We start from the raw sequence: 115,343 nt of genomic DNA, 5'->3' as shown, positions 1-115,343 counted from the left end.
AATATGCCATAGAGCCCTTGATTATACTGCGATTATGTGTGTTTCTGACTTGTATGCAGTAACACTTATGTCAGCCCTTACAGACCGTGGAATCAGAGTCCCAGAGGGTATTTCTATAGCTGGATTCGATGATAATATGCTGGGAAGTCTCTATAGACCTGCCCTTACTACAGTGCATCAGGATGTAAAACAAAAGGGAGTAGTTGCTGCAGAGACGCTTTTAAAGAAAATTCGAGGGGAAGAAACCGAGGCACAAATAACTTTGCCAACCAGACTTGTCATCCGAGATACTGTCACAAAGCCTAGAAAATCAAGCTTTATGGGCCGTTTTTAATATAATTTAGATTTTAGAAATGGGGGTTGACCGGTCAGAAAAGTTGTGTTATGTTTTACTTATAACAAACTTATGCGCAAAAGTTGACTAAAGAAAACAAGGGAAATTGTGCACTATGCACAATTGTAGAAAGAATTTTTCTACACAATTAACATTTTACATGTTATGGGAGGGATTATCGAAATGAGAAAGAGATTACTTTCAGTACTCATGATAGGCGCTATGGCCAGCAGCCTCGTAGCTTGCGGTCAGCCTAACACAGCAAACAATGGAGGTTCTAACGCACAGGGTGGTGGAGCATCAGCAGATAGCTCAGCAGTTAGACTTCTAAATGGTAAGCCAGAGATTGATGCTCAGCTTCAGGATTTAGCTAAGCTCTACAAGGAGGAGACAGGAAACGAACTCATCGTTGAAACAATCGGTGGCGACACAAGCGCTTCTGACGAGCTTAAGAAGATGTATCAGGCAGGCAATATGCCAGATATCTTTGTAATCGAAGCAAACCAGGCAGCTTCTTGGGATGGCAAGTTAGCAGATCTCAAGGGAGAGACTTGGACAAATAATACTGAGTTTGAACTTGTAGATGACTCAATGGGAACAATCGGATTCCCTTACACAGTAGAGGCTACAGCACTTGGCTACAACGCAGATGTGCTTAAGGCAGCAGGTGTTGATCCTTCAACACTTACAAGCCCAGATGCTTATGCAGAGGCATTTAAGACACTTGATAGCAAGAAGGACGAGCTTGGAATTAAGGCAGTTCTCGGCTGGTGTGCAGAGCCATCAAATCTTGGATGGTCTTCAGGTACACACGTATTTGGTCAGTATCTTGATGCAGGTCTTGCAGCTGATGATACTACATATATTGATTTACTTAACGACGGTGGTCAGGTTGATCACGACAGAATGCTTGCATTCGCAGAGTTCGTTGGCATGATGAATCAGTACTCAGATCCAGATCTTCTTATCGATGGTACTTATGATGAGCAGGTAGCTGGCTTCAAGGCTGGTGAATATGCATTCATCACACAGGGTAACTGGTGTGTAACATCTCCTGATGATGTTGATTTTGAATGTGGATTTGCTCCATACGCATTTGAGGATGGCATTGATACAATCATCGCTGGTCCACCAAGCTATTGGGTAGCTTATGCAGATGGTAACGTTGAAGGCGCTAAGGCATTCTTTAACTGGTGCGCAGGTGACTCTGCTCAGAACATTCTTGTAAATGATGCAGGTCTTGTTTCTCCATTTAGTGATTGCCAGTACGAAGCTGTTAACCCATTCTACGCTAGCATGAAGTCATACATCGACGCTGGTAAGTTCAGTGGATGGCATACAATGCTCAAGAAGGATGGTCTTCAGAATCAGACATGTCAGGTATTTGCTGATTATGCTCAGGGCAAGCTTGACGCAGAGGGCTTTACATCAACAATCGAGCAGGTAATCAAGGATTACTATGCAAACTAATTAAGTGATAGCTTTGGGGCAGGGCTAAATGCACTGCCCCTTTTTCTTTAAAAGAGCAATGAGATTCAAATCTAATTGTTATAAGAGTTGGGTAGGAGAGAAAGGAGATTAGTTATGGGTGAGTTCTCCGCGAGACGAAAAATCTTTTCCTTTGGATGCATGATTGTGGGAGTTGCCATGATGATTGCGGGATTATATATGGCAATTACACTTACAGACTTCTGGGGTGTTAGAGGTACATTGATAATTGCAGGCTGCGTTGCTTTCTTTGTGGGATTATATTTCTTCCCTACATTCAAGCACCACAGAGGAATCATTAATTTTATGTTTTTATTCCCGCTGTTATTTGCTTTTGCAGTAACAGTTATCATTCCACTTGTACTTGGTATTGGATATTCATTTACAGACTGGGATGGTATTACATTAAATAAATTCGTTAAATTCGATAATTATGCAAGAATGTTCCATGAGCCACAGTTCTTATGGTCAGTATTAATCACATTCTTGTTTGTAATATTAAATATTGTTCTTGTAAATCTTGTGGCATTTTTACTTGCTTTGTTGTGTACTTCAAAGCTAAAGGGTCTGGGATTCTTTAGAGCAGCTTATTTCGTGCCAAACCTTATTGGTGGTATCGTACTTGGTTATATTTGGCAGTTTATTTTCTCAAAAGTAGTAACCGAGATTCTTAATTCACAAGCATCTATGCTTACAGAGACAAAGACAGCTCTTATCGGAATTGTCTTGGTTTATGTATGGCAGTATGCTGGATATATTATGTTGATTTACATTACAGGACTTAATACAGTGCCTGGAGATGTTATTGAGGCTTCATCAATTGACGGCGCAAATTCATTGCAGACTCTTTTCCAAATAAAGATTCCAATGATTGCTCCAACAATTACAATTTGTACATTCCTTACACTTACCAGTGCGTTCAAGCAGTTTGATGTTAACTTATCATTAACAAATGGTACTGGTTCAGTTAACTTCATGGGTAAGTTCTTGTCAAAGGGTACACAGATGTTGGCACTTAATATTTACGACACAGCATTTGTAAATAATGAATATGCATACGGCGAGGCAAAGGCAGTATTCTTCTTTATTATTCTTGCTATTGTTTCAATTTGCCAGGTTCGTATTTCTAATAAGAGGGAGGTGGAATTATAATGAAGGTAAAAGAGAAAACCTCCAAAATCGTTATAAAGATGATTATCGCTATCGTAATTGCGATATATGTTTTGTTCCCATTCTTCCTTGTTGTGATTAATTCATGCAAGCAGACAGCGGACATTACAGCAAATCCTATAGGATTTAATGGCGTATCACTTGCTAACTTATACCAGAATTTATCAGATGTAATAAACAATACCCATTTCCTTTTCTGGTCAGCATTTACATCATCAGCTGTTATTACAATTCTCTCATTAATATTGTTAGCTCTTCTTGGAGCAATGGCTGCATGGGTAATCTGCAGAAATAAAACAAAATGGTCAGTGGTAATTTATTTTACATTTATTGCATCAATGATTATTCCATTCCAGGTAGTAATGCTTCCACTTATCTCTACATTTAGAGATGTTGGAAATTTTGTTGGCATTCCTTTGATTCAGTCAATCCCAGGTATCGTATTTGCGTATCTTGGATTTGGCGGTGCAATGACAGTGTTTATTTTAAATGGATTTATTAAGGGAATTCCTATGGAACTTGAAGAGGCAGCCTCTATTGACGGATGTTCTCCAGAGCAGACATTCTTTATTGTAATTCTTCCATTATTAAAGCCGGTAATCACTACAGTCACAATCCTTAATGGTATGTGGATCTGGAACGATTATTTGCTTCCATCAATTCTTCTTCAGCAAAATGGACCAGTTAAGACTCTTCCAGTTGCTGTTCAGGCGTTTGTTGGTTCATATGTAAAACAGTGGAATTTGATTTTAGGTGCTGCGTTGCTTGCTATTATTCCAATTCTCGTTCTCTTCTTTATTGCTCAGAAGCAAATTATGGAAGGAATGATTGAAGGTGCGGTAAAAGGTTAAAATATTTTTGAGGATTTTTTCAAATCTTCACATAGCCATCACATTGGGATGTTATAAGAGAAATGTACTAGCGAAAGCTAATACCAAATTTTTCATAACTCAGCGACCAAGGCGACTTGGTCGCACTCCCCGACTCTTACGCGTCAGTGCACATGCGCTGGCGCTTTTTTACTTAATAGGAAACTGTTTTGCAACACAAAAGCACCTCTTATATATAAGAGCCTTGAATAATGTGGGATTTTGTATATAATAAGAAAGTAAAAATGCGTATTTCTGTCCATAAGGACAGTAGACTATACTAAAACACAGAAAGGATAAGAAAATGGCAGCATCAGATATCGGTATTGATTTAGGTACAGCGAGTGTTCTTGTTTATGCAAAAGGCAAGGGCGTTGTTTTGAAAGAGCCTTCAGTAGTGGCTTTTGATAGAGATACAAACAAAATTAAAGAAATCGGTGAGGAGGCACGTCTTATGATTGGCCGTACTCCTGGTAATATCGTGGCAGTTCGTCCACTTCGTCAGGGTGTTATCTCTGACTACACAGTTACAGAGAAGATGATCAAGTACTTCGTTCAGAAGGCAATGGGCAAGAAGAGCTATCGTAAGCCTCGTATTGCTGTATGCGTTCCTTCTGGAGCTACAGAGGTAGAGAAGCGTGCAGTTGAGGATGCAGCATTTGCAGCAGGCGCACGTGAGGTTTCTATTATTGAGGAGCCTATCGCAGCAGCTATCGGTGCTGGAATCGATATTTCACTTCCTATGGGTAACATGATTGTAGATATCGGTGGTGGTACAGCAGATATCGCTGTTATCTCACTTGGTAGCTCAGTTGTCAGCACATCTATCAAGGTTGCTGGTGATGACTTTGACGAGGCTATCGTTCGTTACATGAGAAAGAAGCACAACCTTCTTATTGGTGAGCGTACAGCTGAGGACATTAAGATTAAAATTGGTCGTTGTTTCCCACTTGGCGATTCAGAGACTATGGATGTTAGAGGACGTAACCTTGTATCTGGTCTTCCAAAGACTATTACGGTTACATCTGAGGAGACTGAGGAGGCTCTCAAGGAGTCTACAATGCAGATTGTTGAGGCTATCCACTCAGTACTTGAGAAGACTCCACCAGAACTTGCAGCCGACGTAGCAGATAGAGGTATCGTACTTACAGGTGGCGGTGCGCTTCTTCGCGGACTTGAGGAGCTTATTGAGGACCGCACAGGTATCAACACTATGACAGCTGATGAGGCTATGACATGTGTTGCTATTGGTACAGGTCGCTATGTAGAGCTTCTTGCAGGAGATTAATTAGAACTATTTCGTTGAATAACGATACGGACCCCGATTTTTGAAAAAATTATATTAAATAATTATTTTTTCAAAATAGGGGTTATTTTTATATTCAAAAATCCGATATACAAATTGGAGATTATTAATCAGATGCCTTAAATAGGGGGATATTCATGGTTAAAGGTCTATATACAGCCTATACAGGAATGGTTAACGAACAGAGAAGAATGGACGTAATGACCAATAACTTGGCCAACTCAGCTACCACAGGCTACAAGAAAGAAGCCATGGTTGCTCAAGCATTCGACGAGAGATTAGCCATCAAAATCAAAGACACATCATCACTTGGAAATAGACCAGAGGGAATAGGATATATGTCCCTTGGAGCTAAAATCGGTGAGACATACACAAATTGGGACCAGGGCGGTTTTCAGATTACTGATAAGCCTTCGGATGTGGCCATCGGTGGTAGAGGATTCTTTGCTATAGCTTTTACAAACAAAGCAGGCGAGACTTCTATTAGATACACAAGAGATGGTGCATTTACAGTTGATACTGATGGATACTTGAGAACATCAGATGGAGATTATGTACTTAATCAGGAGGGAGCTTTGAATTCTCTCTACGGCGAGGACTATTACGTACAGATTGATCCTAATTTAGAGTATGCAATTGCCGCTGACGGTACTATTTCTCAGAACAATGAAGAGGTAGATACAATCGGAGTCATTGATATTGCAGACTACGATTATATCAATAAATACGGTGAGAACTTATACACATTGATCCCTGGAGGACAGATTGTTGAAAGCGATGCTATCCTAGAACAGGGAACACTTGAATCTTCCAATGTCAATGTTGTAGAGGAAATGGTTAGCATGATTCAGATAGCTCGTGCATACGAGGCTGGTCAGAAGATGATTCAGACTGAGGATGCTACACTTGAAAAAACCGTCAATCAAGTAGGACAGGTATAGAACCGCTGAAAGTAACGTAAAAATTACTAGATAATTAGAAGTTGTATAAATAGCTTGTAGTTATCAAGCTATTAGCTCTCTGGAGAATGACGTGTAGTCATCGGAAGAGAGACTAATGCTTGATAATGTAACAAGCGGGAAACAAATCATGGAGGTACTTGGCATATGATGAGAAGTTTGTGGTCTGCTGCTTCAGGTATGAAGGGTCAGCAGGTATCAGTTGACACAATTGCAAACAACTTGGCAAATGTTAATACAACTGCATATAAATCTCAGAGTACACAGTTCAAGACATTGTTATACCAAACAATGCAATCTACAAGTACAAATGGTCAGGGCGAGACAAAACCTACCAGTGCTCAGGTTGGACTTGGTACAAGAGTTGCTTCTATTAATGCTAATTTTACTCAAGGTAGCCAGCTTGCAAAGGATAGCCCAACAGCAATGTGCATCATTGGTAATGGTTTTTTTGCTGTAGAAGATGGAGACGAAACTCACTATACAAGAAATGGTGATTTTACATGGGCGCTTGATGATGGAGGTAACAAGGTGCTTACCACATCAGAAGGCTACAAGGTTCTTGATCAGGCAGGAAGACCTATCACTGTTCCAAATACAGTAGAAAAGGGATTCACAGTCAATCCAGACGATGCTTCGATTTCATATCAGAATCCAGATGGTACATACACCAACACAGGTCAGTCAATTGCACTGTACCAATTTACAAATAGAGTCGGCTTGGACAAAATCGGAGAGAATCTCTACGATGAGACAGCTGCCTCAGGGGAGCCAATGGGTGAGTGGAACACTCAGGGAGTAAACAGGAGTTCAATAGCTCAAAACTATTTGGAAGGATCTAATGTAAATGTTGCTGACGAGATGGTTAGTCTTATCATTGCACAGCGTGCATACGAGATGAACTCAAAGGCAATAACTACTTCAGATACAATGTTAGAGCAAGCTAACAACCTTAAGAGATAGTTTAGTAACATGTAAATGAATTCTCTAATTTGCGGTACCGAGAATTCGCGGATTTACGGGAGGAATGAAAAATGGATACTATGGTAATGAACACTTACATGCAGACGCAGTACAACAAAGCGGCCACAGAGGCTGCAGAGAAGACAGCAAAATCACTTGGTGGTATTTCAGCAACTTCCAGCAAGGAAGAAGTTACAGAAGCAGTAAAGGGCTTCGAAACTTACTTGATGGAGCAGGTGCTCAAAGAGGTTAAGGAATCTTTTGTTCCAAAGGATGACGAGGATTCTTCAATGTCTATGTACAAGGACTATTTCATGGATAGTGCTTATACAAAGGTAGCAGAGCAGCTTGTAGATGAAGTTGGTGGAAATATTACAGAAGATTTCGTAGAGCAGATAATGCGTAACTATGGCATTACAGGTACTTCTAATATTCCTACAGAGGAAGGTGGACTTGATGCCGATGCAGTATCAGAGGAAATTGCTCAGGCAAATTCTTCGACAGTTCAGCAAGTATTAGCATAAGAATATTTTATAGAGGCATTGCAAGGGCAATGTCTCTTTTTTTATGCTATTATATATCCTATGGAAGAAATAACAGGTTACGTAGAAGGAATAATATTTAGAAATTCAGATAATGGTTATACTGTTATGGACTTTGTAGTAGATGAATTTCTCATTACAGTAGTAGGGATTTTTCCAACTGTTGGTGAGGGCGAGAATCTACTTCTTAGAGGACAGTATATTGACCATCCTACATATGGACGCCAGTTTAAAGCTACAAGCTATGAGGCGGTGGCTCCAGCTGATGAGCTATCCATGGAGCGATATTTGGGCTCAGGTGCAATAAGAGGAATTGGACCAAAGCTTGCTGCTAGAATCGTTAAAAAATTTGGCGCGGATACATTTAGGCTGATTGAGGAAGAACCGGAGCGTCTTGCAGAGGTAAAGGGTATTTCTCTTAACAAGGCCATGGAGATTTCAGACCAGATTGTAGGAGCTAAGGACATCCGCAATGCCATGATTTTCCTTGATAAATATGGATTGCACGGCAATACAGCTATCAAAATTTACAATAGATTTGGCAATGAAGTTTACAACATTATCCAGAGCAATCCATACAAGCTGGCTGATGAAATATCCGGAATAGGATTTAAGACAGCTGATGAGATAGCCACACAAGTCGGCATAAAGGTTGACTCTGAGTTTAGAATCAAGGGTGGTATCCAGTACATTTTAGGCCAGGGAGCTGGTCTTGGACATACATATTTACCTATCGAGCTTTTGAAGGATATGTCAGTTGACCTGTTGAAGGTGGATGAGGCATCTGTTGAGGCACAGATTATGAATCTGGCCATGGAAAGAAAGCTGATTATCAAAAAGGATGGGGACAATACACAGATTTATTCCAGAGCATTTTTTAGAATGGAAGAATCTATTGCAGGGATGCTTCGAGAGCTTAATGTGACCTACAAGGCAGATGAGGCAGACTTGCAAAAGGTCATTCGTCGCATAGAAAAGGATGAGGAAATAGAGCTGGATGAGTTGCAGAAAAATGCTGTCATTTCAGCTGCTAAAAAGGGATTTTTCATTCTTACAGGTGGCCCAGGTACAGGAAAGACCACAACAATCACCACCATGATTCGTATGTTTGAGGAAGAGGGGCTAAACATTTTCCTTGGTGCGCCTACTGGCCGTGCTGCAAAGCGTATGAGTGAGGCTACAGGCTACGAGGCTCGCACTATTCATAGAATGCTTGAGGTTTCAGGAAGACTGGGCGATGATGACGACGTGGCATCATTTGCTAGATTTGATAGAAACGAGGAGAATCCACTGGAGTGCGACGTTATCATTATCGATGAGATGTCCATGGTGGATGTATCCCTTATGTATTCTCTTCTAAAGGCAATATCGCCAGGTACTAGACTGATACTGGTAGGTGATGTAAATCAGCTTCCATCAGTGGGTCCAGGTAATGTGCTAAAAGACATATTGGCATCTGATAAATTTGAGTCTGTTAAACTGGAAAAGATTTTCCGACAGGCTCAGGAGAGCGACATTGTTATGAATGCTCATAAGATACACCAGGGCCAGCATGTTTTACTTGATAATAAATCAAAGGATTTCTTTTTCTTGAAACGAGATGATGCTGACACCATTATCAGTGTTATGCTTACCCTTGTGAAGGAGAAGATGCCTAAATATGTTGATGCAGGAATAAGCGAAATACAGGTGCTTACCCCAACTAGAAAGGGACTGCTTGGAGTAGAGAGACTAAACAGTATTTTGCAGAGATATCTTAATCCAGAATCCCCGGATAAAAAGGAATGGAAGGGCGATACCAGAGTATTCCGTGAGGGTGATAAGGTAATGCAGATTCGAAATAACTACCAGCTAGAGTGGGAAGTTACCGGCAATTACAATATTACCATCGAAAAGGGTCTTGGAGTCTTTAACGGAGACGTGGGAATTATTAAGGATATCAACGAATGGGGCAAGACTGTAACTGTCGAATTCGAAGAGGGACGAAAGGTTGTCTATCCATTTGCCAGTCTTGATGAGTTGGAGCTGGCATATGCAATCACAGTTCATAAATCCCAAGGTTCTGAATATCCGGCGGTAGTTATGCCAATAGTAGATGGACCAAAGATGCTCATGAATAGAAATATTCTCTACACAGCTATTACCAGGGCAAAAAAATGCGTCACCATGGTAGGCGACGCAGATGTTTTTTACTCTATGGTTGATAATACATCTCAGGCTAAGAGATATTCTGGATTGAAGGACAGAATAGCCGAGGCCTTTAGAGAATAGATTTAATAAATAATTTGTTGTTAACGCTGTCGGCGAGATTGATGATTTCGCCATTATCAAGCTGAATAACAGGTCGTGATAGGTTGCTCTTGTTGATGTAAACTACGCGGCCTGTTTTTGCGTTGTTTAAAATGACACGACTGTTATTGTATGTGTTGGCGATTCTCTCCAAGAAGGTAAGAATATACTGAGTACGGTACTTCTGTAAGCCCTCTTTTTCGAATTCGCTGATTACCTGGAATGAGCAAAGTGGATCACGATGAGCACGAGCAGATGTCATGGCATCGTACACATCGGCGATGGCTACAATACATGAGAAATCGTCCATCTCGTCATCAAAGAGACCTCTAGGATATCCGCTTCCGTCTGCTCTTTCGTGGTGCTGTAAGGCTGCTGCTGAGATTCTAGAATCGAATCCCTTGCCGTTTAACATCTTTTTACCCTCAAGAGGATGAGTCTTCATAACATCAAACTCTGCATCGGTATAGCGGTCTGGCTTGTTCAAAATATCCTCTGGAATCTTAAGCTTACCGATATCGTGAAGAAGACCGGCAAGAGTGAGTGTGTTTAAATCATCCTTTGGCAATTTAAGCCATTTACCAATTGCTCGAGATATAAGTGCAACATTTAAAGAATGAGAATAAATAGGATCCTCCAAATTTCGCATGTTGCTGAGCATATCAAAAAGCTCTAAGGCTGTCTTGGACTTAAATAAAGCTTCGCATTTATTAAGCAAATCATCTGTGCAAGATGAATCGCCACCATCTGCTATCTTTTTAAGCGTCTCTTGTAAATATGCGATATTAATAGCATAGTCAGATTGGAACTTCTTGAAAGCAGGAGATGCTTTTAATCTCTGAGTATAAGTGATTTGGTCACTGACTCTAGACTCAGACCTCTGAGGCTTGGCAGGTGACTTTACTGGTTTCTCCTCAGCGGGAGCAGGCTCAGCTGCAACTTCCTCTTCCTCAATGTCCTCAACAGAGACAGATTCTATTTTGTAAAAGGTGAGTTTGGCAATGAGCTGATTAGTTAACTCCTCGCCTGCCTTTGAAATAGTCTGGCCTCTCTTGGTAAGAACTGGCTCGGCTACAACCATGCCGGCCTTTAGTTTGTCTACAGTAAGTGTTTGCATATTATTCCCCCATAAATTTTCTATAGATACTTTTATTATAATTCCTGCCATAGTTAAAAACAATAATATTTAAAGGAGTGGAGATTATTAAAAATTAAAGGATTGACAAGGATAAATAAAAAAGATAATATTTTACTGACTTAAGTCAGTCAGTAAGAGATGGGAGAGAATTTTCAATGAGGGAAAAAAAGAATCCAGACGAAAGAAAACAAGAAATAATACAAGTTGCTGGTGAATTATTTGCCACAAATGGTTATAAGAAAACACAGGTGAAGGATATAGTTCAATCCATAGGTGTAGCGCAGGGGCTGTTTTATTATTATTTCAAATCTAAAGAGGAGGTTATGGCTGCTGTGGCTGAAGAATATGCAGCAGAAATAATAAATGAAATAGAAAAAAATATTAATGAATGTGAAAATACAGGGAAAAAAATAGAGTTAGTATTTAATACATTTATTTCTAAAGCTCAAAAAGAGAATAAATTATTTATTGAAATTCAAAGCGCTGACAATAGTATAGTGCATACCATTGTTCAAAGTATTATTGGAAAGAAATTGATTCCTATTGTCGTGTCAATAATAGAGCAGGGTAAGAAAAACAAAGAGTGCAACTGTTCTAATCCGTTAATATCGGCAAAATTCTGTGTCTTTGGTGTTTTTTCAATACTAGACGGTATGGGGCCTGAGGAAAAACTTCAATTCTTGTTCGTTAATCGTGGGGATATCGAAAGAATCGTTTACAGAATAATTGGACTTGAAAACGGAGGGTTATATGAATCAACACGAAGTGTCAATGGAGATGACAAGTGATATAAAAGGGAAAATGATAATTAGTGAATTTCCTGAAGCTAGTGAAAGAGTGGCTGATTTCATTGGATTAAAGGGAGAAAGATTTCACTATGATCGTGAAAATGATAGATATTTTATCAATAGTTTTTATCCATCATTCCCAAGTGAATCCTGAAACAGATTCATTGTTGGTGCAAGTAAAATGGTTAGAAATGAAATAAGAATTCCATTACAGGCTGATATTGTCGTTACGGGAAAGTGTCATTGTAAATGCTGGCATTGTTTTAGGATAAAGGATAATCGAGAAGATTTGACTTTTGAAGAGATAGAAAACACGTTGAAAGAATTACATGATATGGGTACTGCGACTGTGGGAATCACAGGTGGCGAACCTATGTTGAGAAAAGATATCAAGGATATTCTTCGGCTAATCCCCAATGATATGGAGGGGCAATTATATACAACTGGTCACAATATAGATGATGAGTTTGCAATGTTTTTGAAAACAACAAATGTAACACGAGTGATTATAAGCTTGGATCATTATCAAGAAGAAGTTGCTAATAAAATGCGAAACTACCATAATGCTTTTGCAGAAGCGAAGAATGCTATTAAGACTTTGGTTTCCCATGGAATATATACTGCTATAACAGTGTGTATTACGGAAGAGTTATTGGATGAAGAGAAGCTAAATGAATATTTTAAGAATGCAAATGAATTAAAACCAGATGAGATTCGTATTATTCTTCCAATTCCACAAGGAAATTTGGAAGGAAACAACGTGACTAGATTATATTCTGATGCAATTAGATTTATAAAAAATATCAAGGAGAAAAACAAGAAAAATCCAGAGTTGCCGGGAATAGTGAATTTTTGTGAGTTCGAGAGCGCGGGATATATGGGCTGTGGAGCTGGTGCAAATTATATATCCATAAACAATGATGGTTTAGTTACACCTTGTGTAGCAGTGCCACTATCCTTCGGAAATATTAGAGAGAAAAGTTTAAAGGAAATATTTGAATCTATGGCTGCGTATTTTCCGAAATCATCAAGAATTTGTTATGGAAAACTAAGCGGAAAAGTTATGGCCAGACTAAATACGGATACTTCAATTACACCACTGAATCCAGAAATGTCAAAAATCGTAGCTTGTAATTGTACTAAATCAAAGCATAGGGCAACAATTTTCGATTGCTTTGTATCGTAATGAGGAAGGGGATTGTAATGACTAGAATTATTGGTAGGGGCGTTTATGTTCCGGCAAGAAGAACAAATGAAGATTTTGAAGAAAAGTATGGAAAAAAGGCAAAGGCTATTTCAAGATTAATAAATCATGAGGTTCATTATCTCGCAACAGATATAGAGAGTAGAGAAGTAAATATATCTAATGTAGGAATGGCATTAAATGCAGCAAAGCAAGCTATACAAAATGCAAAACTAGCTAATGAAGACATTGACTTGATAATTTATAGCACGTCTACTCCAGATTATCTATTGCCTCCAAGTTATATTTTATTGCAGAAAGAATTAAAAATAAAAAACTGCATGGGATTTGATATTAGATCAGGCTGTGCAGGCTTTGGCACAGCATTGACTCTAGCAGACAAATATATAAAAACGGGCGAATGCAAAAATGCATTAGTTGTAGGTGCAGATTTGATAAGCTCGCGTTTTACGAAATTCCCTGCAAAAGAGTTAGATATGAAAACATTGTTTAATTATATGTTTTTCGGAGATTGTGCAGGAGCAGTTGTTCTGACTGGAAGTGACGAGGACAGAGGAATAATATCGACAAAAGTTGAATCTACAATGGCAGATGTTGATATGGGATCAGCATTTTATGTGGGAGGTGCTTTGCACCCATACCCATCAGAAGAGGTTGATTCTGAAAAGTGGGCTGCTTATCAAGCTACAGGATTAAGTGAAGAATATTTGTCAAAAGTTCTGATTGAAACTTTTGAAGAATTTCAAAATGAGTCAGGGGTAGATTTGAGTGAGATAGATCGATTTATAATGCCTATTGAATCAGAAAAAATAGCAAAAAGGGTATTTGAAAGATTTCCAGAAATTACTCCAGACAAAATTTGCTCGAATCATAGCGAAGGCGGAGCCCTAATAAATGCCGCTATTCCTGTCGCAATTAATTCGGCAATTGAAAATGAAAAACTTAAGAAAAATGAAAAAGTATTGATATATGCTGCGGAAAATACACAATGGCAGCATGCAATTATATTTATGAAATGGTAGAGGTGGGGAAAATGACTATTCTAGAAAGATTAAAAAATGTATTAATGAATAATTATAATGTAGCTGAGGAATTATTTGATGGAAACACGTCATTTGTTGATGATTTGCATTTAGATAGTTTGGAATTGTTGGAAATGATTCTAACAATAGAGGACGAATTTGATATTACAATTCCAGAGGAAAAAGTCGAATCCATTACAACAATAAATGAACTGGTAAGTGTTATTGAAAATGCTGAAGTAGCAGGATAAAAGAAAGGTAAAAAAATGAAGGCTTTATCTTTTAATAATGTTTCAAAAGAGTACAGTGTGGGTCACGGAGTTGTAAGGGCGTTGGATGGAATCTCATTTGACATCGAAAGTGAGAAGGTCACAGTTATACTTGGACCTAGTGGTTCGGGGAAAAGTACAATGCTCAATCTAATTGGAGGTATGGACAAGTTAACCAGTGGTCAGCTAATGGTTTTCGGTGAAAATATATCGCAGTATTCTGAAAGAGAATTGACCAAATATCGAAGAAATCGAATTGGTTTTGTCTTTCAGTTTTATAACCTTATTCCATCATTAAATGCATATGAAAATGTAGCTATCGTGCAAAAAATGAATGGGAATTCTTTTTGCGCGAAAGAAATGATTAGGAACGTGGGGTTAGAAAACCGGTTAAAGCATTTTCCTTCAGAATTATCGGGAGGAGAGTTGCAGAGACTATCAATTGCCAGGGCCCTATGTAAAAATCCAGACATACTATTGTGTGATGAACCTACTGGAGCATTGGATAGCGAGACAGGAAGAATGGTTTTAGAATTACTGACTGACATGGCAAAAAAATACAAAAAAACAGTAGTTATAGTTACTCATAATGCATCTATAGCACTTTGCGCTGATACAGTAGTTCATTTGAAAGACGGACATATTGAAGAAGTTGTAAAAAATGAAAAACCATTAAGTGTTGATGAGGTGGATTGGTAATGTTATTGATAAAAAAGATGTGTCGTGATCTTTGGAATATGAAGTCACAATTTCTATCTATTTTTTTGATGTGCATGCTTGGGGTTTTAATCTATTCTGGAATTGAATGTGTTTGGTATGGAATGGAAGTTGAGAGTGACAAATACTTCGCAGAGACAAATCTGGCAGATGTATGGCTCAATGGAAATAATATTACCTATAGTGACAAAAATAGAATTGAAGGGATTGAAAGTGTAGAGCAAACCCAATTATCAGCGGTGTATGATAGCTTTTTGGATGAAAATAATGAAGAAAACATTAGATTGATAGCCAATGCCGCTGATAATATCTCGAAGCCATATAATTATAGTGGAAAGAAGTATGATCCAAATGGAGACGGAATATGGCTAGATAAAGACTATGCCGATGCCAAGGATGTTTCAGTGGGCGATTTCATCAGAGTATATGATGATGAAAAAAATTTTAAACTTAAAGTCGAAGGTCTAGTTTATAGTCCTGAATATATTAGTTACACAGGTACTTTGACATCTATAATTCCAAAACATGAAAAGTATACATTTGGATATGTATCGTTGGATACGTTGCAAGATATTAATAGTTCAGTAAGATATAATCAGCTTAAGATGGTTGTCGAGGAGGATACCGATTTTTATGAACTTAAAACAAGAATTCATTCACTCCTTGAAGAAAAATACATCAATTGCATTGAGCTGAGTGAGTTTAATCAAGTATATTCATTTGTTAGTAAAATACAGCAGATTAAGAAGATGGCAATTATGTTTTCTGTTATTTTTCTATTGTTAGCAATACTTTGTATAAGAACTACTATGAAGCGTATAGTTCAAAAGCAAAGAATACAAATTGGTATTTTAAAAGCGGTGGGTATATATAATTTCGCAATAAAAATCCATTATGCTATGTATGGTTTTATAGTTAGTATAATAGCAACTTTATTAGGATATATACTAGCTCCAAGGACAATAGCGCCAGTGCTGTTAGACCTTCAAAAAGATTTTTATAGCATGCCAAAGTGGAGCATTATAAGCTCAAACTATTCTATAGTATTAATTGTTTTGATGGTTTTAATATGTACTATAACTGCTTGGCTATCATGTACAAATATAGCAAAAGAAGTACCTGCCCAATCTCTTAGAAATCAAGTGATTGATTCTAATAAAAAGACTTTTATCGAGAATATTGAAGGTCTATGGAACAATCTCTCTTTTGAGTGGAGATGGGTTTTGAGAGATGCTAGTAGAAATAAAGCTCGAACTTTGATTGCGATAGTTGGTGTTTTTGGAAGTATGATGTTGCTCATAGCAAGTTTAGGTTTGCAAGACTCAATTAATAAGAATAATGATGTGATATATAATGAGCAATATACATATTATAAGCAATTGACGGTTTCACCGTTGATGACAGAAGAAGATAAGGCTGAAATAGAGCAAAAGCTATTTGGAGATTATCAATGGGTAATGTCAATTTCGGGCGAATGCAAGAATTCAAAGAATATTGGAACGGTAAATGTATTCGTTATAGATAAAGGATATTACTACAATATTAAAAATGCTAATCATATTTCAATCGAACTACCAGAAGATGGATTAGTGGTATCAAAGCAGACTGCCAAGGAACTAGAAATAAAGAAAAATGAATACATAAATCTATTATATAAGGGCACAGAAATCCCAATAAAAGTATCAGACATTCAACCAATAGGAACACCTCAGGGGTTGTTTTGTTCAAAAGAATATTGGCAGGATTTGGGTTTGGAATTTGTTCCAAATACTCTTTTAACAGGAAAGAGTAAAAATCTATCTGATATAGAGGAAGAAAGTTTTGTCAAAGAGACAGTAGAAAAATCTGTGCAAGTTGAAGAGGCAGATAGAGTAATAGATAGTGTAAGAGGTGTAATTATTCTATTAATTATGGCCGCAATTTCATTGAGTGTAGTTATATTGTATAATTTGGCATTATTGAATTTTTCAGAAAAATATAGAGAGTACGCTACATTAAAGGTACTAGGGGCATTTAATGCAGAAATAAAAGGTGTAATTTATAAAGGTAGTGTTTTAAATGTGTTATTAGGGTGGATTATAGGAACTGTTGTAGGCTGGTATTTCTTAAAATTATATGTTTATACAATATCCACAACTACCACAGTCTATTCTCCTTTTATAAAAGTGAGTTCATATATTTGTGCTACTTTAGTGGCATTGGGATGTTCTATTTTTGTTAACTTTGTCGTGGCAAGGAAAGCGATAGCAATTGATATGGTAGAGTCATTAAAATCTGTTGAATAGATTTAATGCTTGTTCAATTTGATGATGAAAATAGAAATACTTTTAAGGAACAGATATTGAAGTTATTAGTATTTGGGAGTATACTAAAATCCCTAGGAATGACCCTAGGTAAGACAATTTCATATAGAAAGAGAGTCATATAATGGAAAAGTTACTTTTTACTTCAGAGTCAGTAACAGAAGGCCATCCAGATAAGGTATGTGATGCCGTATCTGATGCCATCCTCGATGCTTGCTTAGCTGAAGACCCAATGAGTAGAGTAGCTTGTGAGACTGCTTCATGTACAGGATTCGTTCTTGTTACAGGTGAGATCACAACAAAGGCTCAGCTCGACGTTCCAGCTATTGTTCGCAAGACTCTTCTTGAAATCGGATATGACGATGGAAAGAAAGGCATTGATGGAAACTCTTGCGCTGTTATGGTCGCTCTTGATCAACAATCCGCAGACATTGCTATGGGTGTTGACAAGGCTCTTGAGGCAAAGGAAGGCTCACTTGCAGATGATTTAGATACAGGTGCAGGTGACCAAGGTATGATGTTCGGTTTCGCAACTAACGAAACAGAAGAGCTCATGCCATACCCAATTTCTCTTGCTCATAGACTTGCTCTACAGCTTGCTAATGTCCGCAAAGATGGTACACTTAAGTACCTCCGTCCAGATGGAAAAACACAGGTATCTGTAGAGTACGACGAGGCTGGAAAGCCAGTTAGACTAGAAGCAGTAGTTCTATCTACTCAGCACGATGAAGACGTTACTCAAGAACAGATTCACGCAGACATCAAGAAATATGTCTTCGACCCAGTCCTTCCACAGGACATGATTGATGATAAGACAAAGTTCTACATCAATCCAACAGGCCGCTTTGTTATCGGCGGACCACACGGTGATGCAGGTCTTACAGGCCGCAAGATCATCGTTGATACTTACGGTGGATATGCTCGTCACGGCGGCGGTGCATTCTCAGGTAAGGATTGCACAAAGGTTGACCGCTCAGGTGCTTATGCAGCACGTTACGTTGCAAAGAATATCGTTGCAGCTGGACTTGCTGACAAGTGTGAGATTCAGCTTTCTTACGCAATCGGTGTAGCAGAGCCTACATCAGTTATGGTAGATACATTTGGAACAGGTAAGCTTTCAGATAACAAGCTTGTAGAAATCGTTCGTGAGAACTTCGATCTTCGTCCAGCTGGTATTATCAAGATGCTTGACCTTCGTCGTCCAATCTACCGTCCAACAGCAGCATATGGTCACTTTGGCCGTACTGATGTTAAGCTTCCATGGGAGCAGACAGATAAGGTAGATGCTTTAAAGAAATATCTTTAAGAAAATCAATATGCTATAATTAAGGCAGCCTCTAATATGGGGTTGCCTTTTTTATTATTTATTTGATGCTAGTAGATTTACCAGAATAAGGTACACAATATGAAATTAAAAAATCGACTTCTTATTTCTTTTTTTATAATTACAATTGTTCCTGTTGTGTTGTTTAACGCCTTGATGCTTGGCCTAAAAGAGGTCATTAGAAAGGCCAGTGAAGAGCAGTTAGGACGCAACATAGTGATGCAGGCTCTTAAGCATTACATGGATGATGGAGGCCTTTTTGATGAATTGGTTTTCAATTTTTGTGTAGCAGAGTTTGTGATTCTTCTTTTGACGGCTATTGTCATGGTAGTCTGGATATATAAGGGGATTGCGCCACAGATTAAGATACTTAAAATCGCTGCCAATAATGTAAAGGAAGGCAATCTGGATTTCAGTGTTGCTACAGGTGGCACAGATGAGATGTCAGAGGTGTGCAATGCCTTTGAGGATATGAGGGTTCGCCTTAAGAATAATGCCAAGGACCGTCTAGAGGATGAGGCGGAGCAGAGAGCATTGATTTCAAATATTGCCCATGATTTAAAGACCCCTATCACTGCCATTAAGGGATATGCAGAGGGTATGCTTGATGGGGTGGCCGACACTCCGGAAAAGCGAGAAAAATATATTAGAACTATTTACAACAAGGCTAACGAGATGAACACACTCATCAACGAGCTGACATTGTATTCAAATATTGATACCAATAAAATTCCGTACAATTTCCAAAAGCTCAACATACATTCTTATTTTGAGGACTGTATAGAAGAACTTGGAATGGACCTTGAAAATCAGCATATTCGACTTGACTATGCCAATTATGTCGACCCAGATGTGCTCATTATCGCTGATCCTGAGCAGCTTGGCCGTATTATCCACAACATAGTCAGCAATTCTGTTAAATACATGAGAGCCGATGTGGCCTCAAGAATTGCAATTACAATAAAGGACGTAGGTGATTTTGTTCAGATTGAGATAGCTGACAACGGCAAGGGAATCGCAACTAAGGATTTGCCTTACGTTTTTGATAGATTCTATAGAGCTGACGCATCGAGAAATTCTGCTGCGGGAGGCAGTGGCATTGGTCTTTCAATAGTCAAGAAAATCGTTGAAGACCACGGCGGTAAAATTTGGGTTACCAGCAAAGAAAACGAAGGAACTACAATGTACTTTGTAATTAGAAAATACCAGGAGGTAATGTATGAGTAGGATACTAATCATTGAAGACGAAGAGTCAATTGCAGAATTGGAAAAGGATTACCTTGAGCTTTCAAACTTTGAAGTAGATATTGAAGCAGACGGAGAAAAGGGATTACAGAAGGCGTTAGCTGGAAATTATGACATGTTTATTCTTGATTTGATGCTTCCTGGTTTAGATGGATTTGAGCTTTGCAAGCGCATCCGTGAGGTTAAAAATGTACCAATTCTTATGGTTACTGCAAAAAAAGAAGAGATAGATAAAATCAGAGGCCTTGGCCTAGGCGCTGATGACTATATTACAAAGCCATTCTCACCTAGTGAGCTTGTTGCTAGAGTAAAGGCTCATCTTGCAAGATACGAAAGACTTGTTCAGTCACCTGCTATTCAGAAAAATGAAATCAGCATCAGAGGTCTTCGAATAGACAAGGCCAGCAGACGTGTGTGGATTAATGGTGAGGAAAAAGTATTTACTGCCAAGGAATTTGATTTGCTCACATTTTTAGCAGAGAATCCTAATGTTATCTTCTCTAAGGAGCAGCTTTTCGAGACACTTTGGGGAGAGGAATCTATCGGTGATATTTCCACCGTTACAGTTCATGTTAATAAGATTCGTGAGAAAATTGAGTTAAATACATCAAAACCTCAGTATATCGAGACAATTTGGGGTGTAGGCTACAGATTTAAGGTATAAAAAAGTGTGTGGCATACACTGAAATTGTGTTAGAATATTCATATAATTTAATTTCTGAGGGGGAATTTGTATGAACATTATTTACGAGGACGATAGCATACTTGTATGCTACAAGCCTGCAGGTGTGGCTACCCAGACCAAAAACATTGGACAACAGGATATGGTGAGTCTCTTGAATAATTATTTGGCTGAAAAGGGAGAAAAACCAACAATCCGCGTCGTCCATCGTTTGGACCAGCCTGTAGAGGGAATCATGGTTTTTGCAAAGAGTCAGGAGGCTGCAAACAAGCTGACTAAGCAGATTACAGACCATGTATTTACTAAGAAATACTATGCAATTATTAGTAGGGAATCATTCCCAGATGAGGGAGAGTTGGTTGATTATCTAGTAAAGGATAATCGAACTAATCTTTCCAAAATCGTTCGAGACAATGATCCACGAGCTAAAAAGGCAGTTCTTAAATACAAGGTTGTGGACCAGTGGGACGACAGAAAGCTTTTGGATATTGATTTATTCACAGGCAGACATCATCAGATTCGCATACAGCTTGCCAGCAGAACAGCTCCTATCATAGGTGATGTGAAATATGGTGGAGCATCAACTGGTCACAGTCTTGCTCTTTGCTCACACCACATTGGATTTAAGCATCCTGTAACAGGCGAAGAAATGGGATTTGATGTGACTCCTCAAGGAGAAGACTTTAAAGATAGCCGCATAGCTGGCTAAAGAATACGGGGGAACTTTCTTGGTTAAAATATATGTGTTGGTATTTTTGCTGACTGCATTTATTATGTTGGCCTGCATAATCTATATAGGCACTCGGCACAAAATCAAAAATAACAAGCTTAATATTTCCATAGTGCAGCTTTTAAGTATAGGTATTCTTACATGCCTTGCCTATACTGCGGCCATAGCAACTCATATCGAAATACATTCTGAGATTGCCTACATAGTATATTTTTCAAGTATTGACTGGCTGCTTTTGACATTTGTCTTTTATGCAAGGCAATACACAAAGGTCTGGGCTGAAAATTATTCGGCTCCACTTATGACAGCCACAATCGCATTTATTGACAATATTAGCATAGTAGCTAATCTACGTTGGCACCATGTATTTGCTCTGAAAAAAGTGCATTTTGGTCCCGATGATTGGTTCTACGGATTCAAGACAACAGGCGATTACTATATGGTGCACCTTGTTTTTTGTTACATCATAGTTGCACTGGTAGTGATAATCTTTGCGAAAAAAGCACTTGCCACTAGTGGATTCCATAGAAACAGATATCTTGCAATTCTTGCAATGCTTGGCGGAATTGTAGTACTCAATGTTTTCTATCTGTTTTTTGATTTTCCAGTTGATATTTCCATATTCTTCTATGCTATCGCATCGATTTATGTGGCTTACTATACTCTTTTGTATAATCCAAAGGCTTTTGTGGAGTATATGCTCTCCACAATCACAGAGCGTATGGAATGTGCACTGATAGCATTTGATGAAAATGATAGTTGTATTTTTGCCAACCAATTTGCTAAGAGAATGTTCTCGCCTAGCGGAGACCGTCGATTGCTAGAGGAGCGTTTCAGAAAATGGAAGGATGGTCGAGAGGCAAATTCCATTTCAAACTCTAGCTGGAATGACATTTACACCTTAAATGGTGATGAGTACAGATTTGATATTCACTTCAATAAAATTTACGATAGGAGAGGTTACTACTGCGGATGTTACTATTCATTTTATGATGTAACAGGTGATTACCTGGCCTACGAGGAGGAGAAATATCGAAGCAGTCACGATAGCCTTACTGGAGCTCTAAATCGTGAGAGTTTCTATGAGGAAGTTCGAAACATATTGGACGAGAATCCTGACACAGAATATTTAATGGTCTGTGCCAATGTAAAGGGCTTCAAGCTCATCAATGACATGTTTGGAGTAGACGAGGCAGACAGATTACTTATCAAGGCTGCTGACACAATAAGGGAAAGACTTAAACCTGGAGCAATATTTGCTCGATTAGAAGCAGACAGATTTGCGGTGCTTATGCCAAAGAGTAGATACACTGAAGAAGTATTTATGACAGGCATGAACAAGGTAAGCCATTTCCTTAACAATGCCCAGTACCGCATGGTTATTTTGGTGGGAGTCTATGAGATATACGACAGAGAAGCATCTGTTATATCAATGGTAGACGGTGCATTTTTGGCCATTGATTCCATCAAGAGTAGCTTCAAGAATTCTATAGCTTACTATGGAGATATGCTCAGACGAGAGTATATGAGTGAGCAGAAAATCATTGGAGAATTCGAGGATGCTCTGTCTATGGGACAGTTTGCAATGTTTCTTCAGCCAGTAGTTAATATGGATGGCAAGATAGCAATGGCAGAAGCACTTGTACGCTGGATTCATCCTGACAGAGGAATCATAGCGCCAGGTTCATTTATCCCGTTATTAGAGAAGACTGGATACATTTACAAGCTTGACATGTTTATCTGGGAACAGGCAGTAAAGCGTCTGGCATATTGGGCATCAATAGACCGGGATGATGTTTCTATTTCCGTCAACATTTCCGTGAAGGATTTCTACTATATTGACTTGTTTGAGACGTTTACATCACTAGTTGAAAAGTACAGAGTAGATCCAAAACGACTAAAGCTTGAGATAACCGAATCAATATTCATGACAGAAAAAGAACGTCAAATAGATATCATTAATTCCCTGAAGGAATATGGATTCCTAATCGAGATTGATGACTTTGGAAGCGGCTACTCATCTCTTAACATGCTAAAAGAAGTTCCAGCCGACATCCTTAAAATGGATATGGCGTTCCTTTCAATGGATAAAAATGCTTCAAAGGGTCGCAAGATAATCAATACAATTATCACTCTTGCAAAAGCCCTAGGCATGTTTGTAATAATCGAAGGCGTGGAGAATAAAGAGCAGCTAGACTACCTGTCAGGAACCGGAGCCGATTATCTCCAAGGCTACTATTTCGACAAACCACTTCCAGTTAAAAAATTTGAAGAATACTATTTATAACATAAGGGCCCAGCAGGGCCCTTTATTTATGCCACAGGAGCGTATATTATGGTCCGCAGTGAATTGTTACTTTTAAAGTGGCAGTGGGCTTGTTTTTGGCTAGTTTATGTTATAAAATAAAACGGCTAATGTAATGAATTTATAAATATAAAGGAGAAAAAAATGGCACAGGAAAAAAAGCTGGTAGAAGCGATTACCTCTATGTCAGAGGATTTCGCACAGTGGTATACCGACGTAGTCGTTAAGGCTGATTTGATTGCATATTCATCAGTAAAAGGATGCATGATTATCAAGCCTGATGGGTATGCTATTTGGGAAAATATCCAGCACGAGTTGGACAGAAGATTCAAGGCGACAGGAGTACAGAATGTGTACATGCCGATGTTTATTCCTGAGAGTCTTCTTCAGGTTGAGAAGGATCATGTTGAGGGATTTGCACCAGAGGTAGCTTGGGTTACACATGGTGGTCTTAACCCGCTTCAGGAACGTCTTTGCGTTCGTCCTACATCTGAGACTCTTTTCTGTGATTTCTATAAGGATATTATTCACTCTCATAGAGATTTGCCAAAGGTTTACAACCAGTGGTGCTCAGTAGTTCGTTGGGAGAAGGAGACACGTCCATTCCTTCGTTCGAGAGAGTTCTTATGGCAGGAGGGCCATACTGCTCATGCTACAGCAGAGGATGCAGAGGAGCGTACAGTTCAGATGCTTAACCTTTACGCAGACTTCTGTGAGGAAGTTCTTGCTATGCCAGTAGTTCGTGGACAGAAGACAGAAAAAGAAAAATTCGCAGGTGCTGAGGCTACTTATACAATCGAGGCACTTATGCATGATGGTAAGGCTTTACAGTCTGGTACTTCACATAACTTTGGCCAGAACTTCTCTAAGCCATTTGGTATTCAGTACACAGATAAGAATAATCAGCTTCAGTATGTTCACCAGACATCATGGGGCATGACTACACGTCTTATTGGTGCTATTATTATGGTACATGGTGATGATTCAGGTCTTGTACTTCCACCACGTATTGCACCTACACAGGTTATTGTTATTCCTATTCAGCAGAAGAAGGAAGGCGTGCTTGAGAAGGCTGCAGAAGTTTGTGAGCGTCTTGGAAAGACAATGCGCGCTAAGCTTGATGATTCTGACAAGTCACCAGGTTGGAAGTTCTCAGAGGCTGAGATGCGTGGTATCCCAGTTCGTGTAGAGCTTGGACCAAAGGATATCGAGGCTGGCAAGTGTGTACTTGTTCGCCGTGATACTCGCGAGAAGATCGAGTGCTCACTTGATGAGGTAGAGACAAAGGTAGCTGAGCTTCTTGAGACTATCCAGAAGGAGATGTTCGAGAGAGCTAAGGCTCATAGAGATAGCCACATCTTTGATGCTCACAATTATGCTGAGTTTACAGAGATTGCAAATAATAAGCCAGGATTTATCCGTGCTATGTGGTGCGGCGATGAGGCTTGCGAGAACAAGATAAAAGAGGATTTAGCTGTAACAAGCCGTTGTATGCCATTTAATGATCAGGAGCAGATTTCTGACGTATGTGCATGCTGTGGCAAGCCAGCTAAGAAATTAGTATATTGGGGTAAAGCTTATTAATATGAATTTACCAGCAGACGTTTCGAAAATAATAAATATTTTAGAATCTAACGGACACGAAGCCTACGCAGTGGGCGGCTGTGTCCGTGACTGCATTCTAGGGAAAAATCCCCATGATTGGGATATAACCACATCGGCTTTGCCTGAGACGGTAAAGTCTCTTTTTGATAGGACTTTTGATACTGGAATTGAGCATGGCACTGTGACAGTTCTTTTGCATGGTGTAGGCTATGAGGTTACAACATACCGTGTTGATGGCAAATACGAGGACGGTCGTCATCCTAAGGAGGTTACATTTACTGCCTCACTTGAGGAGGACTTAAAGCGTAGGGATTTTACTATCAATGCCATGGCTTACAATGAGACTAAGGGCCTAGTGGATTTGTTTGGTGGTGAGGCCGATTTAGAGGCAGGGATTATTAGAGCGGTAGGCAATCCTACAGAGCGTTTTACAGAGGATGCTCTTAGGATGCTTAGAGCCCTCAGATTTTCTGCCCAGTTGGGATTTGACATTGAGGCAAATACTTATCAGGCTATTAAGGATTTGGCGCCAACTTTAGAGCGTATTAGCGCAGAGCGAATTCAGGTTGAGATGGTAAAGCTTGTTACATCAGACCATCCTGAGCGTATGAGAGACGTTTATGAGACTGGACTTACAAAGGTATTTTTCCCTGAATTTGATGCTATGATGGAGTGCGACCAGGTAAATAAGCACCATATGTATACTGTGGGTGAGCACACTATTGTATCTATGGGATTGGCACCTGCTGATAGGGTTATCCGCCTAGCTATGCTTTTACATGATATTGCAAAGCCAGTTTGCAAGACCACAGATGAAAATGGCCAGAATCATTTTAAGATGCACCCGGTAGAGGGGCAGAAGATGGCAAAGGCGGTGCTTCGCAGACTTAAGTTTGATAACGACACCACTGATAAGGTCTGCAACTTGGTGAAAAATCATGATGATAGACCAGCTATCAATGAGCGAAATATCCGCCGCATGATTATAAGGGTGGGTCAGGAGAATTTTAATGATTTGCTTGCAGTTAAAAGAGCGGATTGTCTGGCCCAGAGTATGTACCATAGGCAAGAGAAGCTTCAATATATAGACGAGCTTGAGAAGATGTTCAATCAGATAGTTGCGGCAGGGGATTGCCTTAAGATAAAGGACCTTGAAATCAATGGTAAGGACCTGATTCAGATGGGTGTGCCACAGGGACAGCGCATAGGAGAGGTTCTAAATACTATTTTTGATAGGGTGGTAGATGAGCCAGAGCTTAATAATAGAGACATTCTTATTAAAATGGCTAAGGAGATTATCGGATAACTATTTCTGGGGAGATATGGTAAAATTATGGGTATGAAAGGGCTTTTTACTAATAAAATATCTAAATTAATATTGATGGGGCTTCTTATTATGGCAGTTGCTGTTGGATGCGGCCAAAAGAAAGGTGGCAACAATGCAGTCACAAGCCATACAGGAAGTGCCCTTAAAACTGAACAGACAGAACAGGATGCGGATGTCCTTGTAGAAGGCGGAAACAAGCCTCTGTATATAGTTGAGGATTTGAACATGACAGAGGAGACCATAGCTTTATACTCTATTGACGAGGCAAAGCAATATCGCTATGGCTACAATATGACTACCAAGTTTTTGGATAAGTATGGGGACAACAGCACCTGGGCAGAGTTTACCATAGGTTCTGTGGTGACTATTGGAGATTTTTTACCATCTTCTGGAGCATTAGGAGAGGTTAAGAAATCGACAGATGTCTGGATTCTTGATGATCTATCAAAGTATTCAATCGATGAAAGCAAGAATTTAATAGCCATAAATGGCAGCAATTATAAGCTGACAGGCAACACAAAAGTCTATTCCGACACAGAGAAAATACTTGTATCGGATATTGGCAAGGATGACATTATTACTGTTATCGGACGGGAAAAAGAAGTTATCTCTATTGCTGTAACAACAGGCCATGGATACCTTTATTTGTCAGATACATCGCTATTTGATGATAGTATGATTTTCATTGGCAATAAAATCGTATCAATGGTCAATGGAGATGAGATAATAGAAGTTCCTGAGGGAACATACAAGATTACTGTAGCTAACAACGGCTGGGGTGGCAGTGGAGAATATACTGTTGTAAGAAACGAGACCACCCAAGTAAGCCTAGAGGATTTAAAGGGTGATGGACCGTCCTTCTGCTTGATTACCTTCATGGTGACTGTGCCAGATACCCATGTATATATTGATGGCCAAGAGGTAGATGTTACAGAGCCTCAATATGTTCAATACGGAAGTCATAGTCTAAAGGTGCAGTGTCAGGGATACACTTCTTGGAATAAGACCCTTGTTGTCAATTCAGAATCTGCAACAATTACTCTTGAGTTAGAGTCAGAAACTGGCACCTCATCGGCGGATGAATATGACAATACTACAGAAAATAGTCAAGAAAATGACGATTCAGAATCATCTGAAAATGAGCCGGAAACAGAGACTGCTGGTAGCACAATTAAGGATGATTACGACTATGAAGTAGACTATTTGTCAACAGTTTCAGACCTCATAAGTAACCTTATGGAGTAAAAAAATGTGAAAAAAAAGTGAACGTCCCGAAAAATCAAGGGTTTGTAAATAGTAATAGTGTTTAAAAAACGAGTAAAAAATTTGTAATAATCCATAAAAACCTTATAAATTCGGGACTTTTTGGGCATAACGTGTTGACAGACAAAATTAAAAGAATTATAAAGGATATTGTAGTTACTAAGGGCGAAGTCCCTAGCTATAAATTAAAATTCTCGAGGAGGAATAGTAATGAACAAGACAGAATTAGTAGCAGCTATCGCTAGCAAGGCTAACATCTCTAAGAAGGACGCAGAGGCTTCTGTAAAGGCTTTCACAGAGGTTGTTGCTGAAGAGCTTAAGAAGGGGGAAAAGATTCAGCTTGTAGGCTTCGGTACATTCGAGGTTTCTAAGAGAGCAGCTCGTACAGGTAGAAATCCACAGACAGGTGCTGAGATGAAGATTCCTGCATCTAAGGCTCCTAAGTTTAAGGCTGGTAAGGCACTTAAGGATTCTATCAACTAATTATTAGAATCACCTGGGGTTCGGACAATCCGAGCCCCTTTATTTTATTCAATTAATCTAATGATTACGCCAGTTACGTTCACAAGCCTTAGATACTCTTTGCCGGACTAACACGTCCTTGCAAAGAGCACTAAGAGCTTGCGAACTACTGGCTAGATATAGAAATAATTGGGATTATAGGTAGCCAGCTGTTTATAGTCAGAGTAAGAGACTCAAGTTGGAGCACCGATTCTAAAATGTAGTTGATAGGCCGCTATTTTTGAGGATGGATGATGAGACTAGACAAGTATTTAAAAGTAAGTAGACTTATAAAGAGACGTACTGTTGCCAATGAGGCATGTGACAGCGGTAGAGTACAAATTAATGGAAAAATTGCGAAAGCTTCCACTGATGTTAAAATTGGTGATATAATAGAGATAGCATTTGGTAACAAGAATGTGAAAGTTGAGGTCTTAGATATTCAAGACACAACAAAAAAAGATGCGGCAGCGGATCTTTTTAAATACCTATAGACTATAGGATATGGTACTATATTCTAAATGTATATAAGGGGAGTAATATGGCAAGAAATAACAGAGGACGAGCTGTAAGGCGCAGAGCTCGAAGACGAAAGAAAACCTCCACAGGTAGAATATACGTAGCAATAGTAATGCTCTTCATGATTGCTGTTATGGCAATCCAGGTTATTAGACTCTACGATAAGAATCAGGAGCTTAAGAAAGAAGAGGCTACATTGCAAGAACAGGTAGACGCTGCTAACGAAAAGAGTGAGCAGTTAAAAGAGGAGGCAGAGTTCGCAGAAACAGACGAATACACTGAGCGAGAAGCTGCAGAGAAGCTTGGACTTACATATGAAAATTGGATTATTTTTAGACAAGAAGATTAGAGATTTTATCGTTAAATATAAAATGTTAGAAAGAGGCGACAGAGTGGTAATAGGCCTTTCAGGCGGTCCCGACTCGGTGTGCCTTTTTTTTGTTCTTTTAGAATTAAAAGAAGAATATAATTTAACCCTTAAGGCACTTCATGTAAATCACTGTATTAGAGGCATAGAGGCTGATAAAGACCAGGAGTTTGTTAGGAATCTTTGCCTTACCCATGGAGTTGATTTGGAGGAGCATGTGGTTGATATTCCAGCCTTAGTTGAAAAGACAGGACGTTCAACTGAGGAAGAGGCTAGAATAGCCAGATACGAGCTGTTTGAAAAGGCGGCGGAGAATCTTGCAAATGAAACTGGAAAACCCGCTAAAATTGCAATAGCCCATAATGCAGATGATAATGCAGAGACTGTGCTTTTCCATATGGCTAGAGGGACAGGTCTTGATGGCATGTGTGGCATTGCACCAGTCAGGGACAATATAATAAGACCTCTTTTGGAGGTGCCTAAATCAGAGATTCTTCAGGTTTTAAAAGACAATAATATAGACTACTGCATTGATGCCACAAACAATCAGGTGGACTATGATAGAAATAGAATCAGACATAATATTATGCCTGAATTTGCCCAGATTAATGATAGGGCCCTGGAGCACATTTCAGAGATGACACAAAGGCTCACAGAGGTTGCTGATTATATCAATCTGGAGGCGCGAGGACTTTTGCAGATTGCCAAGGAAGAAAATGGACATTTGCGAAAGAGGGCAATAGCTACGGCACCTTCAGTTATTGCAAGCCAGGCAATAAAGCTTTACCTTAGTTCGTTTATGCCATACCAAAAGGATGTGTCAGCTGTTCATGTGGATAAGATTTTGGAGTTATTAAACGAAGATGGAGAGCGACAGGTTCAGCTTCCATACAAGAAGACTCTCATTATTTCCTACGAGGAGATGTATGTGTTAGAAGAGGACGAGACTAAAGTTGAACCAGTTTTTAATTATCGGGAATTTGATTATGAACAGGGGATGAATTACCCTACAGACCGCTATACTAAATGGTTTGATTGTGATAAAATATCGGGTAATGTTGTAATAAGAAATAGGGCTGAGGGAGATTATCTTACCATTGATTCTGAGGGTAATCACAAGCTTCTGCAGGATTACTTTATAGATGAGAAGATTCCACGGCATTTACGTGATGAAGTGCCACTTGTATGTGATGACAGTCATGTGATGTGGGTGGTTGGATATCGCATCAGCGAGCATTACAAGATTTCTAAAAATACTACTCGAGTATTAGAGATAAGTTACACGGAGGAATAGGAAAATGAGTGAGAACATACGAGTTCTGTTGCCAGAAGAAGAGCTTGCAGCACGTATAGCTGAGCTTGGAGATCAGATTAGCAAAGATTATGAAGGCGAGAGCGTATTTTTGGTTTGTATTCTTAAGGGAGCTTCATTCTTTGCATGCGAGCTTGCTAAGAGAATTACAGTACCAGTTATTATCGACTTCATGGCTACATCAAGCTACGATGGAGGTACAGTATCTTCTGGAGTTGTTAAGATCAAAAAGGATTTGGATTTAGATCCAACAGGACAGAACGTTATTATAGTTGAGGACATTATCGACAGTGGAAATACATTGAATTTCTTAGGTCAGCTTTTCAAGGACAGAGGTGCAAAATCAGTCCGTATGGTTACTATGCTTGACAAGCCAGACCGTAGAGAGGTTGATGTGCACGTAGATTATACAGGATTTACTATTCCTGATCAGTTTGTTGTGGGTTATGGATTAGATTATGATCAGAAGTACCGCAATCTTCCATATATTGGAGTTGTGGAGCTAGACTAGGAGGAGATTTTGAGAAAACGTAGAGCGTCGGGGATGCTAATATACGCCCTTTTTGTTGCAGTAGTATTATTCATTTTATATACCAGTATGGGAAAGTCTACAACTGACTATAACATGGCTCAGTTCAAGAAGGCTGTTAAAAATGATAATGTATCTTCTGTTAGTATTTCTCAGAATCAGGAAGTGCCAACAGGTGTTGTTACAATAAATCTTTCAAATGGTGAGCAGGCCACACTTTATGTATCAGATGTCAATGATTTTCAGCGTGAGCTTCAGGAACTAGACGTTGCATATACCCTCAGCGATATTCCGCATGATAGCTGGATATCAGAGTTATTGCCTATGCTCATTGTCCTTGGAGCAGTATTCATCTTATTTATGATAATGATGAATGCTCAGGGGTCAGCTGGTGGCGGCGCCAATGCCAAGATGATGGACTTTGGCAAGAGCAGAGCCAAGATGACCAATAAAGAGGATATTCACACTAGATTTAATGATGTAGCTGGTCTTAAGGAAGAAAAAGAAGAAGTAGAAGAGCTTGTTGATTTCCTTAAGGACCCAAAGAAATATACTGATTTGGGAGCTCGTATTCCAAAGGGCGTTATTCTGGTAGGCCCTCCAGGTACTGGTAAGACACTTCTTGCCAAGGCTATTGCTGGTGAGGCTGGAGTACCATTTTTCTCAATATCAGGTTCTGATTTTGTAGAGATGTTTGTTGGTGTAGGTGCTTCTAGAGTGAGAGACTTGTTTGAAGAGGCAAAACAGAATGCACCTTGTATTGTCTTTATAGATGAGATTGATGCTGTGGCTAGACGCCGTGGTACTGGTATGGGTGGTGGCCATGATGAGCGTGAGCAGACACTCAACCAGCTCCTTGTAGAGATGGATGGATTTGGTGTCAACGAAGGCATCATTGTAATGGCGGCTACCAACAGAGTTGATATTCTTGATCAGGCTATTATGAGACCTGGCCGTTTCGATAGAAAGGTCTATGTAGGTAGACCAGATGTTAAGGGACGAGAGGAAATCCTCAAAGTTCATGCAGCTAACAAAAAACTTGGCGATGATGTAGATTTACATCAGGTGGCTCAGACTACTGTTGGATTTACTGGAGCTGATTTGGAGAACCTCCTTAATGAGGCGGCTATTCTTGCAGCAGGTGACAACAGACCATTTATAAAGCATGATGACATTAAAAAGTCATTTGTTAAGGTTGGTATCGGTAAGGAGAAAAAGAGCCGAGTTGTTTCTGAAAAAGAAAAGAAGATTACAGCTTATCACGAGGCAGGACATGCTATTTTATTCCATGTGCTTCCAGATGTAGGACCTGTTTATTCGGTTTCTATTATTCCAACAGGTGCTAGCGCAGCTGGTTACACAATGCCTATCAACGAAAATGATGAGATGTTTAACACCAAGGGTAAGATGACTCAGGATATCATCGTATCCTTAGGTGGTAGAGTTGCTGAGGAGCTTATTTTTGATGATGTGACAACAGGTGCATCTAACGATATTAAGCAGGCTACTAACTTAGCTAGAAATATGGTTACAAAATATGGCTTCTCTAAGAATATAGGTATGATTCATTATGGGGATGATGAAGAGGAAGTATTCATTGGTAGAGATTTAGCTCATGCTAAGAACTTCTCAGATTCTACAGCAAAGCTCATCGATGAAGAGGTTAAGAAGATCATTGATGAATGTTATGAAAAAGCTGTGAAAATTTTGAGAGATAACGAGCAGATACTTCATAAATGTGCTAATCTATTGTTAGAGAAAGAAAAGATCGGACGCACAGAGTTCGAAGAATTATTTGGTGTTACAACTCAGTCAGACGGTGAAAATGAGTTTGATGGAGTCGCTGTAGAGGGGATTGATTGGGGGAACTAGTGCAATATGCACAAAAAATATTTAGGATGTTTGTTATGTTTGTGCACACTTAGGTGCTGCTACCCCATATAATAAACATCGTAAAAACCCCCCAATACATTATATAATTTTTACTAACCCCATAGTAAAAATACCTTCTCCTAAAAAGACAGCGATCGTTGCTGTCTTTTTTACTATCTAAAAATATTCTTCTAGCTCACGTCTAGTTTAAGGGGAGACTTCATGAATATCCAGGCGATTTACTCCGACGGAACAGCTGAATATAGAACTCCAATGGAACCTGAAGAAAACGAATTAGTTACTATCAGGCTTAGAGCTTATCACCAGGAAGATATCCAGGTATTTTTGGTGTCTGGTGCCAAGGAGAATATCCAGATGAAACTGGAGCGCACCAGAGGCGAGTTTGATTTTTATGCCTGTGATGTCCAGTTGGGCACAGAAGAGTTTAGATATCATTTTGAAATTGTAGGCGACTACGGTGGAATCTATTACTATGACAGGGTTGGATTATGGAGAGATTATCGCGAGCATTATGAATTTTCAATAATGCCAGGCTTTTCCACACCAAGCTGGTCAAAGGGTGCAGTTATGTACCAGATTCTTGTAGATAGATTTTGCAATGGGGATACTTCTAATGATGTTAAGAGCAATGAGTATTTTTATGTAGGAGCTCCAGTGCAGCAGGTTAAGGATTGGAATGCCATGCCTGCAAATTTGGATATAGGACGTTTTTATGGTGGCGACCTAGAGGGTGTACGACAGAAGTTCCATTATTTAAAAAGCCTTGGAGTAGAGGTTATTTATTTTAACCCATTATTTGTCTCACCATCTAATCATAAATATGATACTTCGGATTATGATTACATAGACCCTCATTTTACAGTAATAAAAAATGATGGCGGCGAATGTCTCAAGCAGGGTGATTTCAATAATGCCCATGCTACTAAATATAAGACGAGAGTTACCAATAAGGAGAATCTGGAGGCTAGCAATAAGTTTTTTGCTGATTTTGTAGAAGAGGCTCATTCCAAAGGAATTAGAGTAATCATTGATGGAGTTTTTAACCACTGTGGTTCATTTAATAAGTGGCTTAATAGAGAAAAGATTTATTCAAAAGCGGAGGGATATCCTGCAGGTGCATACGAGGCAAAAGATAGTCCCTATAATAGCTTTTTCAAATTTAACGAGGATAAATGGCCAGATAATAAAAGCTATGATGGCTGGTGGAGTCATGACACCCTTCCAAAGCTTAATTACGAGGAATCGCCAAAGCTATATGAATACATTATGAATATAGGCAAAAAATGGGTGAGCCCTCCTTATAATGTAGACGGATGGCGCCTTGATGTGGCAGCGGATTTAGGTCATTCAGAAGAATTCAATCATAAGTTCTGGAGGGACTTCAGAGAGGCTGTTAAGGAGGCTAATCCAAATGCAGTGATTCTAGCAGAGCACTATGGTAATCCGAGTGCTTGGCTTGATGGTACTCAGTGGGATACCATCATGAACTATGATGCCTTTATGGAGCCGCTTACATATTTCCTCACCGGCATGGAAAAGCATTCAGATGAATTTCAACAGTCGGCTTTGGGGAATGGCGATAGATTTAAAAATACTATGCTTCACTTTATGGCTCGTCTAAAGACTCCGTCTTTATATTGTGCCATGAATCAGCTATCTAACCACGACCACTCGAGATTTTTAACTAGAACCAATCACAAGGTAGGCAGAATTGCTACCATGGGAACTCAGGCTGCAAATGAGGGCGTTAGCATCCCTGTATTAAAATTAGCTGAGATGGTTCAGTTTACATGGCCGGGAGCGCCAACCCTTTATTATGGCGACGAAGCAGGTGTTTGTGGATTTACAGACCCGGATTGTCGACGAACATTTCCATGGGGAAATTGCAATTATGACTTGATAGATTACACCAGAGATATTATTATGGTACACAAGCTTAGTCGTGCTATAAAAGAAGGATCATTTAGATTCTTAAATTGCGGGCAGGGATATATCAGTTACGCAAGATTTACAGCTGACGAGCAGATTATTGTGGTTATAAACGCGAACTCTAATAATATTGATGTTGATATTCCGGTTTGGATAGCAGGCACGCCGCTTAATTGCAATCTGGAGAGATTAATTATGAGCAACGAGGTTGGATATTCTATCATGCCGACCGATATAAAAGTTGAAGGTGGTAACCTTCATGTCAGTCTCACACCGCAGACTGGCATAGTGTACAAAAGGAAATAACAATTTTTGTTTCCAAAGCTTTATCAATATATTGTATAATATGTTTATGGTTTGGGTTGAATGCCACAATACCTAGTTATTTAAGTTCTACGGGAGAGTTATTATGGCAAAGGATCTCACATGTCAAAATGAAGTCGACATGCAGGCACTTGAGGACCGACATAAAGAGTTAGAGAAAGCATGGAACGATTTACTAAAAGAAAAAAGAGAATTTGAAGCAAGGATTCACACCTTGGAGCAGCAGGAAAAGCAGTTTGAGTTGAAATGGGATATGCTCATTCGTGAGACTCAAAAGCTTGCTGATGACAAGAAGCAGTTCGAGCGCAAGAAGAAATTCTTCGAGCATGTACAGGTGAATTCTGAGGATTCGTACAGCCAGACGGACAATATTGTCCACGGAGAGATGTTCTTCTCTGGTGTATCTACACAAAAGGCGCTGAAAAAGCGCTATAAGGAACTCATCAAAATCTATCATCCAGATGGAGAATCAGGCGATACAGCCACAGTAGCTGAGATTAATCGCGAGTATGAGGACCTTAAGACACAGATGAATTAAACGAGATTAAAAAAGTTGCACCTTTGGGTGCAACTTTTTGCTTATAAAATAAACTGCATATCAGTTGGTAAATCTGCCACAAATGACATAGGACTTCCTGCAATAGGGTGAGTAAATTCTATTTTGTGAGAATGTAGGGCTTGCCTATTCATATATTCAAAATCTGGATTGTAGAGATGATCTCCAATTAGCGGATGTCCTATATATTTGAAGTGAACACGTATCTGATGGGTGCGGCCAGTTTCTAGATGAATTGAAACAAGGCTGTGCCCATTATTTCCTTTGATAACCTCATAGTGAGTAACAGCTCGCTCGCCATTTTCAAAATCCACCTGTCTTGTGATTATAGAATCATCTACCCGGCCAATAGGCGCATCAATAGTGCCTGTTTTTTCTGCTAGAGTACCTCTTACTATTGCATAGTACTCGCGATAAAACTGCCTGTTTTTTACCATGGTAGATAAAATGTTGGCGCTCACCAGATGCTTGGCAATAACTGTCAGCCCGGAAGTGTTTTTATCAAGTCTATTGGCGCATCTGAAGATAAAAGGCTTCCCCTGGGACTCATAGTAATATGCCAATCCATTTGCAAGAGAATCCTCGTAATGATTGAGACTAGGATGTATAGGCAGCCCTGCAGGCTTATTTATTACGATTATATCTTCATCCTCATAGACGATATCTAAAGCCATCTTCACAGGAGGGATTTTCTCGGAAGAATTATCCTCTGATATATTTACAGTTAAAACCTCCCCGGCGGAAAGCTTTCTATTCATGTGAACCCACTGCCCATTAATTACCACATTATTTGGCATTTTCTTGATTGCAGTGATATTGGCGCTAGAGTAACCCTGAGATTTCAAATATTTATCTATTAGAAAACCATCGTATTCAGTTGAAATTTCGTATGTAAGAGTTCTGTTCATAAGATGAATGATAATAGGCATTTTATAACAAGTCAATTGAAAAAGATGTGTTGTAGAAATTAGATATTGAAATAATAGATAATATGGGATAAACTGTTAAAAAAATATAGGTAGCGGGGCACTCCTTTGCAGGTATTATATTAATTTTTATAAAACTTTTTTAATTTTTATAAAACCCAACTCCATTCTCATTCGTCTTATATATAAAGTGAGAAAGGAGGAGCTGAATATGAGAAAAAGGAAACCCTGGTGAAATAACTATTTTTTATTCATTAGTAAAGCGTGATATGGCAGCATATTCTGCGACAAGAGAAAAAAAGGAAAAAATATTTAAACGAATAATTATTAATTTTAAGGAGAATGCGAAATGAAAAAAAGAACAATGGCATTATTGCTAGCTGCATTAATTGGAAGTATATCAGTGTTCACAGGTTGTGGTTCAAATGGAGAAAAAACTGGAGACACTACAGGAGAAGCGACGGCTGATGAAAGCGGAGAATCAACAGCAAGTTTTGGAGCGCGTATGTTAGAAGAATATCCAATCGATACAGATGATCAAGCAACGCTTGATACAATGGAAACAGATTATTCGAAAGTAAACTGGCAAGTGGTCTATGAACCGGAGCCAGGAATTATTGTATCCGAAGGGACTTTTGTTAAAGAACAAAAAATAGGGCCTGCTAGTAATCATTTGATAGTTGCATTTACAAATTTGACAGGGGACCATGCAAAGTTATCTATTGAAGGATATGTTGAAAATAAAGATGATGATGTGATTTATGATTTAATAGATAATGAGGTGGAGATTTGGGCTGGAAATACAGTTGCTCGTGATATTGATTTGCAGACTGAAGAAGCTTCAGGAAATATCAAATGGAACAATATTACCATCGAGCCATCAGCTTTAAAATATGCTCCATACGAAGTTAGCCCAGAATTGACTAAAAAAGAATCTGGTCTATATGGAATTGAACGAAACTTATATGATGTTGAAGCACAATGCATAAGCGGCGCGTTTTTTGAAACAAGACAGTGTGGTCTTATTCTAGACGATGGTGGAAATATTATATATGGAATTGATAGTACAGATTGTGGTTATCTTGGGTTAGGAGTCGAAACGTTTAACGGGAAAAACGCTGACGTCGCATATTTCTGCAATTCATACAAAATTGATTAATAATTGGAATAAAACCTTAAAACATCTCTTGAATAAATAATTGGTGTAAATAATTAAATGGATATTGGAGGATAAATGGATTTAGTTACAGCGGTAGAACTTGCCAAGCAGCATGATAATGAAGGTATAGCTTATTTATATGAGCAGACTTATCAGAAGAATTATTATGTGGCTCTCAAGTATATGACAAATGAGGAAACAGCCCAAGATGTGCTTCAAGATGCATATATTAAGGCGTTTTCTAATATTGATAAGTTAGAGAATTCGGATAAATTTGAAAACTGGATGGCTCGAATTGTAGCTACAACTGCCCTTGATGAACTTAGAAAGAAAAAGCCAACACTCTTTTCAGATACTGAAAATGAAGAGGGCCAAACAATCGAGGATACATTCGAGGATGACAGAGTTGAGATTCGGCCTGAAGTTGTGATGGATAAAAAAGAAACATCACGACTTGTTCAGGAGATGATGGCGGATTTGTCTGATGAGCAACGTGTGTGTATTACCATGTTTTACATGGAAGAGATGTCTGTAAAAGATATCGCAAATACATTAGAGGTTTCTGAAAATACTGTAAAGAGCCGATTGAATTACGGTAGACAAAAGATTAAAGATAAAGTAATTGCTCTAGAAAAACAGGGAACAAAGCTCTACAGTCTTGCTCCACTTCCATTCTTTGTATGGATTATCAAAGCAGAGATGGCAAAGACTACTGTGGCAGTTCCTACATTTACGGCAATCGTTTCTGGTACAGTATCTGCGGCAACTGGAACGACTGGAGCTACTGCAACAACTGCAGGTGGCATAACAGCCGGTGAAGCTGCGAAAGTAGCAGTAGGAATTACTACAAAGAAAATAATTGCTGGAGTAGTTGCTACAGCTGTAATTGGAGGTACTGCAACTGGCTTAGTCATTCATGGAAAAAATAATGGAGAGAAAGAACCAGAAAATGTAGAAGAGACAACTTCATATAACAACCCAGATGAAGAAAATGGTCCGCAATTATCAGAATATAACAGCTCGATTACTGAACCTTGCAAAGTGGCGATATATGAAAATAAGGCATATTATGCTCTACATGAGAAGGATATAGATAGGGAAGTTATCTATGAGTATGATTTGGATACAGAAGAAAAGAAAGCTGTCTACACATCGCCAGAAGAGACATATATGGACTTTGGTACAATGGTTGCTAAAGATGGATATTTATATTGTGCCGTTAATCCACAGGATAGAGGTGAAGATGATTGGGTAGATGGCGCGGCATATATATATCGATATGATTTAGAATCTTTTACGGAGGAAAGACTTTGTGAAGGATGGGATATATTTATGGTTGATGGAAATACATACTGTACAGTATTTGATCCAGACACTGACTATTTACCATATTGGGTAGCTTCCGTAGATTTAGATTCATTAGAAGTAAATAGATTGGCAGTGCTTCGATTTAATGTAGAAGATTATGGTTATTCGGAACCAGATTTTAATGATAGTGTTTATTATTTTTCTTATAATAATCAGCTTTGCTTGTGTAAGAAAGTATTTGATATAAATGCTGAAGAATATGTGGTATGTGAAGCATATGTGTTGGATGGTGAGAGATTAGATACAAATGAAATAAAGCTGCCGGATTATAAAAAAAGAATAAATGCTATAACCTCAGCATTACAAGAAATGTTTGGTTTAGAAAATTGTTCGGGTATACATTATATGGCAGATGATTATATTTGTTTAGATTATTGCCCAAATGGAAGGCATGTGGAAGGCTACTATATAATTAGCCCAGATGGCAAAGTGTCATTATTAAATTAACTGCTGTATGAAAAATGAAGGAGATATTGATATGAAAAAAAGAAAATTAGCTTTATTACTAATAGCAACTATCGGAGTGCTTACAGTTTTATCGGGCTGTGGCTCAAAGGAGGATTCCATAGCGGAATCTGCAAAGGGAGAGATAGAAGATGTTGCAGAAGAAAATGCTTTTGGTGCGCGTTCTTTAGAAGAGTATCCTATATCAGATGATACTAAAACAAAGCTAGAAGCTTTGACTACAGATTATTCAAAAGTAAATTGGGAAGTTGAATATGAGCCTAAGCCTGGAATTGTAGTTTCTGAAGGCACGTTTGTAAAAACAACAAGTATGGGTTCAGAAAACTATATTGTAGTAGCATTTACAAATTTAACAGGAAATCATGTAAGCCTTTCTCTTAAAGGATATATAGAAGATGAAGATGGCAAAGTAGTAAAAGATATTATAAAAGATGATTTAGAGATTTGGGATGGAAATACTGTTGCAAGAGAGGTGAATTTGAATTATGCAAATGCTTCTGGAAATATTAGATGGGATAATATTACTATTGGAGCATTGGATAGAGAATATGTGGATTTTGCAATACATTCAGAGTTGACGACAAATGCGTATGATCAATACTATATTGCCTCTAATTTGGAAAAACTTCCAGAACACGATAGCACTAAGAGATTCTCCCAGCAGGAGTTTGGAGCATGTGGGCTTGTTTTAGATAAAGATGGAAACATTTTATATGGACAGAATGCAGGAGCATTTGATAGTGGTGCAAAGGGTATTAGTATGGCGATAGAATCATTTGGCGGTGAGAATGCAGATGTTGCATACTTCTGTAATCCTTATTTGTAAAGGTAAGTATAAAGAGTTTAGGAATGATTACAGTCTTTTGGGTCTTTGGTTCAAAGGAGAATTAAAAAAAGAGACTAGCGCAGCTGCTAGTCTCTTTTTAGAAGGAGAATTAAAAACTTTATGAAGAAAATGAATTACTTCATAGTTGCAATTACATTTACAACCTTTTTGCTTGGGTCAAATGGGATTACATTTCCTTGAACCTCTACACCGTCAACAGTGAGAGAAGAAACACCCTTTTGAACCTTGTTTGGATTCTTGATTTCAATGTTGTATGTTACACCGCGGTATACACGAGTAATCTTGAAATCTCCAAATGCAGCTGGAGTACATGGATTTACTGAAAGTCCCTCAAGTGTAGGATAAATACCTAAGATGTACTGAGAGATATTTGTAAATGTCCAAGCTGCTGTACCTGTAAGCCAGCTGTTCTTAGCCTCACCATGGAACTTGGCATCTGCGCCAGCAACCATCTGTGAGTAAACATATGGCTCAGTTCTATGAATCTCAGAGATGTCCTCGATGTATGAAGGACAAGTCTTCTTGTAAACTTCGAATGCTCTATCGCCACGACCGATGCATGTCTCAGCAATTGAAATCCATGGATTGTTGTGGCAGAAGATACCAGCATTTTCCTTGTATCCTGGTGGATATGAAGTAATCTCACCAAGTTCAAGGTGATATCTTGTGTAAGCAGGCTGAAGAATCATAACACCATACTTTGTATCAAGCTTAGCCTTTACAGAATTAAGAGCCTTCTCAGCGTTGCCATTATCAACACCTACACCAGCCATTACACACATACCTTGTGGCTCGATGTAAATCTGGCCCTCATCACATTCCTTAGAACCAACCTTGTGGCTGTAAGCATCATAAGCTCTAACGAACCATTCGCCATCCCAACCATCTTTTTCGATAGCCGCAATCATCTTATCTACTTCTGCAAGAACACGTGCTTCTTCAGCTGTATCTCCAAGGAGCTTTGCAAGAGCTGCATACTCGCGGCCATATTTTACAAACATACCAGCGATAAATACTGACTCAGCAACTGGACCCTCTGAAGGACCGAAGCACTGGAAACTTTCGCCTGGATGCTCTGAGAAGCAGTTCAAGTTCAAGCAATCATTCCAATCAGCACGACCGATAAGTGGAAGGTTGTGTGGACCCTTGTGGTTAACAATATAATCAAATGATCTCTTCAAATGCTCCATAAGAGTAGTTGCAACTGACATATCGTTGTCGTATGGAACCATTTCCTTAAGGATTGAGGTGTCACCTGTTTCGCGGATGTAAGCACTTGTACCAGCAATGAGCCAAAGTGGATCATCATTGAAACCAGAACCGATATCAGAATTACCCTTCTTTGTGAGTGGCTGATACTGGTGGTATGCAGAACCATCCTGGAACTGAGTTGAAGCAATGTCAATGATTCTCTCGCGAGCTCTATCAGGAATAAGATGAACAAATCCAAGTAAATCCTGGCAAGAATCTCTGAATCCCATACCACGTCCAATACCTGTCTCATAATAAGAAGCAGAACGTGACATGTTAAATGTAACCATACACTGATACTGATTCCAAATGTTGACCATGCGGTTTACATGCTCATCAGAAGATTCGATGTGGAATTTGCTGAGAAGGTTATCCCAATATTTGCATAACTCATCAAATGCTTTGTCGAAATCTTCTGTTGTCTGGTATTTAGCAAGAAGAGCATCAGCTTTCTTCTTATTAATAACACCAGGCTTTTCCCATTTATCATCTTCAGCATTCTCGATATAGCCAAGAGCGAATACGAATGTCTTGCTCTCGCCAGCTTCAAGAGAAACATTGAGCTGATGTGAAGCAATTGGGTACCAACCAGAAGCAATAGTATTATGAAGCTTTCCTTCGATAACAGCTGCTGGCTTATCAGGTCCGTTGTAAGCGCCTCTGAATTCATCACGACTTGTTTCAAAACCATCAATTTTTGCATTTACAGAGTAAACAGCGTAGTGATTACGACGCTCTCTGTATTCTGTTTTGTGATAGATAGTAGAATCTACAACCTCTACCTCACCGATTGAAAGGTTACGCTGATAATTCTTCATATCATCATCAGCATTCCAAAGACACCATTCTACATAAGAGAAGAGCTGAATGTCTTTTTTAGCATTGCCCTTATTTGTAAGAGTTACTTTTGTAAGCTCTACTGGATTATCTGCTGGTACAAATGTAACTAAAGCAGCTTCTACATTATTTTTAACACCAGTGAACTTTGAATAACCTATACCGTGACGGCACTCATAAGAATCAAGCTCAGTTTTTGTTGGCTGCCAACCTGGATTCCAAATTGTATCACCATCTTTAATATAGAAGTACTTTCCGTTTGTATCAGGAGTTGTATCGTTGTAACGATATCTTGTCATACGAAGAAGCTTTGCATCCTTGTAGAATGTGTAACCTCCACATGTATTAGAAAGTAAAGTAAAGAAATCATTGCATCCAAGATAATTAATCCAAGGCAATGGAGTCTTTGGGGTAGTGATGACATATTCTTTATTATTATCATCGAAGTATCCGAATTTCATACGTTCCTCCCATTTGCTTAAATTAGAAATAAAACTACATTTTAGAAAACGATTAAGTGGCTAAAGTAGTGATATTTCAAGAAAATCGCCTTCAAGCAGCCGTAAACGTTTAAGTTAAAAGGCATACTTATCTGCATTAAGAATACCATATCGGGGCTAGAAAACAATCATAACTTTGTATTTTTGTGGATAATGTACTAAAATAACAGTTGAAAATAATACGAAAGCCACAAAGTTTCGAAAAAGACTTGTACAAACGCGAAAACAGGGCTATATTTAACTTAACGAAAACGATTAAGCAAAAAGCGTGGCAAAAGTAGGGAGAAAACAGACAATGGTTTCATTAAAAGACATTGCCGCACGATGTGGAGTTTCGATAGCTACAGTCAGCAAGGCGCTGAATGATCATAGCGATATCGGACAGGAGACAAAAGAAAGAATTCGCCAGACAGCAAAGGAAATGGGTTATGTTCCTAATGCAGCGGCCAAGTCCATGAAAACAAACAGGACACATAATATTGGGGTGCTTTTTATGGATGATGCCAGAAGCGGTCTACAGCATGACTTCTTCGCAGGCTTATTGGAGAGCTTCAAAATATCGGTTGAAAAAGAGGGATACGATATTACTTTTATTTCAAATGATAGAAGCAGACCAGGCAGAACATCTTATCTTAATCATGCTAGATACAGAAGATTTGACGGCGTGATTATAGCAAATGTTCATTTTGATGACCCAGAGGTGATAGAGCTGGTCAATAGCGATATTCCGGTGGTCACAATCGATCATATTTATAATGATACGACAGCAATTCTTTCGGATAACGTCGACGGAGTTTCAGTACTAGTCGATTATGCAGTAAAAAATGGGCACAAGAAAATAGCTTTTATCCATGGAGTTGATTCCTCAGTAACCAAATCACGAATGGTTACTTTCAATAAGAAAATGGAGGAATACGGAATAACCATTCCAGATGAGTACATCATGGAATCTCCATATAGAGATATGCATGGTGCCTACGAGACAACATTGAAGCTTTTAGAACTTCCTGATGTACCGACCTGCATCTTTTATCCTGACGACTACGCATCTTATGGCGGAATCAGAGCAATCAATGAAAAGGGGTACAAAGTACCTGATGACATTTCGGTGGTTGGGTATGATGGAATAAGAGTTGCAAGACACATCAGACCAAGGCTTACAACCTACAGACAGAATACCGATGAGTTGGGCGCACTGGCAGCGAGAAATCTTATCGATTTAATCGAGCGACCAAACACGACATTAATTAAGCAAGTGGTTGTAAAGGGAAAGCTCCTTGAGGGAGATACACTTAAAAAACTGAATTAGGCATTTAGTTGAGAATTCAACTTATATAAATGCAGTAACAAAACAATGTGGTGCTAAAGAATAAAAATAGGGAAGAGATTTAGCATCAAGCAGGCTAGAGGCCTACGATAAAATTTATTTGGGAGGAACACAAATGAAAAAACGTTTAGTAAGTTTGCTTGCAATGGCAACAATGACAGCATCTATGTTTGCTGCATGTGGAACAACTGACATGGGTGGCGAAGCTGCTACAGAGGAGAAAGAGCCAGCAACTGCAGAAGAGATTGATGCAGAGGCAGCAGCTGTTGACCTTGGTGAGGACACAGGTAAGGTTCTTAACATCTATGTATGGAACGAGGAGTTCAAGAGCCGTGTAACAGATCACTATCCAAACTATGAGGAAGTTGACGCTACACATGGTAAGATTGGTGATGTAGATGTTGTATGGCAGATCACAGAGAATGCTGGTAATGCATATCAGGATAACCTTGATGCAGCATTAAAGGGACAGGCAGATGCAGCTGATGATGACAAGGTAGATATCTTCCTTATTGAGGCTGACTACGCTTCTAAGTATTGTGATACAGATTACACAATGCCATTATCTGATCTTGGTATTACTTCTTCAGATCTTGCTGATCAGTATGAGTATACACAGACAATCGTTAAGGATGGTTCTGGAAGAGTTAAAGCTTCTTCATGGCAGGCAGCTTCAGCTGGTCTCATCTACAACAGAGATATCGCTAAGGAAGTTCTTGGAACAGAGGAGCCAGACGAGGTTCAGGCAGCAGTAGCTGATTGGAGCAAGTACAATGAGACAGCTAAGAAGGTAGCTGATGCAGGATATACAATGTGTTCAGTAATGGATACATATCGTACATATTCTAACAACGTTTCTGGCCAGTGGGTACAGGACGGCAAGGTAGTTGTTGATGACAACATCATGAACTGGGTTGATGATTCAATGGCACTTGTAGAGGACAAGGCTGAGACAACATACGCTCTTTGGGGCGATGACTGGGCAAAGGGTAAGTACCCAGAAGGAAAGCAGTTCTGCTACTTTGGACCAGCTTGGTTCTTCAACTTCTGCTTAGACGTTGATAAGGAAGGCACAGTTGCTAACGATGGTAGATGGGGATTCTGCGAAGGCCCACAGTCTTACTACTGGGGTGGTACATGGATCTGTGCAGCAACAGGAACAGATAATCCTAACCTTGTAAAGGATATCATCCTTACAATGACAACAGATCAGTCAGTACTTAAGGAAATTGCTACAGCAGATCTTGATTGCGTAAACAGCAAGACAGTTCTTGGTGAGCTTGCAAACTCAGATGAAGGTAACATGGATCTTCTTGGTGGACAGAATCCATACGCTCAGCTTGCAGCAGGCGCAGAGGGAATCGATCTTTCAAACCTTTCACCATACGATCAGGGATGTAACGAAGAGTTCCAGAATGCTATGAAGAACTACTTCGAAGGAAATGCTACTAAGGAAGAAGCACTTGATCTCTTCAAGAAGGCTATTTCTGAGAAGTATCCAACACTTACTGTAGAGTAATCAATCAGTAGAATAATTTAGAGGTATAATATGGGGGCGTATGGGTTTTCCTGTGCGCCCTCTATAATGAAAAGAAATATAAAGGGAGCACCTTATGAACAAGAAGAGCAAAGTTGTACGTTACAATAAATGGGGATACATTTTCTTACTACCTTTTATTGCGGTTTTTTTGGTATTCCAATTGATTCCATTAGTAACTACGATTTATAATTCATTTTTCTTGCACATGGAAGATGGATTAACTGTTGTTGGTCCTACATTCATTGGGCTAAAAAACTATTCAACAATTATATCTAATGGTGATTTACCAAAGTATTTCACTAACACAATGATTATGTGGTTCATGGGATTTGTACCACAGATTCTTTTATCATTACTTTTGGGAGCATGGTTCACAGATCCATCTCTTAAGCTTAAATTTCAGAGATTTTTTAAGACGGTTATTTATTTGCCAAACTTAATTATGGCATCTGCATTCGCGATGTTATTCTTTACTTTGTTTTCTGATATGGGGCCAATTAATGATATTTTGAAAAATTTGGGAGTAATAAAGGAATCATATCAGTTTATGAGTCATGTGTGGTCAGTACGTGGACTTGTTGCCACAATGAACTGTTTGATGTGGTTTGGAAATACGACTATTCTTCTGATGGCAGGTATGTTAGGTATCGACCCAGCTTTATTTGAAGCTGCTCAGGTTGATGGAGCTACTGCTACTCAGATTTTCTATAAGATAACTTTACCTTTACTTAAACCTATTCTTATTTATGTAATGATTACATCTCTTATCGGTGGATTGCAGATGTTTGATGTTCCTCAGATTTTGACAAACAAAACTGGTGATCCAATGCGTACATCGATGACACTTATCATGTATCTGAATAAGAATCTTTCTGTCGGAAGTAGAAACTATGGTTTTGCAGGTGCATTATCAGTATTTATGTTTATTTTGACAGGCGTTCTTAGTCTGATTGTATTTAAAGTGACAGGTAAGGATGATAAGGACGGAAGATAATCTTTATCTGAAGATAGTGTTTATAGAGAGGATAATAATATGACAACAAATACAACTGATATGGCTGGGAAAACTAAAGACGGTGCTTCAGTCTTTGTGAGAAGATTTGTGGCTTATCTAGTACTTATTCTAGTAACAATAGTGTGCCTGTTTTGGTTCTATCTATTATTTATTAATTCCACAAGATCTCACTCTGAAATGAGTGCCGGATTTACACCAATTCCTAGTAGTCATTTAATAGCAAACTGGAAGAACTTAATACATGGAACAATACCTGTGGTATCTGGTATGATTAACTCACTTTTGATAGCCACAGCGTCTGCTGTACTTGCTACATACTTTAGTACAATGACAGCTTATGCAATCCATGCATATGATTTTAAGTTGAAAAACTTCCTTTATACATTCATTTTGATGATTATGATGATTCCTACACAGGTTACAGTACTTGGTTTCATCGGATTAATCAAAGATATGAATATTGATGATACAGCGATTGCGCTTATTATTCCATCGGTTGCTTCACCAGCAGTATTCTTCTATATGAAGCAATACATGGATTCTACACTTCCTCTTTCATTGATTGAGGCAGCAAGAATTGATGGTTCTGGTGAGTTTAGAACATTTAATAATATTGTACTTCCACTTATGAAGCCGGCTATTGCTGTACAGGCAATATTCAGTTTCGTAGCAAGCTGGAATAATTACTTCGTTCCTGCACTTGTACTTCACTCACAGGAAAAGAAAACACTTCCTATATTAATGCAGCAATTACGAAGCGCAGATTTCTTGAAGTTTGATATGGGACAGGTATATATGATGATTTCATTCTCAATATTCCCTGTTATCATTGTATATTTAATTCTTTCAAGATATATTGTAGGCGGAGTTACACTTGGTGGTGTAAAGGGCTAGTCAATTATTCTTTATTGTGGCGAAACTGTGCACAATAAATAAAAATTACACAAATATTCTGAATAAATTACATAAATATTGCGCTAAGCTGAGTATTATGTTATAAACATTTTGGTAGAGTAATTTATGGAGGATGTGTAAATGAAGAAAAAATTGATTAACACAATATTAATTCTTACATTTGCAGCTATGATGTGTGCATGCGGAGCCACAAAGGAAGTTTCAGTAGATCAGACTTCTATTAAATCAGCTGCAAAAGCAATTGGAGGTAAGAGTGCATCTGTTAATACTGTAACAGCGGATGGAACAGTGACGACAGATGGTACAGTAACAACAGATGGTTCGGTAAACACAACAACTGACGCTGTACCAGCTGCTGTCCCAACTGATGCTTCACAAGCTACAGGCGTGACACAGTCTGACGTGGTTGTTGAGGATTACCTCATTTATAATAATGTAAATATTATGCCAGGTGGAGATGTAGCTCCTGTATTAAAAGCACTTGGTGCTCCTGAATACCAGTATTCATACAAGTACTGCGGTACAAACAAGACTGCTACAGATTATTACTATGATGGACTTGAGATTTTTACAGCTCCAGATGACCAGGGCGTAAGCAGAATTTATATGATTAGAGGACTTGATTGTCAGTCGAGCACAGCAAAGGGTGCTTCTCTTTGTCAGGACCTTAGTGTATTGAAGAGCTGCTATGGTGCACCATCAGAGCAGACATCTGATTATATCTCATATAAGTTCAATGGATTTACAACTACCATCACGTTAAGTGAAGGATATCCAGCTGTAATTATGTTTAGCACATTGGATCAGTAATTAATTAACGGTATAACTACATATAATGAAAAAGACTTGACACTTAGTCGCTGCTGTGATAAATTTAGCTAGCGACTAAGAAAAGCAGGTCTTTTTTTTATGCTCTTTTTTCGCCCCGTCAAATTGTTCGCTATGACGGGTGAGTATAACAGAACTGCAGAGTAGAAAATTTACGGAGGTGGAAGTTGTGCGCACAAAGATAACATTGGCATGTACAGAATGCCAGCAGCGTAATTACAACATGACAAAAGACAAGAAGACACACCCTGACAGAATGGAAACAAAGAAGTATTGCAGATTCTGCAAGAAGCACACAATGCACAAAGAGACTAAATAGTCATTTGGAGGTGCGATTATGGCAGAGGAAAAAAATACAAAGTCAGGACGTCTTTCAGGTCTTAAGACAGAGTTTGGCAAAATCGTTTGGGCAGACTCAAAAGACGTGTCAAAGCAGACAACAGCAGTTATTGCTGTGTCAGTAGTTGTAGCATTGATTATCATCGTATTAGATGCAGTAATCAACAAAGGTGTAAATATCCTAGTTAATTTATAATGGAGGCATCGCGTATGGCAGAGGCAAAGTGGTATGTAGTTCATACTTACTCAGGCTATGAGAACAAAGTCAAGACAAACATTGAAAAGGCTATCGAGACACAGAAGCTCGAGGAGCAGATTCTTGATGTACGAGTTCCTATGGTTGAGGTTACCGAGACTAAGGACGGCGTTAAAAAACAAGTTTCAAAGAAGATGTACCCTGGTTACGTTCTTATTGAGATGATTATGAATGATGAGACCTGGTATGTTGTCAGAAACACAAGAGGTGTTACAGGCTTCGTTGGACCAGGAAGCAAGCCAGTGCCATTGTCAGAGGCAGAGGTTCAGGCATACTTACTAGGTGGTAGCACCGAGAAAGTCAATGTTGAGGTCGACTTCGAGATCGGAGATACACTTAGCGTTGTTGATGGTACCTGGAAAGATACTGTTGGTGTTGTTAAGTCTATCAATACTAAGAAGCAGACTGTTACAATCAGCGTTGAAATGTTCGGCCGTGAGACACCGGTAGAAATTGATTTCACGGACGTACGTAAAATGGATTAAATCAGCATTATCTTTTGCTGATACAGATTTGCAGGAGGAATAGGATATCATGGCAAAGAAAATTGAAGGCTATATCAAGTTGCAGATTCCAGCAGGCAAGGCTACACCAGCCCCACCAGTTGGTCCAGCACTTGGTCAGCATGGTGTAAACATTGTGGAGTTTACAAAGCAGTTTAACGCAAAGACAGCAGATATGGGAGATACAATCGTTCCTACTATCATCACTGTTTATGCAGATAGAAGCTTTAGCTTCATCACAAAGACTCCACCAGCTCCAGTACTTATTAAGAAGGCTTGCAAGATTGCTAAGGCATCTGGCACACCTAATAAGACAAAGGTAGCAAAGATTACAAAGGCTCAGGTTAAGGAAATCGCAGAGACAAAGATGCCAGACCTTAACGCAGCAACAATCGAGGCTGCTATGAGCATGATCGAGGGAACATGTAGATCAATGGGCGTTGAGGTTGTAGACTAATTACAGCTTAGCGAAAACAACGTTCTTACTATTAACGAATGAGTGGGAGAGCATAAGCTCGATGAACCACAGGAGGTAAACATGAAAAGAGGAAAGAAATACGTAGCAGCTGCACAGTCATACGATAAGTCAGTTGCATACGATCCAGCAGAAGCAATCGCTCAGGTTAAGAAGAATGCTACTGCAAAATTTGATGAGACAATTGAAGCTCATATCAGAACTGGTTGTGACGGACGTCACGCTGAGCAGCAGATCCGTGGTGCTGTAGTACTTCCACACGGAACTGGTAAGTCAGTTAGAGTATTAGTATTCGCTAAGGGTGCTAAGCTTGACGAGGCACAGGCTGCAGGCGCTGATTTCGTTGGCGGCGAGGAGCTCATTCCAAAGATCCAGAACGAAGGTTGGGCTGAGTTCGATTCTGTAGTTGCTACTCCAGATATGATGGGTGTTGTTGGTCGTCTTGGTCGTGTACTTGGACCTAGAGGACTTATGCCAAACCCAAAGGCTGGTACAGTTACTATGGATGTTGCTAAGGCTGTTGAGGAAATCAAGGCTGGTAAGATTGAGTATAGACTTGATAAGACAAACATTATCCATGTACCTATCGGAAAGGCTTCTTTCACAGAGGAGCAGTTAGCGGACAACTTCCAGACTCTTATGGACGCTATCAACAAGGCTAAGCCATCAAGCTTAAAGGGTCAGTACATTAAGAGCATTTCACTTGCTCCTACAATGGGACCTGGCGTTAAGCTTAATGTTGCTAAGGTTTCAAACTAATAGTTGACAGTCCAATATACAAAATGATATAATGCACAAAGTTGTTGCCGAAGACAGCAGGTGGCGTTAGCCGTAAAGAGATTATCTCTACCAGCCGAGGACGATTAAGTATTTATCGATTAATCACCTCTATGTCTTTATGGCATAGAGGTTTTTTTACTTATCCTCATATAAGCAACACTAAAAATTATAAGGAGGAAAAATTCGTGGCAAAAGTTGAATTAAAGCAGCCTATCGTTGACGAGATTTCAGCTCAGGTTAAAGATGCAGCATCAGTTGTAGTAGTTGACGCTCGTGGACTTACAGTTGCAGAAGACACACAGTTACGTAAGCAGCTTCGTGAAGCAGGTGTTTCTTACAAGGTATACAAGAACACACTTATGAAGCGTGCTTTCGAGGGTACTGACTTTGCTCAGCTTGATGATGTTCTTGAAGGACCATCTGCAATCGCAGTTGCAAAGGAAGATGCTACAGCACCAGCTAGAATCCTTTCTAAGTTTGCTAAGACAGCATCTAACCTTGAAATCAAGGCTGGTGTTGTAGAAGGTACATTCTACGATGCAAAGGGTATGGCAGCAGTTGCTTCAGTACCAAGCAGAGAGGAGCTTCTTTCAAAGTTACTTGGAAGTTTACAGTCTCCAATCACAAATTTCGCTCGCGTTCTCAATCAGATTGCAGAGGCAGAGGCACCAGCAGAAGAGCCAGCTGAGGCTCCAGCGGAGTAAATCAGAATACTCAAACCAATATACATTGATTTATAATTTTTTAATGGAGGAAAATTATCATGGCAAAGATGACAACAGAAGAGTTTATCGCAGCTATCAAAGAGCTTAGCGTATTAGAGTTAAATGACCTTGTAAAGGCATGTGAGGAAGAGTTCGGCGTTTCTGCAGCAGCAGGCGTTGTAGTTGCAGCAGCAGCTGGCGACGGCGCAGCAGCAGGCGAGGAGAAGGACGAGTTTGATGTAGAGCTTACAGAAGTAGGTTCTGAGAAGGTTAAGGTTATCAAGGTTGTTCGTGAGGCAACTGGCCTTGGTCTTAAGGAAGCAAAAGAGCTCGTTGATGGCGCTCCAAAGGTAATCAAGGAAGCAGCTGACAAGGCTACAGCAGAGTCAATCAAGGCTCAGCTTGAGGAGATCGGCGCAAAGGTTACATTAAAGTAAGAATTTTGCACGAGCAGAGTAAATAATAAAAATAGTATCTCAGAGATTTATCTCGCTGAGATACTATTTTTTTATTATTGTGCGCAGCAGGCGTTTATGTTCTGCTAAAAAAACAATATAATTAGTACTTGACTTTACTATTGATTTTGGCATAGAATGTAGGTTGCACTATTGTGGTGCAGTGTGCATTGCTATGCCTTTTTTCATGGCAATGAAATTCGACAATAAAACATTGCAACAATTCGGTGAAGCCCTTTAGATTCGCTGTTTTGTTGACAAATAAAATGAGAGGTGGAACGTCAATGGAGAAAAACAGAATACGTCCAGTGAAAGCTGGAAAGAACTTGCGTATGAGTTACTCGAGACAAAAAGAGGTTCTTGAGATGCCTAATTTAATCGAGGTCCAGAAGAACAGCTATGACTGGTTCGTTAAGGATGGATTAAAAGAAGCATTTGCAGATATCTCACCTATTCAGGATCGAGGAAATCAGCTTGAGTTGCATTTTGTTGACTTTGCACTATGCAAGGATGAGGTGAAATATACTATCCCTCAGTGCAAGGAGAGAGATGCAACATACGCAGCACCTTTAAAGGTAAAAGTGCGCCTTGTTAACAAGGAATCCGGCGATATGCAGGAGCACGAAATTTTCATGGGTGACTTGCCACTTATGACTGAGACAGGCACATTTGTTATCAATGGAGCAGAGCGTGTTATCGTATCTCAGCTTGTCCGTTCACCAGGCATCTACTATGCAATCGGACATGATAAAATTGGTAAGGAACTCTATTCATGCACAGTTATTCCAAATCGTGGTGCATGGCTTGAGTATGAAACAGATTCCAATGACGTTTTTTATGTACGTGTAGACCGTAACAGAAAGGTACCTGTTACAGTCCTTATTCGTGCGCTTGGTTTAGGAACAAATCAGGAAATTATAGATGTATTTGGTGAGGAGCCAAAGATCCTTGCTACATTTGCTAAGGATCCAGCTATCACAGAGAAGAACCCACAGGGTAGCTATGAGGGAGGTCTTTTAGAGCTCTATCGTAAGCTTCGTCCAGGTGAGCCTCTTGCTAAGGATAGTGCTGAGTCTCTTATCCATGGCATGTTCTTTGACCCACGTCGTTACGATCTTGCTAAGGTTGGACGCTATAAGTTTAACAAGAAGCTTATGCTCAAGAATCGTATTACTGGTCATATTCTCGCAGAGGATGTTGTTGATACAACAACAGGTGAGATTATTGCTAAGGCTGGAGAAAAGGTAACACTTGAGATGGCTGATGCTATCCAAAATGCAGCTGTTACTCATGTATTTATCCAGACTGAGTCACGTAATGTTAAGGTTCTTTCTAATATGATGGTTGACATCACAAAGTTTGTTGATTGTGATGCTAAGGCTCTTGGTATTACTGAGCTTGTTTACTATCCAGTTCTTGAGAGAATTCTTCAGGAGAACACTACAAAAGAAGATATCGAAGATGCAATTGAGAGATCAGTAGCTGATCTTATTCCAAAGCACATCACAGTAGAGGATGTATTTGCATCTATTAACTATAATATGCACCTTGAGTACGGCATTGGTAAGGATGACGATATCGATCACCTTGGTAACCGTCGTATCCGTGCAGTTGGTGAGTTATTACAGAACCAGTATAGAATTGGTCTTTCACGTCTTGAGAAGGTTGTACGTGAGCGTATGACTACTCGTGACCTTGAGGATATTTCTCCTCAGAACCTCATCAACATCAAGCCTGTTACAGCTGCAATCAAAGAGTTCTTTGGTTCATCACAGTTGTCACAGTTTATGGATCAGAACAACCCACTTTCAGAGTTGACACACAAGAGACGTCTTTCAGCACTTGGTCCTGGTGGTCTTTCAAGAGATCGTGCCGGATTCGAGGTTCGAGACGTACACTACTCTCACTATGGACGTATGTGCCCTATCGAGACACCTGAAGGACCTAACATCGGTCTTATCAACTCTCTTGCAAGCTATGCTCGTATCAATGAGTATGGTTTTATTGAGGCACCATACAGACGTATTGATAAGTCAGACCCAGAGAATCCTCGTGTAACAGATGAGGTTGTATATATGACAGCTGACGAAGAGGATAATTATCATGTAGCACAGGCTAACGTCAAGCTTGACGAGGAAGGCCACTTCATGAGAAAGAACGTATCTGGTCGTTTCCGTGAGGAGACACAGGAGTACGATAAGAAGATGTTTGATTACATGGACGTATCTCCTAAGATGGTATTCTCAGTTGCTACAGCCCTTATTCCATTCCTTCAGAATGACGATGCTAACCGTGCCCTCATGGGTTCTAACATGCAGCGTCAGGCAGTGCCACTTCTTACTACAGAGGCACCAGTTGTTGGTACAGGTATGGAGCCAAAGACAGCAGTGGATTCAGGCGTTTGCGTAGTTGCTAAGCGTGCTGGTATCGTTGAGATGTCTGAGACAAAGCGTATCATCATCAAGGCTGATGAGGACGGTACTAGAGATGAGTACAACTTATTCAAGTTTACACGTTCTAACCAGTCTAACTGCTACAACCAGAGACCAATCGTATTCAAGGGTGACCATGTAGAGGCAGGCGAGGTTATCGCTGATGGTCCTTCTACAAAGAATGGTGAGCTTGCTATTGGTAAGAATCCACTTATCGGATTCATGACATGGGAAGGTTACAACTACGAGGATGCGGTTCTTCTTTCAGAGAGACTTGTACAGGATGATGTTTATACATCTATTCATATTGAAGAGTACGAAATTGATGCTCGTGATACAAAGCTTGGACCAGAGGAAATCACACGTGATGTAGCTGGTGTAGGTGATGATGCTCTTAAGGATCTTGATGAGAGCGGTATTATCCGTATCGGTGCAGAGGTTCGTGCCGGTGATATCCTTGTTGGTAAGGTTACACCAAAGGGAGAGACAGAGCGTACTCCTGAAGAGAGACTTCTTCTTGCAATCTTCGGTGAGAAGGCTAGAGAAGTTCGTGATACTTCACTTCGTGTACCACACGGAGCTTATGGTATCGTAGTTGATGCTAAGGTATTTACACGTGAGAACGGTGATGAGCTTTCACCAGGTGTTAATAAGTCAGTTCGTATCTACATCGCTCAGAAGAGAAAAATCGGTGTAGGTGATAAGATGGCTGGTCGTCATGGTAACAAGGGTGTAGTTTCCCGCGTACTTCCAGTAGAGGATATGCCATATCTTCCAAACGGACGTCCACTTGATATCGTACTTAACCCACTTGGCGTTCCTTCACGTATGAACATTGGTCAGGTCCTTGAGATTCACCTTTCACTTGCTGCAAAGGCACTTGGATTTGATATTGAGACACCAGTATTTGATGGTGCAAAGGAAATTGATATTCAGGATACTCTTGAGCTTGCAAATGACTATGTAAATATGCCATTTGACAAGGAAGAGGCAACAAATGGTGAGGATACATTCTTTGACAAGTACGTAGATGTACTTCGTGAGGATGTAATGGATTACTTATCTACTAACCGTGCTCACCGTGCTCTTTGGAAGGGTGTTCCTATTTCTAGAGATGGTAAGGTTCAGCTTCGTGACGGACGTACAGGCGAGCCATTTGATGGTCCTGTTACAATCGGACACATGCACTACCTGAAACTTCACCACCTTGTTGACGATAAGATCCATGCTCGTTCAACAGGTCCTTATTCTCTCGTTACACAGCAGCCACTTGGTGGTAAGGCACAGTTCGGTGGTCAGCGTTTCGGTGAGATGGAAGTTTGGGCTCTTGAGGCTTATGGTGCATCATATACACTTCAGGAAATCCTTACAATGAAGTCTGATGATGTTATCGGTCGTGTTAAGACATACGAAGCAATTATCAAGGGCGAAAACATCCCTGAGCCAGGTATTCCTGAGTCATTCAAGGTATTACTTAAGGAATTACAGTCACTTGGTCTTGATGTACGAGTTCTCGATGAGAACCGTGAAGAGGTTGAGCTCATGGAAACAAGTGAATATGGAAATACAGACCTCAATGCAATCATTGCAGGTAGCGATAGAAACTTCGCATTCGAAGATGACAGCTCATTTGCTCAGGCAGGCTTCTCAACAAAGAAGTTTGACAATGAGGGCGAGCTCGTAGACGATGATGAAATCGAAGAAGAGTCATACGACGAAGATGATTTTTCTGACGTTGCAGATGATTTTGATGAGGAATAAATAGGAAGGGAGCTAGAAAATGCCAGAGAATAGAGAAGCGACATATCAACCAATAGCATTTGACGCAATACAGATTGGATTGGCATCACCTGAAAAGATTAGACAGTGGTCTCGCGGTGAAGTTAAAAAGCCTGAGACAATTAACTATCGTACACTGAAGCCTGAAAAGGACGGTCTTTTCTGCGAAAAGATTTTTGGACCTAGCAAGGACTGGGAATGTCACTGCGGAAAGTACAAGAAGATTCGTTATAAGGGTGTAGTTTGTGACCGTTGTGGTGTTGAGATTACAAAGGCATCTGTACGTCGTGAGCGTATGGGCCACATTGAGTTGGCAGCACCAGTTTCACATATTTGGTATTTCAAGGGTATTCCTTCACGTATGGGACTTATTCTTGATCTTTCACCAAAGACATTAGAGAAGGTTCTTTACTTTGCATCATACATCGTACTTGATGCAGGTGATACAGCTCTTATGTATAAGCAGGTTCTTACAGAGGCTGAGTACCAGGAGGCTAGAGAGACTTATGGTAGCCAGTTCAGAGTAGGAATGGGTGCTGAAGCTATCCAGGAGCTTCTCAAGGAAATTGACCTTGATGAAGAGGCTACAAAGCTTCAGATTGAACTTGATAACGCTACTGGTCAGAAGCGTTCACGTATCATTAAGAGACTTGAGGTTGTTGAAGCATTCCGCGAGTCAGGAAATAGACCTGAATGGATGATTATGACAGTTATCCCTGTTATTCCACCAGATCTTCGTCCTATGGTACAGCTTGATGGTGGCCGTTTTGCCACATCTGACCTTAACGACTTATACCGTCGTATTATTAATAGAAATAACCGTCTCCGTAGACTTCTTGAGCTTGGCGCTCCTGATATCATCGTACGTAACGAAAAACGTATGCTTCAGGAAGCTGTTGATGCTCTTATCGACAACGGTAGACGTGGTCGTCCAGTAACTGGTCCTGGTAACAGACCTCTTAAGTCACTTTCAGACATGCTTAAGGGTAAGTCAGGACGATTCAGACAGAACCTTCTTGGTAAGCGTGTTGACTACTCAGGACGTTCAGTTATCGTAGTAGGTCCAGAGCTTAAGATTTACCAGTGTGGTCTTCCAAAGGAGATGGCACTTGAGCTCTTCAAGCCATTCGTTATGAAGGAGCTTGTTGGCAATGGTATGGCTCACAACATCAAATACGCTAAGAAGATGGTTGAGAAGTTCGAGCCACAGGTTTGGGACATCCTTGAAGATGTCATTAAAGAGCATCCAGTTATGCTTAACCGTGCTCCTACACTTCATAGACTTGGAATTCAGGCTTTCGAGCCAATTCTTGTAGAGGGTAGAGCTATTAAGCTTCATCCACTTGTATGTACAGCTTTCAACGCCGATTTCGACGGTGACCAGATGGCTGTTCACCTTCCACTTACACAGGAGGCACAGGCTGAGTGTAGATTTATGCTTCTCTCACCTAACAACTTACTTAAGCCTTCAGATGGTGGTCCTGTTGCCGTTCCTTCACAGGATATGGTCCTTGGTATTTACTACCTTACACAGGAGCGTGGTACTACAGTAGGTGATGGAAGAGAAGAGCCAGGCGAGGGTAAGGCATTCAAGAACCTCAACGAGGCTATTCTTGCATACGAGAACAAAGCACTTACAATGCATGCACGTATCACAGTACGTATGTCTAAGAAGTTAGCAGATGGTACTGTTGTTACAGGTAATGTTTCATCAACACTTGGAAGACTTATCTTCAACGAGATTATTCCTCAGGATCTTGGCTATGTAGATCGTACAAAGCCTGAGAATGAGCTTGCTCCAGAAATCGACTTCCACGTTGGTAAGAAGCAGTTAAAGCAGATCCTTGAAAAAGTTATTAATACACATGGAGCTACAAAGACAGCAGAGGTTCTTGATGATATCAAGGCTATGGGTTACCACTACTCAACAATTGCTGCTATGACAGTTTCAATTTCAGATATGACAGTTCCACCTCAGAAGCCAGAGCTTATTGCTGCAGCTGAAGAGACTGTAGATAAGATTACACGTCAGTATAAGCGTGGTCTTATTACAGAGGAGGAGCGTTACCGTGAAGTAGTTGATACATGGAAGAATACTGATGATGAGCTTACTAAGGACCTTCTTGATGGTCTTGATAAGTACAACAACATCTTCATGATGGCTGATTCAGGTGCCCGTGGTTCTGATAAGCAGATCAAGCAGCTTGCTGGTATGCGTGGTTTGATGGCTGATACAACAGGTCGTACAATCGAGCTTCCTATCAAGTCAAACTTCCGTGAGGGTCTTGACGTACTTGAGTACTTCATGTCAGCTCATGGTGCTCGTAAGGGTCTTTCTGATACAGCTCTTCGTACAGCCGATTCAGGTTACTTGACACGTCGAATGGTTGACGTTGCTCAGGAGCTTATTATCCGTGAGTCAGACTGTGTAGCTGGTACAGATCGTGAGATTCCAGGTATGTGGGTATACGCATTCATGGATGGTCGTGAGGAGATTGAGTCTCTTAAGGACCGTATTACAGGTAGATTCTCTTGCTATTCAATCTATGATGCAAATGGCGAGATGATTGTTAAGGCTAACCATATGATTACACCAAAGCGTGCAGCAGCTATTATTGAGCGCGGTGTTGATGATAAGGGTCAGCCAATTAAGAAGGTTAAGATCAGAAACGTTCTTAACTGCCGTTCACACGTTGGTGTTTGTGCTAAGTGCTACGGTGCTAACATGGCATCAGGACGTGCTGTTCAGGTTGGTGAAGCAATTGGTATTATCGCAGCTCAGTCAATCGGTGAGCCAGGTACTCAGCTTACAATGAGAACCTTCCATACTGGTGGTGTTGCTGGTAACGATATTACTCAGGGTCTTCCTCGTGTCGAGGAGCTTTTCGAGGCTAGAAAGCCTAAGGGACTTGCAATCATCACTGAGATTGCTGGTACAGTTACAATCGAAGAGGATTCTAAGACAAAGAAGAGAGAGGTTGTAGTAACTAACTCTGAGACAGGTGATGTTGAGAAATACCTCATCCCTTACGGTTCACGTATCAAGGTTCTTGCAGGTCAGGAGCTTGAGGCTGGTGATGAACTTACAGAAGGTTCTGTAAATCCACACGATATCCTTACTATCAAGGGTAAGGCAGCTGTTCAGGATTACCTTATCCGCGAGGTACAGCGTGTATATCGTTTACAGGGTGTTGATATCAACGATAAGCATATTGAGGTACTTTGCCGTCAGATGCTTAAGAGAATCAGAATCGACGATGCTGGTGATACAGGATTCATGCCTGGTTCACTTGTAGATTGGCTTGATTTTGAGGAAGCTAACGAGCAGATGGAAGCAGAGGGTAAGGCAGTTGCAACTGGTACACAGGAACTTCTTGGTATCACAAAGGCAGCCCTTGCTACAAACTCATTCCTTTCAGCAGCTTCATTCCAGGAGACAACAAAAGTTCTTACTGATGCAGCTATCAAGGGTAAGGTTGATCCACTTAACGGCCTCAAGGAGAACGTTATCATCGGTCGCTTAATCCCAGCTGGTACTGGTATGAAGAGATACTCTAACATTCCACTTTCTACAGATGCTGATATTGCAAACGCAGCATTAGCTCAGGAATTTGAGGGAGAAGCTGAGACAGAAGAGCTCACAACTTCAGATGAATTAGTAGATGTTGAATAATCATCAAGATTATTCAACATCGTAATAGGATGCTTTCTTGAACAATGTTCAAGAAAGTAGTCTGGCTGAAAGCCAGATTCAAATGCAGTTATCATCTACTGCATTTGAACCAGGATGTTGAATAATAGAATCTACTATATATAGTATGTATAGAACTAGGGCCTATATTGGCCCTAGTTTTTTCACATTTTTACGCTTGACATAATGATTTATTGGAAATATAATGTTCTAGCATGCGCTAATAGGGTAATTGCGCCCATTTCCATGCAAAAGAATAAATTAGGAGGTAAAAAAGAATGCCAACATTCAACCAGCTAGTTAGAAAAGGTCGTCAGACATCTGTAAAGAAGTCTACAGCACCAGCACTTCAGAGAGGTTACAATTCTCTTAAGAAGAAGCCTACAAACACTTCTTCTCCACAGAAGCGTGGTGTATGTACAGCTGTTAAGACAGCTACACCTAAGAAGCCTAACTCAGCTCTTCGTAAGATTGCCAGAGTTCGTCTTTCAAACGGAATCGAAGTAACTTCATACATTCCAGGCGAAGGTCACAATCTTCAGGAGCATAGCGTTGTTTTGATTCGTGGTGGCCGTGTTAAGGATTTACCAGGTACACGTTATCACGTAATCAGAGGTACACTTGATACAGCCGGCGTTGCTAACCGCAAGCAGGGACGTTCAAAGTACGGCGCTAAGAGACCTAAGGACGCAAAATAAGATAGCTTAGGTATTAATTTATTGTATATCACATAAACTTTGGTTAGTGTTGTATTTTATTTTACTTAAGATAAATACTGCACGAACACACAGTATTACATGTGAGTACCGTTGATCTAACAAATTTTAGTTAAGGAGGGAAGTATCGTGCCAAGAAAAGGACATACTCAAAAAAGAGACGTTTTGGCAGATCCTATATACAATAGCAAGGTAGTTACAAAGCTTATCAACAACATCATGCTTGATGGTAAGAAGGGTGTAGCTCAGAAGATTGTATATGGTGCATTTGACAAAGTCGCAGAAAAGACTGGAAAGCCAGCACTTGAGGTTTTCGAGGAAGCTATGAACAACGTTATGCCTGTACTCGAGGTAAAGGCTAGACGTATCGGTGGTGCTACATATCAGGTACCTATCGAAGTAAGACCAGATCGTCGTCAGGCCCTTGGCCTTAGATGGCTCACAATGTTCTCACGTACACGTACTGAGAAGACAATGGAAGAGCGTCTTGCAAACGAGATCATGGATGCAGCTGGTAACACAGGTTCAGCTGTTAAGAGAAAAGAAGAAATGCATAGAATGGCAGAGGCTAATAAGGCATTTGCTCATTACAGATTCTAATAGGAGGGGCTAACAGTGGCAGGAAGAGAATATCCACTTGAGCGTACCAGAAATATTGGTATTATGGCTCATATCGATGCCGGAAAGACTACACTTACAGAGCGTATTCTTTATTACACAGGTGTTAACTACAAGATTGGTGATACACACGAAGGTACTGCAACCATGGACTGGATGGAGCAGGAAGCAGAGAGAGGTATCACAATCACTTCAGCTGCTACAACATGTCACTGGACTGAGCAGGAAAACTGCAAGCCTAAGAAGGGTGCTTTAGAGCACCGTATCAATATCATTGATACACCAGGCCACGTAGACTTTACTGTTGAGGTTGAGCGTTCCCTTCGTGTACTTGATGGCGCCGTTGGTGTCTTCTGTGCAAAGGGTGGCGTTGAGCCACAGTCAGAGAATGTTTGGAGACAGGCTGACACATATAACGTACCAAGAATGGCTTTCATCAATAAGATGGATATCCTTGGTGCAAACTTCTACGGAGCTGTTGATCAGATCCGTGATAGACTTAAGAAGAATGCTATCGTTCTTCAGCTTCCAATCGGTAAGGAAGATGATTTCCAGGGAATCATCGATCTTTTCGAGATGAAAGCATACATCTATAACGATGATAAGGGTGATGATATTTCTATCACAGACATCCCAGCTGATATGGCAGAGGATGCTGAGCTTTATCACACAGAGCTCGTTGAGAAGATCTGTGAGTTAGATGATGATCTTATGATGGAGTATCTTGAGGGTGAGGAGCCTTCTGTTGATGCTCTTAAGGCAGCACTTCGTAAGGGTACTTGCGAGTGTCGTGCTATCCCAGTATGCTGTGGTTCAGCTTACAGAAACAAGGGCGTTCAGAAGCTTCTTGACGCAATCCTTGAGTTCATGCCAGCTCCTACAGACGTACCAGCTATCCAGGGTGTAGATATGGATGGCAACCCAGTTGAGAAGCACTCTTCAGATGAAGAGCCATTCGCAGCTTTAGCATTTAAGATTATGGCTGACCCATTCGTTGGTAAGCTCGCATTTATCCGTGTATACTCAGGTACATTGAACTCAGGTTCATACTGCCTTAACGCTACAAAGGATAAGAAGGAGCGTGTAGGTCGTATTCTTCAGATGCACGCTAACAAGCGTACAGAGTTAGACAAGGTTTACTCTGGTGATATCGCAGCTGTAGTAGGTCTTAAGGTTACTACAACTGGTGATACAATCTGCGACGAGCAGCACCCAGTAATCCTCGAGTCTATGGAATTCCCAGAGCCAGTTATCGAGCTTGCTATCGAGCCTAAGACTAAGGCTGGTCAGCAGAAGATGGGCGAGGCTCTTGCAAAGCTTGCTGAAGAGGATCCTACATTCCGTCAGCACACTGATCAGGAAACAGGTCAGACAATCATCGCTGGTATGGGTGAGCTTCACCTTGAGATCATCGTTGATCGTCTTCTTAGAGAGTTCAAGGTTGAGGCAAACGTTGGTGCACCTCAGGTTGCTTACAAGGAGACATTTACAAAGCCTGTTGATCAGGAATACAAGTATGCTAAGCAGTCAGGTGGTCGTGGTCAGTACGGTCACTGTAAGGTTAGATTTACTCCAATGGATGCTAACGCTGAAGAGACATTCAGATTTAAGTCTTCAGTAGTTGGTGGTGCTATTCCTAAGGAATACATCCCATCTGTTGGTGAGGGTATCGAGGAAGCAGCTAAGGCTGGTATCCTTTGCGGATTCCCTGTTCTTGGTGTAGAAGCAGACGTTTACGATGGTTCTTACCATGAAGTCGATTCATCAGAAATGGCATTCCACATTGCTGGTTCAATGTGCTTCAAGGAAGCTATGGCTAAGGCAGCTCCAGTACTTCTTGAGCCTATCATGAAGGTTGAAGTTACTATGCCTGAGGAATACATGGGTGATGTAATCGGATCTCTCAACGCTAAGAGAGGTCAGATCCAGTCTATGGATGATCTTGGCGGCGGCAAGATCGTTAGAGCACTTGTTCCACTTGCAGAGATGTTCGGATACTCAACAGAGCTTCGTTCATCAACACAGGGTCGTGGTAACTACTCAATGTTCTTCGAGAAGTATGAGCCAGTACCAAAGAACGTTCAGGAACAGATTATCTCTAATCATTCAAAGTAATTCTAAATAGTTGAAAAAACTCGGTATTTCTATTATAATCGGAAATACCGAGAGTTTAGAACTAAACAGCCCGGTTAGGGCATTATATTAAGGAGGATTTTTAAAAATGGCAAAAGAGCATTTTGACAGAACCAAACCACATTGTAACATCGGTACTATCGGACACGTAGACCACGGTAAAACAACTCTTACAGCAGCTATCACAAAGGTACTTGCAGAGAGAGTATCTGGTAACGCAAAGGTAGACTTCGAGAACATCGATAAGGCTCCAGAGGAGAGAGAAAGAGGTATCACAATCTCTACAGCTCACGTTGAGTACCAGACAGAGAAGAGACACTATGCACACGTTGACTGCCCAGGCCATGCTGATTATGTAAAGAACATGATCACAGGTGCTGCTCAGATGGACGGCGCTATCCTTGTAGTTGCTGCAACTGACGGTGTTATGGCTCAGACAAAGGAGCACATCCTTCTTTCACGTCAGGTAGGTGTACCTTACATCGTAGTATTCCTTAACAAGTGTGATATGGTTGATGATGAGGAGCTTATCGAGCTCGTAGAGATGGAAGTTACAGAGCAGCTTGAGGAGTATGACTTCAACGATTGTCCAATCGTTAAGGGTTCAGCTCTTAAGGCTCTTGAAGATCCAAACGGCGAGTGGGGCGACAAGATCATGGAACTCATGAACACAGTTGATGAGTACATCCCAGATCCACAGCGTGAGACAGATAAGCCATTCCTTATGCCAGTAGAGGACGTATTCACAATCACAGGTCGTGGTACTGTTGCTACAGGTAGAGTAGAGCGTGGTGTTCTTCACCTTAACGACGAGCTTGAGATCATCGGTATCAAGGAAGACACAATGAAGACTGTTGTAACTGGTATCGAGATGTTCCGTAAGCTTCTTGATGAGGCTCAGGCTGGTGATAACATCGGTGCACTTCTTCGTGGTGTTAACCGTGATCAGATTCAGCGTGGACAGGTACTTGCTAAGCCAGGTACTGTAACATGCCACACAAAGTTTACAGCTCAGGTTTACGTTCTTACAAAGGATGAAGGTGGTCGTCATACTCCATTCTTCAACAACTATCGTCCACAGTTCTACTTCAGAACAACAGACGTTACAGGTGTTTGCGAGCTTCCAGCAGGTACAGAGATGTGCATGCCTGGCGATAACGTAGAGATGACAATCGAGCTCATCCACCCAATCGCTATGGAGCAGGGTCTTACATTCGCTATCCGTGAGGGTGGTAGAACAGTAGGTTCTGGTCGTGTTGCTACAATCATCGAGTAATAACGAGCGAACAGCCCAACCCAAATTATAAAAATTATGCCCTTCGAGGATTTCCTCGGAGGGCTTTTTTGTTTGACGAAATAGACTATTGATGGTAATATCTATATACAAAGAGTGCTACCGATAGTGCATTGAACCCCAAATGTTAGACATTAAATTCTAACAGGAGGGGTTTTTTATATGCAAAAAACTAGTTACGAAGATAAGTGTAAAGTAGTATCTATGGTTTTAGATGATGGGTATTCATATCTAAAAGCGGGAAGAACCATAGGTGTAAGCAAAACAACTGTTATGGGATGGGTTAGAATTGTAAAAGAGCATGGATATGCAAAGCTTGAAACACCTAAGAGATCATATTCAGGTGAATTCAAGTTAAGTGTGTTAAAGTATATGAAAGAGAATCATTGCTCTTTGCATGAAGCTAGCGCACATTTTAATGTGTGTCGTTCACAGATACAGCGATGGGAGAAAAAGTATTATGAGAAGGGGGAAAGTGCATTAATGGAAGATGGTAGGGGACGGTCTTCTAAAATCAGGAAACCACGGACACCTGTTGATTTGAACCAGGATTTATTAAAAGAGTTGGAATATCTTCGCATGGAGAATGAATACTTAAAAAAACTCAATGCCTTAGTTCAGAAAAGGGAAAACCAGAGTTATACGAAAAAGTAGAAGTCATCAGAGAACTAAGGCTGAAGTACCCATTGATGGCATTATTAAGATGCGCAGGTATACCTCGCTCAACATACTATTATTATGAAAAGAAAAAAGCTCAAGATAAACACAGAGATTTAAAAAAGCATATTACTAGAATTTTTAATGAAAATAAAGGTCGATATGGATATAGAAGGATTACAATTCAGTTACGAAATGAAGGCGTTACTGCTAATCATAAGTTAGTACTTAAACTTATGAATGAGTTAGGGCTTCATTGTAAGGTCAAAAGAAAAAAATATAAATCCTATAAAGGAGATATTGGAAAAGCTGCTGATAATGTTCTTAACAGAATGTTCAAAGCTGACCGACCAGGGGAAAAATGGACTACTGATGTATCAGAGTTTTCAATTACAGCAGGGAAATTGTACCTTTCACCAATCTTGGATATGTTCAATGGCGAGATAGTAAGCTATCATATAGGAAAAAGCCCTAATTTCAGGCAAACAATGGTGATGTTACAAGATGCTCTGAATACTAATTTAAATATTACCGGTTTAATTATGCATTCTGATCAAGGTTGGCAGTATAGACAGAATGAATATCAAAACAGACTCAAAAAAGCTGGTATTATTCAAAGTATGTCACGAAAAGGAAATTGTTTAGATAATTCAGTAATGGAAAATTTTTTTGGATTAATGAAAAGTGAAATGTTTTATGGAGAGGAAAGTCATTTTAAGTCTCTTGATGAGCTAGAACTTGCAATGAGAGACTACATAGAGTACTATAACAATGAGCGAATTAAGCTTAGATTGAGAACTTCTCCTGTGAAATATAGAGAAGAATTTCAAAAAAATGGAGCTTAATTCTTGGGTGGCTACTGTCTAACATTTGGGGTTCGTCTCATAGACGGTTAGCCCAAAACAATAAAGCAATTAAAAATAACCGCTCAGTTTGTCAGGCTCGGCGGTTATTTTTGTATCTTGGCATCATGCTTACCTCGCACGTAACCAAGACTATAGAAAGTCGCACACAGTCCTAAGACTGCGATTAAGTCTGTGATTGTCAGCATACGCAAGTCCTCCAGTAAAGATTTCCCTAAGAGAGGGATAGAAATCTCTATATGAACGGAGGTCACAGTCCTCCGAGAGAAGGACTAACCGCCTACCGTGAATGGTAGCACTAAGAAGTATTATAGAGAACAAATGTTTGCATGTCAATGGGAGAATTAGATATGGCGGGTACAATTATTTATTTAGCAATATCATTTTTTGTTTCGCTTATATTTATTATATTGGGGATTCAACAGTACAAAAGTAAAAAGCCAGTATCAATTAACACTGGAGAAAAACCACCAAGCGAAGATGAATTAACTAGTGTCACAGAATGGAATCATAGGCATGGAAGAAACTTCATTTTATATGGCGGCATGCTTTTTATTTCACTGTTTATTTTTGGTGTTCTTATAAATCAAGATAGTAGTGGCGTGCTTCAAGTTGTTTTGTTTATGATAGTGATATTTGCAGAGGTAGCTTGGCTAGAGATTGAACATATCATGATGAAGAAGAAAATGATAAAGAAATAATAGTTAAGTAGTAAGCAATAAGAATCGATATAAAATATAAGATAATATTGATTAGGGAAAGCATTTGTAATTAACGGATTAATCTGTTTTACAAATGCTTTTTTAGTTAGAAGGTAGGTATTATGTCAGGTATTTCAGTAAATCAATTATATAATGCATATTCTAATAGTACTATCAATAATAAAAGCACTGTAAAAGCAAGTATAGAAATGAGTTCCAGTTGCAGAAGGATATCAGAGAGGACTAAAGAAGCATGTTGCTAAAACGAAGATATTTAACAAAGAGAGAATGGAACAAATACAAGATATCTTACATGAAAATGCTGAAGTCTTAATAAAAGATCACCCAGAAATATTTGGTAATGAAACGCTAAAGTCAAAAGAAAAGGGAAGAAACAATGATATGTCTAAGGAGTTCTATATTAGAATGAAACAGGCAGAGTATGAAGTAATATCAGCAGATGTAAGTAGACTAGAAGACGAAAAGGAATCTCTTATTTAGGTGAAAAACAAAGTCTCACTTGAGACAGAAAAGATGATAAATGAAGCAGTAAACAAGATAGCAGAATCTACACTCCAGAAAGAATTTTTACAGTTAGCAATAGAAGAAAATTCTCAATCATTTTGGGGTAAAACAATTTCTGATATCTTTAGGAAGTTTAAAGAATGGTTGTTCAAGTCTCGTGGACTTGAGGTGGTTGAGAAAACAAAAACTAGTATTTACGAGCGACTTAAGGAAGCCCAAAAGATTGCAGATGAGCATAATGCACAGCGTAAGATTAAGCCTAAGAAAAAGGAACATGGATTGGAGAGATAGAAAGTGTCAAAAAACTAAATGAGAATCTAATTCTTTATAATTAATAAATAGTACCAATGTGCCATAAAATGCACATACATTAATGTTATTATCCTCATTAGATACTATTATTGGAGGCTATTATATGTACGGAACGGGAACCAAGAAAATGCTGAATATGCTCATCCTAGATATTTTAAGAGAATATTCTGATAGTGACCATAGGCTTTTACAACAGGATATTATTGATTTGCTCAAAACCAACTATGGAATGGATTGTGAGCGAAGAGCAGTTAAGAATAATATAGTTAGCCTTCAAGAAATGGGATACGATATCGTGGCAAAACAAGGCTACTATTTAAACACTAGAGATTTTACAGATGCTGAGCTACGTTTAATAATCGATAGTATTTTTACATCAGGTGCTATTTCAGATAAGGATGCTCATTCTCTAGTAAAGAAGTTGGAGCGATATTCAAATAAATTTTTTAAAGCACATGTGTCACATATCCATAGTACTTTCAGTGGAAAGAATGCTGATAACCAAAAGGTTATGGATTCTATAGCTGTTATTGATGAGGCAATTTCAAAGGGACGGCAGATATCCTTTTCTTATTTGCAATACGGAATAGATTTTAAGCTTCATCCAAAGCGAGATTATAAATATGTTGTAAGCCCGTATCAGATGATTAGCAATAGAGGGAAATATTACCTTATAGCCAATAATGCTGAGTATGAAAACTTATCTCATTATAGATTGGATAGAATCACTGATGTGGAGCTTCTAAAAGAAAAAGTGAAGTCGATTAAAAACATTAAAGGATATGAAAATGGTCTTAATTTGAAAGAGCACTTGGCTGAACATTTTTATATGTATTCTGGCGATAGCATTCATATTAAGTTAAAAGCACATGAGAATCTGATGGATAATCTTGTAGATAGCTTCGGAAAAGACTTCAGAGTAGTTACTGAAGGCGAAGATGAAATCATTATCAGTTTGAAATGTAATCCTGATACTTTTTTCTATTGGGCTATGCAATACGGCTTAAATATAGAGGTACTCGAACCTGAAAGTATGAGAAAACGTATCAAGAGTGCTTGCTTAGAAATAGAAAAGAGGTATCGTTGATTATAGGAGATAGCATATGGGAATGGATGAATCTATAAGAGTTAAGCTACATAGAGGTGCTAATCAGATAGGTGGAGTTTGTACAGAAATATGTACAGACACTACAAGGCTATTATTTGATGTTGGTTCACCGCTAGAAGATGAAGGAGAACAGGAACTTCTTGAGATTGAAGGAGTTACCACTGGACCTATGGATTGTGATGGGATTTTTCTTACTCATTATCATGGCGATCATATAGGTGAAATCGATTATGTGGATGCAAATATTCCAGTGTATATGGAAAAATATGCAAAGAAAATTCTGGAGGTACAACAGGAGCATATGAAGAGTCTTGGTAGTGCGGTGTGGGCGGATTCTGTAAATGAAATCTCGGTAGGTAAGACAATAAAGATAAAAGATTTGCAAGTTACACCACTTGCGTCTGATCATTCAGCTGCAAATTCAGTGATGTATCTAATTGAAGGATGTGGAAAGAGAATTCTTCTGACTGGAGATTATAGGTTACATGGATTTTATAAAGAAAAACTAGAAACTCAACTTAAAGGATTAGGCTTAATAGATTTGATGATTACTGAGGGAACTACCATTACTCGATGTGAGGAGCCCAATATAAAAAAGCTTGATGAAGAATGGGTAGCTGAACAGTTTGAAAAAATCTTTGAAGAGTATAAGTATGTGTTCTTACTTACATCATCATCGCAGTTAGATAGAATAGCGGCATTTTCCAGATGTGTACCATATGGTAAATATATGATTACCGATAAATATCAACAAGCTTTAATTAAAATTTATGACCAAGAACGGGAATCATCACTTAAATCCAGAAAAGTCTTGTATTACGACGATAATCTTAAGGAGAGTATAGAAACAAGTGGATTTGGTATGGTAGTGAGGGCAAATGATTTCTTTATGCCTATAGTAGATTATTATTTTAAGAAGCACCTTTTTGAGACAAAATTAATCTATTCTATGTGGAGCGGCTATAGAGATAAGACTATGATTAAGAAAATGATTAGCTATGCGAAAGGTAAAGAATGTACAGTCCATGTATCAGGGCATGTTACAAAGGAAGATTTAGAATACGTAGTAAATTCTGTAAAGCCAAAGAAATTGATAATTCATCATTCGTCATACAAAAAACAAGGTGCCTACCTTGATATTATGCCAGAAATAGAAAACATAGAAATATCAGATAAAAATTATATTGTTTTGTAATATATTGGAGGCTGTTTATGTCAAAAGGAAATTTTACCTGCGAAAAAATGATAGAAATATGTGAGAAGAAATTAAGAGATAATCCTCAATTGTTCTATAAAGAAAGCTTTATTGCGAATGAAGATTATATGAGCGATAATCCAAATACGTATCGTTCCGAAGTAATTGCAAAGGTTGTTAATAAGAATATAGAAAAATTGAGAAGCATTAGATTTATTACCAGACAGGCAAGTTATAAAGTTGTAAATCACAATGCGGAAATCACGTTGACTAACCAAGAAGAAAAAAATCTTGCAAAGATATTATTGAAACAGTCAAAGATAAAGAATGGTTTTGATTTAATTGGTGCCATAGAAGACTACGAAGTCCCATTAAAAAACAGTAATGCAGATATAGGTATAGGGAAAATAGATCTTTTAGCAATTAATGAAGCTGATAAGGTTGTTTATATTTTAGAGTTAAAAAAGAAGGATAGCAAGGAGACTATGTTACGCTGCGTTCTAGAAGCATATACGTATTCTAAAATTGTTGATAAAGATAAGTTATTTAAGGACTTTAATATACCTAGTGATTACAAATTGTTACCCGCACCATTAGTGTTCAAAGATAAATTTCAATACCAACAGATGGCAGAAGCAGACACAAAAAGATCTGAATTAAAAAAATTAATAAAAAGTTTAGAGATACAAATCTTTTATATTGAAGGACCACTTGATAATGGTTTATATCAGATAGTTAAATAATTCGAAACTTTAAAGCAATGTGCTAAAAACTGCGCATTGCTTTTTTTATTATGTACATATAAAAGCACATTGTAATTGTAAAGAAAGGATTGCTATGAAAGATTATTTTGAGGAAATCATTGGGTATGAAGATGTAAAGAACCAGTTAAGACAAATAATAGATATGCTAAAGAATTCAGATAAATATAAGAAGATGGGGGCTCGGCGTATCAATGCAGTCCTATTGGATGGTGAACCTGGAACAGGAAAAACAACGTTTGCCAATTGTTTTATTAAGGCGACTGGGAGAGAAAGCTTTGTGGTTCGCAAAAAGAAATCCAATGGAAGTTTTTTAGAAGAAATATCAAAAGCCTTCGAAGAAGCGGTTGCTAAAGCGCCTTCTATTATTTTACTAGATGATCTGGATAAATTTGCAGAAAAAGATGGAGGTAAGGACGCAGAAGAATATGTTACAGTTCAAGCTTGTCTCGATGAAGTACGTGATAAAGATGTCTTTGTGATAGCAACTACAAATGATGTTTCTGATATGCCTAAATCTTTATTACGTTATGGCCGTTTAGGTTTCTCAATAGATGTTGGTACACCATTAAAACATGAGGCAGTTGAGATTATAGAACATTATTTGAAAAATACAGCTGTTGCTGCAGACCTAGATGCCGAGTCAATTGCTCGATTAATGGATGGATACTCGTGTGCAACTCTTGAAATTATTATTTCATTGGCTGCTATGAAAGCTGCATATAAAAATCAAGAAAAAATAGAGATGCAAAATATTGTAGATGCTTGTCTTGATGAAATATTTCTTGCTGCAGAAATAAATAAACCAATGAGCGAAGATTCATTAAAGGAAGTAGCATACCATGAAGCTGCCCATGCTATGGTTGCGGAAATACTTGATCCTGATAGTGTAAGCATTGTATCAATGCGAAAGACCAGACCTAACAATTTGGGATTTGTTAGATATTACAGACGACCTAAGAGTGAGTATACATTTGATTATATTGAAAAATTAATTCAAATTTCATTAGCTGGAAAAGCCGCAACTGAAATTGTATTTGGAGCATCTGATATGGGGGCTAATAATGATTTACATATGGCGTTTGATTACGCAGAAAAGATTGTTGATAGTACGTGTTCGTTTGGCTTCAATAGTTGGATACAAGATAAGGACTCTGATTTTGCGGCTGAAAACAGAAATCGAGAAATGGTAGCTGTAATGGAAAGAAATTATACGGCTGTAAGGAAATTGCTTATTGAAAATCGATATTTGTTAGATACGTTTACAGAGGCATTGCTTAAGCAAACAACATTAATCTATTCAGATGTACAAAAGTTGATGAATAGATAGCAGTTCCAGAAGGGTAGGTGTTGGATTATGAATACATTTTCATTCGATAATTTTCTTGTTTCAGAAACAAATCGTTTCGCAAAAGAGGCGTGTATTAGATTTGCTAATAGCTTGGGCGAATTATATAACCCTTTATTAATCTATGGCGCAAACGGAACTGGAAAAACACATTTGTTGAATTCAATAAAAAGAAATATTGAAGACAAAAACGCAGATATGAACATAATATTAGTCACAGGAGAACAGTTTGCTAATGAAGTAATCGAAAATATGAGAGCAATTAATAATGCTGAATCGATGAATAAAATGCGACAAAGATATTATAATGCAGATATATTAATCATTGATGACTTGGATTGGTTGCAGCATCTTGAGGCAACGAGAGAGGAACTTCTACATGTTATTGAAAGAATAATGAATGATGGAAAGAAGCTTGTAGTCTCATCAACTACTGGTATTAACGAATTATTTGTTGATTGCCCTAAGTTTAAATTGCAAATTGATATATTCTATGTTGCATCCATAGAAAAGCCTAATGCTATGTTGATAGATTCAATTCTTAATAAAAATATTTTGGAAGGATTATGTGTCAGTGATGACGTTAAAGACTATCTAAAAGAACATGCAGGAGAAAGCATCACAAAATTAAAAGGTATGATAAATACTATGAAGATGTGGATAGATATTTATGATCATGAACCATCGTTGGCTGAGGTTGAAAATATATTTGAAGCAGCTGCTCATTATTCTTACAAAATAAATGTTTAGGAGTCTAAGGAATGAAATATCCATATGTTGAAGATGCAGATAAGAAGCTCTTGTTGTTATGTGAATCAAAATTTCAAAAGCTTTATAAGGTAGACAAAAAAGAGGAGGCTAGAGAAAGATTGCTTTGGGAATTGGAAATCACAGAAAAACAAAAATCTGCTTCGTGCTGGTTATTTATTTACGATGTATTACAGGCAATTAATGCAAACGAAGAGGAATATTGGTTTAGAGGTACAGTTGGTTCATTGGTTTTAGCTTACCTTTTAGGCATGACAAGCATTGATCCTGTTGATTGTAACCCTAAGTTATATTCTGAATTTTGTATAAACGATAGTAATGATTATCGATGTTGTTTTGAGGCAAATGTTTCTCCTTCGTTGTATGAAAAGCTAGTAGCTTATTTTGATGAAAATCTGCTCCATGACAATATATCTAAATTTTTTACAGATGAAGGCGATTATTGTGGAGTAGTTATTGGTGGAGAACAGAGGAGAGTGTATAAAGGATTTGCAAGTATTCCAGATTCATTTCATTTCTTATTTTTCCCCTATGAAAAAACAGCAGCTAAAGCAAAATTAGAAAATTATAGGCCATTCTTGGAGTGTAAACCGATAGAAGTAGCGGACTATATTAAATGTTTGGGCTTAGGACATGGTATTGGAGTATGGGAAAACAATGCTGAATACTTAATAAAGAATGGAATTGTAACTTTACATGAGGTGATTGGCAACAGAGAAGATGTTTATGAAATGTTATTAGACCATGGTGTGGATAGAAAAATTGCTTTTGAGATTACAGATTATGTAAGAAAAGGTATTCCAAAACACAGAGGATGGAACGCTGAAATGTTAGATGTAATGGAAAACGCTAATATTCCGGCATGGTTTATTGAATCTTGTACGAAAATTGCCTGCCTATTTCCTAGAGCTCATTGGATGAATTATTGTCAATATTATAAAGGAGAGTTTGTATATGAATAATATACGCATTAATCGACGACTTGTATCTGAAGAATTAAATGATGCTCAAAATGCATATGAAAATAAGAGAATAATATCAGGGCTAGCATCAGGCTTTAAAGATTTTGATATATTAACACGAGGATTTCCTCGGAGGGTTTTTTTATGCTATTAATATACAATATATAAAATGTTGTTGCATAAAACTGAGAGTTAAGATATTGTATGGATAAAAGAATAGATTCTAAAAAATATCATTGTTGTATATGGAAGGATAACGTATGAGTAATAAGGTATGGGGAGTTTTTGCGTTAATTTTATCATTGGTATTGGCCTTCAAGTTTTTTGGCGGTTCAGTATGGATGATGATTATTATTTATGGGGTATGTTTACTTTATATAAGAGATAAAAGAGATGAATGGAAGTATGAAAGGAAATATATAATAGTTCGAGCAATAAGTACATTAGGTTTATTGGCAATTATACTAGGCAAAATAATAGTAAATGATTTATTTGTTATTATGGGAGGCGCCCTAGTTGCTTGTACATTAGCACCGCTGATTGTAATGGATTTCTATTACTATTATAAGAAATAAAGAGAAATATGGAATTTAGAGAGTTGTAGAAAGGTGAGTTATAAATGGATATTAAGTATTTACTTTTTTTACAGAATATCAGATTAAGGGCTCCTGAATGGTTCAATGAGCTAATACAATTTATAACTGATACAGCAGGGGGAGCTCTGCTTATATTGATTCCTATGATAATATTCTTCTGTATAGATAAGAAGAAGGGTGAGTTTGTATTGATTTCTTTTTCTATAGGCTCTGTTCTAAATGTTATTATTAAAAACATATTTTGCATATATAGACCATGGATGCGCTCAGAGCTGATAAAACCAACAAAAAAAGCAATTAAAGGGGCGGGGGGATATTCATTCCCAAGTAGTCATACACAAAGCAGTGCTTCATCTTATGGCGCTATTGCTTATGTTTATCGTAAAAAGAAAGCGGTATGTGCGACTTTTATATTATTGGTACTTTTAGTTGCATTTTCAAGAAACTATCTAGGCGTACATACACCACAGGATGTAATAGTAGCTATATTAGAAGCCATAGCAGTAATATATCTGACCAGCATTATTCAAAAGAAACTGGGAGATTCATTAAAAAATCGTATGATTTTCTATTTTGTAGTGGTTGCAGTTATTGTGGTAGTTACTGCTTTTATGGTAGTTAAGAATTATCCTATTGATTATAATGAGGCAGGCAAAATTATATATAAGCCTGTTCGCGCTATTAAATCATACGCAAATAAAGCAGGATTGATTATAGGAATTCTATCTGCTTGGATTCTAGAAGAAAAATATATCGCCTTCAGCACAGAAAACCTAAGTATGAAAGATAAATTAATTCGAGCGATTATAGGAATTACAGTTTATCTATTAGGTGATATATTTGCCGATATGATATCTTCACTAGTATCAGTCAGATGGATAGAGGCATTTGTGAAAAATGGAATACGCTATTTCTGTCCTTTCTTCTTTGGTCCACTGATCTTTACAAGAATAGGAGCAATTAAGGGAAACACAGAGCGGAGCTAAAAAATATAGGGCCTTATCAAATCCCACTAGATTTGATAAGGCTCTTACTATATATTTATATACATCATGAGAATGATTCAGAGTTTTTTACTAGAATACCTCTATAGAAAACCGTATTATATAAGATGAGAGCAAAAAAGGAGAATAAAAATGCAAGAATTACAATTACACAGAATTTATAAACATTTTAAAGGAAACTACTACTTGGTTGAGGATGTATGCAAGCATTCGGAGACACAGGAAGATATGGTAATTTATAGAAAGCTATATGATGATGGTTCTCTATGGGTGAGACCGCTGGATATGTTTTTATCAGAGGTGGATCATGAGAAGTACCCTGATGTAGAGCAGAAATATAGATTCCAGTTGCAGGATGTGCCAAAGAAATAATATAGGTAACAAAGAGATTAGGAGATAATATCGTAGTTATATATGACGCAGCAGGAATTTTTTGAAACATACGGAGCCAGGCTCAATGAGCAGCAGGTTGAGGCTGTGAAGACTGTTGAGGGGCCTGTGCTTCTTTTGGCAGTTCCAGGAAGTGGCAAGACTACAGTGTTAGTTAATCGCTTGGGATATATGCTCTATTGCAAGGGCATTGCGCCAGAAAATATTCTCACACTTACATACACCGTGGCAGCAACAAAAGACATGGCTGCTCGATTTAAAAATATATTTGGCGAGGAAGTTTCAGATAGACTAGAGTTCAGAACTATCAACGGAATTTGTGCCAAGGTAATCGCTCATTATGGTCGATTAATTGACAAGCCTTCATTTGAATTATGTACAGATGAAAAGGAAATAGGCGCACTTCTCGGAAATATTTATTTAAACGTAGTGGGAGAATATCCGACAGAAAGTGATATTAAAACTGTAAGGACGTTAATTACATATTGCAAAAATATGTGTTTAGATAAAGAGGAAATCAAGAAGCTTGGGAAAGATGAGGACCTTGATTTACTTCAAATATACGAAATATATAATAATGAGCTTAAATCAAGAAGTCTGATGGATTATGATGACCAGATGGTCTATGCATATAGGATTTTAAAGGGCTCTAAATTTATACTTGATTACTATCAAAAGCAGTATCCATATATCTGTGTTGATGAGGCTCAGGACACTTCTAAAATCCAGCATATGATAATTAATTTGCTGGCGGGAAATGCTGGCAATATTTTCATGGTAGGAGATGAGGACCAGAGTATCTATGGATTTAGAGCAGCCTACCCAGATGCTCTTTTAAATTTTGAGAAAGAGCATATTGGAGCAAAAGTTTTATACATGGACAAAAACTATCGTTCCAATGCAAAAATAATAGAGGCCGCTGACATTTTTATACAACATAACAAAGACAGGTATCAAAAGCATATATGTGCTACAAGAGAGGGCACATCTGAGATTAATTTCCTGGAGATTAGTCGGGAAAAGCAGTATGCTTACCTAATTAAGGTGGCAGAGAATATTCAAAACCAGACAGCCATATTATATAGAGACAACGAGAGCATTTTGCCGCTTGTGGATTTGTTGGAGAGAAAAGCATTGCCTTATAACATTAAAAATGTGGATATGGCTTTTTTTACAAATAAAGTGGTGCTAGATATATTAAACATTCTTCAGTTTTCATTTGTACCAATGGATGAAGAATTATTTATGAAGATATATTTTAAATTCCAGTCCTATCTCAGCAAGCAAAACGCAATAGAAATGTGCAGGCTGGCCGAGAGAAATCGCTCATCCATATTAGAGGCGGCAGAGCTTATAAATATTAATGGGCGGGTATTAGGTAATTGCAGATCTCTTGACACTCATTTTAAGAACATGGTAAATGAGGACCCATACAAGGCTATCATCAGAATAGAAAAATATATGGGATATGGCGAATACATGACTGCAAATAATCTAGATAAGAATAAGTTATTTATTCTAAAAATGCTTGCAAAGCAGGAGCCGACTATTCCATCATTTATAAATCGCCTTTATGAACTCCGCCAGATTCTCTCTGAAAAGAAAAATGGAAAAAGGGAGAAGCTGATACTTTCCACAATCCATTCTAGCAAGGGATTGGAGTATGACAGTGTAATTCTTATGGATGTTATAAATGGGGTATTTCCAAGCAAAGTCATTAGGAAAAATTCAAGAGCATCAGCTCAGGATAAAAAGGATTTTGAAGAAGAAAGAAGAATCTTCTATGTGGGAATGACTCGAGCTAAGGAAAGGCTTACTATTTTTAAATATTTAAATAAGCAATCAGTTTTTGTCAAAGAATTAGCGCTAGTTGAAGAGGCTGAAGAAAAAGAGACAAGACCGGAGAAAGTATCACCTGAAAAATCATATACTACTGCAGCATCATCTTATCTAAATAGGATGAGAAAGCAGAGTTAATAAAAAGGGTTAATTAAAAGAGAAGGAAGGAGTCGTTATGAACGAAAATATCACAAAGCGTAACCAACTGCTGGCACAGAAGGTTATCAAGGGGCTTGAATCAAGAAATATGACAGGCTACTATGCTGCTACTAAGGAAGAGGCACTTAAGATAGCCCTTGATTTAATTCCAGAGACTTCATCAGTAACAATGGGTGGGGCTATGTCTGCAAGGGAGATTGGTCTTGTAGATGCATTAAAAAATGGCAATTATAATTTCATCGAAAGAGAAAATGCCGAAACACCTGAAGAAAAAAGAGCTGCAACTTTAAAGGGTTATGATGCAGACTATTTCTTATCAAGTGCCAATGCTATCACAGAAGATGGCGTAATGGTAAATATAGATGGCAATTCAAATAGAGTTTCTTTTATTGCCCATGGACCAAAGCACGTTATCTTTATCGTAGGTATGAATAAGGTGTGTGATGATATTGATGGTGCTATGAAGCGTGCGAGAAATGTGGCAGCACCAATCAACGCTCAGAGATTTGGACTTACAACACCATGCGCACAGACTGGTTCATGCATGAATTGTAAATCACCTGATACTATTTGCTGCCAGTTTTTAATTACTAGATATTCTAGACATAATGACAGAATGCATGTGATTCTTGTTAACGATTCTTTAGGATTCTAAAAGAAAAATTAATACGTGAAATTATTTCAGCTTCTGGGATACATTCTCAGAAGCTTTTTTTCTGGCAACAAATATGAGAAAATGAAGATAATATTTAAGGAATTTGCCTACAAGAGAGGAGAAACTATGATTAAAGTATATTGCTATTCAAAATGTTCCACATGTAAAAAGGCTATTAAATGGCTTGAGGATAATAAAATCAACCATGAAGTTATTGATATAAAAGAGAATCATCCAGATGAGAAGACTCTTAAGGAGCTTCACAAGAAAAGTGGACTTCCACTTAAGAAATTCTTCAACACTAGCGGAATGCTTTATAGAGAAATGGAGCTTTCAAAGAAGCTTCCTGATATGAGTGAGGCTGAGATGTACAAGCTTCTTGCATCAGATGGAATGCTTGTTAAGAGACCTCTTTTGATAACTGATAAGGGCGTAATGCCAGGATTTAAGGAAGAGACCTGGAGTGATTTGACAAAATAGTTTCCATATAAAAAAGAATTAGAGAGTCTGTTTGAAAGTATTTCAAGCATCTTTTATTTACCTCTCAGGAGATAAAATTTACCTCTTATCCCAAATTGTTGTACGAGGAAAAAAGATATGTAAAATTATAATCATAGGAGGCGCCAATAGTTATGAAGATAAATATTGACGTAGATGATTCTTTACAGCAGGACATGATAACCATCCATTGCAGAGAGATAACAGATGAGATATTAGAGCTGCAGCGACTGTTATCCCAAAAGCAGACAGGTGGGCAAAAGATATCAGCCTATATTGATGACACAGAGTACTATGTGGATGTCAAAACAATATTGTTTTTGGAGGCTGATGGTAATTACATATCTGTCCACACAGCAAAGTCAATCTACAGGGTTAGACAAAAATTATATGAGCTTGAGGAGTTGTTACCGAGGGATTTTTTACGAGTATCCAAATCGACTATCGTAAATACGGAACTAATTGCTTCTATTAAAAAGAACATTACAGGAGCAAGCGAGATATCCTTTAGGAACTCCATTAAGAAGGCTTATGCATCGAGAAACTATATTAAAGCATTGATAGAAATCATGGATGAAAAGAGGTTGAAAAGATGAAAGATTATAGAATTAAAGCAGTAGTTAGAGGACTAGCGATTATCGCATTTGCGGTATGTTTACTTCTTAGCAAGACAACAGCATTTCAGACATTTCCAATGGTAAAAATTGGAATGTGCATTATCCTAGCTATAGTACTTATAGAGTCACTTTTTGAAAGAAGCTGGCTTGGAGTATGTTTCCCACTTGGTATTGGCGCATGCTTATTCCAAAGTGAATTAGGTCTTGGCAGTGTAAATTATGCAATAATCATTCTTGCATTTGTGCTTATTGGAGTAGGACTTACACTTATATTTGGAAAGAAGAAATATACTAAAATCTACGAGAATGCACATGACAAATTCTGTGATGCTGGGGGCTCAGAGTATACTGAGGATACAGACAGATTTGACTTAGATAATAATATGGGCACAAAGACCCAGTATGTTAATATCAAGAATCTCCGTCAGGGTAATATTGATAATGCCCTTGGTCAGCTTACGGTTTACATGAATGGCACAACAATTGCACCAGAGGGGGCAAAGCTTGATATCGACAATGGCTTAGGCCAACTTAATATCTATTTCCCAAAGGAATTTAGAGTAGTATTTAAGACAGAAAACGGACTCGGAAAAATTAACATCCACGGAGAAGGCTCCAAGGATGAAAACCAGCCAATCGTTTATGCAAATGTTGATAACGGTCTTGGTTCAACAGATATTTATTTTGAATAATGTATCAAGGAGGGCCCTTTAGGGAAGATTTCTTGATATACAGAACTCCCATTTGTCGAAGGCAAATTTTCAATGGGAGTTCTTCATTGTGAGGTAATATGAGTATTTTAAACGTAGAGCATTTATCCCATGGTTTTGGAGATAGAGCCATATTTGAAGATGTTTCATTTAGACTTTTAAAGGGTGAGCATATTGGACTTGTTGGAGCCAATGGTGAGGGTAAGTCCACATTTATGAATATAATCACAGGCAAGCTTCAGCCAGATGAAGGTAAGATAGAGTGGTCGAAAAAGGTGCGAGTTGGGTACTTGGATCAGCATACTGTTCTTGAAAAGGGAATGACTATAGGCAGTGTCCTTCACAGTGCATTTGATTTTCTCTATGAGATGGAGCAGGAGATGAATGACATCTATGCTAGCCTTGGAGATGTTACAGATGACGAGGAAATGAACAAGCTCATGGAGGAGGCTGGTACTATTGCAGACCTGCTTACCATGCATGATTTCTATATGATAGATGCAAAAGTTGAGGAGGTCGCTAGAGCCCTTGGCGTTCTCGAGTTGGGACTTGATAAGGATGTAACAGAGCTTTCAGGTGGACAGCGAACCAAGGTACTTATGGCAAAGCTGCTTTTAGAGAAGCCAGACATTTTACTTCTTGACGAGCCTACCAACTATTTGGATGTGGAGCATATTGAATGGTTAAAGCGCTATCTCAATGACTATGAGAATGCATTTATCCTTATTTCCCATGATGTGCCATTTTTAAATTCGGTTATCAACTTGATTTATCACATGGATAACAAGCAGCTTAATCGCTATGTTGGCGACTATGATAAGTTCCAGGAAGTCTATGCTATGAAGCAGAGTCAGCTCCAGGCAGCGTACAATAGACAGCAGAAGGAGATAGCTGAGTTAAAGGATTTTGTGGCTAGAAACAAGGCAAATGTTGCTACTAGAAATATGGCAATGTCACGCCAGAAAAAGCTAGACAAGATGGACATGATTGAGCTTGCAGCAGAAAAGCCAAAGCCAGAATTTTACTTTAAGGAAGCCCGCACCCCAAGCCGTGTAATATTCTCCACAAAGGACTTGATTATAGGCTACGATAAAAATGAGCCACTTTCAAAGCCTCTTAATTTAGAGATGCAGCGCAAGCAAAAGATAGTGCTCACTGGTGCCAATGGTATCGGAAAGACAACACTTTTAAAGAGCATTTTAGGCTTGATTCCACCACTTTCAGGCACAGTTTATCAGGGAGAATTCCTTGAAATTGGATACTTTGAGCAGGAGATGGATCAGCATATTTCAACAACTTGTATCGAGGAAATATGGAACGAGTTTCCATCGTACAATCAAAATGAAGTAAGAGCAGCACTGGCAAAGTGCGGACTTACAACAAAACATATAGAGAGCTTGTGTAGAGTTCTTTCAGGTGGTGAGCAGGCCAAGGTGAGACTTTGCAAGCTTTTAAATCGTGAGACCAATCTACTTCTACTTGATGAGCCTACCAACCATCTTGATGTGGATGCCAAGGACGAGCTGAAGCGTGCGCTTAAGGAGTACAACGGCAGCATTCTTATGGTATGTCATGAGCCAGAGTTCTATGAGGGACTGGCTACTGATGTGTGGGATTGTAGTACATGGACCACAAAGACTATATAGTATGTGAAAAAATGAAAAATAATAAATGACATTTGTCATTTCACATGATGACAGCCTTCACTACAGAGGGCTGTTATTTTTTTGTATCATTCAATCATAAAATAAAACAAACAAACTCTAGGAGTTTTAAATGAATCAAATAATCGAGAGGAGAAGATTATGAGTGAGAAGATAGTAAAAATAGAAAACCTTGTAAAAAGATATGGAGATAAGCTGGCAGTTGACCACTTCTCTCTAGAGGTTGAGGAGGGAGAAATCCTTGGACTCCTTGGACCAAACGGTTCCGGAAAAACTACAACAATCAATTGCCTTCTTTCACTTTTAACTTTTGACAAAGGGGAGATAACAATTTTTGGTGAGAAGATGGCACCTGATAAATACGATATCAAATCAAAAATCGGTGTTGTACTTCAGAACGTAGCAGTTATAGATACTTTGAATGTATATGAAAATGTTGATTTCTTCTGTGGCCTATACATTACCGACAAGACATTAAGAAAGCAGTATGTTGAGGAAGCACTTGAATTTACAGGACTTACAGAATACAAAAAGTACAAACCAAGGAAGCTTTCCGGAGGTTTACTTAGAAGATTAAATATAGCCTGCGGAATCGCTCACAAGCCAAAGCTTATTATTTTCGACGAGCCTACAGTAGCCGTTGATCCACAAAGTAGAAATGCAATTCTTGAGGGAATCAAAAAGATGAACAAGCAGGGAGCTACAATCATTTACACCTCACATTATATGGAAGAAGTTGAGGAGCTTTGTACACGAGTTGTCATTATGGACCACGGCAAAAATGTTGCAAATGGAACTTCTGCTGAGCTTAAGGCAACGCTTATGAATAGAGAGACAATCAGAATTAGCTTGCCTGGAAAATCAGAGAAGATTATTGAGGGAATTAAAGAAATCAACCATGTATATAAGACAAAGGAAGAGGGAGATGACATTATCATTAATTGCAATGGTGGTGAGCATAATCTGGTACATATTTTAAGCTATCTCACAGACAACAACGTACCATTTGGCCGTGTATCCACAGAGTTACCTACACTTAACGACGTATTCCTTGAAATCACAGGAAAGGAGCTTAGAGACAAATGTTCATAAGAATGTTTTTCTATAAAATAAAAGAGATTTCCAGAAACCGCACATTACTTGGCTGGAATCTGGTTTTTCCACTTGTACTTGCAACAGCTTATTTCCTGGGATTTGGAAATATGATAAAAGATGACCCAGATGCCTTTAAGACTATTGAAGTGGGCTACGTAAATACGGATGAAGAGAATAGTCCTTTTTCTCTGGTGCTTTCAAGCCTAAGTAAGAAAAATGATGGAATTAGGGTCCTTAAAGTACATAAATTTAGTGATGTAGAGGACGCGAAAACAGCACTTGATGAGGATGAAGTAGAAGGTATTTATATAGAAGAAAATGGCAGTGTAGAAACTATAGTGCCCGCCAATGGTCTTGTATCTACCACACTAAATCAGATTGTAAGAGAGTATGAAAATGGTAAGGCCGTAATCGAGACTATTGCCAAGGACCATCCTGAAAATGTAATGAATGCAGTTAAGATGATGGAGATTAATAAGTCTGTTTTAAAGGAATATGACTTTGGTACAAATACATCACCATATCTGCAATACTATTTTGCATTGATAGCTATGTCATCTCTTTTTAGTTCGTGGATAAGTACTAGGATGTTAGAGGGTATGTGTGCAAATCTTTCCGAGAATGGTAAGAGATTTGAATGCGCTCCAGTGTATAAGCTTCCATCAATTGTGGCAGGAATTTTAGCAGGTGTAGTACTGCAGTCTATCTCAAATGGAATCGTAGCTTTTTATGTGGAAAAAGTTTTAGGAATTGATTTTGGTATTCCACTTTTAAATGTACTGGCAATAACAACACTTGGTAGTGCACTTGGTATTTCATTTGGAGTACTTATAGGTTCTCTTTGTAAGAATCCAAATTTGCTAGTAGCAATTCCACTTTGCTTTTCAATGACTTGCTCATTTTTAAGCGGTCTTATGTGGCACCAGATTAGGCAGTTAATAGAGTATCACTGTCCAATTATCAACAGAATTAACCCAGCGGCACTTTTGACAGATTGTCTGTATGTGAGAGCTACATACGGAAAGACAGAGGTTTATTACAGAGATATTTTTACAATGCTAATTATTATTGCAGCGTGTTTAATCATAAGTGCAATGTTTTTAAGGAGGAGAAAATATGTCAGTCTTTAAGGCAATAATCAAATCTATCAGATCCAACATGATAAATATAATCGTATATTTCTCCATCTTTGCATTTTTTGGAAATATAACTGCCAGAGCTAATGTGACTACAACGGATACCATGTTTGAAGAGGTGACAATGAAGGTTGCAGTGACAGACTATGATAATTCAAACATCAGTAAGGCGGTGGTGTCATATTTAAAAGATACTCAAAAGGTGATTGACCCTCAGACTGAGGATACACAGACTATTAATGACAATGTGAGATTTGGAATATATCAGTATGCAATCATAATTCCAGAGGGCTTTGGAGAATCTCTTAAAGCAGGAGATGGTAAAAACGAATTAGAATATATTGCTCCTGGTACATCGGCATCAGAGTACCTTTTGACCCAGAAAATAAACGACTATTTGAATGACATTGTGATTTATATGGAGAATGGGTATACTGAAAATGAAGCAATAGAACTGACTCATCAGCAGATGGTTAAGCTTAATGATACAAAGGCTATTGTCAATGACAAATCCGATGAAAACCATCGTTCATTCTACACAGGAATGTTTACATTTAACGGATATAGCATGATGATGATTCTCTGCATCTGTGTCAGCACAGCGCTTATCAGCTTTACAAAGGACAAGGATGTAAGCAATAGAATTTCTGTCAGCGGAATGACTTTTAAAAAGAGAAATTTTGCTATAATCGGCGCAGTTGCATTATTTGGATTTGTACTTACCACAGTTGTTATTCTTGTGATTCATTTGGCAAGTGGAGAATATGCTAATGACAAGCTGATTTATTATGCAATTAATGCTTACGTGCTGATGTTTGTAGGACTTGGAGTGGCTTACTTATTTAGCACAATCACCTCAAGTGAGAATCTCATTAATATGCTTTCAAACATGTTTATTATTTCAATGAGTTTCCTCTGTGGCGTGTTTGTTGATATACAGTTTTTGTCAGAATCGATTATAAAGGCTGCTCATTTCCTTCCATTATATTGGTACGTGGCAGCAATTAAATTTATAAATAATACAGCTACAAGCAAAATCTTCTGTAAGCAATTTGGAATGTATTTGTTGATTGAAATTTTATTTGCATTTGCATTTTTTGCAGCAGGAATGATTATTTCAAAGAAAAAGGAACAGTATGCTATTTGATGTAATAGTTCGCTTATTGGCAGCTATCGGATTAACTTTAATTACCAATGCAAAAGGCATTACAACCACTTCGGTTGTAGTGTCTATTTGCATTTTTTTATTTATGGAAGTTAGTCTTTTGTTCAAAAATAAATATATATATATTTGTCTGACTGCAATCCCATTTTTGTATACGGAAATAGCCTTGGTAAAATGGAGTGAAAGCGCTAGTCCTAGCAAGTATCTTATGATGTGGGCAGTTGTGATTCTTGCAGGGTTAACAGGAGCTGCCCTGGTTTTATATAGCAGAATGACTCATTATCAGGAAATGTTAAACAAGACCAAGGATGACAGCAGAGAACTTGAGAATGTTTTGGAAAACAAAAACCGCCGACTTATGATGGAACAGGACCAGCAGGTACATCTGGCTACACTTGCAGAGCGAAATAGAATTGCTAGAGAAATACATGATAATGTGGGACACTTACTTTCACGAGCAATCCTATTATTGGGAGCCATCACTACAGTCAACAAGGACGAAACCCTAGAGCCACAGCTGAAGATGCTGGCAGACACTCTGGATGAATCCATGGCAAAAATGCGCTCTTCAGTTCATGATTTACATGATGATTCAATTGACTTAAAAAAGAATTTTGAGGAAATAATAGGAGAGTTGAAAAACTTTACCGTAAATACGGATTTGGATTTAGACGAAGCAATTCCTACTAATATAAAATTGTCTTTGATTGGTATTTTAAAAGAGGCAGTGACCAATATTTTAAAGCATTCAAATGGCGATACAGTATCGATAATCATGCAGCAGAATTATAGCTTTTGTACCTTGTCGATAACTGACAATGGTACAGTACCTGAAGAGACTAAGAGAAAGCTACAGACAGATGATTACGAGGGAATAGGTCTTAACAACATTAGCAATAGAGCCAGGTCAATAGGTGGCGATGCGTACTTTTATACTGATGAGGGATTTACGGTGTATGCCAGACTACCATTTGGTGGTAAGAATTAATATGTGGGAGAAAATATGGACAAGAAAAGAATTTTACTTATCGACGATGATGAGCTCATAACAATGTCCCTGGAGATGATTATTTCCGCTGAGGAAGATTTTCAAGTAGTGGGCAAAGGAAATAGTGGAAAAGAAGCAGTGAAGCTCTATGATGAGCTGACGCCAGATATTTTGCTTATGGACATTCGCATGGCTGATATGAATGGACTGGAGGCAGCAGAGGTGATTCTTGGGAAACATCCAGATGCCACTATTTTGTTTTTGACAACATTTTCAGATGATGAGTACATAGTGAAGGCCCTCAAGCTTGGAGTTAAGGGATATCTTTTAAAGCAGGATTACAAATCACTACCAGTTGCCTTGCATGCGGCTATTGATGGGCAGAGTGTTTTTGGAGGAGCCATTGTGGACAAGCTTCCTGCATTAATGAATAAAGCTGACAATCCTGGAGGATTTAACTATCAGGAAAAAGATATTACTGAAAAGGAATACGAAGTTATTCAACTAGTGGCGGAGGGATTTTCAAACAAAGAGATTGCCCAAAAGCTCTTTTTGTCAGAGGGAACAGTGAGAAACTATCTGTCTACAATCCTTGAAAAACTGGAGCTTAGAGACCGTACACAGCTGGCAATTTTCTATTTGAAAAATTAAAATTTGCATTTTTTATCAAAATGTGTAAAATAATGAAAATAGTTTGCTCGTCACAATTTAGACACAAACTTGTAATAGAATGCAATAGATTTTTGGTTATACACAAGAGGGAACTATTTTTATGTGTAAGAAAACTAAGGGTATTATGGCATTAGCATTGGCATTTGTTTGTTTGATGCCGAGAATGATTGTTAATGCTGAAGAGGCTGCACCTGTTACAGAGGCTGCACCTGTTACAGAGGTTGCACCAGCAGAGGCAGTTCCAACAGAATATGTTTCACCAGAAGCACAGCTTTACAATCAGACAGCAGCAGAGGTGAGCGTGGCACAGGCTACCAGACAATTGGTTTTAATCGGTGATTCCAGAACAGTGGGTATGAAGAGCGCTGTAGGAAAAAATGGCAATATCTGGTCAGCCAAAATCGGAATGGGATATTCGTGGATGAAGAGCACTGGCGTACCACAGGTAGAGGCCAACATTAATTCCAACACTGACGTAGTTATTCTAATGGGTGTCAACGATGTACGAAGCCTTTCATACACAAGCAAGTACACATCATATATCAATGAAAAGGCAGCTAACTGGACAGCTCTTGGAGCAAGCGTATATTACGTATCAGTTAACCCAATGGCATTTGAGACAAGCTCATATCCAGGAATTACTAATTCAGTAATTGAGTCATGGAACTCAAAAATGAAATCGGGACTTAGCGCCAATGTTACTTACATTGACACATATTCACAGGTCCTTGGCAAGGTTTCATCAAGCGACGGAATTCATTATTCGCGAGGCACTTATAAGACAATTTACAGTCTTATTGGTCAGGGAATCTTAGCTGACAAAACTGAAAAAGCATACGCGGCAGCACTTGCAGCTACACAGCCTACACCTGAGGTTGCTGTAGTACCACAAGAGCCAGTACCAGCGTATTAAAAAGCTAGATTATACAGGCTACTGAGAAGATTTCTCAGTAGCTTTTTTCTTTGGCCCTTTGTCCTTTTCTTTTGAAAAAATAATGTTATTATAATATAGCAACTTAAAAGACCTAATGTTTATAGGGTAATATCGCTGGCACGATGACCCCTATTTTTTAATACTATAGTTTTTTGTTTTGTTAGAGGAGTAATTAAATATGCTTGAAATCAAGAACCTTACTTATAGGGTCGATGATGAGGGTGATTCTACAAAAGAAATCATCGACGGTCTTGACCTTACGGTAGAAGATGGCAAGTTTATAGTCATCACCGGTCCAAATGGTGGAGGTAAGTCCACATTGGCAAAGCTCATAATGGGCGTTAATCAGTTGACATCTGGCCAGATTATTTTAGATGGTGTGGATATCTCTGAGAAGAATATTACAGAGCGTGCAAAAATGGGAATCAGTTTTGCTTTCCAGGCACCAGTTCACTTCAAGGGCATTCGTGTAATCGATTTGCTCAGACTTGCAGCAGGCAAGCACATATCGGTTGCAGCAGCATGCGAGTATCTTTCAAAGGTTGGACTTTGCGCTAAGGATTATGTTGAGCGCGAGGTGAATTCTTCACTTTCAGGTGGAGAGCTCAAGAGAATTGAAATCGCCACAGTATTAGCTCGTGGAACAAAGCTTTCAATTTTTGATGAGCCAGAGGCAGGTATCGACCTTTGGAGTTTCCAGAATTTAATAAAAGTATTTGAGAACATGCGCCAGACAATCAACGGTACTATTATCGTTATTTCTCACCAGGAGCGCATACTTAACATTGCCGACGAAATCGTAGTTATTGAAAATGGCAAGGTTAAGGCAAAAGGGCCAAAAGATGAGATTCTTCCAGGACTTCTTGGTACATCTGCAGCAGCAAATATTGCCTGCGAGAAGTTAGGAGGTGATCAGTAATGACTCTTGATGCAATTCAGAAGAATATTTTACATGAGGTTGCTGATCTAGATGGCATTCCTCAGGGAGCATACAATATCCGTTCCAATGGTGCCAGCGCCGGCAGAAACACAACTGCCAACATCGACATTGTCACCAAGGAGGACAAGCCAGGCATCGACATCATTATCAAGCCAGGCACAAAGGGCGAGAGCGTACACATTCCTGTAGTCCTTACAGAGAGTGGACTTAAGGATATGGTATACAACGACTTTTACATCGGAGAAGATGCTGACGTAACTATCGTAGCAGGTTGTGGTATCTCAAACTGTGGCGACCAAGACTCTCAGCACGACGGTATCCATACATTCCACGTTGGCAAAAATGCCAAAATCAAGTACGTAGAAAAGCACTACGGTGAGGGCGACGGCAAGGGAGCCCGTATCCTCAACCCAGTTACTAACGTATATCAGGAAGAGGGCAGCTACGTAGAGATGGAAATGGTACAGATTAAGGGCGTTGACTCTACAATACGTACCAACCTTGCTGAGCTTAAAGAAGGAGCTACTCTCTTAATTCACGAGGCACTTATGACTCACGGCTCACAGTCAGCCACATCTGACTACAAAGTTTTGCTCCAGGGTGAAGGCTCTAGCGCTGATGTTGTATCACGTTCAGTTGCAAAGGATGATTCAGAGCAAATCTTTGAAGTATCCATCGAAGGCGACTGCGCATGCAACGGACACGCTGCCTGCGACGCAATCATCATGGGCAACGCACACGTTGTGGCAATACCTAAGCTTGACGCTAAAAACGTTGACGCAGCCCTTATCCACGAGGCAGCCATCGGAAAAATCGCCGGTGACCAGCTAATCAAGCTTATGTCCCTTGGACTCACCGAAGAAGAAGCGGAGGAGCAGATTGTAGCAGGCTTCCTCAGATAATATAAGTTAATCCGAGAGAGAATCGAGTATTCGGTTCTCTCTTTTTTTGTAATTGGCCCAAGCATAGTAACACACTTTCTTGCAACTTGTGGCATGGGGACGTAAAATTAGATTAGGTAAAAGGGGGTTGTTTATGGAATTATGTTATAACATGGTCATAAATATTGGGCTTTTGGTATTGATAGCTATTACGCTGACAAAGATTCCTCTGGTGGAGCATACGCTGTGCGATGAGGGTGGCCAGGCGAAAGTTGGACGGTTTGTGCTAGGTGCTATTTTTGGGGGCTTTTGCATTGTGTCCACATGTACTGGCGGTGTGGTGCAAGGAGCTATTCCAAATACTAGGGTGTTAGGTGTGCTGGCAGGAGGTCTGCTTTGCGGTCCTATTGTGGGGATTACCGCTGGCGTTATTGGAGCGGTGCATAGATTTTTGTTTGATCCTCATGGGGTTACTACATTTGCGTGTGCTTTTTCTACATTGCTAGAAGGTTTTTTTGCAGCGGGGATTTATCAGTTTTTGAAGAAGAAAAATCATACACTGAGATGGACGGAGCTTCTTTTGATTACAGCTGCAGCGGAGGCTGTCCATATGGTGAATTTGTTGATATTTGTTAAGCCTTTTGCATTGGCTGTGGATATCGTAAAGACGTTGACGGTGCCAATGGTTATTATTAATTCCATTGGAATGCTTTTGTTCTTTTCTATTTTTAAGGACGTGTATATGATGCAGATGCTTGAGGCGGACAATGAGCGACTTGAGATACTTAATAACGACTTGATAGAAAAGTCTAAGGCAAAGCCGAAAGTGGGACCTTTTGGGCTGCAGGCTGGAGACCATACAGAGCTGGTGGAGGCAGATAATATTTACTACATAGAGGCAATTCATAAAGGAGCTAAGGTTTACTGTAAGGATAAATCATTTTATAGTAATGAGCCTCTTGTTGAATGGGAAAAGAAATTAGATTCTGGGGATAATACATTTGTGAGAATTCATAGGAGCTATATTGCTAATTTAACTAAGGGTGAGTCCCTGCAGCCAGATGCCAATAATGGATACGCCCTTTGTATGAAGGACGAGAATCACACTATTATTCCTATAAGTCGAAAGGTGATACACGAAATAAAGGATTATTATAGCATGTAAAACAGTACCTATTTTTAGCATTTGAGTCCGTATGCATTGTTAGAGCTATATTTAGATACTATACTCCAAATTAAGAGATGTCCTTAGGAGAGGACAAATAAATGTATTGGGGGTAAATGTATATGATTAGTTTTGTTATTTGCTTGGCGGTACTTATTGGTGGGTATTTCGTCTATGGAAAGGTGGTAGAGAGAATCTACGGTCCAGATGACAGGCAGACACCAGCAGTGCGGATTAATGATGGTGTGGACTTCGTAGTAATGCCGAAATGGAAACTGTTTTTGATTCAACTTCTTAACATCGCAGGACTTGGCCCAATCTACGGTGCCTTGGCCGGAGCACAGTGGGGTACATCAGTATTCCTGTGGATTACACTGGGTACTATTTTAGCTGGAGGCGTTCATGATTTTTCTGTAGGATTCATGAGCATGCGTCATGACGGTGCCAGCGTATCAGAGCTGACAGGATTGTACCTTGGAAATATCATGAAGACAGTAATGCGTGTGTTTAGCGTAGTTCTTCTTGTTATGGTTGGTACTGTGTTTGCAGTAGGTCCTGCAGGTCTTATTTCTCTTTTAATTGGAAATCAAGGTGGCACAGGCCTTCTTACTAACACATACTTCTGGTTGGCAATTATTTTGATTTACTATTTCATTGCCACATTTATTCCAATCGATAAAATCATCGGAAAGTTATATCCAGTATTTGGTATCTGCCTTATAGTGATGGCTATAGGCGTTGCTGTAGGTATATTTACACATGGATATACTATTCCAGAAATTCAGTTAGCTAATTTACATCCAGCAAATACACCTATTTGGCCAATGATGTTTGTATCAGTTGCCTGCGGTGCAATTTCAGGATTCCATGCAACTCAGTCACCGCTTATGGCTCGTTGCTGTGAGACAGAAAAAGAAAGTCACATGGTATTTTACGGGGCAATGGTAAGCGAAGGAATCATCGCTCTTATTTGGGCTGCGGCAGGTAGTGCTATCTATGCAAAAACTGGTGGCCTTACCACAGGATTGACTGAGATGCTTGCAAATGGTCAGGCTACTTGCGTATATGATATCTGTACAAAGACGATGGGTGGATTTGGAATAGTCCTTGCAATGCTTGGCGTTATTGCATGTCCTATTACATCAGGTGATACAGCATTTAGATCAGCAAGACTTGTAATTGCAGATTGGTTCAAGATTGACCAGAAGCCATATCACAGTCGTCTATACATTTGTGTTCCACTTCTTGCAGCAGGAGCACTTATTAGCCAGTTAAATTATGGTGTTATTTGGAGATACTTCAGCTGGTCAAATCAGACACTTGCAATGATAGCTCTTTGGACAGCATCTATGTACTTATATAAAAATGCTAAGAATTATTGGCTCACTGCAGTTCCAGCTACATTTATGTCGGCGGTTTCAGTGACATATTTCTTCTGCGCACCAGAGTGTTTGAATCTTGCAACGACAGTGGCATATCCAGTAGGAATAATTGCAGCAGCTGTTTTCCTTGGATTATTTATTAGAGCAACTCAAAAGCAGCATGATGCTGTTCCACATATGAAAATGATGCATCATGTATAATATGAAAAAGTAGGGCAAAAAAGGTCGAAAAACCAATCTTTGAGTATCACTGAAAAATTTGTGATTTTAGTCCATATCTGAGACGAATGTGTTATTATATATTTACACTTTCGATGGAGGTAGGATATGGCTATAGCACCAATTAGCGGATTAACTACATACAGTCCAGTAGCTAGTGTTCAGCCTATGAACTATGCAGTTGAAAATGCAGCAGGTTTTTCTGATGTATATAACACTGAATCTGTTAAGGGCGGTGCAGCTGTTACAGGTACAGCTCCAGTTCAGTACCCTAATGCTAGGGTGGAGGAGCCAGATGAGAGCAGACCTGTCGATTCAACAGCTATACTTGAGGAGAAGAAAAAGACAGCTAGCCAGTTCAATGACATAGCAGCTAAGTTTTCTTCCATCAAGACCAGCTATAATAATTCAGGTGTAGGTAATTCCTACGGAATGGTTGGCAGCAGAATAGATGCATTCGCATAATTGAATATGTATTTTAGGCCATGGCGTTGTCCATGGCCTTTTTTATTGTTGATAACTTGTTGTGAAATTCAATAGATGCAAAAATAAATAGTTGCAAAATGCAACAGTTATGTTAGAATAAGTTCAACATTTTAAAGGAGGAAGGTTATGAGTTATTCAAAGAATTTTAGAGAACAAGTGAGACAACTGGAATTCCTTCTAGACAGTGTCGATGCAGAGGATTGTTGTTGCTGTAGTGTGAATAAGCAGCAGTGCTTTGCCTTGGTCGAAATAGGACGAGCTCCAGGCATATCATTGAAAGAACTTGCAGATAGACTTCATTCGGATAAGAGCGGGGTTAGTCGAACAGTTGATGATTTGGTAAAAAAAGGATATGTAGTTCGTAAGCCGTCGGAGATTGACAGGAGATATGTGGAACTAAGCCTTACCGACATGGGCAGTGAGCGTTTTGAAAAAATAGAAAAATCCATGGATGATAAGTTTGCAGATATCTGCAGGAACATACCAAAAGACAAGCAAAAGCAAGTATTAGAATCATTGGAGTTGATAAATTCAGCTTTAGAAGCTTCAAAGTAACAGAAGTCACAAAAAGAAAAGAGGTATATTGCTATGATTAGAGAGATGAGACCTGAAGACTGGAACAGAGTTAATGAAATATACCAGCAGGCATTAGAAAGAGGGATTTCCACATTTAATACCCAAAGCCCTTCATTTGAAGAATGGGATGCAGCACATTGCAAGGAATGCAGATATGTCTATGAGGAAGATGGCGTAGTATGTGGTTGGATTACTATAGCACCTACATCAGGTAGATGTGTATACAAAGGAGCTGTGGAGGTCAGTGTTTATGTAGATGAAGCTTGGCAGAATAGAGGAATAGGAACAGCTCTTTTATCTCATTTATGTTCTGAAAGCGAAAAGAATGGTTATTGGAGTCTATATTCTGCAATTTTTTCTATAAATGAGAGCAGCATTAAATTGCATGAAAAATGTGGCTTTAGAGTTATTGGAATTAGAGAAAAAATAGCAAAAGATAGATTTGGTATTTGGCAAGATACAACATTGATGGAAAAAAGAAGTCAGATGATAGTTTAAAGTAGAGAGACACAATGGGAAAAATACTTAGATTTGTACAGGATGAGCTTTTAGGAATGGAGTGGTTGGCTACATGCACCGGCAGATTTCTTACAATGATTGGAGTTGATATTGAAAGCAAGCTGGGAGGAAGCATACATTTTTTTGTTTATGACACAATTAAAATTATGCTATTGCTGTTTAGTTTGATTACATTCTTTGGCTACATTGAAACTTATATTCCTCCTGAAAAAACGAGAGCTGTTTTGGATAAACTCAATGGTTTATGGGCAAATATAGCAGCTGCATTATTTGGAACAGTTACATCATTTTGTTCCTGTTCGTCTATTCCTATATTTATAGGTTTTACCAACGCAGGCCTACCGGTGGGAGTAACATTCTCCTTTTTAATATCTTCACCAATGGTTGATATTGCTTCATGTGTATTGTTAGCAAGTGTCTTTGGCTGGAAGGTTGCGATTGTCTATATTGCTACAGGACTGATAATTGCAATCGTAGGGGGCTGGATTATTGGAGCTCTTCATATGGAGAATGAAGTAGAAGAGTTTGTTAGAAATAAAGGAAAGTATACTCAGGTACAAATTTTAAACCAGACTCAAAAAGATAGAATAAAAATTGGGCTTAGAGAGGCTTTTAATACAATTAAAAATATATGGATTTTTATAATCCTTGGAGTGGGCGTAGGTGCATTTATTCATAATTGGATTCCAAAGGAACTGGTTGTGAGAATTCTTGGTAAGGGAAATCCTTTTGCTGTATTGATAGCAACTTTACTAGGTGCACCGGTATATGCGGATATATTTCAGACCATTGCAATTGCAGAGGCTTTATTGAAAAAAGGAGCATATCTTGGAGTGATTTTGGCATTTATGATGTCCATCACTACACTTTCTTTGCCATCACTTATAATGCTGAAAAAGATAATAAAAGGAAAGTTGTTTTTTGCCTTCCTAGCAATATGTTTGGTGGGAATTATGATTGTAGGATACATGTTTAACATAATACAAAATATATTACTAATTTGAGGACAGAAAAATGAATTTATTTGATTTATTGAGCAAGCAAAAAGAATGTTGTGATATCGAGAACGAATTTGTAAATATGGTAGAAGGCTGTGAACTAAAGAATGTTACTGTGGTAGGAAGCAGCTGTTGCAAGAGTGGTTATAATTTATATGAGCAATTAAAGAAAAAAGTTCAGGAATTAAATGTTGCAGTAAAGCTTTCATATACGGACAGCATTGAATTTGCAAGTGAATATGGAATAATTAGTAGACCGGCTATTGTTGTAGATGATAATGTTATTGCCTGTAATAATGGTATTGATGAAAACAGTCTAAAAGAATTGTTGGTTGGCTAATTATTCAAAGGATTGTTTATAGATTATTAGGCTATGGTGTTGTCCATGGCCTTTTTTATTGAATTTTTTAAATAAATCATTGACTCTAAACCTGGTTCATACTTTAAAATCCCTGACAAACAGGAGGTATAAAGTATGAAAGAATTCTATTATGACGCAAAAGATAGGATGAACCTGGTTAGAAGAATGCATGAAAAAATGAGTCCAGGAAAGGTGGATGACATTACTTGGAATGATTTAGAGCTGGATCAGGTGTTTCTTGAGGTTAATCATGGAGAATGTTTTTTAGGAGAGCAGTATCTGTATCACATGCTGCATTGCTCAGATGTTAATATTCCAGAAGATTTAATAGAAGAATTTGAAGAAGAGAGCAAACTGAAAACGTCTATAAAGGATAGGCTAAAGAAAATAGGCAAGATGACAGAAAGCTATTACCTATATGAACTACTTAAGGACAGCGACATGCTACTTATAGATAATGGGTGGCTTATTAATTTACTTCAAATAACACTTGTTATTTTGGGAATTATGGCTATTGTGACCCAAAGTCCATTTCTCATAGCAGCCTTAGTGGGGAATGGCCTTATAAATCTTACAATATATTTATTTGTAAAGAGAAAGTATGAGATATTTATCAATACAATGATGTCATTTAAGGAAATATATGATAATGCAGGAGCTTTAATTAAAAATCAGACTCTTAGCAGATATATTTCTGAGTCGGAGAAAAGAGCGTATCAGAATATTAAAAATCTAAGTAGAATCATGATGGGGGTGATTTCTAGAAAAAGAGCCAGCTTCACCCAAGATGTGGTAGTGATGGCGATGGAGTATATTTATGGTGTCTTATTATATGACATAGCCATCTATAATCTTGTGATGAAGGGTATATATAAAAAGGAGCAGGATGTACTTCTGATTTTGCAAATGATTGGAAGGATAGACTGCGCCATGAATATAGCAGAATATAGAGGCCGTATAGATAAATGGTGCACACCAGAGTTTTCTGATAGCCAGCTAAAAATGGAAGGCCTAGTACATCCCCTTATAGAAAAGCCAGTAGAAAATGATTTTTCCATTGATAATAAAGTTATAATCACCGGCCCTAATGCAGCAGGGAAATCCACATTTATAAAGGCGTTAGCTATATGTGCTATTCTTGCTCAATCTATAAATACAGTTACAGCAACTAGGTTTATCCTACCTAAAATGACAGTCATGACATGCATGGCCCTTAGGGATGATGTGATATCCCATGAGAGCTATTACTACAGGGAGGCCAACTATATAAAGCGAATTTTGGAAGAGGTAAGTGAATCAAAAGAAAAGCTATTTATTGTGATAGATGAGATTTTAAAGGGAACTAATACTACGGAGCGAGTAGCAGCCTCAAAGGCAATACTTAATTATCTGGAGGATAAGGATGTTTATGTGATTATAGCCACCCACGATATGGAACTTACATCCCAAAGAGGATATGTTAATTTTCATTTTGACAGTCAAATATTAGAAAACAAGATAGTTTTTGATTACAAGATTCATGAAGGAGTAAGCAGTAGTAAAAATGCTATTGCACTGTTAGAATATTTACAGTATCCAAAGGAAATCATTACAAATGCAAGGAGTTACTTAAATGAAAATAGGAGAAGTATCTGAAACTTTAGGCATTTCTGTTAGCAACATAAGATTCTATGAGAAAAAAGGGCTTATAGGGCCTGATAGAGACAAGGAAAGCAAATACAGGAATTATAGTGAAGAGGATATTAGTGAGCTGAAGCAGATAATAGTTCTCAGGAAAATGGGGGTAACCATAGAGACTATTACTGAAATTTTGAAAAGCAATGTTAACATTTCTGATGCCATAAACATTCAGCTGGAGGCACTTAATGAAGAAGAAAAGAGAATTAAAGCATCAAAGGACTTGTGTAAGAAGGCAATGTCAGAGGTAAAGGATAATCCTAAGGAATTGGTATATCTTTTTGACTATGTGGGCGAAGAGGAAAGCCATGGTGTGAAATTCCCTGTAATAGACGAGCTTGTTGATGGAGTAGCTAAATATGTTGATGTGGACGGACTGATACTATCTCTTCCATTTGGTGGATATTTGTATACCAACACCCGCTTTAAAAGAATTGTCACTACAGCAATTGCTCTTTGGTTCTTAATTTTTATTGGTTTAGTGATATATTTAGTCATTACTCGAAAATAGTTATTGAGAAAGAAATAGGCATAAAGATTGGCGAAAGTGTTTGTTTAATGCATAAATACTATATATAATAGACCTATGAGATTTTTGTAGACGGGAGGTAGCTATGAGTAAAGTATTGATTTTTATGGCAGAGGGCCACGAGGAAATCGAAGCCCTTACAGTTGTTGATTTACTTAGACGTGCAGGAATTGAAATAGAGATGGTATCTATCACTGGCAATAAGAGGGTACCAGGCAGTCATGGTATTATGACAGTCTGCGACAAGCTTATTGAGCAGGTTAATTTTGATAGTGCAGATATGCTTGTGCTTCCAGGCGGTATGCCAGGCACACTTAACTTAGAGCTATGTGAGCCACTTATGGATCAGGTTCATGGCTTTAATACTTCTAAAAAGGGACTTGCTGCTATTTGCGCAGCTCCTACAGTATTTGGCAAGGCTGGATTGCTTCAGGGCAAGAAGGCTACATGCTATCCAGGAATGGAGGGTGATTTGCTAGGTGCCAATGTGTCTACGGATGCAGTTTGTCACGATGGCAATATCATCACAAGCCGAGGACTTGGCACAGCAATACCATTTGCCCTTGAGATTATTAAGACATTTCAGGGTGATGAAGCAGCAGACAAGATAGCAAAGTCTGTAGTATACAAATAATAGAATAAAGCCTTTATAATATGGGCGCTACATTAGAAAGAGGACATAAGATGGAAAAAATTAAAAGCTTTACAATTGACCACAATGTACTTACACCAGGATTTTACATTTCACGAGTAGATGATGGAGATATCATCACTTATGATCTTCGTACTAGAAAGCCTAATGCTGGGGATTATATGGACAATGCAACAATGCATTCTGTTGAGCATATGATTGCCACATATATTCGCAACTCTGAGATTGCAGATCATGTAATCTACTTTGGACCAATGGGATGTCAGACAGGTTTTTACCTTGTTGTTAAGGGCGTAGATTCTGTTAAGACATTTGAGGTTGTTAAGAAAGTATTTAAGCAGACAGTTGACCATGAGGGTGATGTGTTCGGCAAGTCAGCTATCGAGTGTGGTCACTATGAGAACTTGGACATCAATCTTGCTAAGACTGAGTGTGCTAAGTACCTTGAGGTTCTTAACTCATGGACCAATATGGAGTTTTCATACCCAACAAAATAACATCAAGATAATATTAATCGCTGTAAAGGAGAGCTTATATGAAATTAGGAATTATTGGCGCTATGCAGATTGAGATTGAGAACCTTAAGCCATCTATTAAGGGGGCCAAGGTAGAAGTTATCAGTGGCATAGAGTTTATATCTGGCAAAATCGATGGCATCGATGTAGTTGCTGCAGTTAGCGGCATTGGCAAGGTATTTGCAGCAGTATGTACAGAGATAATGATTCTCCATTTTGGAGTTGAGAAGGTTATCAATATCGGCGTTGCAGGTTCACTTGTAAAGGACCTTAAGGTTCTTAACGTGGCAGTTGCAGAGTCAGCGGTACAGCATGATATGAACACAACAGCTATTGGAGATCCAGCAGGTCTTGTATCAGGAATCAACGTTATTAATTTCGATACTGATCCAGAGCTTAGAAATGTAGTTGTAGATGTTCTTAAGGCTAGAGAGATTCCTTATGAGACAGGAGTTATTGCATCTGGCGATCTATTTGTTGATACAGATAGACAGCGCCAAAACATCCACTTAAAATTTAATGCTATTGCAGCAGATATGGAAGGCGGTGCTATCGCCCATGTTTGCTACATTAACAACATTCCATTTGCACTTATTCGTTCAATCTCTGATGCAGATGGCAGTGCTATGGATTACAATACATTTGCAGGTAAGGCGGCAGAACAGTCTATTGCAATCGTACTTGATGTAATTAAAAAGCTTAAATAGATTAATGGCCACCTTTTATAGGTGGCTATTATTGATTTGACATGCCTAACTTAAAAACTTAAAATTAAAGAGGTTTTAAGTATATATACAAGGAGACGAAAATATGTATATGAAGGAATATGAGCGTTGGCTTGCAGCAGACTTAGAGGACTGCGATCTTAAGCCAGAGCTTTCAAGGATTGGCGGGAATGAAGAAGAAATAAAAGATAGATTTGCTGTTGCACTTGCATTTGGTACAGCAGGACTTCGTGGTGTGCTTGGAGCAGGTACTAACAGAATGAATATTTACGTAGTTCGTCAGGCTACACAGGGACTTGCTAACTGGGTTAAGACTCAGGGTGGCAATCAGACAGTTGCTATCAGCTATGATAGCCGTCTTAAGAGTGATGTATTTGCTAAGGAGGCAGCAGGTGTACTTGCAGCCAATGGCATCAATGTACGTATTTACGATGCACTTATGCCAGTTCCAGCACTTTCATTTGCTACCAGATATTACAATTGTAATGCAGGTATCATGGTGACAGCATCACACAACCCTGCTAAGTACAATGGTTACAAGGCATATGGTCCAGATGGATGTCAGATGACTGATGATGCAGCAGCTATTGTTTATGCTGAGATTCAAAAGACAGATGTACTTACAGGAGCAAAGGTCATTTCATTTGCAGAGGGTGTTGAAAAGGGACTTATCAAGTTCGTAGGCAATGATTGCAAGGATGCTTTCTATGCAGCTATTGAGGAGCGTCAGGTTCGCCCAGGCCTTTGCAAGACAGCAGGACTCAAGCTTGTATACAGCCCACTTAATGGCTCAGGCTTAGTTCCAGTTACACGTGTACTTAACGACATTGGTATTACTGATATTACAATAGTTCCAGAGCAGGAGTATCCTAATGGTTACTTCACTACATGTAGCTATCCAAACCCTGAGATTTTTGATGCACTTAAGCTTGGTCTTGAGCTTGCAGAGAAAGAGGGGGCAGACCTTATGCTTGCAACTGACCCAGATGCAGACAGAGTTGGTATCGCTATGAAGTGTCCAGATGGAAGCTATGAGCTTGTTTCTGGTAATGAAGTAGGTGTACTTCTTCTTGATTACATTGCAGCAGGTCGTATTGAAAAGGGCACTATGCCTAAGAACCCAGTTGCAGTTAAGTCAATTGTTTCTACTCCACTTGCTGATGCTGTAGCAGAGCACTATGGTGTAGAGCTTCGTTCAGTTCTTACTGGATTTAAGTGGATTGGTGACCAGATTGCAGGTCTTGAAGCAGATGGTCAGGTAGATAGATTTATATTTGGATTTGAGGAATCATACGGATATCTTGCAGGCCCATATGTACGTGATAAGGATGCTGTTATCGGCTCTATGCTTATCTGTGAGATGGCAGCTTACTATCGCAGCATCGGTAGCTCACTTAAGCAGCGCCTTGAGGAGATTTATGCTGAGTATGGCCGTTACCTCAACAAGGTAGATTCCTTTGAGTTCCCTGGACTTTCTGGAATGGACACAATGGCAGGTATCATGAGCTCACTTCGTGAGAAGCCACCAGTTGACTTTGCTGGAATCAAGATTTCAAAGGTTACAGATTACAAGAACACAGCTGAGACAGGCCTTCCATCAGCCAATGTACTTATCTACAGCTTGGAGAATGGATGTACAGTAGTAGTTCGTCCTTCAGGTACAGAGCCTAAGATCAAGACATACTTTACTACAAAGGGTAAGGACCTTGATGAGGCACAGGCAATGAAAGAAAAGCTTGCTGATGCTTTAAAGCCAATATTTAAGTAATACAAAATATAGTTTATTGATAGACTCCTGCGAAATGCAGGAGTCTTTTTTTAAATATTTTTTTAGTTTGTTTGACAAAAAGGTGTTTTAGTGTTATGGTTAATTACACAAGTAATTAACCAACTTACTCAGGAGGTGATTAGGTGCAAGGAAATCTTGGGGAAGATAAATCCATTTATATCCAAATTAGTGAAATGATAGAGGATGAAATATTAAGGGATATTTTAAGAGAAGAAGAGCAGGTGCCCAGCACAACAGAGCTTTCTAAGTTCTATAAGATTAATCCGGCTACTGCGGCAAAGGGAATCAATATTCTAGTGGACAAGGACATATTATACAAGAAGCGAGGTATAGGTATGTTTGTAAAGGATGGAGCAAAGAACAGCATTCAGGAGACTAGAAGAAATAGTTTCTATGAGAATTATGTAAAGGCTATTATCAGTGAAGCCAAATTAATAGGCATCAGCAAAGAAGAACTTAAAAAGATGATTGATAGTAATTTAGATATGTAGGGAAAAAGGAGGAAATATGGCAACATTATCGGGAAGAAATATTGTAAAAAAATATGGTAAAGATACAGTTCTTAAAAATGTAAATATTGATATTGAGACGGGGAAAATCTACGGATTGATTGGTAGAAATGGAGCAGGTAAGACAACACTTTTATCAATTCTTACAGCTCAGAATCCTGCTACAGAGGGTGAGATTACACTTGATGGTCAGCCAGTATGGGAGAACGAGGCATCCCTTTCTAGAATATGTTATTCGAGAGAGATTTCACCAGTTACTTTATTTGGACCTAATACACTTAAGGTAAAGGACTATTTAAAGCTTGGTAAGACATTTTATAAGAACTGGGACCAGGAATATGCAGATGAGCTTATTAAGATGTTCAATCTCAATGTTAAAAAGAGAGTGCACAAGCTTTCAAAGGGAATGCTTTCTGCAGTAACTATTATTCTCGCCCTTGCAAGCAAGGCTGAGATTACAATTTTAGATGAGCCAGTGGCAGGACTTGATGTAATTGCAAGAGAGCAGTTTTACAAGCTTGTTATTGAAGAATACGCTAACACAGGTCGCACATTTATTATCAGTACCCATATCATAGAGGAGGCAGCTTCTCTATTTGAAAAGGTAATAATGATAGATAATGGTGAGATTGTACTTGAGGAAAATACAGATGACCTTTTGGCTAGAGCATATAGAGTTAGCGGTGAGGATGTTCAGGTTGATGAGGCAGTTAATGGCTTTAAGGTATATCATCCAGAATCAGTAGGACGCAACAAGGCTGTTACAGTACTTGCGGATGCACCAGTTGACGGTTTCTCTGATTCTGTACAGGTTGAGCCAGTATCCCTTCAGAATCTTTTCTATGCCATGTGTGTAGATGGCAGAAAGGAGGCATAATGAGTTTAGCAGCTAGATCTTTAACATATTATTTAAAAACAAGTGTCCAGTACATTGGATATTCAATTGCTATATCAGCGTTGATTTTTGTGGAGTTTTTATTTATCCATTCAGGTGAGGTTGACGCTTTTGGAATAGCATTTAGGATGGCGGTGTCGATTTTGGCCTTGTTTATAGCAATGTTAAATCCAATGTACGCTCTCTATAGTCCAAACTGGTACGATGGCAATGTACTTTCCATGGGAGGCAGAAGAAAAGATATTTTCTGGGGTTCAATAGTAAAAGAAATCCTTTTCATATTAATGGGATTGATAATTGTCAGTGTAATATACTCAATATACGGAACACCAGAGATGATTCCTATAGCAGTTTATCTGATGTTTGGTTCGTTACCATTCACAGGGCTGGCACGAATAATCGGTCATAAGATTAGAAAGAATGGTAGGATTGCGGTTATTGCTATTGCTATAGTAGCAGGATTATCAGCTGCAGCAGCCAGCATGATTTCTAATTCTAGATTATATGAATTTGATTTTCTCCCAGAGGGTGGCGTTTCCATGTTACTTTATATACTTATAGCTTTAGGTATTTATGCTGTGTTACAGATTTTCATTTACAGACTTTGTAGCAAGGCAATGGTTCGATAATAGATGGGAGGAAATATGGGACAAAAGTTTAAAGCAATGTTTGAAGTGAGAAGGGATAGCATTTTGCTTAGTTATGGGATATTTCTAATTGCTATGGTATTTGGAATCATCCTATGCTTCTTTACAATGGACGGAAAAGATTTTGATTCCATTAGATATGCTGCAGTCATTGGAGGCGCGTCTATTTACTTTTCCATAAGTTTATTTTTTAGGATTGTGTATTATTCAATGGAATCTCAAAGAGCAGTATTATTTGGTATGACCAGAAGAGATACGTTTATCTTTGAAAAAATAATAGATTTCATAGAGATAGCAACCTTAGCAGTAGTATGTGCTGTATTATTGCCAGGAGGAAAGTACCTTTTGGTAATTAAATTGGCAGTGCTTACATTTGCATTTTTCTCTTGGCTTGAGGCCATCTGTGGAAATCTGGTTATAAAATTTGGCAAAACAGGTTATTGGGTTTGCTATATAGGAATATTTGTTGTATTTCTAGGATTACCAAAGCTTATACAATTTGTACCTGCAGTGAGAGATGCACTTGGTAAGATAGCAGAAGGAATGGTTTTTTCTGATCAAAGTCAAGGAATATACTGGGGAGCTATGGCTGGTGTGATTGCCTTAGCATTAATTGGACATTGGATTCTTTTTAGAAAAATTTCAGTTAGTTCATTAGCTGAATAATTTTAGAGGCCTTAGGGCCTCTTCTTTTTACTTTATGGGGCAAAATGGTTATAATGAATACATATAAGAAGGAGGATGTTATGGCTAATATATTATGGCAGGATAGAAAAAGATATTTTGGTCTTCCACTTAGCTTTACAAAATATAGCTTAAGTGATGATAGACTTTTTGTAGAGACAGGACTTTTAAATCTCGAGCAGAACGAGGTTAGATTATATAGAATTCTGGATTTACAGCTTAAGAGAAGTCTTGGACAGAGAATTTTTGGTGTGGGTTCTATTATCGTTACATCATCTGATAAGAGCCTTGGCAAGTTTGAGATTAGAAACATCAAAGATTCAGCCGATGTTAAGGAAAAGCTTTCTACTCTTGTAGAACAGCAGAGAGAGGCAAAGCGTGTTGTAGGTAGAGAGTTCATGGGCGGCGCTGACGACATGGACGATGATGATTTACATGACGGAGTTTTATAAGAATAATGAATAATACAAAGAAAAATGGACGGGTGGAGTTATTACGTTTGATTTTTGCTTTGGGGATTCTTTTCTTTCATATTTGCAAGCGATTTGTAGATGATAGTATTATTCCAATAGGTAATACGGATTTTAATTTCTTCTCCAGAGGATATATTGGTGTGGAGTTCTTCTTTATAGTCTCTGGATATTTACTTGCTTCTTCAGCATATGCCAAGAATTCAAAGGGTGAGCCTGAGCTGATTGGTTCAGAGACAGCTCTTATGATGAAGAAAAAGTTTTGGAATATTTTTCCATATCATCTATTTGCGACAATGCTTACTATTATCGTAAATGCGTATTTTTTGGAAAAGACCATGGTAGATAGATGGTATTACCTGGTGGATTCCTGGGCATCTATTTTCTTTTTACAGGTATTTGGTTTCGATAGCACATGGGTAAACAAGCTTACATGGTATATTGATGTATGGCTCATGGTTACTTTTATTTTCTACCCATTCCTTAGAAAACACTATGATATTTTTGTAAAGATAATTTGTCCGCTGTTGGCGCTATTTGTCCTTGGATACATGGCCCATGAGTATGATGGCATAGCAGGAATAGATGGCTGGACAGGCATGTTTTACAAGTGCTTCTTGAGAGGTCTTTCTGAGATGGCTCTAGGTTGTTGCACATACAGTCTGACTAGACAGTTCAACAAATACAATTTTACAAAACTTGGTAAATTTATTTTGGGAGTGCTTGAGGTAATATGCTATCTAATAGTATTTAGATATGCATGCACTGAGGTGGATGCCAAGTACAGTTTCCCAGTTATTTTTGTGATGTGGATAGGACTTATACTTACATTTTCTGATATCAATCCATGTCATGAGATTTTTGACAAGCCGATTTTTGCAAAGTTTGGCAAAATCAGTTTGTTGATTTACTTAAATCAGTTCTATGCAATCAGATTTGTGCAGGAGGTATTTTCAGGAATTAGTCTTACTGGAAAGGTAGTCCTATGTACAGTGATTACAATCATAGGTGCGCAAGTTTGTGGATTTGTGATTGATGGAATTAAAAAGTTACACCTAATAAACAAACTCATTATCAGAAATTAAAGGGAGAATGGTTTGGTTTTTAGTTCATTGATATTTTGCACTATTTTTCTCCCAGTATGTCTTCTTTTCTACTACGGTATACCAAAGATGACATTCTGCGGAGCTCAGCGCAAAATAATCGTATCTAATTATATACTTCTAGGCTTTAGTCTATTGTTCTACGCCTTCGGTGGAGTGAAATATCTGCTTCTTATTGGGGTAGTTATTTTGATTAACTGGACCGCAGGTTTTTTGTGCTCTGCTTCCCGACATGGGATTGTTGTCCGTAGGATTGGTCTGTTTTTTGCAATCCTATGTGATTTGGGAGCACTTTTTTTCTTTAAATATTTCAATCTTTTTATTGCGGTAATTGAAAACATTTTCTTTGGTGGGAAGCTTTCTCTCGGAGAAAAAATCAGTGGTATTTTCTCTGGTGTGGGTACCGGAGCTCTTGGAATAGGAGAAATAGTACTTCCTGTTGGTATTTCATTTTTTACTTTTCAGGCTCTTTCATACGTTATAGATGTGTACACTGATAAAGCAGAAATCCAGAGCAATCTATTTTATTTTGCCTTATATATTGCCTGCTTTCCCCAGCTTATAGCAGGTCCGATTATCCACTACAAGGATGTGGCAGGCCAGCTGACAGATAGAGTGGTTAGTTCCTCTGGTTTTGCTGAGGGAATCAAGAGATTCTGTTTTGGTCTAGGTAAAAAGGTACTTATTGCAAATACACTTGCCGTGATAGTAGATAGAATTTGGCAGATGGATTTGAGTGATCTTGATGCTACAACAGCCTGGCTTGGGGCAATCTGCTACACATTCCAGATATACTATGATTTCAGTGGCTACTCAGATATGGCTATTGGCCTTGGTAAAATGTTTGGATTCGACTTCAAGGAAAACTTTAATCATCCATATCGTTCAGAGTCCATTAGAGAATTCTGGAGACGCTGGCACATTTCTCTTTCCAGCTGGTTTAGAGATTATGTATACATTCCTCTTGGAGGCAGTCGATGCAGCATAAAGAAAACTTGTGGAAATATATTCTTAGTATTTCTTTTGACAGGAATATGGCATGGAGCCAATTTTACCTTCCTTGTATGGGGCCTAGTTTACGGATCGCTTTTGATTTTTGAGCGTCTATGGTTTGGAAAAATACTTGAGAAAAATCCTATTAAATTTTTTAATCGAATCCTGATTTTTGTAATCGTAACAATCCTATGGGTTGTATTTAGAGCAAACACAATAATGGATGCAGGCATCTACATTTCTAGAATGTTTGCAGGTGGAATAAAGCTATTAAATCTATTTTACTATCTATCTGGAATCAGCGTGATAGCAATATTATTTGCTATGCTCTGCGCCGGATTTGTACAGGCCCACATGAGTGTGAAGGCTGTAAAAGGAAATGCCTTGGTGTGTCTTGCTATCCTTGTATTAAGCCTGATATTTATGGTTAACGGAACCTACAATCCATTTATTTACTATCAGTTCTAGGAAGGGGCAAAATGAATTTTACAACTATCAAAAATAAAATATTCATATTTGTCTTTCTAGGAATCCTAGTGTTCCCGTGGGTGGGAGGAGGACTCCTTAGACTATTTGCGCCTTCAGTTTTTGAAAAGCTCTCTATAGTGGAGACAGAAAAACGACAGTTACAGCAGGTTAACGTAGAGGAGCTTTTGGACACCGGAGAAAGTCTCTCTGGCTATATCGATGACCGTATCCCTTTTAGATACTCTATGATTTCCTGGTACAAGCAGATAAATGACGCGGCAGACGAGAAATACCAGATAGCCGCTTCGAAAATAGGGCAAGCCATCTACCGGCCTGTGGAGCCGTCTCCTGTGGTAGCTGATGTACCAGAGGAAGTACCGGCTCAGGAAAATGCACCAGTCACTGAATTCATACCGGAGGTAGAGGAGCCGGTTCAGGAGGACCCTAACTTTTATCCTCTAGCTGTATATCAGGATGTAATTATAGGTCGAGAAGGCTGGCTATTCTTATACGGCGAAAACGAAATAGAATGCTACCAGGGCTCCAACCTACTCACAGACGAAGCCATGGCAAGCTATGCTTCAAAGTTAAATGAGCTTCAGACTATCTGCAACGCCAAAGGCAAGCAGCTATATATTTTCATAGCGCCAAACAAATCCCAGGTATTTAGCAAATACATGCCTACGGTGGAAATCGTAAATACGTATAAAAGGGAGCAGCGACTACATGCATATCTGACTGAGAATTGCTCCACACCATTCATTTATCCACTGACAGAATGCTTAGGGGCAGCCTCAGCCTACCAGACTTACTACAAATACGACAGTCACTGGAATCACTTTGGAGCCCTCTACGGCACCAATGCACTATATGCAGCCATGGGTGTAGAACAAACGGACCCAACCCGGTGGATAGTAGGCACAGGGGACGCCGAGAAATACGAGCTTTACACCTACATGGGTATGACCGACGACAGTATCACCCATGATGACACCGAATACATAATGGACTACCGCCCAGAGATAACAGTAAATGGACTAAACCTTGACGCTATGGTTTGTCGCACCACCAGCGACGGTGCCAACCAGAGCAAGCTATGCCTCATCGGAGACAGCTTCCGTGTAAACATGATGCCGTACCTATCCAAGGACTTCACCTCATGCACCTTCGCACACCGCGACTACATGACCAGCGTCAAAGCCGACATCAAGGCCGCGGACATCATCGTCATCGAGGCCGTGGAACGCTACGACTACGAGGCCTTTGCCACCGTCCAGCGCACCATCAACATCCTATCTAAGTAAATTCAGCCCCACATACCTGTGGGGCTTTTTGCTGCCCTTCTGTAAGAATTCTAGGCCGCGCCCCTGCCACCTGGCCCCGGCCAAGGGTAGGCCTTGAAGGGCAGCAAAAAAGCCCCGGCAAAGCGGGGCTGAATTTTAGAGAACTGCGATGAGGTGCTGGGCGATGGCTGCGTAGCCGGCGTCGTTAGGGTGTCCGGCCAAGAAGGAGCCGATGGTGTATACGCGGCCGTCAGGAGTGACGTATTCGTCGCCTTCCTGAAGCTGGTATTCGGTAACACCTTGGATGTCGGAAAGGCTGACGTAGGTGCAACCTGTGGAAGAGGCTACGGATTTCTTGGTGCTGATGATGCTTGAGTATGCCCAGAAGTTGTCAAGCATTACGATGCGTGCGTTAGGGTTGTAGCTTCTGATATATTTAATCATGTCGGTGAGATCCTCGGAAAAGTGGGTCTCATGATTCTTTACGTTTTCGCCAAGTTCGATGACGATGGTACCGTACTGGTAGTTGGTGATGTATGGGTCAAGGTCATCAAGTTCTTTGTTTCTGGTGTTGGAAAATTCCCATGCTCTAAGTGACATAAAGTCGTAAGAAGAATATCCCTTTGCGGCTACGGTAAGGTGTACGTAGTCATTTGCTGCAGTGGAAGCTCCACAACCCCAGCCTGAGCCCCACCAGTCGCTGGTGGCAGGATACATGGTTATTGAGTTACCAATGAATAAGATGTCTTTTGTGGCAGTTGGAACTGGCTTTGAGGTAGATGGAAGAGGGATGTCTATGTATTCCTCAGATACATCTTCAAATGAAACATAGCCGAAGTCGTCGCTGACTTTTATTTTGTAGTAGTCAGTCTGGTCACAGGTGGCCACGATTGAAACACGCTGGTCAACTGAGAGTGTGCCTACGATTTCTGCTGTGTCGTATGGTTCTTCTCTGACGGTTGCATCAGCAACTGCAAAGTATGTAGCCTCGAAATCTGTGAAGGTGTATTCATCTTCTTGCTCTGCGGCAGCGGCTGCAGCTTCGATAGCATCTTGCTCAGCTTTTTCTGCTTCAAGGCGAGCCTGCTCCTGTTCAGCTTCAATACGTTCTTTTTCAGCTGCTTCCTTGGCAGCTTTTTTATTTTGGATAACCACAAGGGAACCGAATGCGATAATTAAGATAACAAGTGAAATCCAAAGAGTGATAACGATTTTCTTTCTCAAAATAATTCTCCTGTCCTATAATAAGTATTATAATTACTGTATTATAGCACTTTAGAAGTTGTTTGAGGATAGAATATTATGAAACCAATACTTTCAGCAGAGGAAATGAGAGCCTGCGACCAGGCTACTATTGAAAAACATAAGGTACCATCCCTGGTTCTGATGGAGCGGGCGGCAAAGGCTGTGGCTGATTTTATCATTGATAAATACCCTGAGGCTAATCAGGTGTGCGTACTGTGCGGACCTGGAAATAACGGGGGAGACGGAGTAGCTATTGCAAGGCTTTTGTATTTGTCTGGTAGACAGGTGAAGACTGTTCTGATGTCAGATGAGTCCAAATATTCTGCTCAGCTGAAAGAGGAGATAGAAATTGCAGAAAGCTATGGCATGGATTTTGCCTTAGGTTTCAATGAAGAAAAAATACAGTCATCTGATTTGTTCGTAGATGCCATGTTTGGAATAGGGCTGACAAGGGGAATTTCAGGAGATTATTTGGCAGCGGCAAAGCTTATAAATAATTCTAATAAGCCAGTGGTAGCTGTTGATATTCCTTCAGGCTACCATACTGACTGTGGAAAACTTTTGGGAGAGGCTGGTGTGATGGCCAGTGATACCATTACTTTTGCCTATATGAAAAAGGGCCTTGTGCTAGGAGAATGCAAGGAGGCAGCAGGCGAAGTTCATGTAGCAGATGTAGGTATTTATTTGGATGAGACTGAGGGAAAGGCTATGATTTTGGAAGAAGCAGATTTAAAGGATCTTCCTAAACGAAAGTCTACAGCCAACAAAGGCTCCTGTGGCAAGATTTTGATTATTGGTGGAAGCGAAAATATTTATGGTGCCCTGTATTTGTCAGCTAAGGCTGCCCTTACTGCAGGGGCTGGCTTGACCAAAGTTTTTACCCATAAAAACAATATAGAATCTATTAGGCAGGCTATTCCTGAGGCGATGTTCTGTGGATATGAGGACTTTGAAAAAGAAAAGCTTTTAGAGTCAATTAACTGGGCCGATGTGATTTTGATGGGTCCGGGTCTTTCAACCGGAAAACTTTCTGAGGAAATAGTGACAACTGTCCTTGATAATGCCAGTGTACCGCTTATTATAGATGCAGATGGAATTAATATTTGTGCCAATATGAAGGGGGCACTAATTAAATATGCGAAAGAAAATCCCGTTATTATGACTCCACATCTCAAAGAGATGGAAAGACTATGTGGCGTTCCTGTGAAGGAGATTAATTATGACATGGAAAAAGTTGCCAGAGATTTTTCTTATGAAACAAATGTGACTGTGGTTTTGAAAAATTTTTCTACTGTCATAGCTTCAAATGATAATATTTTTTATTCCACAAGCGGAAACGAAGCTCTTGCAACTCCAGGCTCAGGAGATGTGCTTGCAGGAATTATTACCTCATTTGTTGCCCAGGGCTTGCCAGTGGTGAAATGTGGGGCAGTTGGCGCATTTTTTCACGGTCTTTGTGGGAAATTAATATCTCAAGATGTGGGTATTAAAAGTGTGCTAGCTTCTGATATAATTGAAGGAATAAAAAAAATAAATGTATTGACATAATTTGAAAATAGTAATAAATTACTACTGTATGGTATTTTGCACATAGGAGGACAATATGGCATTAACAACAGCAAAAGGATTAAGAGATCAGAACGGTTTAACAGAAGAAGAATTCTTAGCCCAATATGATCCAGGGGATTATGAGAGACCATCGGTAACAGTTGATATGTTACTCATTGGACCAAAGAAAGATTTGTCAGGACTTAGAATCTTACTTATTAAGCGCGGCGGACACCCATACCTTAATTGCTGGGCTTTACCAGGAGGCTTTGTTCATCCAGATGAGACATGTTACGAGGCAGCGAAGAGAGAACTTAGTGAGGAAGCAGGCGTAAAGGATGTGTTCCTTGAGCAGGTTTATACTTTTTCTAAGCCAGATCGCGACCCTAGAACTAGGGTAATGAGTGTTGCTTATATAGCACTTACTAGCAAAACTGTACCAGTACGTGGTGGCGACGATGCACTTGAAGCAGCATGGTTCGATTTTGAGTACACAGACTCACAGATCCATATTTTCAATGAGGACATCGGAGTAGATATCGTATATGAGCTTTCTACAAAGAGATTTAAGAATGGTCATATCAAGTATCCAAATCTAACACCTACACTCAAGAGCAAGACTAGACTTGCATTTGATCACGTTGAAATCATTATCGAGGCAATGAAGAAAATCAGAAAAGAAATCGAGTACACAGATTTGCCATTCAGTATGGCACCTGTTAAGTTCACATTGCCAGATTTACAGGTAATTTACGAATTACTTCTTGGACACAAGCTTTACAAGGCTAACTTCAGAATCATGGTTGCCGACAGAATCGAGGCACTTGGTGAGAAGACTAAGTCGATTGTTGGACGCAGAATGTCTGAGGTATACATGCTTAAGTAGGAGACATAAGTAAGATGAGAGAGTTTAATGTTAAAGACCAGACAGAGAAATTAATCCAGTACACTAGGGATTGGTTTAACAAGTTTGGTGACAATTCTAAAGCAATCATAGGTATTTCCGGCGGTAAGGATTCTTCTGTTACAGCTGCAGTATTAAAGGCGGCTCTTGGAGCAGATAGAGTTCTTGGAATCATCATGCCAAACGGGCAGATGGTAGACCTTGATGATGCAAAGCTTCTCGTTAATCATCTTGAGATTCCTTATGAGATAGTTCCAATCACAGATTATTACAATGCAGCTATAGCTACTTTTGAAAAGGCAAAGACATTTAAGGTGACAAAGGATTTGAAGATTAATCTTGCACCACGTCTTCGTATGTCTACTCTTTATGCTGTAGCCCAGGGACAGGATGTTACATCATTTGTCGTTAATACATGTAATGCATCTGAGGATTATGTGGGATATTCAACTAAATATGGTGATGCGGCTGGTGACGTTTCACTTCTTCAGGATTTCACTGTGACAGAGGTTCTTCAGATAGGAGAATATTTGGGACTTCCAAATCAGCTTGTGCACAAGGTGCCTTCTGATGGTTTGTCAGGTATGTCTGATGAAGAGAAATTGGGATTTACATACAATATGCTTGATGAATATATTTCTGATTCAAATGCAGATATCCCAGCAGACACTAGAGAATTAATTGAGAAAAAGCATGTTGCAAACTTGCACAAGCTTCAATTAATGCCTGCATATAAAAGACATTAATTAAGATGTAATTGGGAGGATAATATATGTCTTTTGAAGTAAGAAAAATATTTGAGGATTTATCGCATCTTAGCAAGGTGCATACTAAAAAAGAGTATGCAGCAGCTATGGATATGTTTAGAGCAGATAGATTCTCTCTTTTGAGGGATTTGACTGAATCAGGTGACTACGCTGCTAACAGCCTAGTATTGTGTCAGGATGTTCAGGATGAGTTCAAGAAATTTGGTAAGGTTCGAGCAGCAGAGCTTATGAACCTAAATTATTTCATGATTTACTATATTTTCCCATCTATTCTTTTGGAAAAGGAAAATGGGGCAGAGATATGCGATATTCTTAGAGATACATGGAATGGCTTCTTTAAGGCAAATATCAATTATACAGATTATGAATCATTGATGAGCGGTTTCCAGACCAAAATATTTGGAATTCCAATCGGAAAGAACTAGCATGAAAAAGATTTTAATGATAGGCACAGGAGGGACAATCGCCTCTAAGCAGACTGAAGCTGGTCTTACACCAGGCCTTACTGCTGAGGATGTTTTGTCCTATATTCCTGCCGTGGAGCATGTTTGTCAGGTTGAGACTATTCAGGTCCTTAATCTTGACAGCACTAACATGACTCCAGAACACTGGAAAGTAATTGTTAAGGCAATAGAGGACAATTATGCAAGCTACGATGGCTTTGTTGTGTGTCACGGAACAGATACTCTTGGATATACAGCAGCAGCCCTTAGCTACATGATTCAAAACTCTGCCAAGCCTATTGTAGTTACAGGCTCACAAAAGCCAATTAGTCGAGATATCACTGATGCCAAGACTAATCTTTTAGATTCATTTATCTATGCTTCTGATGATGCATCTCAAAATGTCAGCATTGTATTTGATGGCAAGGTCATCTGTGGCACTAGAGCTAAAAAAGAAAGAGCTAAAAGCTACAATGCATTTTCTAGTATTAACTTTCCATACCTTGCAGTTATTCAGGATGGAGTAATAGTTAGATATATTCCAGAGGTACCAGTTCGTGGCATTCCTAGTTTTTACTACGAGATGTCTGACAAGGTAACACTCTTGAAATTATACCCAGGAATGAAAGCAGATATATTATCATTCCTGTTTGAGAACTACGATATTGTAGTCATCGAAAGCTTTGGTGTAGGCGGTATGCCTAATTCTCTCATGGATACATTCTATGAGGAGATGGACAAATGGAAGGGTACAGATAAGCTTGCAGTTATGACCACTCAGGTTGCCAACGAGGGCAGCAACATGACAGTCTACGAGGTGGGCCGTCAGATTAAGGCTGATTTCCACATGATTGAAGCTTATGACATGACACTTGAGGCGACCATGACAAAGTTAATGTGGCTTCGTGGCATGAACTACAGTAACACCCGTCTTAGAGAGGCATTCTACACAGAGATTAATAGAGATATTCTATTTAAAAAACATTAAGGCACAGAGGCTTTTGCTAAAACGGCAAGGGCCTTTATTTGGATTAGGAGAGAATATGAAGACGATTCCACTGTATGATAGGGAGCCATTTGCAAAAGAATTTTCTGCAAGGGTCATTTCTTGTCAAGAGGAACTGAATGGGGAGAAAAAGCTGTACAAGGTAGTGTTGGATCAGACCATGTTTTTCCCTGAGCAGGGCGGTCAATCAAGCGACAAGGGTATGCTGGACGGAGCGACTGTTTTAGATGTTCAGATTGAAGAGGATGTGATTTACCACTATTGCAGCAGCGGCTTCTTAAGCGGAGAGGTGGTTCACGGTGAGATAGATTGGGACCACAGATTTAACAATATGCAACAGCATACGGGTGAGCATATTTTTACCGGACTTGCCCACAATATTTATGGAGCAGAAAATGTTGGATTTCATCTGAGCGACAACACAGTCACCTTGGATTTAAATATCGAGATGACAGAAGACCAGGTGAGAGAAATTGAATATAAAGCCAATCAGGTGATTGCTAAGGATTTGCAGGTAAAGGCCTATTATCCGGAGCCAGCTTTGCTTCCTGCAATCGATTATAGGAGCAAAAAAGAAATAGATGGTGCAGTACGCCTTGTAGAGATAGAGGGCATTGATATATGTGCTTGTTGTGCTCCCCATGTGAAGACTACAGGGCAGGTTGGACTTTTAAAGGTGGTATCCTGGGAGAAATACAAGGGTGGAGTTAGAGTGTA

Annotated in this window: 113 protein-coding genes and 1 other annotated feature (2 of these 114 running past the window's edge); of the genes, 109 read left to right on the top strand and 4 right to left on the bottom strand. The window is 39.0% G+C overall.

Annotated elements, in window-relative coordinates:
* The 9 genes from F0Q01_RS08085 to F0Q01_RS08045 form a co-directional block, all read left to right on the top strand.
* Nucleotides 1–334 carry the final stretch of a LacI family DNA-binding transcriptional regulator gene (locus tag F0Q01_RS08085; RefSeq protein WP_090488034.1) on the top strand. Its footprint begins 704 nt before the window's first position, so the window shows 334 of its 1,038 coding nt (coding positions 705–1,038); its start codon lies off the left edge, out of view; its stop codon occupies nucleotides 332–334.
* A gap of 183 nt (nucleotides 335–517) precedes the next feature.
* Nucleotides 518–1,804, top strand: a complete 1,287-nt coding sequence (locus F0Q01_RS08080) for an ABC transporter substrate-binding protein (protein ID WP_090488032.1) — start codon at nucleotides 518–520, stop codon at nucleotides 1,802–1,804.
* Nucleotides 1,805–1,918: 114 nt separating this feature from the next.
* A complete protein-coding gene (locus tag F0Q01_RS08075) occupies nucleotides 1,919–2,974 on the top strand; it encodes a carbohydrate ABC transporter permease (protein ID WP_090488030.1) in 1,056 nt (351 codons plus the stop codon).
* Nucleotides 2,974–3,843: a carbohydrate ABC transporter permease gene (locus F0Q01_RS08070; protein ID WP_090488028.1), complete on the top strand. Its 870-nt coding sequence runs from the start codon at nucleotides 2,974–2,976 to the stop codon at nucleotides 3,841–3,843. The genes F0Q01_RS08075 and F0Q01_RS08070 overlap by 1 nt, the downstream gene beginning before the upstream one ends.
* Before the next feature lie 322 nt (nucleotides 3,844–4,165).
* The gene (locus F0Q01_RS08065) at nucleotides 4,166–5,149 is read left to right on the top strand and encodes a rod shape-determining protein (RefSeq protein ID WP_090153973.1); all 984 of its coding nucleotides are present in this window, start codon (nucleotides 4,166–4,168) and stop codon (nucleotides 5,147–5,149) included.
* 155 nt (nucleotides 5,150–5,304) lie between these two features.
* On the top strand, nucleotides 5,305–6,108 hold the full coding sequence (locus F0Q01_RS08060; protein WP_090488026.1) for a flagellar hook-basal body protein: 804 nt from the start codon (nucleotides 5,305–5,307) through the stop codon (nucleotides 6,106–6,108).
* Nucleotides 6,109–6,273: 165 nt separating this feature from the next.
* Nucleotides 6,274–7,089 (top strand): flagellar hook-basal body protein, encoded by an 816-nt coding sequence (locus F0Q01_RS08055; protein ID WP_090154191.1) that lies wholly within the window; start codon nucleotides 6,274–6,276, stop codon nucleotides 7,087–7,089.
* A gap of 71 nt (nucleotides 7,090–7,160) precedes the next feature.
* Entirely contained in the window at nucleotides 7,161–7,613 is a 453-nt protein-coding gene (locus tag F0Q01_RS08050; protein WP_090153969.1) for a hypothetical protein, read from the top strand.
* A gap of 60 nt (nucleotides 7,614–7,673) precedes the next feature.
* On the top strand, nucleotides 7,674–9,902 hold the full coding sequence (locus F0Q01_RS08045) for an ATP-dependent RecD-like DNA helicase (RefSeq protein ID WP_177209280.1): 2,229 nt from the start codon (nucleotides 7,674–7,676) through the stop codon (nucleotides 9,900–9,902).
* Here F0Q01_RS08045 and F0Q01_RS08040 read toward each other — a convergent pair.
* Nucleotides 9,892–11,037 carry an HD-GYP domain-containing protein gene (locus F0Q01_RS08040; protein WP_090488025.1) on the bottom strand — a complete coding sequence of 382 codons (1,146 nt, stop codon included), beginning with the start codon at nucleotides 11,035–11,037 and terminating at the stop codon, nucleotides 9,892–9,894. The two genes, F0Q01_RS08045 and F0Q01_RS08040, sit on opposite strands and share 11 nt — an antisense overlap.
* A gap of 176 nt (nucleotides 11,038–11,213) precedes the next feature.
* Between F0Q01_RS08040 and F0Q01_RS08035 the strand changes: the two genes are divergently transcribed.
* From F0Q01_RS08035 to F0Q01_RS07925, 23 genes are all read left to right on the top strand, one after another.
* Nucleotides 11,214–11,846 carry a TetR/AcrR family transcriptional regulator gene (locus tag F0Q01_RS08035; RefSeq protein ID WP_090488023.1) on the top strand — a complete coding sequence of 211 codons (633 nt, stop codon included), beginning with the start codon at nucleotides 11,214–11,216 and terminating at the stop codon, nucleotides 11,844–11,846.
* Nucleotides 11,809–12,000, top strand: a complete 192-nt coding sequence (locus F0Q01_RS08030) for a hypothetical protein (RefSeq protein ID WP_143096648.1) — start codon at nucleotides 11,809–11,811, stop codon at nucleotides 11,998–12,000. The genes F0Q01_RS08035 and F0Q01_RS08030 overlap by 38 nt, the downstream gene beginning before the upstream one ends.
* Nucleotides 12,001–12,027: 27 nt before the next feature.
* Nucleotides 12,028–13,032: a radical SAM/SPASM domain-containing protein gene (locus F0Q01_RS08025; RefSeq protein ID WP_090488021.1), complete on the top strand. Its 1,005-nt coding sequence runs from the start codon at nucleotides 12,028–12,030 to the stop codon at nucleotides 13,030–13,032.
* Between the two features lie 17 nt (nucleotides 13,033–13,049).
* Nucleotides 13,050–14,072 carry a 3-oxoacyl-ACP synthase III family protein gene (locus tag F0Q01_RS08020; RefSeq protein WP_163927193.1) on the top strand — a complete coding sequence of 341 codons (1,023 nt, stop codon included), beginning with the start codon at nucleotides 13,050–13,052 and terminating at the stop codon, nucleotides 14,070–14,072.
* Nucleotides 14,039–14,323: an acyl carrier protein gene (locus F0Q01_RS08015; protein ID WP_090488017.1), complete on the top strand. Its 285-nt coding sequence runs from the start codon at nucleotides 14,039–14,041 to the stop codon at nucleotides 14,321–14,323. Before F0Q01_RS08020 ends, F0Q01_RS08015 begins: the two co-directional genes overlap by 34 nt.
* A 15-nt stretch (nucleotides 14,324–14,338) precedes the next feature.
* On the top strand, nucleotides 14,339–15,040 hold the full coding sequence (locus tag F0Q01_RS08010) for an ABC transporter ATP-binding protein (protein WP_090488015.1): 702 nt from the start codon (nucleotides 14,339–14,341) through the stop codon (nucleotides 15,038–15,040).
* A 38-nt stretch (nucleotides 15,041–15,078) separates the two neighbouring features.
* Nucleotides 15,079–17,343 carry an ABC transporter permease gene (locus F0Q01_RS08005; protein ID WP_242941847.1) on the top strand — a complete coding sequence of 755 codons (2,265 nt, stop codon included), beginning with the start codon at nucleotides 15,079–15,081 and terminating at the stop codon, nucleotides 17,341–17,343.
* Between the two features lie 142 nt (nucleotides 17,344–17,485).
* Nucleotides 17,486–18,667: a methionine adenosyltransferase gene (gene metK / locus F0Q01_RS08000; RefSeq protein ID WP_090155366.1), complete on the top strand. Its 1,182-nt coding sequence runs from the start codon at nucleotides 17,486–17,488 to the stop codon at nucleotides 18,665–18,667.
* A gap of 99 nt (nucleotides 18,668–18,766) precedes the next feature.
* On the top strand, nucleotides 18,767–19,912 hold the full coding sequence (locus F0Q01_RS07995) for a sensor histidine kinase (protein WP_090488011.1): 1,146 nt from the start codon (nucleotides 18,767–18,769) through the stop codon (nucleotides 19,910–19,912).
* Nucleotides 19,905–20,594, top strand: a complete 690-nt coding sequence (locus F0Q01_RS07990) for a response regulator transcription factor (RefSeq protein ID WP_090155368.1) — start codon at nucleotides 19,905–19,907, stop codon at nucleotides 20,592–20,594. The genes F0Q01_RS07995 and F0Q01_RS07990 overlap by 8 nt, the downstream gene beginning before the upstream one ends.
* Nucleotides 20,595–20,664: 70 nt before the next feature.
* Nucleotides 20,665–21,321 (top strand): RluA family pseudouridine synthase, encoded by a 657-nt coding sequence (locus F0Q01_RS07985; RefSeq protein ID WP_090155370.1) that lies wholly within the window; start codon nucleotides 20,665–20,667, stop codon nucleotides 21,319–21,321.
* A gap of 34 nt (nucleotides 21,322–21,355) precedes the next feature.
* Nucleotides 21,356–23,629, top strand: coding sequence for a GGDEF domain-containing protein (locus tag F0Q01_RS07980; RefSeq protein ID WP_163927191.1), 2,274 nt, complete (start codon nucleotides 21,356–21,358; stop codon nucleotides 23,627–23,629).
* A 162-nt stretch (nucleotides 23,630–23,791) separates the two neighbouring features.
* On the top strand, nucleotides 23,792–25,231 hold the full coding sequence (gene proS / locus F0Q01_RS07975; protein WP_090488007.1) for a proline--tRNA ligase: 1,440 nt from the start codon (nucleotides 23,792–23,794) through the stop codon (nucleotides 25,229–25,231).
* Entirely contained in the window at nucleotides 25,227–26,558 is a 1,332-nt protein-coding gene (locus F0Q01_RS07970; protein WP_090488005.1) for a CCA tRNA nucleotidyltransferase, read from the top strand. Before proS ends, F0Q01_RS07970 begins: the two co-directional genes overlap by 5 nt.
* Nucleotides 26,559–26,585: 27 nt before the next feature.
* Nucleotides 26,586–27,824 (top strand): hypothetical protein, encoded by a 1,239-nt coding sequence (locus F0Q01_RS07965; RefSeq protein ID WP_090488003.1) that lies wholly within the window; start codon nucleotides 26,586–26,588, stop codon nucleotides 27,822–27,824.
* 228 nt (nucleotides 27,825–28,052) lie between these two features.
* Entirely contained in the window at nucleotides 28,053–28,325 is a 273-nt protein-coding gene (locus F0Q01_RS07960; protein ID WP_015548570.1) for an HU family DNA-binding protein, read from the top strand.
* Between the two features lie 272 nt (nucleotides 28,326–28,597).
* The gene (locus F0Q01_RS07955) at nucleotides 28,598–28,837 is read left to right on the top strand and encodes an RNA-binding S4 domain-containing protein (protein ID WP_090155384.1); all 240 of its coding nucleotides are present in this window, start codon (nucleotides 28,598–28,600) and stop codon (nucleotides 28,835–28,837) included.
* 47 nt (nucleotides 28,838–28,884) lie between these two features.
* On the top strand, nucleotides 28,885–29,211 hold the full coding sequence (locus tag F0Q01_RS07950) for a septum formation initiator family protein (RefSeq protein ID WP_090488001.1): 327 nt from the start codon (nucleotides 28,885–28,887) through the stop codon (nucleotides 29,209–29,211).
* Nucleotides 29,177–30,523 (top strand): tRNA lysidine(34) synthetase TilS, encoded by a 1,347-nt coding sequence (tilS, locus tag F0Q01_RS07945; RefSeq protein ID WP_090487999.1) that lies wholly within the window; start codon nucleotides 29,177–29,179, stop codon nucleotides 30,521–30,523. The genes F0Q01_RS07950 and tilS overlap by 35 nt, the downstream gene beginning before the upstream one ends.
* Nucleotides 30,524–30,527: 4 nt before the next feature.
* Nucleotides 30,528–31,052: a hypoxanthine phosphoribosyltransferase gene (gene hpt, locus F0Q01_RS07940; protein WP_090155389.1), complete on the top strand. Its 525-nt coding sequence runs from the start codon at nucleotides 30,528–30,530 to the stop codon at nucleotides 31,050–31,052.
* A 33-nt stretch (nucleotides 31,053–31,085) separates the two neighbouring features.
* Nucleotides 31,086–32,942 (top strand): ATP-dependent zinc metalloprotease FtsH, encoded by a 1,857-nt coding sequence (ftsH, locus tag F0Q01_RS07935; RefSeq protein ID WP_090487997.1) that lies wholly within the window; start codon nucleotides 31,086–31,088, stop codon nucleotides 32,940–32,942.
* A gap of 222 nt (nucleotides 32,943–33,164) precedes the next feature.
* Nucleotides 33,165–35,198 carry a glycoside hydrolase family 13 protein gene (locus tag F0Q01_RS07930; RefSeq protein WP_090487994.1) on the top strand — a complete coding sequence of 678 codons (2,034 nt, stop codon included), beginning with the start codon at nucleotides 33,165–33,167 and terminating at the stop codon, nucleotides 35,196–35,198.
* Nucleotides 35,199–35,301: 103 nt separating this feature from the next.
* The gene (locus F0Q01_RS07925; protein ID WP_090155396.1) at nucleotides 35,302–35,754 is read left to right on the top strand and encodes a hypothetical protein; all 453 of its coding nucleotides are present in this window, start codon (nucleotides 35,302–35,304) and stop codon (nucleotides 35,752–35,754) included.
* A 41-nt stretch (nucleotides 35,755–35,795) separates the two neighbouring features.
* Here the strand turns inward: F0Q01_RS07925 and F0Q01_RS07920 are convergent, their stop codons facing one another.
* Nucleotides 35,796–36,716: an RluA family pseudouridine synthase gene (locus F0Q01_RS07920; RefSeq protein WP_330584278.1), complete on the bottom strand. Its 921-nt coding sequence runs from the start codon at nucleotides 36,714–36,716 to the stop codon at nucleotides 35,796–35,798.
* Between the two features lie 331 nt (nucleotides 36,717–37,047).
* On the opposite strand from F0Q01_RS07920, the gene F0Q01_RS07915 reads away from it, so the two are divergent.
* The 3 genes from F0Q01_RS07915 (at nucleotide 37,048) to F0Q01_RS07905 (ending at nucleotide 40,516) form a co-directional block, all read left to right on the top strand.
* Nucleotides 37,048–37,857 carry a hypothetical protein gene (locus F0Q01_RS07915; protein WP_090487992.1) on the top strand — a complete coding sequence of 270 codons (810 nt, stop codon included), beginning with the start codon at nucleotides 37,048–37,050 and terminating at the stop codon, nucleotides 37,855–37,857.
* Between the two features lie 75 nt (nucleotides 37,858–37,932).
* Complete coding sequence (locus F0Q01_RS07910; RefSeq protein WP_090487990.1) at nucleotides 37,933–39,672, top strand: RNA polymerase sigma factor; 1,740 nt, start codon at nucleotides 37,933–37,935, stop codon at nucleotides 39,670–39,672.
* Between the two features lie 31 nt (nucleotides 39,673–39,703).
* Nucleotides 39,704–40,516 carry a hypothetical protein gene (locus tag F0Q01_RS07905; RefSeq protein ID WP_090487988.1) on the top strand — a complete coding sequence of 271 codons (813 nt, stop codon included), beginning with the start codon at nucleotides 39,704–39,706 and terminating at the stop codon, nucleotides 40,514–40,516.
* Nucleotides 40,517–40,650: 134 nt separating this feature from the next.
* Here the strand turns inward: F0Q01_RS07905 and F0Q01_RS07900 are convergent, their stop codons facing one another.
* On the bottom strand, nucleotides 40,651–43,086 hold the full coding sequence (locus F0Q01_RS07900; protein ID WP_090487986.1) for a GH36-type glycosyl hydrolase domain-containing protein: 2,436 nt from the start codon (nucleotides 43,084–43,086) through the stop codon (nucleotides 40,651–40,653).
* A gap of 334 nt (nucleotides 43,087–43,420) precedes the next feature.
* Here F0Q01_RS07900 and F0Q01_RS07895 point away from each other — a divergent pair, with 334 nt between their 5' ends.
* The 68 genes from F0Q01_RS07895 to F0Q01_RS07560 all read left to right on the top strand — a co-directional run bounded on the left by F0Q01_RS07895 (nucleotide 43,421) and on the right by F0Q01_RS07560 (nucleotide 108,734).
* Entirely contained in the window at nucleotides 43,421–44,434 is a 1,014-nt protein-coding gene (locus F0Q01_RS07895; protein WP_090155403.1) for a LacI family DNA-binding transcriptional regulator, read from the top strand.
* A gap of 133 nt (nucleotides 44,435–44,567) precedes the next feature.
* Nucleotides 44,568–45,971, top strand: coding sequence for an ABC transporter substrate-binding protein (locus tag F0Q01_RS07890; RefSeq protein ID WP_090487984.1), 1,404 nt, complete (start codon nucleotides 44,568–44,570; stop codon nucleotides 45,969–45,971).
* Between the two features lie 94 nt (nucleotides 45,972–46,065).
* Nucleotides 46,066–46,986, top strand: a complete 921-nt coding sequence (locus tag F0Q01_RS07885) for a carbohydrate ABC transporter permease (RefSeq protein WP_090487982.1) — start codon at nucleotides 46,066–46,068, stop codon at nucleotides 46,984–46,986.
* Nucleotides 46,987–47,025: 39 nt separating this feature from the next.
* The gene (locus tag F0Q01_RS07880) at nucleotides 47,026–47,901 is read left to right on the top strand and encodes a carbohydrate ABC transporter permease (protein WP_242941846.1); all 876 of its coding nucleotides are present in this window, start codon (nucleotides 47,026–47,028) and stop codon (nucleotides 47,899–47,901) included.
* A gap of 141 nt (nucleotides 47,902–48,042) precedes the next feature.
* A complete protein-coding gene (locus tag F0Q01_RS07875; RefSeq protein WP_090487980.1) occupies nucleotides 48,043–48,732 on the top strand; it encodes a hypothetical protein in 690 nt (229 codons plus the stop codon).
* A gap of 187 nt (nucleotides 48,733–48,919) precedes the next feature.
* Nucleotides 48,920–49,069 carry a 50S ribosomal protein L33 gene (gene rpmG / locus F0Q01_RS07870; RefSeq protein ID WP_028234592.1) on the top strand — a complete coding sequence of 50 codons (150 nt, stop codon included), beginning with the start codon at nucleotides 48,920–48,922 and terminating at the stop codon, nucleotides 49,067–49,069.
* 18 nt (nucleotides 49,070–49,087) lie between these two features.
* A complete protein-coding gene (secE, locus tag F0Q01_RS07865) occupies nucleotides 49,088–49,285 on the top strand; it encodes a preprotein translocase subunit SecE (protein ID WP_090155410.1) in 198 nt (65 codons plus the stop codon).
* A gap of 14 nt (nucleotides 49,286–49,299) precedes the next feature.
* The gene (gene nusG / locus F0Q01_RS07860; RefSeq protein ID WP_090155412.1) at nucleotides 49,300–49,830 is read left to right on the top strand and encodes a transcription termination/antitermination protein NusG; all 531 of its coding nucleotides are present in this window, start codon (nucleotides 49,300–49,302) and stop codon (nucleotides 49,828–49,830) included.
* Nucleotides 49,831–49,879: 49 nt separating this feature from the next.
* Complete coding sequence (rplK, locus tag F0Q01_RS07855) at nucleotides 49,880–50,305, top strand: 50S ribosomal protein L11 (protein ID WP_090155414.1); 426 nt, start codon at nucleotides 49,880–49,882, stop codon at nucleotides 50,303–50,305.
* An 81-nt stretch (nucleotides 50,306–50,386) separates the two neighbouring features.
* The gene (gene rplA / locus F0Q01_RS07850) at nucleotides 50,387–51,082 is read left to right on the top strand and encodes a 50S ribosomal protein L1 (RefSeq protein ID WP_090155417.1); all 696 of its coding nucleotides are present in this window, start codon (nucleotides 50,387–50,389) and stop codon (nucleotides 51,080–51,082) included.
* 29 nt (nucleotides 51,083–51,111) lie between these two features.
* Nucleotides 51,112–51,248 (top strand) — a sequence feature (ribosomal protein L10 leader region).
* Nucleotides 51,249–51,288: 40 nt separating this feature from the next.
* A complete protein-coding gene (gene rplJ / locus F0Q01_RS07845; protein ID WP_090487977.1) occupies nucleotides 51,289–51,807 on the top strand; it encodes a 50S ribosomal protein L10 in 519 nt (172 codons plus the stop codon).
* Nucleotides 51,808–51,866: 59 nt separating this feature from the next.
* Nucleotides 51,867–52,244 (top strand): 50S ribosomal protein L7/L12, encoded by a 378-nt coding sequence (gene rplL, locus F0Q01_RS07840; protein WP_090155421.1) that lies wholly within the window; start codon nucleotides 51,867–51,869, stop codon nucleotides 52,242–52,244.
* 302 nt (nucleotides 52,245–52,546) lie between these two features.
* Entirely contained in the window at nucleotides 52,547–56,455 is a 3,909-nt protein-coding gene (locus F0Q01_RS07835; protein WP_090487975.1) for a DNA-directed RNA polymerase subunit beta, read from the top strand.
* Nucleotides 56,456–56,474: 19 nt separating this feature from the next.
* Nucleotides 56,475–60,146, top strand: coding sequence for a DNA-directed RNA polymerase subunit beta' (gene rpoC, locus F0Q01_RS07830; RefSeq protein WP_090155426.1), 3,672 nt, complete (start codon nucleotides 56,475–56,477; stop codon nucleotides 60,144–60,146).
* Nucleotides 60,147–60,442: 296 nt separating this feature from the next.
* Nucleotides 60,443–60,862 carry a 30S ribosomal protein S12 gene (rpsL, locus tag F0Q01_RS07825; RefSeq protein WP_028234583.1) on the top strand — a complete coding sequence of 140 codons (420 nt, stop codon included), beginning with the start codon at nucleotides 60,443–60,445 and terminating at the stop codon, nucleotides 60,860–60,862.
* A gap of 147 nt (nucleotides 60,863–61,009) precedes the next feature.
* On the top strand, nucleotides 61,010–61,480 hold the full coding sequence (gene rpsG / locus F0Q01_RS07820) for a 30S ribosomal protein S7 (RefSeq protein ID WP_028242927.1): 471 nt from the start codon (nucleotides 61,010–61,012) through the stop codon (nucleotides 61,478–61,480).
* A 15-nt stretch (nucleotides 61,481–61,495) separates the two neighbouring features.
* The gene (fusA, locus tag F0Q01_RS07815) at nucleotides 61,496–63,613 is read left to right on the top strand and encodes an elongation factor G (protein ID WP_090487973.1); all 2,118 of its coding nucleotides are present in this window, start codon (nucleotides 61,496–61,498) and stop codon (nucleotides 63,611–63,613) included.
* Between the two features lie 106 nt (nucleotides 63,614–63,719).
* A complete protein-coding gene (gene tuf / locus F0Q01_RS07810) occupies nucleotides 63,720–64,907 on the top strand; it encodes an elongation factor Tu (protein ID WP_090155506.1) in 1,188 nt (395 codons plus the stop codon).
* Between the two features lie 180 nt (nucleotides 64,908–65,087).
* Nucleotides 65,088–65,579 carry a helix-turn-helix domain-containing protein gene (locus tag F0Q01_RS07805; RefSeq protein ID WP_090487971.1) on the top strand — a complete coding sequence of 164 codons (492 nt, stop codon included), beginning with the start codon at nucleotides 65,088–65,090 and terminating at the stop codon, nucleotides 65,577–65,579.
* Entirely contained in the window at nucleotides 65,516–66,427 is a 912-nt protein-coding gene (locus F0Q01_RS07800; protein ID WP_143096646.1) for an IS3 family transposase, read from the top strand. Before F0Q01_RS07805 ends, F0Q01_RS07800 begins: the two co-directional genes overlap by 64 nt.
* Nucleotides 66,428–66,780: 353 nt before the next feature.
* On the top strand, nucleotides 66,781–67,146 hold the full coding sequence (locus F0Q01_RS07795; RefSeq protein ID WP_143096645.1) for a hypothetical protein: 366 nt from the start codon (nucleotides 66,781–66,783) through the stop codon (nucleotides 67,144–67,146).
* A 288-nt stretch (nucleotides 67,147–67,434) separates the two neighbouring features.
* Nucleotides 67,435–67,647, top strand: coding sequence for a hypothetical protein (locus tag F0Q01_RS07790; protein WP_090487965.1), 213 nt, complete (start codon nucleotides 67,435–67,437; stop codon nucleotides 67,645–67,647).
* The gene (locus tag F0Q01_RS07785; protein WP_090487964.1) at nucleotides 67,648–67,962 is read left to right on the top strand and encodes a hypothetical protein; all 315 of its coding nucleotides are present in this window, start codon (nucleotides 67,648–67,650) and stop codon (nucleotides 67,960–67,962) included.
* A gap of 124 nt (nucleotides 67,963–68,086) precedes the next feature.
* A complete protein-coding gene (locus tag F0Q01_RS07780) occupies nucleotides 68,087–69,070 on the top strand; it encodes a helix-turn-helix transcriptional regulator (RefSeq protein ID WP_090487962.1) in 984 nt (327 codons plus the stop codon).
* Nucleotides 69,071–69,086: 16 nt separating this feature from the next.
* Entirely contained in the window at nucleotides 69,087–70,286 is a 1,200-nt protein-coding gene (locus F0Q01_RS07775) for an MBL fold metallo-hydrolase (RefSeq protein ID WP_090487960.1), read from the top strand.
* Between the two features lie 17 nt (nucleotides 70,287–70,303).
* On the top strand, nucleotides 70,304–71,029 hold the full coding sequence (locus tag F0Q01_RS07770; protein ID WP_090487958.1) for a hypothetical protein: 726 nt from the start codon (nucleotides 70,304–70,306) through the stop codon (nucleotides 71,027–71,029).
* A gap of 94 nt (nucleotides 71,030–71,123) precedes the next feature.
* Nucleotides 71,124–72,377 (top strand): AAA family ATPase, encoded by a 1,254-nt coding sequence (locus F0Q01_RS07765; RefSeq protein ID WP_090487957.1) that lies wholly within the window; start codon nucleotides 71,124–71,126, stop codon nucleotides 72,375–72,377.
* A 27-nt stretch (nucleotides 72,378–72,404) separates the two neighbouring features.
* Nucleotides 72,405–73,145, top strand: coding sequence for a DnaA ATPase domain-containing protein (locus tag F0Q01_RS07760; RefSeq protein ID WP_090487956.1), 741 nt, complete (start codon nucleotides 72,405–72,407; stop codon nucleotides 73,143–73,145).
* 11 nt (nucleotides 73,146–73,156) lie between these two features.
* On the top strand, nucleotides 73,157–74,125 hold the full coding sequence (locus F0Q01_RS07755; RefSeq protein WP_090487955.1) for a hypothetical protein: 969 nt from the start codon (nucleotides 73,157–73,159) through the stop codon (nucleotides 74,123–74,125).
* Nucleotides 74,118–74,279 carry a hypothetical protein gene (locus F0Q01_RS07750; RefSeq protein ID WP_163927190.1) on the top strand — a complete coding sequence of 54 codons (162 nt, stop codon included), beginning with the start codon at nucleotides 74,118–74,120 and terminating at the stop codon, nucleotides 74,277–74,279. The genes F0Q01_RS07755 and F0Q01_RS07750 overlap by 8 nt, the downstream gene beginning before the upstream one ends.
* 106 nt (nucleotides 74,280–74,385) lie before the next feature.
* Nucleotides 74,386–74,700 (top strand): hypothetical protein, encoded by a 315-nt coding sequence (locus tag F0Q01_RS07745; protein WP_090487954.1) that lies wholly within the window; start codon nucleotides 74,386–74,388, stop codon nucleotides 74,698–74,700.
* Between the two features lie 44 nt (nucleotides 74,701–74,744).
* A complete protein-coding gene (locus tag F0Q01_RS07740; protein WP_090487953.1) occupies nucleotides 74,745–75,707 on the top strand; it encodes a phosphatase PAP2 family protein in 963 nt (320 codons plus the stop codon).
* Nucleotides 75,708–75,857: 150 nt separating this feature from the next.
* Nucleotides 75,858–76,097, top strand: coding sequence for a DUF1653 domain-containing protein (locus F0Q01_RS07735; RefSeq protein WP_090487952.1), 240 nt, complete (start codon nucleotides 75,858–75,860; stop codon nucleotides 76,095–76,097).
* A 42-nt stretch (nucleotides 76,098–76,139) separates the two neighbouring features.
* Nucleotides 76,140–78,092: an ATP-dependent helicase gene (locus F0Q01_RS07730; RefSeq protein WP_090487951.1), complete on the top strand. Its 1,953-nt coding sequence runs from the start codon at nucleotides 76,140–76,142 to the stop codon at nucleotides 78,090–78,092.
* Between the two features lie 37 nt (nucleotides 78,093–78,129).
* Nucleotides 78,130–78,768, top strand: a complete 639-nt coding sequence (locus F0Q01_RS07725; RefSeq protein WP_090155493.1) for a lactate utilization protein — start codon at nucleotides 78,130–78,132, stop codon at nucleotides 78,766–78,768.
* Between the two features lie 126 nt (nucleotides 78,769–78,894).
* Nucleotides 78,895–79,248 (top strand): arsenate reductase family protein, encoded by a 354-nt coding sequence (locus F0Q01_RS07720; RefSeq protein WP_090488392.1) that lies wholly within the window; start codon nucleotides 78,895–78,897, stop codon nucleotides 79,246–79,248.
* A 152-nt stretch (nucleotides 79,249–79,400) separates the two neighbouring features.
* The gene (locus tag F0Q01_RS07715; RefSeq protein ID WP_090487950.1) at nucleotides 79,401–79,862 is read left to right on the top strand and encodes a LytTR family DNA-binding domain-containing protein; all 462 of its coding nucleotides are present in this window, start codon (nucleotides 79,401–79,403) and stop codon (nucleotides 79,860–79,862) included.
* Nucleotides 79,859–80,575 (top strand): LiaF transmembrane domain-containing protein, encoded by a 717-nt coding sequence (locus F0Q01_RS07710; protein ID WP_090487949.1) that lies wholly within the window; start codon nucleotides 79,859–79,861, stop codon nucleotides 80,573–80,575. The genes F0Q01_RS07715 and F0Q01_RS07710 overlap by 4 nt, the downstream gene beginning before the upstream one ends.
* Before the next feature lie 98 nt (nucleotides 80,576–80,673).
* On the top strand, nucleotides 80,674–82,239 hold the full coding sequence (locus F0Q01_RS07705; RefSeq protein WP_090155484.1) for an ABC-F family ATP-binding cassette domain-containing protein: 1,566 nt from the start codon (nucleotides 80,674–80,676) through the stop codon (nucleotides 82,237–82,239).
* Between the two features lie 159 nt (nucleotides 82,240–82,398).
* Nucleotides 82,399–83,349: an ABC transporter ATP-binding protein gene (locus tag F0Q01_RS07700; RefSeq protein WP_090155482.1), complete on the top strand. Its 951-nt coding sequence runs from the start codon at nucleotides 82,399–82,401 to the stop codon at nucleotides 83,347–83,349.
* Between the two features lie 2 nt (nucleotides 83,350–83,351).
* Nucleotides 83,352–84,482: an ABC transporter permease gene (locus F0Q01_RS07695; RefSeq protein WP_163927188.1), complete on the top strand. Its 1,131-nt coding sequence runs from the start codon at nucleotides 83,352–83,354 to the stop codon at nucleotides 84,480–84,482.
* Nucleotides 84,469–85,635, top strand: a complete 1,167-nt coding sequence (locus F0Q01_RS07690) for an ABC transporter permease (RefSeq protein ID WP_090487946.1) — start codon at nucleotides 84,469–84,471, stop codon at nucleotides 85,633–85,635. The genes F0Q01_RS07695 and F0Q01_RS07690 overlap by 14 nt, the downstream gene beginning before the upstream one ends.
* Nucleotides 85,625–86,641 carry a sensor histidine kinase gene (locus F0Q01_RS07685; RefSeq protein WP_090487944.1) on the top strand — a complete coding sequence of 339 codons (1,017 nt, stop codon included), beginning with the start codon at nucleotides 85,625–85,627 and terminating at the stop codon, nucleotides 86,639–86,641. The genes F0Q01_RS07690 and F0Q01_RS07685 overlap by 11 nt, the downstream gene beginning before the upstream one ends.
* 15 nt (nucleotides 86,642–86,656) lie before the next feature.
* Complete coding sequence (locus tag F0Q01_RS07680) at nucleotides 86,657–87,292, top strand: response regulator (protein ID WP_090155474.1); 636 nt, start codon at nucleotides 86,657–86,659, stop codon at nucleotides 87,290–87,292.
* A 121-nt stretch (nucleotides 87,293–87,413) separates the two neighbouring features.
* On the top strand, nucleotides 87,414–88,226 hold the full coding sequence (locus F0Q01_RS07675; protein ID WP_090487942.1) for an SGNH/GDSL hydrolase family protein: 813 nt from the start codon (nucleotides 87,414–87,416) through the stop codon (nucleotides 88,224–88,226).
* A gap of 199 nt (nucleotides 88,227–88,425) precedes the next feature.
* Nucleotides 88,426–89,166, top strand: coding sequence for an ABC transporter ATP-binding protein (locus tag F0Q01_RS07670; protein ID WP_090155470.1), 741 nt, complete (start codon nucleotides 88,426–88,428; stop codon nucleotides 89,164–89,166).
* Nucleotides 89,166–90,089, top strand: coding sequence for a SufB/SufD family protein (locus F0Q01_RS07665; RefSeq protein ID WP_090155468.1), 924 nt, complete (start codon nucleotides 89,166–89,168; stop codon nucleotides 90,087–90,089). The genes F0Q01_RS07670 and F0Q01_RS07665 overlap by 1 nt, the downstream gene beginning before the upstream one ends.
* A gap of 133 nt (nucleotides 90,090–90,222) precedes the next feature.
* Nucleotides 90,223–91,233: a LytS/YhcK type 5TM receptor domain-containing protein gene (locus tag F0Q01_RS07660; RefSeq protein WP_090487940.1), complete on the top strand. Its 1,011-nt coding sequence runs from the start codon at nucleotides 90,223–90,225 to the stop codon at nucleotides 91,231–91,233.
* A 122-nt stretch (nucleotides 91,234–91,355) separates the two neighbouring features.
* A complete protein-coding gene (locus tag F0Q01_RS07655) occupies nucleotides 91,356–92,816 on the top strand; it encodes a carbon starvation protein A (RefSeq protein WP_090155464.1) in 1,461 nt (486 codons plus the stop codon).
* A 126-nt stretch (nucleotides 92,817–92,942) separates the two neighbouring features.
* On the top strand, nucleotides 92,943–93,299 hold the full coding sequence (locus tag F0Q01_RS07650; protein ID WP_090487938.1) for a hypothetical protein: 357 nt from the start codon (nucleotides 92,943–92,945) through the stop codon (nucleotides 93,297–93,299).
* A gap of 147 nt (nucleotides 93,300–93,446) precedes the next feature.
* Nucleotides 93,447–93,875, top strand: coding sequence for a MarR family winged helix-turn-helix transcriptional regulator (locus F0Q01_RS07645; protein WP_090487936.1), 429 nt, complete (start codon nucleotides 93,447–93,449; stop codon nucleotides 93,873–93,875).
* 33 nt (nucleotides 93,876–93,908) lie between these two features.
* Complete coding sequence (locus F0Q01_RS07640; protein ID WP_242941845.1) at nucleotides 93,909–94,394, top strand: GNAT family N-acetyltransferase; 486 nt, start codon at nucleotides 93,909–93,911, stop codon at nucleotides 94,392–94,394.
* Between the two features lie 14 nt (nucleotides 94,395–94,408).
* Nucleotides 94,409–95,419 carry a permease gene (locus tag F0Q01_RS07635; RefSeq protein ID WP_090487934.1) on the top strand — a complete coding sequence of 337 codons (1,011 nt, stop codon included), beginning with the start codon at nucleotides 94,409–94,411 and terminating at the stop codon, nucleotides 95,417–95,419.
* Between the two features lie 28 nt (nucleotides 95,420–95,447).
* Nucleotides 95,448–95,753, top strand: a complete 306-nt coding sequence (locus tag F0Q01_RS07630) for a thioredoxin family protein (RefSeq protein ID WP_163927186.1) — start codon at nucleotides 95,448–95,450, stop codon at nucleotides 95,751–95,753.
* A 135-nt stretch (nucleotides 95,754–95,888) separates the two neighbouring features.
* A complete protein-coding gene (locus F0Q01_RS07625) occupies nucleotides 95,889–97,409 on the top strand; it encodes a MutS-related protein (protein WP_090487930.1) in 1,521 nt (506 codons plus the stop codon).
* Nucleotides 97,387–97,962: a MerR family transcriptional regulator gene (locus F0Q01_RS07620; RefSeq protein ID WP_090487927.1), complete on the top strand. Its 576-nt coding sequence runs from the start codon at nucleotides 97,387–97,389 to the stop codon at nucleotides 97,960–97,962. Before F0Q01_RS07625 ends, F0Q01_RS07620 begins: the two co-directional genes overlap by 23 nt.
* A 103-nt stretch (nucleotides 97,963–98,065) precedes the next feature.
* The gene (locus tag F0Q01_RS07615; RefSeq protein WP_090487926.1) at nucleotides 98,066–98,614 is read left to right on the top strand and encodes a DJ-1 family glyoxalase III; all 549 of its coding nucleotides are present in this window, start codon (nucleotides 98,066–98,068) and stop codon (nucleotides 98,612–98,614) included.
* Between the two features lie 50 nt (nucleotides 98,615–98,664).
* Nucleotides 98,665–99,129: an S-ribosylhomocysteine lyase gene (locus F0Q01_RS07610; protein WP_090155452.1), complete on the top strand. Its 465-nt coding sequence runs from the start codon at nucleotides 98,665–98,667 to the stop codon at nucleotides 99,127–99,129.
* Nucleotides 99,130–99,167: 38 nt separating this feature from the next.
* The gene (locus F0Q01_RS07605; protein ID WP_090155449.1) at nucleotides 99,168–99,854 is read left to right on the top strand and encodes a 5'-methylthioadenosine/adenosylhomocysteine nucleosidase; all 687 of its coding nucleotides are present in this window, start codon (nucleotides 99,168–99,170) and stop codon (nucleotides 99,852–99,854) included.
* A gap of 103 nt (nucleotides 99,855–99,957) precedes the next feature.
* Nucleotides 99,958–101,640, top strand: coding sequence for a phospho-sugar mutase (locus F0Q01_RS07600; protein ID WP_090487924.1), 1,683 nt, complete (start codon nucleotides 99,958–99,960; stop codon nucleotides 101,638–101,640).
* 143 nt (nucleotides 101,641–101,783) lie between these two features.
* Nucleotides 101,784–102,152, top strand: a complete 369-nt coding sequence (locus F0Q01_RS07595) for a GntR family transcriptional regulator (RefSeq protein WP_090155446.1) — start codon at nucleotides 101,784–101,786, stop codon at nucleotides 102,150–102,152.
* Nucleotides 102,153–102,168: 16 nt separating this feature from the next.
* On the top strand, nucleotides 102,169–103,047 hold the full coding sequence (locus tag F0Q01_RS07590) for an ABC transporter ATP-binding protein (RefSeq protein ID WP_090155444.1): 879 nt from the start codon (nucleotides 102,169–102,171) through the stop codon (nucleotides 103,045–103,047).
* On the top strand, nucleotides 103,047–103,694 hold the full coding sequence (locus tag F0Q01_RS07585; protein WP_090487922.1) for a hypothetical protein: 648 nt from the start codon (nucleotides 103,047–103,049) through the stop codon (nucleotides 103,692–103,694). Before F0Q01_RS07590 ends, F0Q01_RS07585 begins: the two co-directional genes overlap by 1 nt.
* A 3-nt stretch (nucleotides 103,695–103,697) precedes the next feature.
* Nucleotides 103,698–104,378: a hypothetical protein gene (locus F0Q01_RS07580; protein ID WP_143096644.1), complete on the top strand. Its 681-nt coding sequence runs from the start codon at nucleotides 103,698–103,700 to the stop codon at nucleotides 104,376–104,378.
* 80 nt (nucleotides 104,379–104,458) lie between these two features.
* Nucleotides 104,459–104,848 (top strand): PH domain-containing protein, encoded by a 390-nt coding sequence (locus F0Q01_RS07575; protein ID WP_090488388.1) that lies wholly within the window; start codon nucleotides 104,459–104,461, stop codon nucleotides 104,846–104,848.
* Between the two features lie 5 nt (nucleotides 104,849–104,853).
* Nucleotides 104,854–105,951 carry an acyltransferase family protein gene (locus F0Q01_RS07570; protein ID WP_090487918.1) on the top strand — a complete coding sequence of 366 codons (1,098 nt, stop codon included), beginning with the start codon at nucleotides 104,854–104,856 and terminating at the stop codon, nucleotides 105,949–105,951.
* 12 nt (nucleotides 105,952–105,963) lie between these two features.
* Nucleotides 105,964–107,430: an MBOAT family O-acyltransferase gene (locus F0Q01_RS07565; RefSeq protein WP_090487916.1), complete on the top strand. Its 1,467-nt coding sequence runs from the start codon at nucleotides 105,964–105,966 to the stop codon at nucleotides 107,428–107,430.
* A gap of 11 nt (nucleotides 107,431–107,441) precedes the next feature.
* Nucleotides 107,442–108,734, top strand: coding sequence for an alginate O-acetyltransferase AlgX-related protein (locus F0Q01_RS07560; protein ID WP_090487913.1), 1,293 nt, complete (start codon nucleotides 107,442–107,444; stop codon nucleotides 108,732–108,734).
* A 135-nt stretch (nucleotides 108,735–108,869) separates the two neighbouring features.
* Here the strand turns inward: F0Q01_RS07560 and F0Q01_RS07555 are convergent, their stop codons facing one another.
* Nucleotides 108,870–109,937 (bottom strand): SGNH/GDSL hydrolase family protein, encoded by a 1,068-nt coding sequence (locus tag F0Q01_RS07555; protein ID WP_090487911.1) that lies wholly within the window; start codon nucleotides 109,935–109,937, stop codon nucleotides 108,870–108,872.
* Between the two features lie 78 nt (nucleotides 109,938–110,015).
* On the opposite strand from F0Q01_RS07555, the gene F0Q01_RS07550 reads away from it, so the two are divergent.
* The 6 genes in view from F0Q01_RS07550 to F0Q01_RS07525 are tightly spaced (at most 55 nt apart) and all read left to right on the top strand, a layout consistent with a single transcriptional unit that may run on beyond the window.
* A complete protein-coding gene (locus tag F0Q01_RS07550) occupies nucleotides 110,016–111,506 on the top strand; it encodes an NAD(P)H-hydrate dehydratase (RefSeq protein WP_090487909.1) in 1,491 nt (496 codons plus the stop codon).
* A 55-nt stretch (nucleotides 111,507–111,561) separates the two neighbouring features.
* Nucleotides 111,562–112,392 carry an NUDIX hydrolase gene (locus F0Q01_RS07545; protein ID WP_090487908.1) on the top strand — a complete coding sequence of 277 codons (831 nt, stop codon included), beginning with the start codon at nucleotides 111,562–111,564 and terminating at the stop codon, nucleotides 112,390–112,392.
* A 14-nt stretch (nucleotides 112,393–112,406) separates the two neighbouring features.
* A complete protein-coding gene (gene nadE, locus F0Q01_RS07540) occupies nucleotides 112,407–113,156 on the top strand; it encodes an NAD(+) synthase (protein ID WP_090487906.1) in 750 nt (249 codons plus the stop codon).
* A gap of 26 nt (nucleotides 113,157–113,182) precedes the next feature.
* Nucleotides 113,183–113,602, top strand: a complete 420-nt coding sequence (locus F0Q01_RS07535; protein ID WP_090487904.1) for a hypothetical protein — start codon at nucleotides 113,183–113,185, stop codon at nucleotides 113,600–113,602.
* 1 nt (nucleotide 113,603) lies between these two features.
* Nucleotides 113,604–114,608 (top strand): asparaginase, encoded by a 1,005-nt coding sequence (locus F0Q01_RS07530; protein WP_090155526.1) that lies wholly within the window; start codon nucleotides 113,604–113,606, stop codon nucleotides 114,606–114,608.
* A 55-nt stretch (nucleotides 114,609–114,663) separates the two neighbouring features.
* Nucleotides 114,664–115,343: the 5' portion of an alanyl-tRNA editing protein gene (locus F0Q01_RS07525; protein ID WP_090487902.1), read on the top strand. It continues 478 nt past the right edge of the window; 680 of the gene's 1,158 nt are visible here — the first part of the coding sequence; it begins with the start codon at nucleotides 114,664–114,666; its stop codon lies off the right edge, out of view.

The sequence above is a fragment of the Pseudobutyrivibrio xylanivorans genome (genome assembly GCF_010906925.1).
Lineage (GTDB): Bacteria > Bacillota > Clostridia > Lachnospirales > Lachnospiraceae > Pseudobutyrivibrio.
Note: the sequence above shows the minus strand (reverse complement) of the source record. Positions and strands in the feature narration are given on the sequence as shown.

Coding starts and splice junctions, on each gene's coding strand:
- F0Q01_RS08080 (WP_090488032.1), top strand. CDS start 518: ATGAGAAAGAGATTACTTTCAGTACTCATGATAGGCGCTATGGCCAGC.
- F0Q01_RS08075 (WP_090488030.1), top strand. CDS start 1,919: ATGGGTGAGTTCTCCGCGAGACGAAAAATCTTTTCCTTTGGATGCATG.
- F0Q01_RS08070 (WP_090488028.1), top strand. CDS start 2,974: ATGAAGGTAAAAGAGAAAACCTCCAAAATCGTTATAAAGATGATTATC.
- F0Q01_RS08065 (WP_090153973.1), top strand. CDS start 4,166: ATGGCAGCATCAGATATCGGTATTGATTTAGGTACAGCGAGTGTTCTT.
- F0Q01_RS08060 (WP_090488026.1), top strand. CDS start 5,305: ATGGTTAAAGGTCTATATACAGCCTATACAGGAATGGTTAACGAACAG.
- F0Q01_RS08055 (WP_090154191.1), top strand. CDS start 6,274: ATGATGAGAAGTTTGTGGTCTGCTGCTTCAGGTATGAAGGGTCAGCAG.
- F0Q01_RS08050 (WP_090153969.1), top strand. CDS start 7,161: ATGGATACTATGGTAATGAACACTTACATGCAGACGCAGTACAACAAA.
- F0Q01_RS08045 (WP_177209280.1), top strand. CDS start 7,674: ATGGAAGAAATAACAGGTTACGTAGAAGGAATAATATTTAGAAATTCA.
- F0Q01_RS08040 (WP_090488025.1), bottom strand. CDS start 11,037: ATGCAAACACTTACTGTAGACAAACTAAAGGCCGGCATGGTTGTAGCC.
- F0Q01_RS08035 (WP_090488023.1), top strand. CDS start 11,214: ATGAGGGAAAAAAAGAATCCAGACGAAAGAAAACAAGAAATAATACAA.
- F0Q01_RS08030 (WP_143096648.1), top strand. CDS start 11,809: ATGAATCAACACGAAGTGTCAATGGAGATGACAAGTGATATAAAAGGG.
- F0Q01_RS08025 (WP_090488021.1), top strand. CDS start 12,028: ATGGTTAGAAATGAAATAAGAATTCCATTACAGGCTGATATTGTCGTT.
- F0Q01_RS08020 (WP_163927193.1), top strand. CDS start 13,050: ATGACTAGAATTATTGGTAGGGGCGTTTATGTTCCGGCAAGAAGAACA.
- F0Q01_RS08015 (WP_090488017.1), top strand. CDS start 14,039: ATGGCAGCATGCAATTATATTTATGAAATGGTAGAGGTGGGGAAAATG.
- F0Q01_RS08010 (WP_090488015.1), top strand. CDS start 14,339: ATGAAGGCTTTATCTTTTAATAATGTTTCAAAAGAGTACAGTGTGGGT.
- F0Q01_RS08005 (WP_242941847.1), top strand. CDS start 15,079: ATGAAGTCACAATTTCTATCTATTTTTTTGATGTGCATGCTTGGGGTT.
- metK (WP_090155366.1), top strand. CDS start 17,486: ATGGAAAAGTTACTTTTTACTTCAGAGTCAGTAACAGAAGGCCATCCA.
- F0Q01_RS07995 (WP_090488011.1), top strand. CDS start 18,767: ATGAAATTAAAAAATCGACTTCTTATTTCTTTTTTTATAATTACAATT.
- F0Q01_RS07990 (WP_090155368.1), top strand. CDS start 19,905: ATGAGTAGGATACTAATCATTGAAGACGAAGAGTCAATTGCAGAATTG.
- F0Q01_RS07985 (WP_090155370.1), top strand. CDS start 20,665: ATGAACATTATTTACGAGGACGATAGCATACTTGTATGCTACAAGCCT.
- proS (WP_090488007.1), top strand. CDS start 23,792: ATGGCACAGGAAAAAAAGCTGGTAGAAGCGATTACCTCTATGTCAGAG.
- F0Q01_RS07965 (WP_090488003.1), top strand. CDS start 26,586: ATGGGTATGAAAGGGCTTTTTACTAATAAAATATCTAAATTAATATTG.
- F0Q01_RS07960 (WP_015548570.1), top strand. CDS start 28,053: ATGAACAAGACAGAATTAGTAGCAGCTATCGCTAGCAAGGCTAACATC.
- F0Q01_RS07955 (WP_090155384.1), top strand. CDS start 28,598: ATGAGACTAGACAAGTATTTAAAAGTAAGTAGACTTATAAAGAGACGT.
- F0Q01_RS07950 (WP_090488001.1), top strand. CDS start 28,885: ATGGCAAGAAATAACAGAGGACGAGCTGTAAGGCGCAGAGCTCGAAGA.
- tilS (WP_090487999.1), top strand. CDS start 29,177: ATGAAAATTGGATTATTTTTAGACAAGAAGATTAGAGATTTTATCGTT.
- hpt (WP_090155389.1), top strand. CDS start 30,528: ATGAGTGAGAACATACGAGTTCTGTTGCCAGAAGAAGAGCTTGCAGCA.
- ftsH (WP_090487997.1), top strand. CDS start 31,086: ATGCTAATATACGCCCTTTTTGTTGCAGTAGTATTATTCATTTTATAT.
- F0Q01_RS07930 (WP_090487994.1), top strand. CDS start 33,165: ATGAATATCCAGGCGATTTACTCCGACGGAACAGCTGAATATAGAACT.
- F0Q01_RS07925 (WP_090155396.1), top strand. CDS start 35,302: ATGGCAAAGGATCTCACATGTCAAAATGAAGTCGACATGCAGGCACTT.
- F0Q01_RS07915 (WP_090487992.1), top strand. CDS start 37,048: ATGAAAAAAAGAACAATGGCATTATTGCTAGCTGCATTAATTGGAAGT.
- F0Q01_RS07910 (WP_090487990.1), top strand. CDS start 37,933: ATGGATTTAGTTACAGCGGTAGAACTTGCCAAGCAGCATGATAATGAA.
- F0Q01_RS07905 (WP_090487988.1), top strand. CDS start 39,704: ATGAAAAAAAGAAAATTAGCTTTATTACTAATAGCAACTATCGGAGTG.
- F0Q01_RS07900 (WP_090487986.1), bottom strand. CDS start 43,086: ATGAAATTCGGATACTTCGATGATAATAATAAAGAATATGTCATCACT.
- F0Q01_RS07895 (WP_090155403.1), top strand. CDS start 43,421: ATGGTTTCATTAAAAGACATTGCCGCACGATGTGGAGTTTCGATAGCT.
- F0Q01_RS07890 (WP_090487984.1), top strand. CDS start 44,568: ATGAAAAAACGTTTAGTAAGTTTGCTTGCAATGGCAACAATGACAGCA.
- F0Q01_RS07885 (WP_090487982.1), top strand. CDS start 46,066: ATGAACAAGAAGAGCAAAGTTGTACGTTACAATAAATGGGGATACATT.
- F0Q01_RS07880 (WP_242941846.1), top strand. CDS start 47,026: ATGACAACAAATACAACTGATATGGCTGGGAAAACTAAAGACGGTGCT.
- F0Q01_RS07875 (WP_090487980.1), top strand. CDS start 48,043: ATGAAGAAAAAATTGATTAACACAATATTAATTCTTACATTTGCAGCT.
- secE (WP_090155410.1), top strand. CDS start 49,088: ATGGCAGAGGAAAAAAATACAAAGTCAGGACGTCTTTCAGGTCTTAAG.
- nusG (WP_090155412.1), top strand. CDS start 49,300: ATGGCAGAGGCAAAGTGGTATGTAGTTCATACTTACTCAGGCTATGAG.
- rplK (WP_090155414.1), top strand. CDS start 49,880: ATGGCAAAGAAAATTGAAGGCTATATCAAGTTGCAGATTCCAGCAGGC.
- rplA (WP_090155417.1), top strand. CDS start 50,387: ATGAAAAGAGGAAAGAAATACGTAGCAGCTGCACAGTCATACGATAAG.
- rplL (WP_090155421.1), top strand. CDS start 51,867: ATGGCAAAGATGACAACAGAAGAGTTTATCGCAGCTATCAAAGAGCTT.
- F0Q01_RS07835 (WP_090487975.1), top strand. CDS start 52,547: ATGGAGAAAAACAGAATACGTCCAGTGAAAGCTGGAAAGAACTTGCGT.
- rpoC (WP_090155426.1), top strand. CDS start 56,475: ATGCCAGAGAATAGAGAAGCGACATATCAACCAATAGCATTTGACGCA.
- rpsL (WP_028234583.1), top strand. CDS start 60,443: ATGCCAACATTCAACCAGCTAGTTAGAAAAGGTCGTCAGACATCTGTA.
- tuf (WP_090155506.1), top strand. CDS start 63,720: ATGGCAAAAGAGCATTTTGACAGAACCAAACCACATTGTAACATCGGT.
- F0Q01_RS07805 (WP_090487971.1), top strand. CDS start 65,088: ATGCAAAAAACTAGTTACGAAGATAAGTGTAAAGTAGTATCTATGGTT.
- F0Q01_RS07795 (WP_143096645.1), top strand. CDS start 66,781: ATGGGAGAATTAGATATGGCGGGTACAATTATTTATTTAGCAATATCA.
- F0Q01_RS07790 (WP_090487965.1), top strand. CDS start 67,435: ATGGAACAAATACAAGATATCTTACATGAAAATGCTGAAGTCTTAATA.
- F0Q01_RS07780 (WP_090487962.1), top strand. CDS start 68,087: ATGTACGGAACGGGAACCAAGAAAATGCTGAATATGCTCATCCTAGAT.
- F0Q01_RS07775 (WP_090487960.1), top strand. CDS start 69,087: ATGGGAATGGATGAATCTATAAGAGTTAAGCTACATAGAGGTGCTAAT.
- F0Q01_RS07770 (WP_090487958.1), top strand. CDS start 70,304: ATGTCAAAAGGAAATTTTACCTGCGAAAAAATGATAGAAATATGTGAG.
- F0Q01_RS07765 (WP_090487957.1), top strand. CDS start 71,124: ATGAAAGATTATTTTGAGGAAATCATTGGGTATGAAGATGTAAAGAAC.
- F0Q01_RS07760 (WP_090487956.1), top strand. CDS start 72,405: ATGAATACATTTTCATTCGATAATTTTCTTGTTTCAGAAACAAATCGT.
- F0Q01_RS07755 (WP_090487955.1), top strand. CDS start 73,157: ATGAAATATCCATATGTTGAAGATGCAGATAAGAAGCTCTTGTTGTTA.
- F0Q01_RS07750 (WP_163927190.1), top strand. CDS start 74,118: ATGAATAATATACGCATTAATCGACGACTTGTATCTGAAGAATTAAAT.
- F0Q01_RS07745 (WP_090487954.1), top strand. CDS start 74,386: ATGAGTAATAAGGTATGGGGAGTTTTTGCGTTAATTTTATCATTGGTA.
- F0Q01_RS07740 (WP_090487953.1), top strand. CDS start 74,745: ATGGATATTAAGTATTTACTTTTTTTACAGAATATCAGATTAAGGGCT.
- F0Q01_RS07735 (WP_090487952.1), top strand. CDS start 75,858: ATGCAAGAATTACAATTACACAGAATTTATAAACATTTTAAAGGAAAC.
- F0Q01_RS07730 (WP_090487951.1), top strand. CDS start 76,140: ATGACGCAGCAGGAATTTTTTGAAACATACGGAGCCAGGCTCAATGAG.
- F0Q01_RS07725 (WP_090155493.1), top strand. CDS start 78,130: ATGAACGAAAATATCACAAAGCGTAACCAACTGCTGGCACAGAAGGTT.
- F0Q01_RS07720 (WP_090488392.1), top strand. CDS start 78,895: ATGATTAAAGTATATTGCTATTCAAAATGTTCCACATGTAAAAAGGCT.
- F0Q01_RS07715 (WP_090487950.1), top strand. CDS start 79,401: ATGAAGATAAATATTGACGTAGATGATTCTTTACAGCAGGACATGATA.
- F0Q01_RS07710 (WP_090487949.1), top strand. CDS start 79,859: ATGAAAGATTATAGAATTAAAGCAGTAGTTAGAGGACTAGCGATTATC.
- F0Q01_RS07705 (WP_090155484.1), top strand. CDS start 80,674: ATGAGTATTTTAAACGTAGAGCATTTATCCCATGGTTTTGGAGATAGA.
- F0Q01_RS07700 (WP_090155482.1), top strand. CDS start 82,399: ATGAGTGAGAAGATAGTAAAAATAGAAAACCTTGTAAAAAGATATGGA.
- F0Q01_RS07695 (WP_163927188.1), top strand. CDS start 83,352: ATGTTTTTCTATAAAATAAAAGAGATTTCCAGAAACCGCACATTACTT.
- F0Q01_RS07690 (WP_090487946.1), top strand. CDS start 84,469: ATGTCAGTCTTTAAGGCAATAATCAAATCTATCAGATCCAACATGATA.
- F0Q01_RS07685 (WP_090487944.1), top strand. CDS start 85,625: ATGCTATTTGATGTAATAGTTCGCTTATTGGCAGCTATCGGATTAACT.
- F0Q01_RS07680 (WP_090155474.1), top strand. CDS start 86,657: ATGGACAAGAAAAGAATTTTACTTATCGACGATGATGAGCTCATAACA.
- F0Q01_RS07675 (WP_090487942.1), top strand. CDS start 87,414: ATGTGTAAGAAAACTAAGGGTATTATGGCATTAGCATTGGCATTTGTT.
- F0Q01_RS07670 (WP_090155470.1), top strand. CDS start 88,426: ATGCTTGAAATCAAGAACCTTACTTATAGGGTCGATGATGAGGGTGAT.
- F0Q01_RS07665 (WP_090155468.1), top strand. CDS start 89,166: ATGACTCTTGATGCAATTCAGAAGAATATTTTACATGAGGTTGCTGAT.
- F0Q01_RS07660 (WP_090487940.1), top strand. CDS start 90,223: ATGGAATTATGTTATAACATGGTCATAAATATTGGGCTTTTGGTATTG.
- F0Q01_RS07655 (WP_090155464.1), top strand. CDS start 91,356: ATGATTAGTTTTGTTATTTGCTTGGCGGTACTTATTGGTGGGTATTTC.
- F0Q01_RS07650 (WP_090487938.1), top strand. CDS start 92,943: ATGGCTATAGCACCAATTAGCGGATTAACTACATACAGTCCAGTAGCT.
- F0Q01_RS07645 (WP_090487936.1), top strand. CDS start 93,447: ATGAGTTATTCAAAGAATTTTAGAGAACAAGTGAGACAACTGGAATTC.
- F0Q01_RS07640 (WP_242941845.1), top strand. CDS start 93,909: ATGATTAGAGAGATGAGACCTGAAGACTGGAACAGAGTTAATGAAATA.
- F0Q01_RS07635 (WP_090487934.1), top strand. CDS start 94,409: ATGGGAAAAATACTTAGATTTGTACAGGATGAGCTTTTAGGAATGGAG.
- F0Q01_RS07625 (WP_090487930.1), top strand. CDS start 95,889: ATGAAAGAATTCTATTATGACGCAAAAGATAGGATGAACCTGGTTAGA.
- F0Q01_RS07620 (WP_090487927.1), top strand. CDS start 97,387: ATGAAAATAGGAGAAGTATCTGAAACTTTAGGCATTTCTGTTAGCAAC.
- F0Q01_RS07615 (WP_090487926.1), top strand. CDS start 98,066: ATGAGTAAAGTATTGATTTTTATGGCAGAGGGCCACGAGGAAATCGAA.
- F0Q01_RS07610 (WP_090155452.1), top strand. CDS start 98,665: ATGGAAAAAATTAAAAGCTTTACAATTGACCACAATGTACTTACACCA.
- F0Q01_RS07605 (WP_090155449.1), top strand. CDS start 99,168: ATGAAATTAGGAATTATTGGCGCTATGCAGATTGAGATTGAGAACCTT.
- F0Q01_RS07600 (WP_090487924.1), top strand. CDS start 99,958: ATGTATATGAAGGAATATGAGCGTTGGCTTGCAGCAGACTTAGAGGAC.
- F0Q01_RS07590 (WP_090155444.1), top strand. CDS start 102,169: ATGGCAACATTATCGGGAAGAAATATTGTAAAAAAATATGGTAAAGAT.
- F0Q01_RS07585 (WP_090487922.1), top strand. CDS start 103,047: ATGAGTTTAGCAGCTAGATCTTTAACATATTATTTAAAAACAAGTGTC.
- F0Q01_RS07580 (WP_143096644.1), top strand. CDS start 103,698: ATGGGAGGAAATATGGGACAAAAGTTTAAAGCAATGTTTGAAGTGAGA.
- F0Q01_RS07575 (WP_090488388.1), top strand. CDS start 104,459: ATGGCTAATATATTATGGCAGGATAGAAAAAGATATTTTGGTCTTCCA.
- F0Q01_RS07570 (WP_090487918.1), top strand. CDS start 104,854: ATGAATAATACAAAGAAAAATGGACGGGTGGAGTTATTACGTTTGATT.
- F0Q01_RS07560 (WP_090487913.1), top strand. CDS start 107,442: ATGAATTTTACAACTATCAAAAATAAAATATTCATATTTGTCTTTCTA.
- F0Q01_RS07550 (WP_090487909.1), top strand. CDS start 110,016: ATGAAACCAATACTTTCAGCAGAGGAAATGAGAGCCTGCGACCAGGCT.
- F0Q01_RS07545 (WP_090487908.1), top strand. CDS start 111,562: ATGGCATTAACAACAGCAAAAGGATTAAGAGATCAGAACGGTTTAACA.
- nadE (WP_090487906.1), top strand. CDS start 112,407: ATGAGAGAGTTTAATGTTAAAGACCAGACAGAGAAATTAATCCAGTAC.
- F0Q01_RS07535 (WP_090487904.1), top strand. CDS start 113,183: ATGTCTTTTGAAGTAAGAAAAATATTTGAGGATTTATCGCATCTTAGC.
- F0Q01_RS07530 (WP_090155526.1), top strand. CDS start 113,604: ATGAAAAAGATTTTAATGATAGGCACAGGAGGGACAATCGCCTCTAAG.